The following is a 113,212-nucleotide window of genomic DNA, read 5'->3' as shown; positions in this document are numbered from 1 at the left end:
AGCAGGCCTCCGAGAACGTGCTGCGGACCTCGATGGAGCTGGGCGGCAACGCGCCCTTCGTCGTGTTCGAGGACGCCGACCTCGACCGGGCGGTCGAGGGCGCGATGCTCGCGAAGTTCCGCAACATCGGCCAGGCCTGCACGGCCGCCAACCGCTTCTTCGTGCACGAGTCGATCGCCGAGGAGTTCGCCGCGCGGATCGTGGAGCGCGTGCGCGCTCTGCGCGTCGGCCGCGGCACCGAGGACCGGGTGACCATCGGCCCGCTGATCGACGAGCGCGCGGTCGAGAAGGCGTCCGCGCTGGTGGAGGACGCCGTCTCCCGCGGCGCGCGCCTGCTCACCGGCGGCGATCGGATCGAGGGGGCCGGCCACTTCTACCGGCCGACCGTGCTCGCGGGGGTCGACCGGGAGAGCGAGATCCTGCGCACGGAGATCTTCGGCCCGGTGCTCGCGATCGTGCCGTTCACCGACGAGGACGACGCCGTCGAGCTCGCCAACGACACCGAGTACGGACTGGTGTCCTACGTCTTCACGCGCGACCTCGCCCGCGGTCAGCGGATGATCGAGCGGCTCGCCACCGGGATGATGGGCCTCAACGTCGGCGTGGTGTCGAACGCGGCGGCGCCCTTCGGCGGGGTGAAGCAGTCGGGCCTCGGCCGCGAGGGCGGACTCGAGGGGATCCACGAGTACCTCAGCACCAAGTACACGCTCACCCCCGACCCCTTCGCCTGATCCGGTGGAGCGGATCGAGGTCACCGCGCTCGACGACCCGCGGCTGCGCGACTACGCGCACGCGACCGACGTCGCGCTGAAGAACGCCCGCGGCCCGCACGGCCTGTACATCGCGGAGTCGGCGCTCGTGCTCGAGCGCGCGATCGCCGCCGGGCACCGGCCGCGCTCGGTGCTCGCCCTCGGCGGGTCGGCCGGCGAGGCCGAGCGCCTGGTCGGCCGCTTCGACGTCCCCGTCTTCACGGGCCCGGGTGAGCTCCTGGCCGAGCTCACCGGGTACACCCTGCACCGCGGCCTGATCGCGGCGATGGACCGGCCCGTGCTGCCCGACCCGGCCGGCCTGCTCGCGGGAGCGCGCCGCGTCGTCGTGCTCGAGGACGTGGTCGACCCGACGAACGTCGGCGCGATCTTCCGCTCCGTCGGGGCCATCGGAGCCGATGCCGTGCTGGTGACGCCGCGCTGCTCCGATCCGTACTACCGCCGCGCCATCCGCGTGAGCATGGGAACGGTCCTTCAGGTGCCCTGGACGCGCGTCGGCGACTGGCCGTCGACGCAGCGGCTCCTGCACGGAGCGGGCTTCACGATCGCGGCGATGGCTCTGACCCCGGAGGCGGTGCCCCTGCGGGACTTCGCCGCCCGCGCTCCGGAGCGCGTCGCCCTCGTGCTCGGCACCGAGGGGCAGGGTCTCACCGCCGACGCGCTCGCCGCCGCCGATGTCGCCGTCCAGATCCCGATGCGGCACGGGATCGACTCGCTCAACGTCGCTGCGGCGTCGGCGGTCGCGATGTGGGCGCTCGCCGAGCCCTCCTGAGAGGCGCGCCTGTGCCCCGTTGGGGGTGCCACTGGGGCGTGAGAGCGCGCCCAGCGCTCGCCGGAAGCATCGACTGCGCTACCGTGGCCGCACTCCTGCCCGCAGCCGTCACGAACGAGGTCGTCCATGCTCCTGCGCACGACGCTCCTCCCGCCCGTCGCGCTGCTCGTCGGAGTCGCGCTCGCACTGAGCCTCACCGCCTGCTCCGGTCCCGCCGCGGAGGTGCCGGACGGGTCCGTGCGCGACTCGGGCTCCGTCGCGACCGCCGCCCCGGCGCCCACCGGCACAGCCGATCCCGAGAGCGGCGCGCGCATGACCCGCCTGATCAGCGACTGCCTCGCCCGCTACGGCCTGAGCGACCGGCCGCCGCTCGCGAGCCCGCTCGCGGAGGAGGAGGTCCGCCTGGCGGCGCAGCGCGCCCGTGACGCCTACGACGCCACCCTGACCGACTGCTCGGCGCAGGCGCTCGCGTCCGGAGAGCCGAGCAGTGATCCGACGGGGGAGCCCGGCAGCGAGCCGACCGACGAGCCCGACGCCGACTCCACCCCCGCTCCGGCGGGCTGACCGTGCGACTCGAGGGGACGTCCGCGCTGATCGCGGGGGGAGCATCCGGACTGGGAGCCGCGACGGCGACGGCGCTCGACGCCGCAGGAGCGCACGTGGTCGTGCTCGACCTGCCGCACGCGGTGGAGGCCGCGCGTCTGCCCGCCTCCGTGCAGCTGATCGCCGGGGACGTCCTCGATCCGGACGCCGTCTCGCGCGCCGTGGGGGCGGCGGGGGAGCTGCGCGTCGCCGTGAGCTGTGCGGGCGTGGCCACACCCGGGCGGCTGCTCGGACGCGACGGGCCACTGCCGCTCGAGCAGTTCGAGCGGGTGCTGCGGATCAACACGACCGGGACGCTCAACGTGCTGCGCCTCGCCGCGGCGTCGATCGCCGAGCGGGAGCCGGTCGACGGGGAGCGGGGAGTCCTCGTCACGACCGCCTCCGTCGCCGCATTCGAGGGGCAGATCGGACAGGCGGCCTACGCCGCGTCGAAGGGAGCCGTGGCGGCGATGACCCTGCCGCTCGCGCGCGAGCTCGCGGCCCGGCTCGTGCGCGTGGTGTCGATCGCACCGGGCACGTTCGACACGCCCCTGCTCGCCGGGCTGCCGGACAGGGCCCGCGAGGCGCTCGGCTCGGCGACGCCGCATCCGGCTCGCCTCGGACGCCCCGAGGAGTTCGCGGCCCTGGTGCGGCACATCGTCGAGAACCCCATGATCAACGGCGAGACCATCCGGCTCGACGGGGCCCTGCGGCTGCCGCCGCGCTGAGGGACGAGCGGGCGCAGGCTGCTGGTCGAGACGTGCGGGCGTCTCGAGACGCCGCTGCGCGGCTGGTCGACCGGCATGAGGCGGCGGCGGCCGCGAGACGCCTCTGCGGCGTCCGTCAGACGAGCAGCTGGTGCTTGGCGAGGTCCCGGTACAGCGGCGTCGACTCGACGAGCTCGGAGTGGGTGCCGACTCCCACGACCTCGCCCTTCTGCAGCACGACGATGCGGTCGGAATCGACCACCGTCGACAGGCGGTGCGCGATCACCAGCAGGGTCCGGTTCTCGGCGACCGCGTCGATCGCCAGGCGCAGGCGCTGCTCGTTGAGGCCGTCGAGGCTCGACGTGGACTCGTCCAGCAGCAGGATCGGCGGGGCCGCCAGGAGCGCGCGGCCGATCGCGAGGCGCTGACGCTCGCCGCCCGAGAGCATCACTCCGCTCTCGCCCACCGGCGCGTGCAGGCCGAGCGGGTTGCGCTCGAGCACGTCGGTCAGGTTCACCGCCTCGAGCACCCGGAGGCAGTCGGCGTCGTCGGCGTCGGGGCGGCCGAGGACGAGATTCTCGCGGATGGTGCCGGCCAGGACGGGGGCGTCCTGCTCGACGTAGCCGATCTGCGCGCGGAGCGCATCGCGGTCGATGGCCGTGATGTCGACACCGCCGAGTCGGACGACGCCGGCCTCCGGGTCGTAGAACCGCTCGATGAGGGCGAGGATCGTGCTCTTGCCCGCTCCCGACGGCCCGACCAGGGCGGTGCGCTTGCCGCGCGGCACGGTGAAGGAGACGCCGCGCAGGACGGTGCGGTCGCGCTCGTCCGCTACGGCCGCCGCGTCGGGCACGGCGCCCTCCTCGTAGGAGAACACCACGTCCTCGAAGGAGATGGCCTCCTCCGCCACGCCGGCGCCGAGGCCGCCCGCGGAGGCGTCGCCGTCGCCCTCGATCGGCAGATCGATGATCTCCTGGATGCGGCCGAGGGCGCCCAGCGCCGAGTTCACCGAGGTGATGGCGCCGATGAAGTTGCCGAGCGGCATCACCATCATGAAGAGGAAGAGGATGAACGAGACCAGCTGGGCGATGTCGATCGCGCCGGACGCGACGCGGTAGCCGCCGACGCCGAGGACGGCGAGGAAGGCGACCTGCATGGCGATCCCGGCCACCGGCACCACGAGGGCCGAGACGTGCGCGACGCGGATCCCGAGGCGGTACGCCTCCGTCGCGTGCTGGTCGACGACCGCGATCTCGCGATCGGTGGCTCCGGCGGCACGGATCGTCCGGACGGCGCTGATGGCGCGCTCGACGGCCGCGGCCAGATCGCCGACCTTCTCCTGGGCCTTGCGGCTGGCGGTGCGGATGCCGCGGCCGAGGGTCAGCGCGAGCCCGAGGGCCACCGCCACCACCGCCACGATGATCAGCAGCAGCACCCAGTCGATGACGGCCATCGCGATGATCGCGCCGACGAAGACGAGGGAGCCCGCGATCGAGTCGACGAGCCCCTGGGTCAGCACCGCGCGCAGGAGCGTGGAGTCGGAGCCGACGCGCGAGACGAGGTCGCCGGTGCGGCGCGCGTCGAACTCCCGGATGGGGAGGCGCAGCAGCCGCGCGACGAGGCGGCGGCGGCTCGAGAGCACGATCCCCTCGCCGGTGCGCTGGAGCAGGTAGTGCGCGAAGCCCGAGATCAGCCCGGAGGCCACGACCAGGCCGACGAGCGCCCACACCAGCGGGCCGAGATCGAGACCGGACTGGACCCGGGTGATGACCTGGCCGACGAGCAGGGGCTGGCCGAGGCTCGCCGCCGCTCCGAACAGGCTGAGGACCACGACGACCGAGAGGATGCCGCGGTGCTCGAGCAGGTAGGGCACGAGCTGCGAGAAGGAGGCGCGGGGTCCGTCGTCGCGGGAGGGTCGTCGTCCGCCGCGCCGGGAGGTGGTGGTGCTCATCGCCGTCCATTCTGCCCCGTCGTCGCTGCGAGCAGGCCGCCAGAGGGCGGGCCCGGTGCTCAGGGAGGGAGCGGAGACGCGGACGGCCCGCCGGGGGATCCCGTCGGGCCGTCCTCCGCAGGGAGTCCTACGAGACGTTGTCGTGGTACGACGCGTTCTTCGTCTCCTTGGAGAGCAGGAGCGCGATCAGCGTCAGCACGGCCGCGGCGCTGAGGTAGAGGCCGACCAGCACGGTGCTGCCGCCCGCCGCCCTCCAGAGCGCGACCGCGATGATCGGCGCGAGGGCCGCTCCGAGGATCGATGCGAGGTTGTACGCCATCGCCGAGCCGGTGTAGCGGACGTTGGTCGGGAACAGCTCGGGGAGGACGGCGCCCATCGGGCCGAAGGTCAGGCCCATCAGCGTGAAGCCGAGGATCAGGACGGCCATGACGCCCGCGAAGCCGGCGCTGAACAGGGGCACGAAGAGCAGGCCGAACACGAGGATCGCCGCGGTCACCACGAGCAGCGTCCGCCGGCGGCCGAAGCGCTCCGCGAGCGGGCCGGAGACGAGCGTGAAGATCCCGAAGAACACCACGCCGACGATCAGCATGACGAGGAAGTCGTTGCGCGTGTAGCCGAGGCCCGGAACCGCGCCGTCGACGGGCGAGGTGCCGTAGGTCAGCGTGAACGTGGTCATCAGGTAGAAGAGCACGTAGGTCGCCAGCATGATGAAGGTGCCCAGGATGAGCGGGCGCCAGCTGGTGACGAAGACGCGGGCGAGGGGCAGCTTGGCGACCTCGCCCTTCTCGACGACCTTCTGGAACGCGGGCGTCTCGACGAGCTTGAACCGCACGTAGAGCCCGATGATCACGAGCACGGCGCTCGCCAGGAACGGCACGCGCCAGCCCCAGGCCGCGAACGTCTCGTCGCTCATCGTGCTCGCGAGCACCAGGAACAGGACGTTGGCGACGATGAAGCCGATCGGTGCGCCCAGCTGCGGGAAGGTGCCGTAGATGGCGCGCTTGCCGGCCGGTGCGTTCTCGGTCGCGAGCAGCGCGGCTCCGGACCACTCGCCGCCGAGGCCGAGGCCCTGGCAGAAGCGCATCACGACGAGCAGGAACGGAGCGAGGAACTCCCAGCCGGGCGTGAGCGCGGTGGGCAGGCAGCCGATCAGGAAGGTCGCGACGCCCATGGTGAGCAGCGAGGCGACGAGGGTGCCCTTGCGGCCGACGCGGTCGCCGAAGTGGCCGAAGATGATCGACCCGATCGGGCGCGCGATGAACGCGACGCCGAAGACGGCGAAGGAGGCGAGGAGGGCCGTGGCCGGGTCCTCGTTGACGAAGAAGAGCGACGGGAAGACCAGGACGGCGGCGGTCGCGTAGGCGTAGAAGTCGTAGAACTCGATCGAGGTGCCGATGAGGCTGGCGAGGATGACGCGGCCGCGGGAGTTCTGCGGGGCGGCTGCTGGCGCGTCGGAGACGGCGGGAGAAGACATGAGGGAGGGGCTCCGTGTGGACGGCGGCTCCCCCCGAGCCGGCGGGGCGGGGCGTCGATCGGGCGTCGCGGGCCGCTGGGGCGAGGGGGAGGAGAGAGGGGTCGCTCGTGACGACCCGTCCACTTTACTCCGTGTTCTCCCAGGTTCGTGTGCGGGCGGCCCCAGGACGGGGGCCGCCCGCAGTGGTTCAGCTGCGCAGCGAACGGAGGAGCAGAGCGGTCGAGACCGCCGCCTCGGCCGCCTCGCGCCCCTTGTCCTCCTTCGAGCCGGGAAGGCCCGCGCGATCGATGCCCTGCTGCTCGGTGTCGAGGGTGAGCACGCCGAAGCCGACCGGCTTGCCGGTCAGGATCGAGACGGTGGTGAGCCCGGAGGTGGCGGCGTCCGAGACGTACTCGAAGTGCGGGGTGCCGCCGCGGATGATCACGCCGAGGGCGACGACCGCGTCGGCCCCCGCCTCCAGGGCCGCCTTCGAGGCGACGGGCAGCTCGAACGAGCCGGGCACGCGCACGAGCGACCAGGACGCTCCGGCCTCGTCGAGGGCTCGGCCCGCTCCGGCGATCAGACCGTCGCTGATCTGCTCGTGCCAGGTGCCCGCGATGACGACGACGCGCAGTCCCGCGCCGTCGAGAGGGGAGGTGGTGGGGGCGCCGCTACCGGCCATTGCTACTCCTTCGTGGTGGCGCCGGCGATCCCGGCGTCGAGGGCGAGGCCGGAGATCCCGGCGTCGAGGGGGTCGTGGTCGAGGACGCTGTCGAGGGTGTGGCCCATGCGGTCGCGCTTGGTCTCGAGGTAGCCCTCGTTGAAGGCGCCGACCCCGACGACGAGCGGCACGCGCTCGGCGACGACGATGCCGCGGTCGGTGAGCTGGCGGACCTTCTCGGGGTTGTTGGTGAGCAGGCGCACCTCGGTGAGGCCGAGGTCCTCGAGGATCCCGACCGCCGCTCCGTAGTCCCGCGCGTCGGCGGGGAGCCCGAGGGCGAGGTTCGCGTCGAGGGTGTCGAGGCCGTCCTCCTGCAGACGGTAGGCGCGCAGCTTGTTGATCAGGCCGATGCCCCGGCCCTCGTGCCCGCGGAGGTAGACGACGACGCCGCCGTCCCGCTGGATCGTGTCGAGGGCGGCGTCGAGCTGGGGTCCGCACTCGCACTTCAGCGAGCCGAACGCCTCGCCGGTCAGGCACTCGGAGTGCACGCGCACCAGTGCGGGCCGCCCCGCGGCGACCTCTCCCGCGAGGATCGCGACGTGATCCGCTCCGGTCTGCCGGTCGCGGTAGGCGCGGATGCGGAACGGGCCGTGGGTGGTCGGCACCGTGGTCTCGACCTCGAAGCTCACCCGCGCGCTCTCCGGGACCGCGACCGTGACGGGCACCTCCGCGTCGCAGTGGAACTCCTGCAGGTACGCGATGAGGGCCGCGACCGTGGTCACCGGCACGCCCTCGCGCTCGCCGAGGGCGATCAGGCCGGGCAGCCGCATCATCTCGCCGTCCTCGGCGACGATCTCGGAGATCGCGCCCACGGGGTACAGGCCGGCGAGCTTCATCAGGTCGACGGCCGCCTCCGTGTGCCCGTCGCGCTCGCGCACGCCGCCGTCGACGGCGCGCAGCGGCAGGATGTGGCCGGGGCGGTTCAGGCGGGAGGGGGTCGCCTCGGGGTCGGCCAGCACGCGGAGGGTGTGCGCGCGGTCGGAGGCGCTGATGCCGGTGGAGAGCCGGTCGGCCGCGTCGACGGACAGCGTGTAGGCGGTGCCGCGCGGGTCCTCGTTCTCGACCACCATCAGCGGCAGGGCGAGGCGGTCGGCGATCTCGTTGGTCATCGGCGCGCAGATGAACCCGGAGGAGTGGCGGACCATCCAGGCGATCGTCTCCTGGCTGGCGAGCTGGGCCGAGACGATGACGTCGCCCTCGTTCTCGCGGCCCTCGTCGTCCGCGACGATGATCGGGCGCCCGGCGCGCAGCGCCTCGACGGCCTCGGGGATGGTGGCGAGGCTCATGAGCGGGCCTCCGCGATCGAGCGCAACGCGAGCATCCGCTCCACGTGGCGGGCCAGGACGTCGGTCTCGATGTTGACCCGATCGCCGATCGCGCGCGCGCCCAGCGTGGTGACGGCGAGCGTCTCGGGGATCAGCGAGACCTCGAACCACTGCTCCGGCTCGGCGGCGGGGCTGATCGCCGAGACGGTCAGCGAGACGCCGTCCACCGCGATCGAGCCCTTGTCGACGACGAGCGGAGCGATGCCGGTCGGCAGCGAGAACCGCAGCACCCGCCAGGCCTCGCCCGGTGCGATGGCGAGCAGCGTCGCCGTGCCGTCGATGTGGCCCTGGACGATGTGGCCGCCGAGCCGGTCGCCGACCAGCGCGGCGCGCTCGAGGTTCACGGGGTCGCCGACGCCCACGCCGTCGAGGGTCGACATCCGCAGGGTCTGCGCCATGACGTCGGCGGTGAAGCCCTGGTCGGTGTGCTCGACCACGGTGAGGCAGACGCCCGAGACCGCGATCGAGTCGCCGTGCCGCACGCCCTCGACGGCGAGGGGCCCGCGGATGCTGAGGCGGATCGCGTCGGCGCCCGCCTCGACGGCGGTCACGACGCCCTTCTCCTCGATGATTCCGGTGAACATCAGTGGGTCTCCATCTGCAGGGCGTGGGGGAGGCGGGCCGGGGTGCCGGCACCGCCCGCGGGGAGGACGTCGGGGCGCGCGGTCACGAGGAGGTCGTCGCCGAGGATCTCGACCGAGCGGAGGGAGAGGCGCCGGGCCCCGCCGATGCTCTCCACGCCGAGGTCGCCGAGCGCGAGGCGGGGGCCGCCGAGGAGCGCGGGCGCGAGGAACACGAGGTACTCGTCGACCAGTCCGGCGGCGACGAGCGCGGAGGCGAGGGTCGGTCCGGCCTCGACGTAGACGCTGCGGATCTCGGCGGAGTAGAGGTGCGCGAGGACCGCGGCGAGGTCGCGGGTGCGCTCGACCACGACGGCGCGGGGGTGCTCGTGCAGGCGGGCGCCCGGCGGCACGGGGCGCGTGCCGACGACGACGGGCACCGGCTGGTGGGCGAGGAGCTCGCCTCCGTCGCCGCGGGCGGTGAGCGCGGGATCGTCGGCGAGGACGGTCCCGGTGCCGACGAGGATCGCGTCGTGCGCGGCACGCTGCTCGTGCACGCGCTGACGGGCCGCCGCTCCGGTGATCCAGCGGCTGCTGCCGTCCGCCGCCGCGGTGCGGCCGTCGAGGGTCGAGGCCCACTTGAGCGTGACGAAGGGGCGGTGCAGGCGGGTCGCGGTGAGCCACGGGTGGAGGAACTGCTCTCCCTCCTCGGCGAGCACGCCCTCGATCACCTCGACGCCGGCCTCGCGGAGGGTGCGACCGCCGCCGGCCGAGCGCTCGCCCGGGTCCGGCACGGCGTAGACGACGCGGGAGAGGCCCGCCTCGATCAGGGCGCGGCTGCAGGGACCCGTGCGCCCGGTGTGGTCGCACGGCTCGAGCGAGACGACGGCCGTCGCGCCCTCAGCGGCGCCCGGCGCGACGTGCGACAGGGCGTCGACCTCGGCGTGCGCGGTGCCGGCTCCGTGGTGCCAGCCCTCGCCGAGGACGGTGCCGTCGGGCGCGAGGATCACGCAGCCCACGCGCGGGTTGGGTCCGCGGGCGGGCCCGCGCTCGGCGAGCGCCAGCGCCCGGCGCATCGCGTGCTCGTAGTCGATCGTCATTCCCGGTTCTTCCGTTCGTCGCCGAACTCCGGGGTCTCGATCGACGGTGCGCGGACACCGTCGCTCAGCATCGCGCGGTGATGCGCGACGCTCGTGCTGCCTCTCCTCCGGACTTTCACCGTCGGTCCTGGAGTTCCACCAGGTCAACCGCCGCCCCTCTCGAGGGGCTGCGGCTCGCGGACTGTGACCGCCGGTTCGGAATTCCCACCGACCCCGGAGCACGTGCTGTCCGGTCAGCCTACCCACCCGCCGCCCGGCGGGAGCCTCCGCGCGTCACACTCCCGGCGCACGGTCGGCTGGCGCGGGGCGGGCGGCGCTCGGACGCAGGGGCCGGGTCGCGCTCGTCGAGTCCCGCGCGGCAAAGGACGCCCGGCTCAGTGCCGGTGCTCGTCCACCCAGCGCGGGAAGGGGTCCGCGTACTCCGCCCAGGCGGCGGGGCCGGCCAGCAGCTCCTCGGGGGTGAGCAGGCAGCTCTGCAGGACGGCGGTCAGCCTCCCGGTGTCCAGGCCCGTCCCGAAGAAGGCGAGCTCCTGGCCGAGAGGCGCGTCCTCGTCCCAGCTGAGCAGGCTGGTCGGGTCCAGCGTCAGCACGTCGCCGGCGACCGACCACGAGCCGACCCGGTCGGCGCGCGTCGCCAGGCGCACCAGGCCGCGGGAGCGGAGGATGCGGCCCACCTTCTCCGCCACCAGCTCCCCGTGGACCGCCGTGCTCAGGCGGCCGGGGTGGAAGGGCAGCGGATCGCGGAACACGAACTCCTCGACGGTCGTGCCCGAGGCGCGGCGCCGCGAGGTCCCGTTGAGGGCGCACTGCCAGCCCATCGAGGAGGCGATCGCGTGCGCGCGCCGGGGGTGGAGCCTCCGTGGCGCCGCCGGGAGCTCACCGGCGGGGAGGAGATCGGCGGTGGGGGCGAGTGCTCGCAGGAGGTCGCGGACGAGCGCGGTCCGCTCGGGGTCGCTCTCGGAGAGGGGCTCGGCGAGGGCGATGAGGCTCGAGAACTCCAGGCGGGCGGCGAGGCGCTCCGCCGAGTCGAAGGAGGGGCCCGCGCCGCCGCAGAGCACGCGCAGGATCTCCTCCGTCGACGTCACGGCGACCACGTCGAGGATCGCGATGCGGGTGTCGGCGGGATGCCGCTGCGCGCAGAGGTGTTCGAGCACGAGTCCGATCTCGAGCGGGTCGGCCTGGCCATCGAGGGCGACGACCGTGTGACCGCGGTGGCCGTCGTCGGCGTCGGCCGCGAGGCGCCGGTGGAGCTCCTCGGCGAGAGCGGGACCGTCGGCGCCGGGCGGATCGACCTCGAAGGCGATCCGGGACTCGGGCCTGCCGGCGAGGAGCGCGGCGGTCCGCCCGGCGTCGCGGAGGTCGGTCGCGCTGACGAGGGTGACGGCGAGGACGGGGGGTGCGGGGTGGTGGGGCTCCATGGACCGCTACTCTATCGATAACAGTTCTCATTAACGACAGGAGCATCCGTGAAGGTCCGCAACTCCCTCAGGTCGATGAAGGCGCAGCCCGGCTCGCAGGTGGTCCGCCGCCGGGGCCGCGTCTTCGTGATCAACAAGCTGAACCCGCGCTTCAAGGCCCGTCAGGGCTGAGCGCCGACGGGAGGGTGCGAGCCCTCCCGTCGCGCACGGCCTCAGTGCTCGTCGTAGTGGCCGGCGTGAGCGGCGTGCTTGTGGCCGTCGTGGACGAAGTCCACGTGGTCGTCGTGCTGCACGGTCTCGTGGCCGCAGGCGTCGCCGTGCTCGTGGTCGGCGGTCGAGTGCTCGGCCTCCGACTCGTGCTCGTCGTAGTGGTCGCCGTGCAGGGCGTGGTGGTGCGTGCCGTGGACGTAGTCGACGTGGTCCTCGTGCTGCACGGCCGGGTGGCCGCAGCCCTCGCCGTGCTCGTGCTCGGTGACGGGGTGCTCGGCGTGGAGATCGGTGGTGCTCATGGTGCTGCCTTTCCGGATGCGGGGGCCGCGGACGCGACGGGCTCCAGTCGATCAGATCCATAAACGCATTGCAATGGATGCGCCTAATCGAGAGCGATCATCGTTCCCGACAGGGACGGAGGTCACCCCTCCAGGGCGTGCCGGACAGCGTCGTCGACGATGTGCGTGACGTGGGTGTCGGCGACGGAGTAGTGCGCCTCGCGGCCCACGCGCTCGACCGCGACCAGCCCGGCGGTGCGGAGCATCCGCAGGTGCTGCGAGACCAGCGGCTGCGAGAGCCCGGTCACCTCGGCCAGCCGCCCGACCGTCGACGTCTCCTCGGCGAGGGCCCGGAGCAGGCGCAGCCGGGAGGAGGAGGACAGCACCTTGAAGAGCTCGGCGGCGGGTTCGAGGTCCTCGGTCATCTGCTCATGTAAGCAGAGGTGCATGCGCCGTGTCCGCGCGGCGCCCCGCGCGCCTCCGGCTACCCTCGGTGCGATGGACGAGGACAGGTACGGGCAGGACGTGCTCGCCGGCGACTGGCGCGCCCGCGGCAGGGTCGAGGTGGCGGTGGTCGAGGCCGAGCGCGATCTGGTGGTCGAGGAGGTCGCCTCCGGCTTCGTGGGTGCCGTGCTCGGCGTGGAGCTGCGGATGGTGCGGCTGGAGGACCGGTTCGGCAAGGTCCGCGTGTTCCCGCTGGGGCCCGGGTTCCTCCTCGAGGGGAAGCCCGTGTCGCTGAAGGCGCCCGGGCTGAAGCGCGACGCCGGCCTCGGTCGCGCGCGCTCCGCCTCCGGCTCCTTCCACGTCGCCGACGCGAAGGCGCGGGTCGCCCTGCCCAGCCGCATCTACGTCGAGGGCCGGCACGACGCCGAGCTGGTCGAGAAGGTCTGGGGCCACGACCTGCGGGTCGAGGGCGTCGTCGTCGAGTACATCGAGGGCGTCGACAACCTCGACGAGCTGGTGCGAGAGTTCCGGCCCGGTCCGGGGCGCCGCATCGGCGTGCTCGTCGACCACCTGGTGCGCGGCTCGAAGGAGTCGCGGATCGCCGAGCAGGTCGCCGCCGGTCCGCACGGCGCCCACGTCCTCGTCGTCGGCCACCCCTACATCGACGTCTGGCAGGCCGTGAAGCCCGGCCGGATCGGCCTGGAGCGCTGGCCCGAGATCCCTCGCGGAACCGAGTGGAAGCACGGGATCTGCGAGGCGCTCGGCTGGCCGCACGAGGAGCAGGCCGACATCGCGCGCGCCTGGCAGCGCATCCTCGGCCGGGTGCGCACCTTCCAGGACCTGGAGCCGGCGCTGCTGGGCCGGGTCGAGCAGCTCATCGACTTCGTGACGGAGCCCGCATGACCCGGCACGCGGGGCTCGGCTTCGCCCTCGACGCCGTGCTCGTCCTGGTCTTCGTGCTGATCGGCCGCGGGAGCCACGATGAGGGGTCGGCGCTGATCGGCCTGCTCACCACGCTCTGGCCGTTCCTGGCGGCGCTCCTGCTCGGCTGGGTCGTCACGCGCTCGTGGCGCTCCCCGGACCGGATCGTGCCCGCCGGGCTCGTCGTCTGGGCGGTGACCGTCGCGGGCGGGATGCTCCTGCGGATCGCCTCCGGGCAGGGCGTGCAGTGGAGCTTCGTGATCGTGACGGCCGTCGTGCTGGCCGTGTTCCTCCTCGGCCGCCGCGCTCTGACGCGGCTGATCGCCCGCCGGCGCTAGGCGGACCGGCGGCTCAGCCCACCCGCACCCCGAAGTGCTCCGCGAACAGCGGCAGCAGGAGGCTGAGCTGCAGCTCGGAGAGGGTGGCGCCGCGGAGGCCGTCCAGCCCGGTGAGCACGTGCAGCTCGGCGCCGCGCAGATCGAGGTGCTCAATCCGGGCCCGGGAGAGATCGAGGGAGCGGACGTCGCAGTCGACCAGGCGCAGCCGCGTGCCGGTCGCACCCGCCAGGTCGAGCTCGTCGATCGTGCAGCGCTCGAGCAGCACGTCGCGCACCGCGGCTCCGCGGAGGTTCAGGCAGCCGAGCTTGCAGTCGGCCACGCGCACCTGCTCCCAGGTGCTCTCGTAGAGCTCGGCCGAGCCCAGCCGCGAGGCGAGAAGCTCGACGGATCGGAGCCGGCTCCGCGGCGCCGAGAGCCCGGGGACGTCCAGCCGCTCGAGCCGCGACTCCGCGATCGACGCGGCCCGCAGCTGGGCGCCGTCCAGGACCACTCCCTCCAGCGCGCACTCGCTGAAGGAGGCCGCGGTGAGATCGGCGCCGGTGAGGTCGGTGCCGGCGAAGCGCAGCCCTTCGGCGTGCTCCCGGGCGCCCGTGTCCCCGGCGTACCCCTCGGCGAGGCCGTCGAGGAGGAGGGGGTCGAGCCGGGGAGGAGCGGTCGCGTCGCGCACGCGGCGAGCCTAGTGCTGGCACCATGGCGGCATGCCCCGCCTGCTCGCCGTGTGCCGCGTCGCCCGCCTCCTGCCCGACTCCGGCACGGTCGGCGTGACCGCGATCGACAAGCGGCCGGTCGAGGGCCCCGTCGGAGTGCGCGACCTGGGCCTCTACGGCGACGTGCAGGCCGATCGCGCGCACCACGGCGGCCTCGACAAGGCGCTCTACGCCTACTCCGACGAGGACGCGCTCTGGTGGGCGGAGCGCCTGGGGCGGCCGGTTGCCGCGGGGATGTTCGGCGAGAACCTGCGGATCGCGGGCCTCGACGTGAGCGGAGCCGCGATCGGCGAGCGCTGGCGGATCGGCGAGGCGGTCGAGGTCGAGGTGACGATGCCGCGGACGCCGTGCGCGACGTTCCAGCGGGCCCTCGGAGAGCCCCAGTGGGTGAAGCGCTTCGCCGACGAGGGGCGCACCGGCGCGTACCTGCGGGTGCTGCACCGCGGATCGGTGGAGGCGGGCGACGCCGTCGAGGTCCTGAGCCGGCCCGGGCACGGCGTCCCGGTCGACCGCTGGTACCGCGAGCACAGCCCGGCGGACGCGCAGGCGCTCCTCGAGGCGGAGGAGGCGGGCGCGCTCCGGCCGGCTCCGGCGCTGCGGGCGTCGATCGAGCGGGCGCTCGCCTGACCCGGTCTACTCCCCGCGCGCCTCACGCTTGAGGCGGCGCTTGACCGCTCGCTCCGTGAGCACCGTCAGGTAGTCCTGCACGGGCCGGTCCTGCAGGTCCGCGAGCTCCTCGCGCACGAGCGGCGCGACCTGCTCCTCGGAGTGGTCGGGGAACTTCTTGCGCACGTTCGCGGTCACGTCGCGCACCACCTGGTCGAGATCGAAGTCGGTCGTCATGCGGAGATCCTGGCCCCTCCAGGTGAACAGGAGGGGCGCGGAGCCCACGGCCCCGCGCCCCTCCTCCGTGCCGATGGTCAGCTCGCGGCGACGGCGATCTCGTTCGGCGTGACGTCGAGCTCGCCCGTGGCGACGACCTCTCCCGTGGTGAGGTCGACGGCGTGGATGCTGTCGGCGGCCGGGTCGGTCACGTAGGCGATGTCCCCGGCGACCGTGATCGCGGGGTGCGGGTCCTGCCACTCGACCGGGCTCTCCCAGGCGTCGACGACGGGGTAGGAGGCGGTCAGCTCGCCGGTCTCGGGGTCGAGGACGTGGATCGCGCCGTCCGAGGCGATCATGTACGCCAGGTCGTCGGGGCCGCGGGCGACGCCGCGGAAGGTGTACTCGACGCCCTCGGGCAGGTCGACGACGTCGAGGGTCTTCGCCTCGGTGTCGATCAGCGCCACGCGGTGCAGGAGGTAGCCCTCGGCGTCGCGGTCGTCCTTGTAGTCGCCGACGATGATCGGGCTGGTCTCGCTGACCCAGGCGTTGCCCATGCGGCCGTACGGCTGGTCCGGAGCCTCGAGCTTCGTGATCTCGCCGCCGTCGTAGACCAGGGCGCCGTTCTCGCAGCCGAAGACGACGACCTCGTTCTCGGCCGTGCCCTCTCCGTGGACTCCGGGGCACTGGTCGTTCGTGGCCGTCACGGCGCCGGAGGCGTCGCGCACCTCGATGCCGTTGCGCCCGTCGGCATCACCGACCGTGGTGAGGAAGGTGCCGTCCTCGAGGACGATCGAGACGCCGTGGTGCGCCTCGACTCCCGGGATGGTCTCGGTCTCGGGCATCCCGTCCGAGGACGCCAGGTCGGCGGTCTCGAGGACGGTCGTGTCGCTCGTGCCGTCGGCGTAGAGGACGGTCTTCCCGGCGTGCCGGACGACGTGGCCCGGGGTGTCCGCGGGGAAGACGATGCCCGTCAGCTCCGGCTCGCCGCCGGTCCCGGCGGCGGTGTCGAGGAGCTGGAACCCCTCGCTCATGGTGACCATGACGTGGCGGTCGTCGCCGGCGGGGTTGAGGCGGGTGAACTCCTCGGAGTCCAGGTCCGCGACGGTCTCGAGGGTCTCGCCGTCGAGGACGAGGATGCCGCCCTCGTAGGCGACGGCGACGCGGGCGCCGGCGGCCGCCGCGGCCTCGGTGGCCGGTGCGGTGGACGCCGAGGACTCGGCGGCCGGGGTCGAGCTCGACGAGCAGGCCGCGAGGACCGTGATCGAGCAGGCGGCGATCAGGCCGAGGCCCGCCCGCCGGACGTGGGGATTCTGCATGGGTGCTTCTTCTTCCTGGTGGTGGATCGGAGGGCTCACGGGGAGAGCCCGGTGGCGATGCGCTGCGTGTTGACGCGCATCATGGCGAGGTAGTCGGGAGCGCCGCCCTCGGGCCCCGTCAGGGACTCCGTGAACAGCTCGACCACCTCCACGCGGATGTCGGCCTCGCTCGCCAGCGCCTGGACCAGGCGGTCGGGAGACGAGGACTCCGCGAAGATCGTGGGGACGCCGGTCTGCTCGACCGCGTCGACGAGATCGGCGAGGTCGGAGGCGGACGGCGCCGCGAGGGTCGTGCCTCCCGGGATGACGGCGCCGACGACGTCGAAGTCGAAGCGGTCGGCGAGGTACCCGAAGACGTGGTGGTTGGTGACGAGGGCGCGGCGCTCGGCGGGGATCGCGGCGAACGCCGCGGCCATCTCGGAGTCGAGCCGCTCGAGCTCGGCGCGGTAGCCGTCCGTCCGGTCCCGGACTGCGGTCGGATCGACGCCGTCGAGCGCGGCGAGCACGGGCCCGAGGGAGTCGACGACGTCGATCATCCGGCCGGGGTCCGTCCAGAAGTGCGAGTCCGGGCTCCCCTCCGCGTCGCCCTCGCTGTAGTCGAGGACGTCGACGGCGTCGCCGGCGACGAACGCGGGGACGTCCTCAGCGGAGGCCTCGTCGAGGTGCTGCTGCAGGCCCTCCTCGAGTCCGAGCCCGTTCGAGACGACGAGGTCGGCGGAGCGCAGGCGCGCCGCCTCCTGCGCCGAGATCTCGAAGGAGTGCGGGTCGGCGTCGGGCTTCATCAGCGTGACGACCTGCGCCTCGTCGCCGACGAGCTCGCCCACGACGTCGCCGAGGATGTTGGTGGAGACGATGACGAGGGGCCTCTCGTCCTCCTCCGCGGACGTGCAGCCCGACAGGAGCAGGACCGCCGCGGCGGACGCGAGGGCCCAGCCGCGCCTCATCGGCCCGTCTCCGCCGTGAAGGCCGGCTCGGTGGCGGTCTCGAAGGTGCGGGCGAGGCGCGCGCCGTCCGCGTAGTCGATCTCGTGCAGCTTCCGCTCGGCGGGCGCGCTGAGGTAGGCCCGCTGCTGGTCGGCGATCAGGACGGGCCGCGAGCCGTCCGCGGTCGTGTCCGCGACGAGGGGCGCGGTCTCGGCGAGGACCGCACCGTCGGAGCCGTCGAGCACCAGCACGCGGCCGTCGGCGGCGAGGGCGAGGACGGTCTCGTCCGCGTCGTCCACCGCGGTGACCTGCGCCAGCGAGGCGGGAGAGGGGAGGAGGCTCCAGGAGCGCTCCCGGGTGTCGAGGAGCCAGATGCCCGCGTCCCCGGCGAGGCCGGCGACCGTGGGGCGGCCCTCGCGGTTGTCGAAGGAGGCGGCGGGTGGCGCGGTGGTGCCGGCGGGGTAGGGGATCCGCTCGACGACGAGCTCCTCGTCCTCGATCGACGCCAGGAGTGCGCCGTCGGAGCAGCCGATGACGGCGCCGACGCGGGTGGTGATCGTCCCGGCGGGGTCGGGGCAGACCTCGCGGAGGCCCGTCGGCTCGCCGTCCGAGTCGTAGCCGGCGACGGCCGCTCCGGATCCGGACCCCTCGGTCACCAGTGCGGACGAGCCGACGGGCACGACCATCCCGGGTCCGGGCTCGACGTCCTTCCGGAACCGCTCGACGATCGCGCCCTTCGACAGCGCCTCGGTGTCGAGGAGGACCGCCTCGCCGGAGTCGGGGAAGAAGAGTCCGGTTCCGCCGGTGGTCGAGAGGTTCGTCGTGGCGACGACGGCCGTCCCGGAGCCCTCGACCGTGCCGATCAGGCGGGGGTCCGCGCGGTAGTAGTGGAAGTGGTCCACGTGGTCCCAGGTCCACACGCCGCTGTCGACGATCTCGACGCCCGCATCGGTCTGGGCGAAGAGGTAGCGGCCGTCGGTCGTCATCGCGCTCGGTGCGCCGATGGTGCCGAGGCCGGTGACCGTCTCGTCGAGGAGGTCGAGGTGCGACACGGCGCCCGACGGGTCGATCGACGTCAGCCCCAGGCGCGACTCGGCGAGCTCGGCGGCGTTCGCGACGGCGCCGTGGCCGGAGCCCGTGTCGTCCGCGGCCGGCGCGGAGGCATCGGTCGAGCAGGCGGCCAGGCCCAGCGCGAGAGCGCCCAGGAGGACGGTGGAGGCGGTGGTTCGGGAGTGCACGGAGTCCTTTCGAGGGTGAGCGGGGGAGGAGCGGTGCCGGCAGGGCCTCATGCGGCGACCGGCTGAGGGCCCGACCGGGTCGCGAGGGCCGACGCGGCCCAGCGGATCGCCCAGGACACCGCGGCGACCGCGATGGCCGTGCCGGCGACCGAGGCGCCCGCGGCCGTGGCCGCGTGCCAGGAGACGAGCAGGCCGACGAGCACGGAGGCCGCGCCGAGGACCGACGCGAGCAGCATCCGGGTCGGGATGCGCGTGGTCCAGTGACCGGCGGCCACCGCGGGAGCCAGCAGGAGCCCGACGACGAGGAGCGAGCCGACCGCCTGGTAGGAGGCGACGACGGCGAGAGTCACCAGGCCGACCAGCGCGGCCTGAGCCGAGCGCGGCCCGAGGCCGAGCACCGCGGCGATGCGCGGATCCAGCGCCAGGGCGACGAGCGGGCGGTGGAAGGCCGCTGCGACGAGGAGGCCGGCTCCGGCGGCGGCGGCGAGCAGCCCGATGTCGACGGGGGTGATCGCGAGGATGTCGCCGAAGAGGATCGAGGTCGCGTCCGTGGCGAAGCTGCCCGAGTGCGAGATCACGATGACCCCCAGCGCCAGCATGGCGACGAAGAGCAGGCCGATGCTGGTGTCGTAGGACAGTCGTCCGCGCCGCTGCAGGGCCGCGATGCCGAGGCTCATCAGCACCGCGCTGGCTGCGCCGCCCACGAGGACGGGCGCGCCGAGCACCGTCGCGAGGGCGACGCCGGGGAGCATCCCGTGGGCGAGCGCCTCGCCGAGGAAGGCCATCCCGCGGAGGACCACCCAGGTGCCGACGACGCCGCAGAGGACCGCGACGAGGACGCCGCCGAGGAGGGCGCGCTGGAGGAAGTCGAGAGCGAACGGCTCGAGGATTCCGGCGAGGAGGCTGGGCATGGTGCCCGACCGTACACGATAATGAGAACAGTTATCACTCCTGTACGCTCGTCGGGATGGACGTCTCACCCCTGCCCGAGCCCCCGGTCCGCCTCCGAGGCGCTCACGTCGACTTCGGCTCCCGCCGCGCTCTCGCGGGGGTCGATCTCGACGTCGCCGCGCGCTCGCTCACCGTGATCGCCGGGCCGAACGGCGCCGGCAAGTCGACGCTCCTGGAGGTGATCGCGGGAGTGCGTCCACTGACGTCCGGCACGCGGGACGTCACCGGAGCGATCGCCTTCGTGCCGCAGCGGGCGTCGATCCCGGACCGCCTCCCGGTGACGGTGCGCGACGTGGTCGCGGTGGGCACCTGGGGTCGGCTCGGCCGCCTCCGCCGCAGCGACGCGCGCGCGGCGGACGCGATCGCCGCCGCGCTCGAGCGGATGGAGATCGCCGCGCTCGCCCGGGAGCCCTTCGCGGTGCTCTCCGGCGGTCAGCGGCAGCGGGCGCTCCTCGCCCAGGGGCTCGCCCGCGGGGCCGGCCTGCTGCTCCTGGACGAGCCCACCACCGGCCTCGACTCGGCGAGCGCGGAGCGGATCCGGTCGGTCCTGCGCGCGGAGGCGGACCGCGGCGCGACCGTGGTCTGCGTCTCGCACGACCCCTCCGTGCTGGCCGATGCCGACCGCGTCGTCGGACTCGTCGACGGGTCCGGCGGACCGATCCGTCACCCGCGGCCCGTGAGGCGGGGGCGCACGGGCCGTCCGTGACGGATCGCACCTGAGCGACGGGCCGCGGGCTGGGAGGATGGGGGGATGACCTCGACGCTGCTCGACCGGATGCCGACGCCCGACGCGGACGGGCGCGTCGACGACGACGCGGTCTACCTGGCCTTCACCGAGTGGGCGGAGTCGCGCGGCCTCCCGCTCTACCCGGCGCAGGACGAGTCCATGCTCGAGATCGCCTCCGGCTCCAACCTGATCCTCTCGACGCCCACCGGCACCGGGAAGTCGCTCGTCGCGATCGGCGCGCACGCCGCGGCGCTCGCCTCCGGACGCCGCAGCTTCTACACGGCGCCGATCAAGGCGCTCGTCTCCGAGAAGTTCTTCGCGCTGGTCGACGTCTTCGGCGCCTCCAACGTCGGGATGGTCACCGGCGACTCCTCGGTGAACGCCGACGCGCCGATCATCTGCTGCACGGCCGAGATCCTCGCGAACCTCGCGCTCCGGCACGGCGAGGACACCCCGGTCGACCAGGTCGTGATGGACGAGTTCCACTTCTACGCGGACCCGGCGCGCGGCTGGGCGTGGCAGGTGCCGCTGCTCACCCTCCCGCACGTGCAGTTCGTGCTGATGTCGGCGACCCTCGGCGACGTGACGGCGCTCGCCGCCGACCTCAGCCGCCGCACGGGCCGGGAGACCGCCCGGGTCACCGGCGTGGAGCGCCCGGTGCCGCTGCACTACTTCTACGAGATCGCGCCGATCCACGACTCCATCGAGGAGCTGCTCTCGACGAACCAGTCGCCGGTCTACGTCGTGCACTTCTCGCAGGCGGCCGCTCTCGAGCGCGCGCAGGCGCTCACCAGCGCGAACATCGCCACCCGCGAGCACCGCGACCGCATCGCCGAGGTGATCGGCGGCTTCCGCTTCACCACCGCGTTCGGCAAGACCCTCTCCCGGCTGCTCCGGCTGGGGATCGGCGTGCACCACGCGGGCATGCTGCCGAAGTACCGCCGCCTGGTCGAGCAGCTCGCCCAGCAGGGCATGCTGCGCGTGATCTGCGGCACGGACACCCTCGGCGTCGGCATCAACGTCCCCATCCGCACCGTGCTGCTCACTGCGCTGACCAAGTACGACGGCACCCGGACCCGCCAGCTCTCGGCCCGCGAGTTCCACCAGATCGCCGGCCGCGCCGGTCGCGCGGGGTACGACACCGCCGGGACCGTGGTCGTGCAGGCCCCCGAGCACGAGTCCGAGAACCGGAAGGCTCTCGACAAGATGGGCGACGACCCGAAGAAGCGGAGGAAGTGGGTCGCCAAGCGCGCGCCGCAGGGCTTCGTCAGCTGGGGCGAGCCGAGCTTCCGCAAGCTCGTCGACGCCGAGCCCGAGACGCTGACCTCGCACATGACGATCACGTCGGCGATGCTGCTGAACGTGATCGCCCGCGGCGGCGACGCCTACGCGAACGTGCACGCCCTGATCTTCGACAACCACGAGCCGTGGAAGCGGCAGCTGCAGCTCGCCCGCCGGGCGCTCGGCATCTACCGGACGCTGCGGGAGGCGGGCGTGGTCGAGCAGAGCGTCGGCGCCGACGGCGTGACCCGCATCCGCCTGACCGTCGACCTGCAGCCGAACTTCGCGCTCAACCAGCCGCTCTCGCCGTTCGCGCTGGCCGTGTTCGACGTTCTCGACCCGGAGTCGCCGAGCTTCGCGCTCGACGTGATCTCGGTGCTCGAGGCGACCCTCGACGACCCGCGCCCGATCCTGGGGGCCCAGCAGTTCCAGGCCCGCGGCGAGGCCGTCGCCGCGATGAAGGCCGAGGGGATCGAGTACGAGGAGCGGATGGAGCTGCTCGAGTCCGTCACGCACCCCAAGCCGCTCGAGGAGCTCCTCGAGGCGACGTTCGAGACCTACACCGCCGCGCAGCCGTGGGTGAAGGACTTCGAGCTCTCGCCGAAGTCGGTCGTGCGCGACATGTACGAGCGGGCGATGTCCTTCGGCGAGTACACCGCGTTCTACAAGCTCTCCCGCTCGGAGGGACTGGTGCTGCGCTACCTGTCCGACGCGTTCCGCGCGGCCCGGCAGACCATCCCCGACGAGCTGAAGAACGAGGAGCTGCACGACCTGATCGAGTGGCTGGGCGAGCTCGTGCGCCAGGTCGACTCCTCGCTGGTCGACGAGTGGGAGGAGCTGGTCAATCCGGCGCTCCACGCGGCGGACCAGGCGATCGTGCCGCCCGCTCCGCGCCGCCTCACCGCGAACCACCGCGCCTTCCGCGTGCTGGTGCGCAACGAGATGTTCCGCCGGGTGACCCTCGCCGCCCTCGACGACCACGAGGCGCTCGGCGAGCTCGACGCCACCGCCGGCTTCGACGCCGACGCGTGGGGTGCCGCGCTGGACGACTACTACGACGAGCACGACAGCATCGGCATCGGGCCCGACGCCCGGGGGCCGAAGATGCTGCTCGTCACGGAGGAGCCGACGCAGTGGCTCGTGCGGCAGATCCTCGACGATCCGGCCGGCGACCACGACTGGGGGATCTCGGCGACCGTCGACCTCGCCGAGTCGGACGAGCAGGGTGCGGCCGTCGTCCGCGTCACCTCGGTCGGCCGCCTGGATTGATCAGCGGCCGCGCTTCTCCCGGCGCTGCATCTCGGCGGCGATGTCCGCCTCGGTGATCTCCTTGCGGGCGGGACCCCAGATCGACGCGGCCTGGCCGACGACGCCGATCCCGATCCCGATCATCGGCCAGATCGGCCAGAAGTAGCCGTCGGCCCCTGTGCCGACCCAGACGGCGGTCGTGATCGCCGAGACGCTCGCCCATCCGCCGACCGACCCCAGGAAGTCGCGGCGCCGCTTGACCTCCCGCACGGCGAGAGCGCGCTCGGCGTCCTCGACGCGGGCGGTCTCCACCTCCTCGCCGGAGGCGGCCGCCGGGACGACCTCCGCGGACCGGTCTCGCCGGGCGGACGGATCCGGAGTTCCCCACTCGTTCGTCATGCGGCCAGCCTACGCACGGGCCGTCGGCAGCGGTACGCGGGCTTCAGGCGGCGGTACGCGGGCTCAGGGGGCGGCCGCCTGCTCCGGCTGGCAGTGCGGGCACCACCAGGTGCGGCGCTGCTCGGGGTCGTCGCGGACCTCGTCGCGGACGAGCACCGTCGTGCCGCAGCGCAGGCACGGGCGCCCGGCGCGCCCCGCGACCCAGTGCCGCTCGCCGCGGCGGGTGTCGCCGGTGGTGGTCTGGAACATCCCGGGGATGGTGACGGAGGCGCGGAGGCCTCTCGCCGCGGTCGCCACGAGGGCGCGGACGTCGAGGGAGCCGATCGGCCGCCAGGGCCAGGCTCCGCGGAGGAAGCAGACCTCGTTGGCCCAGAGGTTGCCGAGGCCCGCGAGGCAGCGCTGGTCGAGGAGTGCGGCGACGACGGGCCGGTCCGGGAGGCGGGAGAGGCGCCGGACGGCCTCGTCGGCGTCCCAGTCCGCGCGGAGCGGGTCGGGCCCGAGGGGCCCGACGGCGCGCGGCTCGTCGCGGGTGGCGAGGAGCTCGACGACCGGGAGGTCGATGCCCCACACGGTCGAGCCGTCGTCGAGGCGGAGGCGGACGCGGACGTCCTGCTGCACCGAGCGGGGGACCGCTCGGCCGGGAGCGGTCACGGTCCAGGAGCCCTGCATCCGCAGGTGGGTGTGCAGGGTGGTTCCGCCGGAGAAGCGGGTGAGGAGGTGCTTGCCGTGGGTGTCGTGCTCGAGGATCCTCAGCCCGGCGAGGGAGGTGCCGGCCGCGTCCCCGGAGCGCAGCTCGCCCTCGAGGACGGTGCGACCGTCCGCCGCCCGCCTGAGGCGGGCGGCGAGACGGTGCACACTGTCTCCCTCGGGCATCCCCGAACTCTAGGAGCCGGAGCTCGTCGAGGTCAGGGGTCGCGCGGGATCAGGCGCCGCGGTACGCCTGCTTGTAGACGCGCTCGGTGCCGTCGGGCGCGGTGACCTCGATCGTCGCCGTGCCGGCCTTGATGGGCTTGAAGACGGTCACGGTCTTCACCGTGAACGACTGGCCGGGCTTGACCGTCTTCTTCGTCTTGCTGCCGTACGCCGTCGTGATCTCGATCGAGACCGTCTCGTCGCCGTTGTTCACCGCCGACACCGTCAGCGTCCGCACGACGGCGAGGCGCTTGGTGGAGGCGGTGGTCGCGACGTCGATGACCGTGACGGGCTCGGGCTCCGGGTCCGTCTGGGTCTCGGGCAGGTCGAGGCCGACGACGACCGGGTCGTGGTCGCTGGAGCGGTACGCCGAGGTGTCGTAGAAGATCGTCGCGTTGTAGTCGTAGCGGCTGTACTCCAGTGCCACGGACTCGCCGCTGTTGATGTTCCAGGTGTCGACCCCGGTGACCGTCCTGTCGGCCGCGGGCGAGGCGAAGACGTGGTCCAGCGAGCCGACCGCGCCGTCGAACGAGTACGAGTACTTGCCGTCCTTCGCACCCTGGTCGATGTAGCCGGCGTCGGTGATCACCTTCACCGGGTCCTCCTTCGAGTAGGCGTTGAAGTCGCCCAGCAGGTAGACGAGCTCGGTGGCCTTCTCGGTGCGGAGGCGGTCGGCGAAGGCGACGAGGGCGGTCGCCTGCTTCACGCGCGAGGCGTTCGAGGCGCCCTGGCCGTCGCCCTGGTCGGCGTCGGCGCCGGATCCGGAGCCCTTCGACTTGAAGTGGTTCACGATCGCGACGAACTCGCTGGCGCTGTCGCCGAGGAGGCGGAACTCCTGGGCGAGGGGCTTGCGGGCGTTCGAGAAGTTCACCGTGTCGTTGAGCACGACGGACTCGCCGACCGGCTCGATGACGGCCTTCTTGTAGATGAAGGCGGTGCGGATGACGTCCTCGTCCGCGAGCGCGGGGAGCGCTGCGGGGGAGGGGACGTAGGCCCAGACCTCGGAGCCTGCCGCCGTGTTCAGCGCGGCGGTCAGGGTGGCGAGGGCTTCGTCGCGCGGCTTGCCGAACTTGGCCGAGTTCTCGATCTCCTCGAGCGAGACGACGCCCGCGCCGAGGGTGTTGATCGCGGTCACGATCTTGGCCTGCTGGCGCTCGAGGTCGTCGGCGTTCGCCGCTCCGCGGGCGTCGCAGCCGCTGTTGACCGTGACGGGGTCGCCGTCGCGGTCGGTGTAGAAGGTGCAGCCGGTGATCGAGTCGCCGGTGGTGGAGAAGTAGTTGAGCACGTTGAAGGACGCGATCGAGAGGTCGCCGCCGACGGCCTCGGGCTTCGCGGTCCGGGTGTTCGCGAACGTCGCGGGCTGCACGTCGCCGGCGTTCTCGACGGTCAGCTGCGTGGTGGGCTGGAAGGCCCAGCCGCCGTTGCGGTAGTCGAGGACGACGGGGCGGGCGAAGGTCGCCGGAGCACCCACGCGGATCGGCGCGGTCGGGGTGAGGTAGGGCAGCGGGATCGCCTTGTTCGCGGCGGCGCCGAGGAAGTTGATCGAGGCGCCGTCGTCGAGCGTGATCGCGCGGGCGGCGTTGTCGGCGACGACGGCGGCGAGCTCCGGTGAGCCGGGGCGGGCGACCTCGGTCGGCGTGAGCAGCGGGGACGTGCCGGCGGCGAGGCCGACCGAGCCGAAGCTGTTCAGGTCGAAGGTGTCGGTGACGGTGTAGGCGCCCTGCGGAGCGATCAGCATGCTCTCGAGCACCTCGCGCTCGGCGGCGGTGCGGTGGAGCGCGACAGCGGCCGGGACCGGCGCAGCGGCGGCGTCGAGCTTGACGACGGTCGCGGCCGAGGTCGGGGTGAGCTCGGTCAGGCCGTTGTACTCGCTCACCTCGCCGGTGATGCGCAGGTGGTCGCCGATCGCGACCGACCCGACGGAGGCGGAGGAGAAGACGAAGACGGCGTCGGAGGCCGTGCGCGAGCTCTCGCCGCCGGTGCCGGGGGTCTGGATGACGTAGCCGTTGTAGCCGCCGGACGGGTAGCGGGCGGTGACGACGCCGGAGGTGGTGACGGTGCTGCCGACGAGCGGCGACGCGTCGCCGGTGCCCTGGATCTCCGCGATGGAGACGGCCGGGATCTCGGCCGGCGGGGTCGTCGGGGGAGTGGTCGGCGGGGTCGTCGTCGGCGGCGAGGTGGGCTCGGGCTCGGATCCTCCGCCTGCGGCCTGCGGGGTCGGTGCGCCGAGCGCGAAGTCGGCCGAGTTGACGTCGGTGTCGCCGGTGGCGGTGTCCGCGCGGGCGATCGTCTGGGTGAGGGAGGGGACCGTGGCGACGGACGACTCGAAGGTGTTCGAGGTGCCGTAGCCGACGAGGTCGATCACCGCGTCCGGCTGGGCGGCGGCGCCGGTGGGCGGCGCCACGAGCGCCGAGGTCCCGTCGACGAGGAAGAGGGTGCCACCCGCGGCGGCCATGTTGAGGCCGTTCGCGCTCTGGTCGGGCGTCGGCAGGGCCGCGCCGTTGGTGCCGTTGCTGGCGCCGGCGAGCAGGAAGTGGCCGCCCGCGGGCACCGAGCCGGTGAGCGGCACGGTCGTGGTGGGGTTCGCGGTGCCGGTCGCCGAGCGGTACTGGATCGAGAGGCCGCCGAGGGCGATCTCGGCGGCGGTGGGGTTGTAGAGCTCCACGTAGCGGTTGCTGAACGCGGCGCCGGCGGAGCCTCCGCGGGCGAAGACCTCGCTGATGACGAGCTCGTCGCCCGAGGGCGAGGCCGCGGCGGAGGTCGCGACCAGCGGAGCGGCCGCCAGGGCCAGGCCGGTCAGGGCCGCCAGGCCGAGCCCGCGCCTCCGGCGGCGGTCGGGCGGGGTGGGAGAGTCGGGCATGGTGGTCCTCTCGATCGCCGCTCGGAAGAGCGGTCGCAGCGTCGTCGCCGCGCGGCGCGGCCGGCGCACCCCCGGAAGGGGCACGCATGGTCACGCTATGCAGTGCGGGTGCCCGGCCTGTGAACCGGACGTTTCATGAACGTAAACTCATCCACCGACATCGGGGCGCGCGGGTGCCGCTCGCGGCGCGTTCGCGGCTTCGCGGGTCACACTCGTCGGATGATCTCCTTCGAGCTGGCCCGTGCCCTGCGCACGGCGGGCGTGCGCTGGACGCCCCGCACCGGTGACCGCTTCCGCATCGAGCGGGAGGGCTTCGACGGCGACGTCTTCACCGTCAGCGACATGACCATCGAGGCGCACGAGTACCCGAGCGGGACCGTCCTCGGCTTCAACGGCACCACGGAATGGGCACTCGACTCCGTCTCTTTGGAGGACTCGCTCTGGCTGCCGCGGGAGGACCAGCTGCGCGAGCTCCTCCGCGGGACCTTCCGCTCCCTCCGTCGCCTCGCGGAGCCGGAGGCGCGGTTCGCCGTCGAGGTCGAGCTCGGCGGGCGGGCGCGGACCTTCGAGGACGCGGCGGCAGAGAACGCCTATGCGGAGGCGCTGCTCGCGCTGGTCAGCTCGGTCGCGGTCGACCTCGACGACGTGGACGAGCTGGATGCGGCCGATGAGCCCGACCGGGCGGCCGAGCGGGCCTGAGGCTCCGTCCCACCCCGACCCGCCGCATCCGGCGGGGCTAGGACGCCGCCTTCTCCGCTGCCGCGGTCTTCTTCGGGGTCCGCTTCTTCGCAGGCGCGTCGGCGCCCTTCTCCGTGTCGGCCTTCTTCGCCGCGGGCTTCTTCTTCGCGGCGGTCGTCGCCGGAGCCTTCGCCGCCTTCTTCGGGGCGGGCTTCGTCGCGGCCTTCTTCTCGACGGGAGCCTCCTCCGCCGGCGCGCCCTTCGCCCCGCGGCTGCGCTCGACCGAGCGCTTGAGCGCCTCCATCAGGTCGAGCACCTCGCCGCCGCCGCCCTCCTCCTCCGGCGCCTCGCCGAAGGTCGCGGCGGTGTCGAGGGCGTCGCCCTGCTCGATCTTGGCGTCGATCAGCGTGCGCAGCTCCTCCTGGTACGCGTCGTGGAACTTCGCGGCGTCGAAGTCCTCGGAGTAGGAGTCGACCAGGTGCGCCGACATCTCGAGCTCGCGCGCCGCGATCCGAGTGGTGCCCTCCAGCGACGGGAACTCGACCTCCCGCACCTCGTCCGCCCAGAGCAGGGTCTGCAGCATCAGGAGCTTGCCGCGCACGCGCAGCGCGGCGAGGCGGGTCTTCTGCCGCAGCGCGAACTCGACGATCGCGGTGCGGTCCGTCTGCTCGAGGGTGCGGCGCAGCAGGACGTAGGCCTTGGGGGAGGAGGAGTCGGGCTCCAGGATGTAGGCGCGGTCGAACATGATCGGGTCGACCTGCTCGCTGGGCACGAACTGCACGACGTCGATCTCGCGGTCGCGCTCCTCCGGCAGCGCCTTGAGCTCGTCCTTGGACAGGACCACGGTGCGCTCGCCGTCGTCGTAGGCCTTGTCGATGTGGTCGAAGGTGACGACCTCGCCGCAGATCTCGCACTTGCGCTGATACCGGATCCGTCCGCCGTCCTTGTCGTGGACCTGGTGCAGCGGGATGTCGTGGTCCTCGGTCGCGCTGTAGATCTTCACCGGCACGTTGACCAGGCCGAAGGTGATCGCGCCCTTCCAGATGGCTCGCATGCGCCCAGTGAACACCGTGTCCCCCGGCCGCCGGAAGCCCTGTCGGACGTGAGGGAGCCCCCGACCGTCGAAGGGACCCGCCGCAGCTCGACGGTCCGGGGTCCCCTCAGGGCGGAACGACGGAGCCGCCCGGTCGTCGCGGAGCGACGGCCGGACGGCTCCGGGGCGGTGGCGGCTAGCCGCGCTCGGCGCTCCGGCGGCGCAGCGCGGCGAGCAGAAACCCGCCGACGCCGCCGGCGATCAGCAGTCCGCCGAGGCCCAGCGGCAGGCCGACGTCGGCGCCCGTCGAGGCCAGGGGCGGGCGGCCGCCGGGGTGCGGCGCCACGGCGGTCGGCGTGCTGCTCGGGGTGGGAGCGGCCGTCGGCGCGGTGGTGGGCGCGGTCGTCGGGGCGACGGTCGGCTGCGCGGTCGGAGCGACGGTCGGCTCGGCGGTCGGGGCCACGGTGGGCTCCGGCGTCGGGGTCGGCGTGGTCGGGTCCTTCTCGGCGTCGATCGCGGAGGTGTCCGCGGCGAACGAGGCGGTCACGAAGGCGATGGCCTTCGACGTGATGCCGAGCGCCTCCTGGTTGATGTTGTCGATGTCATCGGCGGCGGAGTGGTAGTTCGGGTCGTGCGTGATGCCGGCGGTGCCGCCGAACAGCGCGACCTCCTCCTCCGTCTTGACGTCGTCGGCGCCGGTGAAGACGCCCGAGGACGGGATGCCGACCGAGATGAAGCCGTCGTAGTCGCTGCGTCCGTCGAACGCGGTGTCGATCCAGGGCTGGTCGATCGAGTCGAAGTAGTCGGTGAACGCCTTCTCGGTCGCGATCGAGCCGGCGGGCACGTCCACGGGGGCCTCGTAGGTGGACTGGTCCGCGTCGTAGACGGAGATCACGTAGTTCGGCGAGGCGACCATGTCGAAGTTCATGTAGGTCGCGATCTTCGAGGCGTCCTCCTCCGTCAAAGAGTCGACGTAGGTGTAGGAGCCGACCAGGCCCACCTCCTCGGCGCCCCACCAGGCGAAGCGGACCGCGTTGGTCGTGTCGCCCGCGGCGGCCAGCTGCACGGCCGTCTCGAGCAGCGTCGCGGATCCGGAGCCGTTGTCGTTGATGCCGGGGCCGGCGGGCACGCTGTCGAGGTGCGCGCCGAGCATGACCACGTTGTCGTGGTCGCCGCCCGGGGTCTCCGTGACGATGTTGAAGGTCTCCACCTCGGTCGTCGTCTGGTCGATGAGGACCGAGACGCTCGCGGGGAGCGACGCCAGCAGCGCCTGACCCTCGGCCTGCGTGACGCCGACGCCGGGGACGGCGGCCTCGTCCTGTCCGCCGAACGTCCCGTTGAGGGCGTCGCTCGGCGCGTTGTCGTAGATGATGATCGCGGCGGCGCCGGCGGCACCGGCGGCGACCGACTTCTCGAGGAAGCTGCAGGAGCCGCGGCTGACGAGCGCGACCTTCCCGGTGGCGTCGAGACCGGTCCAGGCGTCCGTGGTGCAGCCGAGCGGATCGACGGGGGCGATGAGCTCGCCGGTCACGCCGCCCTCGGGCGTCGACGGAGTGAACTCCATCGGGGTGCCGACGGCGCCGGTGCCGGTGGTCAGCGTGAACGCGTCGATCGTCTGCGTCGCGGTGGTGAAGTCCTGGCGCTGCGTCGTGTAGCCGGCGTCCGCGAGGACCTTCTCGACGTACGCGCCGCTCAGCTCGTAGCCCGGGGTGCCGATCGCGCGGGTGCCGCCGTTGGCGTCCGCGATCGCCTGGAGCGCCTCCAAGTGGGTCATGATGCCGTCGACGGTGACGGTGTCGGCGAAGTCGACCGGCTCGACGGCGCTCGCCGTCGGCGCGAAGGCGAAGCCGGCGACGAGGGCGCCCGCTCCGATCATCGCGCTCGAGCCGATCAGCGAGCGGCGTCGGCGGCCGCTCGGGGTGTTCGTGGTGGTTCGCGCCACTGGGGCTCCCTCTCCTCGAGAACGGGCCGCCGCGTCGGCGGCCCCGACGCGCACCTCCCGAAGACTGGGAGGGGATCGCGTCCTCTGCGAGGGTATTCACAGGAAACGGTGCGGCCCAGTCCCCCCTGCCAGATTTCATCCGCACGAAACACGGACCGGGTCGGCGAGCGGATCAGGCAGTCGCCGGGCTCTCGGCCCACTCACGGAGCATCGCGAGCGTCTCCTCCGGACGGTCGCGGTGGGGGCTGTGACCTGCGCCGGCCACGACCGCGTACCGGATGCGCGGATTCGCGCGCAGCACCAGGGCGGCGAGGGAGGGAGGGAGCAGCGTCCCGACCTGCGGATCGCCGGCCAGCACGAGGGCCGGCGGGCGGAGGCCCGGCAGGTCCGCCAGCAGGTCCCACGGATCGTTGTCGTCGATCGTCGCCGCCACCGCGGACGGGTCGGCGTCCCGCACCGCGGCGAGCTTCTCGGCCCGGTCCCGCTCGTCCCAGAGCGGCTGCGCGACAGCGAGCTCCTCGGCCGAGACCGCGAGACCGGCGAGCTCGCCCGCGCGGACGGCGGCCCGCTGCTCCGGGGCGAGCCGGAGCACCGGGTCCAGCAGCGCCAGGCGCCCCGCCCAGCCGGACTCGCGGGAGGCGGCGCGCACCGCGACCGCTCCGCCGAGCGAGTGCCCGACGACGAGGTCGAACGGTCCCCGCGCGAGGGCGTCGTCGGCGTAGGCGTCGTGGCGGGCGGAGCCGCCGCGCGGCCCGTCGCCGTGTCCGCGCAGGTCGGGAGCGGAGACGCTCCAGCCCGCCGCGGTCAGCTCGCGGCTCAGCCGCCACCAGGTGCGGCCCGAGCCGCCCAGGCCGTGCAGGAGCAGGACCCTGCCCGCCGTCATCGCCGGAGCCTCAGTCGAAGCGCGGGTCGCGGCCGGTGCGCTCGCCGGTCGCGAGCCCGGCGATCGCGGCGAGGTCCTCGTCGTCCAGGGCGAAGCCGAAGACGTCCAGGTTCTCGCGGATCCGCTCCGGCGTCACCGACTTCGGGATCACGACGACGCCGAGCTGCACATGCCAGCGCAGCACCGCCTGCGCCGGCGAGACGCCGTGCTTCGCGGCGACGCGGGCCAGGGCCGGCTCGTCGAGGAGGCGCCCGCGGGCCAGCGGCGACCACGCCTCGGTGACGATCCCGTGGGCGGCGTCGAAGGCGCGCAGCTCCTCCTGGGGCAGCCGCGGGTGCAGCTCGACCTGGTTGATCGCGGGCACCACTCCCGTCTCGTCGAGCAGGCGCTGCACGTGCTCCTCGGCGAAGTTCGAGACGCCGATCGAGCGGGCCCGCCCCTCGCTCTGCAGGCGCTCGAGGGCACGGTAGGTGTCGACGTAGCGGTCGCGCGAGGGGATCGGCCAGTGCACGAGGTAGAGGTCGACGTAGTCGGTGCCGAGCAGCTCGAGGCTCCGGTCGAAGGCGGCGAGCGTCTCGTCGAAGCCGTGGTCGTCGTTCCACACCTTGGTCGTCACGAAGACCTGCTCGCGGGGGAGGCCGCTCGCGCGGATCCCCTCGCCGACTCCGCGCTCGTTGCCGTAGAGGGTGGCGGTGTCGACGTGCCGGTAGCCGGCCTCCAGGGCGACGGCGACCGTGCGGGCCGCCTCCTCGTCGCCGATCTTGTAGACGCCGAGCCCGAGCTGGGGGATCGCGCGGCCGTCGTTGAGGGGGATCAGGGGGACGCTCATGCCTCCCATGCTGGCATGCGCCTCAGACGCTCCAGTCGAGCTCGCCGTGCGGTCCCACGTGCACGTCGTCCTCGATCAGCGCAGCGAGACCGGCCACCCCGAAGAGGAGGCGCCGCTCGGCGCGCTCCGCGTCGCTGCGCTCGTCGATGCCGCGCACGGCGAAGTGCACGTCGTGGCCCGCCTGCAGGCCCTCGACGCCGAGTCGGCCGCGGAGCGCACGCACGGGGCGCCGGCCGATGCCGAGACCCCGCCAGAGGGAGCCCGTCTCGAGGACCACCGCCGTCTCGGAGGCGACGACCCCGTGCTGCTCGCGGTGCGCGGTGAGCTGCCACCCGTAGCCGAGGTGGTGCAGGCGGGTCGAGTGCGGGCCGCGCCAGGCGTGGGAGGACTCCTCGCGGCGGAAGTAGACGGGACTCGGGCGGAAGGACCCCTGCCAGAGCGCGGCGGCGAGCTCGGTGCACCACTCCGGGGTCTCCGGATCGGACCAGGGGTCGAGGAGGTCGGTCCGGGCGGCGGCGCGCCGGTGCTCGCGCACCAGCTCCTCCGCGTCCTCCCGCAGTCCCATGCCGCCCCCTCGCCGTCGTGGGCCTTCACCCTAGGGTGCCCGACAGGCGCCGGACAACCGGGGTGGCAGCCTAGGAGGGCAGCGTGACCGGCTCGGTGTCGGGAAGCGGGCTGGCGTCGCGCCCGCGGAGATCCGGGTGGTACCGGCGGCCGAGCAGGGGCACCAGGAAGCCGACCAGGGCGAAGGCCGCGGCGACGACGATGGCGGCGGTCGGCCCGGCCTGGTCGATCTGCACGCCGGCGATCGCGGAGCCCAGCGCCGCGCCGATCAGCTGACCGGTGCCGACCCAGCCGTAGGCCTCCGCCGTGTCCGAGAAGCGCACGCTCGAGGCGGTGATCGCGAACAGCGCCGCGAGAGCGGGGGCGATGCCGATGCCGGCGAGGAACAGCGTGACGCACAGCCACCAGAAGTCGGTCGAGACCGCCGCCAGGCCCATGCCGACCGTGACGATCAGCATCCGCCGCGCGGTCGCCCACCGGCTGATCGGGATGTGGCCGAGGGCGAGGCCGCCGACCAGGGAGCCCGCCGCGAACACGGCGAGCACGACACCCGACTCGACTCCGCCCTCGCCGAACACCGCGACCACGCCCGCCTCGACCGCCGAGCAGGCGCCGATCAGGAGGAAGCCGACGACCGTGGCCAGCAGCACCGGGGGCTTCGTGAGCACCACGCCGAGGCGGCGCTTCGAGCGCGGGATGCGGACGCGGCCCACCTCGGGCGAGGCGATGAACCAGATCCCGCCGCCGATCAGGAACGCGGCGGCCGTCAGGATGCCCGCGACCGTCGACACCTGGATCGACACGAGCGTCGCCAGCACCGGGCCGAGCACCCAGATGATCTCCTGAGCGGAGGCGTCGAGCGAGAAGAGCGGGGTCAGCTGCGAGCTGGTGACCATCTTGGGGTAGATGGTCCGCACGGCCGGCTGCACCGGCGGCATGCTCAGGCCGGCGATGAACCCGATCACGACGAACTGCCACACCTCGAGCGGGAGCACGGCCATCGCGATGATCGCGCCCGCGCAGACCACGAGGGTGATCGTCAGCACGCGGCGCATCCCGAGCCGCCCCATCAGGCGGCTGGTCAGCGGCCCGGCGATGGCCTGCCCGATCGACATCGAGCCGAGCACCAGGCCGGCGGCGGCGTAGGAGTGGTGCACCCGCTCCACGTGCAGGAGGAACGCCAGCGAGAGCATCCCGAACGGGAAGCGCGCGGTCAGCTGCGCGAGGATGATGCGCCCCACCCCGGGGGTCTTCAGGAGATCGGTGTAGCTGCCCACCGGACGACACTAGCGCTCCGGAGGGGACTGCGGTTCGTCGAGGGAGACCGCTGCCCGAGGGCCCCTCGACGGGTCGCGGTTCCCTCCGCGGAGGGGCGCGTCAGCCGGCCAGCACCTTGCGGATCCGCTGCAGCGACACGCTCTCGGCGGTGCCGAGCGACTGCGCGAAGAAGCTCACCCGCAGCTCCTCGATCATCCAGCGGGCGCGCGCGATCCGCTCCGGGGCGTGCGCGGGCAGCGGCACGACGCCGCCTGCCGACCGGTAGAGCTCCTGGGCCGCCTGCACCTCGTTCAGCCAGACGCGGTCGCGCCCGACGTTCTCGGCGATCTTGCCGAAGCGCTCGGTGATCCCGCCGAGGTAGCGCGGGAGGTGCCGCAGCCGCTCCACTCCGGTCGCCGAGACGAAGCCCGGGTAGACCAGGCCGGAGAGCTGCTCCCGCGCATCCGTGAGGGCGGGCAGGAGCGCCATGCTCGTCGAGGCCTTGAGCGCCTTCTCGACGCCCCGGGCGGTGGTGAGGATCGTCGTGACCGTCTTCACGGTCTCGAACATCGCGTCCATGACGCTCGCCGAGACCCGGTCGCGCACGGCGTCGAACTCGGCGCGGAGGAAGAGCATCCCGTCGGGCTTCATCCGCCAGAGGACCGCGTCGACGCAGGCGAGCAGGCAGTCGGTGAAGAGCGCGGTCGTGTTCTGGTACGGGCTCTGCGCGAGCACGAGCTTCTCGTTCGAGGTGAGGTGCTGCTGCACGTAGGCGACGGGGCTCGGCGTCGCGAGCAGGAGGAGGCGGCGGACGCCTCGCGGGTGCTCGCGCGCCTGGTCCTCGGCCGTGGCGAGCAGGCGGATCGAGACCGAGTCGCCGTCGTCGATCAGGGCGGGGTAGGCGCGGATGGTGTTCCCGCCCTGCCGGGTGTCGGTGACGCGGGGCAGCTCCGGCATGTCCCAGGTCTTCAGGCCCCGGCGCTCGAGCGCGTCGGGGACCCGGGCCTCGACCACGCGGGCGACCTCGTCGCGGACCCGACCGCGCAGGCGCTCGGCCAGCGGGGCGAGCTCCTTGCCGGCGGCGACCGTGCGCCCCCGCTCGTCGGCGACGGCGAAGGTGACCCGCAGGTGCGAGGGGATGCGCTCGAGGTCGAAGTCCTCGGGCTGCACCACCACGCCGGCCTCGCGGCGGATCGCTCCGGCCAGGGTCGCCGCGAACGACTCCGTCGGCGGGTTCGGCACGTCGTGCGGCAGGGACGCGGTGAGCTTGCGCGCCCAGTCGTTCGCGGGCACCACGTTCCGGCGCAGGTGCTTGGGCAGCGCCTTGATCATCGCGGTGACCAGCTCGGCCCGGAGTCCCGGCACCAGCCAGTCGAAGCCGAGGGGCGTCACGCGGGGCAGGAGCGCGAGCGGCACGTGCACCGTCACTCCGTCCTCCTCCGTCCCCGGCTCGAACCGGTACGAGAGGCGGAAGCGCTGGTCGGCCTGGCGCCACTGCGTGGGGAACGCGGTCTCGTCGATCTGCTCCGCGTCCTCGGGGAGGAGCGTCTCCTGCGTCATCGTCAGCAGGTCGGGCTCGTCGTGCTGGGTCGTCCGCCACCAGGAGTCGAACGAGCGCACCGAGGTGATGTCGCGGGGGAGTCGGCGGTCGTAGAAGTCGAACACGGCCTCGTCGTCGACGAGCAGGTCGCGGCGGCGCGTGCGCTCCTCCAGCCGCTCGAGCTCGGCCCGCAGGGCCCGGTTCTTGCGGTCGAAGGCGTGGCGCGACTCCCACTCGCCCTCGACGAGGGCGTGCCGGATGAACAGCTCGCGGGCGTACGAGGCGTCGATCCGCGAGAACTGCACGCGGCGGCGGGCGATGATCGGCACGCCGTAGAGCGTGACCTTCTCGTAGGCGACGGCCGCGCCCTGCGCCTTCTCCCAGTGCGGCTCGCTGAACTGCCGCTTGACGAGGTCGCCCGCGATCGCCTCGGCCCAGGCCGGATCGATCGCGGCGTTCGAGCGGGCGAAGAGGCGGCTGGTCTCGACCAACTCGGCGCTCATCACCGCGTCGGGGAGCTTCTTGGCCAGGGCGCTGCCGGGGAAGATCGAGAACTTCGCGTTGCGGGCGCCGATGTACTGCACGTTCTGGCGCTCGCGGCTCTTCGCCGCGCGCTGCGCCTGCTGCGAGGTGGTGTCCTTGATGCCCAGGTGCGAGAGCAGGCCGGCCAGGAGGCTCCGGTGGATCCCGTCGGGGTCGACCTTCGGCTCGCCCAGCTCGAGCTTGAGGGGGCGCGCGAGCTGGCGCAGCTGGCGGAACACGTCCTGCCACTCGCGCACGCGCAGGTAGTTGAGGTACTCGGCCTTGCACAGGCGCCGGAAGGCGCTCGAGGAGAGCTCCTCCTGCTTCTCCTCCACGTAGTTCCAGAGGTTCAGCAGGGTGAGGAAGTCGCTGGTGGGATCGACGAAGCGCGCGTGCTGCTGGTCGGCCTGCGACCGGCGCTCGAGCGGGCGCTCGCGGACGTCCTGGATCGTGAGGCCCGCGACGATCGCCATCACCTCGCGGCTGACGCCGTGGCGGCGTGACTCGATCACCATCCGGCCGAAGCGCGGATCGATGGGGAGCCGCGCGAGGTCGCGCCCGATGCGCGTGAGCTGCGGCGCGGCCTCCGCCCCCTTGCGCGGGATGCCGCTCGAGTGCGCGCTCGGCGGTGTGCCGCGCACCGGAGCGGCATCCCGTGGAGCAGCGGAGGCGGTGGAGGGGGAGCCGGGGACGCGGAGGGCGCCGAGCTCCGTGAGCAGATCGAGGCCGTCCTTGATGCCGCGGGAGTCGGGCGGAGTGAGGAACGGGAACGAGGCGATGTCGCCCAGTCCGAGCGAGATCATCTGCAGGATGACCGCGGCCAGGCCCGTGCGGAGGATCTCGGGATCGGTGTACTCGGGGCGGCGGAGGTAGTCCTCCTCGGAGTAGAGGCGGATCGCGATGCCCGCGCTGGTGCGGCCCGAGCGGCCGGAGCGCTGGTTCGCGGAGGCCTGCGACACCGCCTCGATCGGCAGCCGCTGCACCTTCGAGCGCGCGCTGTAGCGCGAGATGCGGGCCGTGCCGCCGTCGATCACGTAGCGGATCCCGGGGACGGTGAGGCTCGTCTCCGCCACGTTGGTCGCGAGCACGACGCGGCGGCGGACGCCGGGGGTGCGCCCCTTCTCGAAGACGCGGTGCTGATCGGCCGCCGACAGGCGCCCGTAGAGGGGGAGCACCTCGGTGCCCGGCAGGTTGCGGCCCCGAATGGCGTCCTCGGCGTCGCGGATCTCGTTCTCGCCCGAGAGGAACACCAGGACGTCGCCCGGATCCTCGCGCGCCAGCTCGGCCAGGGCGTCGGCGATGCCGGTCATCAGGTCGCGGCTGCCGCTCGTCGCGTCGGGGACGTCGGTGTCGTCGTCCTCCTCCGGCTCCTCGGCGACCAGCGGGCGGTAGCGGATCTCGACCGGGTAGGTGCGGCCGGAGACCTCGATGATCGGCGCGGGCTCGCCGGCGGCGTCGGCGAAGTGGGCCGCGAAGCTCTGCGGGTCGATCGTCGCCGAGGTGATGATCACCTTCAGGTCGGGGCGCTGCGGCAGCAGGCGGTGCAGGTAGCCCAGGAGGAAGTCGATGTTGAGGCTGCGCTCGTGCGCCTCGTCGATGATGATCGTGTCGTACCGGCTGAGCATCCGGTCGTGGTTCATCTCGTTGAGCAGGATGCCGTCGGTCATCAGCTTGATCCGCGTCGAGGCGGACGCCTTGTCGGTGAACCGGACCTGGTAGCCGACCAGCCCGCCGACCTCGTCGTCGAGCTCCTCCGCGATGCGCTCGGCGATGGTGCGCGCGGCGATGCGCCGGGGCTGCGTGTGCGCGATGCTCTCGCGGCCGAGCTCCAGGCAGATCTTCGGCAGCTGGGTCGTCTTGCCCGATCCGGTCGCGCCGGCGACGATGACCACCTGGTGGTCGCGGATCGCGGCGGCGATGTCCTCGCGCCGCGCCGACACGGGGAGTTCGGGCGGGTAGCGGATGCTGAGCACGTCTGACATGAGCCCTCCATCCTACGCCGCGTGCGACAATGCCCTGTCTCGTGAAACATCGCGGGCCACCCTGCCCGGTCGGGCGCTCCGGCGCCGGTCGACCGCGGCGCACGATCCCGTGGAGCACCCCGATGAATCCGCAGTCCCTGCTGGTCGTGCTGAACATCGTGCTGCTGCTCTTCGCGATCCGGGGCGTGCTGTCGAACCCGAGGCTCTCGAAGGTCGCGAAGGTCTCCTGGGTGGCGTTCATCGTGATCGCGCCGTTCATCGGCAGCCTCGCCTACCTGGCGGTGGGCCGTCGCGGCGGGAGCGGCGGAAGCGGCACGGTCGTGCGCGGCACGGAGCGGCCGTCGGGCTGGTTCTTCGAGCGCTGAGCGGTCGGGCGGCCCTACGGCGTGGGAGACCCGCGGACGTCGGCGCTCCGCGGACCTCCTGACCCTCCGTCCCGCGGCAACCCCCTCACCGCAGGCTCCGCCCGCGTCTAGCGTGGAGCGCATGGCCGATCGTCTGCGCTCCAGTGTCAGCCCCTACCTCCGCTCGCACGCGGACAATCCGGTCGACTGGTTCCCCTGGGGCGAGGAGGCGTTCGCCGAGGCGGTGCGCCGCGACGTCCCGGTGATGGTGTCGATCGGCTACTCCACCTGCCACTGGTGCCACGTGATGGCGCGGGAGTCGTTCTCGGATCCGGTGCTCGCCGCGCGGCTGAACGCGGACTTCGTCGCGGTGAAGGTCGACCGCGAGGAGCACCCGGACGTCGACACGGCCTACCTGACGGCCGCGAGCGCGTTCACCCGACAGCTCGGCTGGCCGCTGACGGCCTTCGCCACCCCCGCCGGCGAGACCTTCTTCGCCGGCACCTACTTCCCGCCGCGCGCCGTCGGCGGCGTGCCCGCCTTCTCCGACGTCCTCGACGCGGTCTCGGAGGCGTGGCGGCTGCGGCGCGACGAGGTGCAGGCGACGGCGGGCGGCCTGGCCGCGGCCCTGCGCGAGGCGACCGCGGCGCTGCCCGCCGATGCCGCGCTGCCCGGCGACGCCGAGCTCGACGGCGCCGTCCGCGCACTCGCGGACGAGGAGGACCGGGTGCACGGCGGCTTCGGCGGCGCCCCGAAGTTCCCGGTGGCCCCCGTGCTCGGGTTCCTGGCCTCGCGGCCCTCGGGAGCGGCGCTCGCCGAGCGCACGCTGCTCGCGCTGGCCGCGTCCCCTCTCCGCGACCGCGACGGAGGCTTCTTCCGCTACGCGACGCAGGCCGACTGGAGCGATCCGCACTACGAGCGGATGCTGTACGACAACGCGCAGCTGCTCGACGTCGCTGCCGTCCTGCTCGGGCACGACGGGGCCCGGATGGCGGAGCTGACCGGGATCGCGGAGGGCGTCGCCGCGTTCCTCCTGACCACTCTCGAGCGGCCGGGCGGCGGCTTCGCGTCGGCGCAGGACTCGGAGAGCATCGTCGACGGTCAGCGCTCGGAGGGCGGCTACTACCTCGCCGAGGACCGGTCCCGCCTCGCGCCTCCCGCTCTCGACGAGAAGGTCGTCACCGGCTGGAACGGCCTGGCGATCCGCGCGCTCGCCCGCGCCGGACGCGTGCTCGGACGGGAGGAGTGGATCGACGCCGCCCGGCGCGCGGCGGACGCGGTGCTGCAGCGGCACCTCGTCGACGGCCGCGTCGCGGTGCGCGCCTCCCTCGACGGTGCCGTCTCGGCGGCCCGCCCGGCGCTGGAGGACCTCGGGATGCTGGCCGGCGGGCTCCTCGAGCTCGCCCTGGCGGAGGGCCGCCCGCGCTACGCGGTCGCGGCGCGCACCCTGATCGACGGCGCGCTCGACGCGGCCGACGGCCCGCTGCCGTTCGCGCTGCCCGGGGGAGGAGACCCGGCGCTGACCGCGCGGGGACTCCTGCTCGCGGCCGATCCCTCCGAGGGCGCCTACCCCTCCGGCCTGTCGGCGACGGCGGACGCGGCGCACGAGCTGTACCTGCTCACCGGATCGCAGCGCTACCGGGAGGCGGCCGAGGCGGTCGTCGCCTCGATCGCTCCGGGCGCGGTCCGCCGGCCGATGGGCTTCGGCGCCGTGCTCGGGCTCGCTTCGCGGCTGGCTCGCCCGGTGCGGCAGCTGGTCGTCGTGGGCCCCGGAGCGGCGGAGGCGGTGCAGGGCGCACGGTCCGCCGGGATCGGCGTGCTGGTCGGCGTGTCCGACGAGGGCGCCCGGGACTGGGCGGACGCGGGCTTCGAGCTGTTCGAGGGGCGGATCTCGCGGGAGGGGCTGCCGACCGCCTACTCCTGCGAGGCCTTCGTCTGCGCCCTGCCGACGACCCGCCTCCCGGAGGAGCTGCTCACGCGGCCGTGACCACCAGCGGCGCCTCGGGGTCGGCGGCCCACTCGTTGAGCGAGCCGTCGTAGACGACCGCCGTGTGGACTCCGAGCACCGCCAGGGCGAGCGCATCGGCCGTCGCGGCGATCCCGCCGCCGCAGTAGAGGACGATCCGCTCGGCCTGGAGAGCGTCTCCGAACAGCGACCGCAGCCGCTCCGGCGGCAGGAGCGTGTTGTCGGCGCGGTCGACGAGCCGCCCGGCGGGGACGCTCCGCGAGCCCGGCAGGTGTCCGAGGCGGGGGCGGCGCCCCTCCTCCCCGGTGAACTCCTTCGGCGGGACCGCGCAGACCAGCGCCCCGGGAGCCTCGCCGCGCACGACCCTCTCGACGCCGGCCTTGTCGATCCAGAGCGGCCGCTCCTCGCGCACGCTGATGCCTCCGCTCACCGCGGGCTCGACGTGCCCCGTCTCGATCGGGCGCTCCTCCCGCCGCCAGGCCGGGAGCCCGCCGTCGAGCACCGCGACGGCGTCGTGCCCGGCCGAGCGCAGCAGCCACCACACGCGCGAGGCCCACTGGCCGACCGCGGAGTCGTACACGACGACCACCGAGTCGTCGTCGATGCCGAGCGCGGCGGTCGCGGCGGCGAAGCGCTCCGGGTCGAGCCGGGTGAAGGGCAGGGGAGCCGCCGGATCGGACAGCTGCTCGAGCAGGTCGCCGAACACGGCGCCGGGGACATGCCCCTCGAGGAGGTACTGCTCGTCGCCGCTCAGGTAGCCGGGCCGCCCGTCGAAGCCGGGCACGAGCAGCACGCTGGCGTCGACGACGACGAGGTGCTCGCGGCCGAGCTGGTCGGCGAGCCACTGGGTCGAGACGATCGGCCGGGCGAGGTACGGGGCGGAGGAGGTGCTCACCCGCCCCACGGTAGGCGCGACCGCCGACAGGCGCGCCCCCGTGCGTCACGCACGGTCACGGACGCCGCCGGGCGCTCAGCACTCGATGACGTTGACCGCGAGGCCGCCCTCGCTCGTCTCCTTGTACTTCGACGACATGTCGATGCCGGTCTGGCGCATCGTCTCGATGACCGCGTCGAGCGAGACGCGGTGGTCGCCGTCGCCGTGCAGCGCGAGGCGGGCCGCGCTCACGGCGGTGGAGGAGGCGATCGCGTTCCGCTCGATGCAGGGGATCTGCACGAGCCCGCCGACCGGGTCGCAGGTCAGTCCGAGGTGGTGCTCCATCGCGATCTCGGCCGCGTTCTCGACCTGGCGCGGACTGCCGCCGAGCACCGCGCAGAGCGCTCCGGCAGCCATCGCGCAGGCCGAGCCGACCTCGCCCTGGCAGCCCGCCTCCGCACCGGAGATCGAGGCGTTCGTCTTGCAGAGCGAGCCGATCGCGGTGGCGGTGAGGAGGAAGCGGCGCAGCCCCGCGCGGTCGGCGCCCGGGACGAAGCGGAGGTAGTAGTGCCCGACGGCGGGGATGATGCCCGCCGCTCCGTTCGTCGGAGCCGTCACGACGCGCCCGCCTGCGGCGTTCTCCTCGTTCACCGCGAGGGCGAAGGCGTGGAGCCACTCCACCGAGGTCGCGCGGGCGCGGTCGAGCGGGTCCTCCTCGAAGGCCTCGAGCCGCTCGCGCAGCACCGAGGCGCGGCGGCGGACGCCCAGGCCGCCCGGCAGCACGCCATCGGTCGCCAGGCCGTGCTCGACGCAGGCGGCCATGGCGTCCCAGATCGCGTCGAGCCGGGCGTCGATGTCGACCCCGGGGTGCAGAGCGCGCTCGTTCGCGGCGGCGATCTCGGCGATGCCGGAGCGGGTCCGGTCGCAGGTCGCCAGCAGGTCGAGCCCGGAGACGAAGGGGTAGGGGTGCGGGGCCAGCGCAGCCAGCTCGGCGCGCTCGCCCGCGCGCCGGATGAAGCCGCCGCCGATCGAGTAGTAGGTCTCCTCCCACACCGGCAGCGGGTCGTCTCCGACCCAGACGCTGAAGGTGAGGGCGTTCGGGTGCTCCGGCAGCCTCGTGCGCGGCTCGAAGACGACGTCGTCGCGCGTCATCGCGAGGCGCTGCTCGCCGGCCAGGAGGATCGTCCCCTCCGCGTCGAGGCGCTGCCAGGCCCCGCGCACCAGCGCCGGGTCGCACGTCTCGGGGTCCAGGCCGGCGAGACCGGCGACCACCGCGTCGGGGGTGCCGTGGCCGATCCCGGTGGAGCCGAGCGAGCCGTAGAGGGTGCAGCCCACCCGGCTCACGCGGCCGAGGAGCCCGGCGTCGCGGATCCGCTCGGCGAGGGCGAGGGCGGCGCGCATCGGTCCGACGGTGTGCGAGCTGGACGGGCCGATCCCCACGCTGAACAGGTCGAGGACGGAGACGTAGGCGCTCATCCACCGAGACTACGCCGGGGCCGGCGGACTGCGCCGCCCGAGCCGCGCCCGCGACGAAGAGCCACGGAGATCCGGCGTCGACGAGGGTCTGCGGCGGGTCAGCGCAGCGTCTTGCGCGCCGAGATCTGGCCGGTGTCGAAGCCGAGCAGGTGCAGGCCGCCATGGAAGCGGGCGTGCTCGACCTTGATGCAGCGGTCCATCACGACGATCAGGCCCTTCGACTCGCCGTACTCGGCCGCCTCCTGGTTCCAGATCCCCAGCTGCACCCAGACCGTGGGCGCGCCGACGGCGAGGACGTCGTCGATCACGGCGGGGATGTCGCTCGCCTTGCGGAACACGTCGACGATGTCGGGCACGACCGGGAGCTCGGCGAGACTGCGGTAGACCGGCTGCCCCAGGATCTCGGTGGCGTTCGGGTTCACGAAGTAGAGCTCGTAGTCGCTCGACTGCTGCAGGTAGGTGGCGACGAAGTAGGAGGAGCGGGCCGGGTTCGGCGAGGCGCCGACGATCGCCACGGTCTTCGCGCGGCGGAGGATGTCGAGTCGCCTGCGGGCGTCGGGGCCCACCCAGGTGCGCTGCGAGCGCAGCATCTTCGCCAGCGGCGAGTTCGCCGGGACCGAGCAGCTCAGCCCGTTGGACAGCTGGACGACCGTGTCGGCGGTGTCGGCGGTGTCGGTGGTGCCGGTGGTGCTCATGCTCAGACCTCCACGGCCGGGGTGTGCAGGGTGGTGGTCGTGTCCTCGGGGAGCTCGGTCGGAGCGTCGGGGGTGCCGTGCTCCTCGACCGCGCGGGCGAGCGCCTGGTCGAGATCGTAGATGATGTCGTCCGCGTCCTCGATTCCGACGGAGAGGCGGACGAGTCCGGGGAGGACGCCCGCGTGGAGGAGCTGGTCCTCGGTGAGCTGGGCGTGGGTGGTCGAGGCGGGGTGGATCACCAGCGTCTTCGCGTCGCCGATGTTGGCGAGGTGGCTGGCGAGGTCGACCGATTCGATGAAGGTCTGGCCGACGGCGCGGCCGCCCTTGACCACGAAGCTGAAGACCGAGCCCGGTCCCTTCGGCAGGTACTTCTGCGCGCGGTCGTGGTGCGGGTGCGCGGGGAGCCCGGCCCAGTAGACGGCCTCGATCCGGGGGTCGGCGTCGAGCCATTCGGCGACGCGGCGCGCGTTGTCGACGTGCGCCTGGATCCGGTACGGCAGCGTCTCGACGCCCTGGGCGAGCAGGAACGCGGAGTGCGGAGCGAGGACCGGCCCGATGTCGCGCAGCTGCTCCGCGCGCAGGCGCGTGAGGAAGCCGTACTCCCCGAAGTTGCCGTCCCACGACAGGTCCCCGTAGGAGGCCACCGGGTCGTGCAGCAGCGGGAACTTCTCGGGGGAGTAGTGGAAGCGCCCCGACTCGACGACGACGCCGCCGAGCGTGGTGCCGTGTCCGCCGAGGAACTTGGTGGCCGAGTGGACGACGATGTCGGCGCCCCACTCGATCGGGCGGACGAGGTAGGGCGTGGCGACCGTGGAGTCGATGATCAGCGGGATGCCGGCGGCGTGCGCGACCGCGGCGAGGCCCTCGATGTCGGCGATCTCGCCGGAGGGGTTCGCGATCGTCTCGGCGTAGAGCACCTTGGTCTTCTCGGTGATCGCCGCCGCGTAGTCGGCCGGGTCGCTCGAGCGGACGAAGGTGGTGTCCACTCCGAAACGGCGGAGCGTGACGTCGAGCTGGGTGATCGATCCGCCGTAGAGGTTGGCGGAGGACACCACGTGGTCGCCCGCGCCGACGAGCGCCGCGAAGGTGATGAACTGCGCCGAGAGCCCGGAGGCCGTGGCGACCGCGCCGAGGCCGCCCTCGAGACTCGCGACGCGCTCCTCGAAGGAGGCGACCGTGGGGTTCGACAGGCGCGAGTAGACGTTGCCGTACTTCTGCAGCGCGAAGCGGGCCGCGGCGTCGGAGGTGTCGTCGAAGACGAAGGCGCTGGTCTGGTAGATCGGCAGAGCGCGGGCGCCCGTCACCGCGTCGGGGATGTTGCCCGCGTGGATCGCACGCGTCTTGAAGCCGTACTCACGATCTGCCATGCGATCGACGCTAGCGGGAGCCGCCGACACCGCCGCCCCGGAGCGACGCATCGCGTAACAGAGCGGCCCCGCAGTGCAGAGCGACCGTGCGCGACAGAGCGACCGTGCGCGACAGAGCGGTCGAGCGGATCGGAGCGCCGATCAGAGCGCCAGCTGCACCGCGGCCAGTCCCATCGCCGCGATCGCCGCCCACGACACCAGGGCGACGAGCAGAGCACGCCACCCCGTCGTCACGAGCGCGCGCACCCGGACGGCGCTGCCGAGCGCGAAGAGCGCCGCGGCGAGGAGCCAGGTCTGCGCGGTGTCGGCGGCGGCGAGCAGTCCCTCCGGCAGGGGGAGGAGCGTGCGCAGCAGCACCGCGGCGAGGAACCCGACCACGAACAGCGGCACGATCGCCGGGCGCGTCCCGCCGGTCCCGCCGCCGCGCCTCGTGACCGCCGCCGCCACCGCGACCATCGGCGCCAGCATGACCACGCGGGTCAGCTTCACCACGACCGCCACGGCCAGCGCCGACGCACCCGCCACCTGGGCCGTCGCCACCACCTGGCCCACGTCGTGGACCGAGGCGCCGACCCAGTGCCCGAACTGCACGTCGGAGAGCCCGAGCGGCTGCTGCAGGGCGGGGAGCACCGCGATCGCGAGCGTGCCGCAGAGCGTCACCAGCGCGACCGGCGTCGCCTGCTCCTGCTCCTTCGCCCGGGTCGCTCCGGCCATCGCGCCGATCGCCGAGGCCCCGCAGATCGAGAAGCCCGCCGCGAGCAGCAGCGGCTCCTGCCCGGGCAGCCGGAGCGCCCGGCCCAGCGCCCAGGTCAGGCCGAAGGTGGCCAGGACGATCCCGACCACGACCAGGATCGCGCCCCAGCCCAGCGCAGCGATGTCGATCAGCGAGAGCTTCAGCCCGAGCAGGACGATGCCGGTGCGCATCAGCGAGCGGGACGAGAACTTCAGGCCCGGCGCCAGCGCCCCGCTCAGCAGGGGGCGCGCCGCGGGCAGCTGCGCCACGAGGATCCCGAGCGCGACCGCCGCGGTCAGCATCGGCACTGCCGGCACCGCCGCGTGCAGCAGGGCCGCGATCACCGCCGCGACCGCGCAGGCCGCGACTCCCGGGCCCAGCCGCCGGATCAGACCCACGAGGGCAGCCACATGTGGGCCTGCCAGAAGGCGAAGGACGTCTGCGCGCCGATCCAGAGCGGCAGGAAGTAGGCCGTCAGCGCCGCCGCCGCCACCGCGAAGACGAGCACCACGAGGACGCCCCGGGTGCGCCGCCTCCGCTCGTCGCCCGGACTCCCGATCACGATCCCGGCCGTCAGCGCCAGCGCCAGCATCATGTAGGGCTCGAAGACGACGCAGTAGAACTGGAACACCGTTCGGTCGAGGTAGAGCAGCCACGGCAGGTAGCCCGCCACGATCCCCATCAGCACGAAGCCGGCGCGCCACTCCCGGTACCGCGCGAGCCGGAAGAGGAGGTACACCAGCGCCAGGACTCCGGCGTACCAGATGAGCGGATTGGCGACCGAGGTGATCGCCTCGTCGCAGCGTGCGGCGGTGCAGCCGTCGACGCCCGTCGCCTGGTCGACGAAGTACATGCTGGTCGGTCGGAGCATGAGCAGCCAGGTGAGCGGGTTCGCCTCGTAGGGGTGCGAGGCCCGCAGGTTGATCGAGTAGTCGTACATCTGCACGTGGTAGTGCCAGAGGCTCTGCGCCCAGTCCGGCACCCACGCCAGAGCCCCGGTCCAGGCGTTGCCGGGCGCCTCCGACGCCCACTGCCGGGCCCATCCGCCGGAGGTGCGCAGCCAGCCCGTCCAGGTGACGAGGTAGGCGATCAGGGCGATCGGCACGACCAGGAGGAAGGTGACCGGACCCTGCTTGAGGATCGCGCCGCTGCCCCAGAACGGCACGCCCGCGCGGCGCCGCATCAGCGCGTCGACGACCACCGCGTACACGCCGTACGCCGCGAGGAAGTAGACGCCCGTCCACTTCACGCCCGCGGCCAGGCCGAAGAGCACGCCGGCCGCGAGCAGCCAGGGCCGCCACCACAGGACCGGCCCCCAGCTCGGCAGCGCTCCCGCCGCCACCTTCCGAGCCAGCTGCAGCTCGGCCCAGCGCCGGTCCAGCAGCACCGCCGCGACCCCGCAGAGCGCGACGAACATCAGGATCCCGTCCAGGAGCGACACCCGCGACATCACGATCGCGTGGCCGTCGAGCGCGAGCATCAGCCCCGCGAAGGAGGAGAGGAGGGTGGAGCGGAACAGGAGGCGGCCGATCACGATCACCAGCGCGACGGCGAGGATCCCCACGACGGCGGTCGCGACGCGCCAGCCGACGCTGTCGTCCGCGCCGAACACGCCCATCCCGAGCCCGATGATCCACTTGCCCAGCGGCGGATGCACCACGAAGGACGGCGCCCCCGTGAAGGTGTCCACGTCGCCGGCCGCGAAGCCGGGGTCCGGGTTCTCGGGCCAGGCGCCCTCGAACCCGAGGTTCCAGAGGGTCCAGGCGTCCTTCACGTAGAAGGTCTCGTCGAACACGAGCGAGCGCGGGTGGCCGAGGTTCCACAGCCGCAGCACCGCGGCCAGGGCGACCACCAGCAGCGGCAGTCCGAGCTCGTACAGCCGGCGGCGCGCGGGGGAGGCGACGAGCCGGGCGTGCAGGTCGTCGAACCAGGAGCCGCGCGGCACGTCCGGGAGCGGGGTGCGCTCCCGCGTTGCGGACGCCTCGGCGGGCTCCACCGGGACCGAGCGTGCCGATCCCGCCGCGTCCAGGAGCAGGTCGTCGAAGTCGCGCTGCGGTCGGTCCGTCACCCGGCCATGCTAACGGGGCGCCTCCTCCCGGGACGGCGGCGATCCGCGGCGGGAGGCCCCGGACCCGGCCTGGGAGACTGGCGGCATGATCATCCTCGCCGGCACTCCCATCGGAAACCTCGGCGACGCCTCCCGCCGGCTCGTGGAGGCGCTGGGCTCCGCCCGCCACGTCGCCGCCGAGGACACGCGCGTGACCATCCAGCTGATGCGCGCCCTGGGCGTCGAGAACCGGCCCGCCCTCTACGCGCTGCACGACCACAACGAGCGCGAGCGCGCCGCCGAGCTGGTGGAGCTGGCCCGCGAGGAGGACCTGCTCGTGCTGAGCGACGCGGGCATGCCCACGGTCTCGGACCCGGGCTACCACCTGGTCGAGGCGGCGGTGGCGGCGGGAGTCGCGGTCACCGCGCTGCCCGGTCCCTCGGCGGTGCTCATGGCGCTCGCCGTGTCCGGGCTCCCGACGGACCGCTTCAGCTTCGAGGGGTTCCTGCCCCGCCGGCACGGCGAGCGGGTCTCGACCTTCCGGGCGCTCGTCGACGAGCGGCGCACCATGGTCTTCTTCGAGTCCCCGCACCGGATCGGCGACGCGCTCGCCGACCTGGTCGAGGCGATGGGCCCGGAGCGGCGCGTCGTCGTCTGCCGCGAGCTCACCAAGATGTTCGAGGAGGTCCGGCGCGGCACGGCGGCCGAGCTGGCCGAGTGGGCGGCCGACGGCCTGCGCGGCGAGATCTGCCTGGTCGTCGAGGGAGCCCCCGCGAGGGAGGCGTCGCTCGAGGACGCGCTGGCCGACGTGCTGGCCCGCGTCGAGGCCGGATCGCGGCTCAAGGAGGCGTCGGCCGAGGTCGCCGAGATCACGGGGCTCTCGCGCCGCGCTCTCTACGAGGCGGCGCTCGCCTCCCGCCGCGGCTGAGGGCTCCCTCCCCGGCGGCGATCGCGGCCGGTCGTCCACGGCCTCCGTCACACGCCGGGAGCGGTGCCGCGCGGTGAATAGGATGGTCGCCATGTCCGACGGCGCCTCCTTCTACCTCACGACCCCGATCTTCTACGTGAACGACGTCCCGCACATCGGGCACGCGTACACCGAGGTCGCCGCCGACGTGCTCACCCGCTGGCACCGCCAGGCGGGCGACGACACCTGGCTGCTGACCGGCACGGACGAGCACGGCCAGAAGATCCTCCGCACCGCCACCGCCAACGGCACGACCCCCCAGGAGTGGGCCGACCGCCTCGTGAGGACCGCCTGGCAGCCGCTGCTCGAGACCATCGACATCGCCAACGACGACTTCATCCGCACCACGGACGCGCGGCACGAGGTCAACGTCCAGAAGTTCCTGCAGAAGCTGTACGACGAGGACGCGATCTACACCGGCGAGTACGAGGGCTACTACTGCGTGGGCTGCGAGGAGTACAAGCAGCTGTCCGACCTCGAGGAGGGCACCGGCGACTACGCCGGCCAGTACGTCTGCAAGATCCACTCGAAGCCGGTCGAGCTGCTGAAGGAGAAGAACTACTTCTTCAAGATGAGCGAGTACACCGAGCGGCTGCTCGCGCTCTACGAGGAGCGTCCCGACTTCGTCCAGCCCGAGTCGGCGCGCAACGAGGTCGTCAGCTTCGTCCGCCAGGGCCTGGCCGACCTGTCGATCTCCCGCTCCAGCTTCGACTGGGGAGTGAAGGTCCCGTGGGACGACTCGCACGTGGTCTACGTCTGGTTCGACGCGCTGCTCAACTACATCACCGCGGTCGGCTACGGCCAGGACGAGGCGGAGTTCGAGCGCCGCTGGCCCGCGACCCACATCGTCGGCAAGGACATCCTGCGCTTCCACGCGGTGATCTGGCCCGCCATGCTCATGGCCGCGGGCCTCGAGGTCCCCCGGCAGGTGTTCGGCCACGGCTGGCTGCTGGTCGGCGGCGAGAAGATGTCGAAGTCGAAGCTCACCGGCATCGCGCCCGAGCAGATCACCGACACCTTCGGCTCCGACGCCTTCCGCTACTACTTCCTCCGGGCCATCACCTTCGGCCAGGACGGCTCGTTCTCGTGGGAGGACCTGTCGGCGCGCTACCAGTCCGAGCTCGCGAACGGCTTCGGCAACCTCGCCTCGAGGGTCGTCGCGATGCTGCACCGCTACTACGACGGCGTCGTGCCCGCGCCGGGGGAGCCGACCGAGGCGGAGGAGCGCGTGCAGCGCATCGTCGCCGAGGCCGCCGCGTCGGCCGACCGGTCGATCGACGCGCTCGCGATCCACGACGCGATCACCGCCGTGTGGAGCATCGTCGAGGAGCTCAACGGCTACATCACCGAGCAGGAGCCGTGGGCACTCGCCAAGCGCGAGGAGCGCGAGCGCCTCGGCACGGTGCTCTACACCGCGACGGAGGGGCTCCGCGCCCTGGCCGTGCTGCTCTCGCCGGTCGTGCCGCGCGCGACGGCGTCCCTCTGGGAGGCGCTCGGCGTGATGGAGTCGCTGGGCGCCCTCACCGCGCAGCCGATCCGCCAGGCGGGCCGGTGGGGAGTCCTCCCCGTCGGCACCACCGTCGGCACGCTCGCCGCGCTCTTCCCGCGCATCGAGGCTCCCGCGTCCTGACGGCCGCGCCTCGACCCGTGGACCGAGCAGCCGAGCGGTGCGGACTCGCCGGCGGAGGATCCGCAGGGGAGTGCCCGACGGCCGTGATCCGAACGCGGGGGGCCGGGTGCGAGCGGCCCTCCGCTCCGTGGACGGCGGGGCGCTGATGACGCGCGAGGTGCTCGACGCTCTCGAGCAGGCGGCCGAGCTCACTCGGCGCCACGTCGGGCACCCCGAGCGCGCCGCCGCGCTCGCCCTGCGCCTGCACCGGGTGACCGCTCCGACCGAGCTCGTCTACACCCGGTTCCCGCCGACCCTCAGCCTGGTGCTGGCCGGCCGGAAGCGCTCGGTGGTCGGCGACTCCGACGAGCGGTGGGGCGCCGGCCGCTTCCTGATCACCCCCGTCGATCTGCCGGTGGTCGCGGCCGTCGTGGAGACCGGCGACCGCGGCGACTTCCTGTCGGCCAACTGGCATCTCGACCCGCTCGTGGTGGCCGAGATCGCGGCGCTCGCTCCCCGGACGGCCCCGCGGGTTCCCGCCCCGCGGATCGGCACGGTCACGGAGGAGATGGCCGACTCGCTGCGCCGACTCTTCCGTCTGCTCGACGCCCCCGCCGACATCCCGGTGCTCGCCCCCGCGATCACGCGCGAGCTCGTGCTGCGGCTGCTGCAGACGGACCAGGCGCCCCGGCTGCTGGCCGCGTCCAGCACCGTCCGCTCGGAGGCCGTCTCCCGCGCGGTCGAGGCGATGAGCGCGTCGCTGTCGCGCGGATGGACCCTCGGCGCGCTCGCCGCGGAGGCGGGCACCAGCGTGCCCACACTCACCCGCCGCTTCCGCGAGCTGACCGGGATGTCGCCGCTGGGCTACCTGCGGCGGCTCCGCCTCGGGGAGGCCAGGAGGCTGCTCCTGGTCCGGGGCGACACCGCCGCGCAGGCCGCGGCCGCGGTCGGCTACGCGAGCGCGTCGCACTTCGGGCGCGACTACCGCCGCGCCTACGAGACGACCCCCGCGGCCGACGCCGCGCTCCACCCCGGGCCGCTCGTCCAGATCCACTGAGCGGCGGGCGCTGTCGCGGGGACTCCGAGCGGCGCGTGCCGCGGCGTCAGACGCGGGCGCCGACGATGCCTCCGTCGACGTCGAGCGTCGTGCCGTGGACGTACGAGGCCTCGTCCGAGACGAGCCAGCGCACGGCCAGGGCGATCTCGTCCGGACGTCCGGGCCGGCCGGCGGGGGCGGACGCGGTCATCTGCTCCAGGATCGCCGCGGCGTGCTCGTTGCCGGGCGTGAGGGTCGCGCCGGGCGCGACGGCGACCACGCGCACGCCGCTCGGGCCGTACTCGGCCGCCCACGCCCGCGTGAGGTGCTCCAGCGCCGCCTTGGTCGCGGGGTAGAGCGCGGTCCCGGGCGTTCCCACCCGTCCCATCCACGAGGTGATGTTGACGACCACTCCGCTCCCGCGCTCGGCCATGGCCGGGGCGATCGCCGCGACGAGCTGGTGCGGCACGCGGATGTTCGTGGTGAGGAGGGACTCGACATCGGCGTCGCTGAGGTCGGCGGTCGGCCCCACCGGGAACACTCCGGCGTTGTTGACGAGGACGTCGATCCGCCCGTCGAGGAGGGTCAGCGCCCGCTCGGCGACGGCGCGGGTCTCCTCCGGCGTGCCCGCGAGGTCGGCGACGAGCGCGGAGGCGGTGCCCCCGTCGGCGCGGATGCCGCGGACGACGGACCCGACCCGCTCGGGGTCGCGTCCGTGCACGAGGACATGAGCGCCGGCCCCGGCGAGCCGGCGGGCGATGGCTGCACCGATCCCGCTCGAGGATCCGGTGACGAGGGCATGGCGCCCGGCGAGGGAGCCGGGTGCGGAGTGGGCGAGGAGCTCGGTGTCTGTCATGGCTCCAGCCTCCCGGCGGCGCGGGAGGCGGGCTGTCCCGATCCGATCGGGTGCTGACCCGATCCGCTCAGGGCGCCTCAGCGGCCGCCTCTCGGCCCTCGTCCACCCGGGACTCCGGCCCGCGCGAGCCCTCCCGGTAGCCTGGAGCGCATGACCGACAGCCAGCACGTCCGCTCCCGCGAGGCCTCGTCCGGCCGCGACCTGACGTACCCGCCGCTGCCCGAGGCGCTCGTCGTCCCCGTCTACGACAACCACACGCACCTCGAGATCGCCGACGGCCTCGAGCCGCTCGACCACCGCGAGCAGCTCGACCGGGCCTCCACCGTCGGGGTCCGCGGCGTCGTCCAGGTCGGCACGGACGTCGAGACGAGCCGCTGGTCGGCCGAGCAGGCGGCGAGCGAGCCGCGCATGCTGGCCGCCGTCGCGATCCACCCCAACGAGGCGCCCGAGCTGGAGCAGCGCGGCGAGCTCGACGCCGCCCTCGCCGTGATCGCCGAGCTGGCGGAGCAGCCGCGGGTGCGCGCCATCGGCGAGACCGGGCTCGACTTCTTCCGCACCGGCGAGAGCGGCCGCGCCGCGCAGTTCCGCTCCTTCGAGGAGCACATCCGCATCGCGAAGGAGCACGACCTCGCGCTGCAGATCCACGACCGCGACGCGCACCGCGAGGTCATCGAGACCCTGCGCCGCGTCGGCGCCCCCGAGCGCACCGTCTTCCACTGCTTCTCCGGGGACGCGGAGATGGCGCGGATGTGCACGGACGAGGGCTGGTACCTCTCCTTCGCCGGCACCGTGACGTTCAAGAACGCCGAGCCGCTGCGGGAGGCGCTCGTCGCGACTCCGCGGCACCTCATCCTGGTCGAGACCGACGCGCCGTACCTCACTCCGTCGCCCTTCCGCGGCCGCCCGAACGCGCCCTACCTCCTCCCGCACACCCTGCGCTCGATGGCCGCGACCCTCGAGACCGACGTCGGCCACCTCGCCGCGACGATCGCGTCGAACACGGAGGCCGTGTACGGCGAGTGGGGCGGCGAGGTCGGCTCCGAGCCGACGGAGCCGGTCGGACCCCTCGCATGAGCGGCCGCCACGCCGCCGAGCCGACGGCCGCCGCGATCCCGCGCCTGCTCGGCCCGGCCGAGATCCGCGACCTCGCCGGCCTCCTCGACGTCACGCCGACCAAGAAGCTCGGCCAGAACTTCGTGCACGACGCCAACACGGTCCGCCGCATCGTCAAGCTCGCTCGGGTGCGCCCGGGGGAGACCGTCGTCGAGATCGGCCCCGGCCTCGGATCGCTGACCCTCGGCCTGCTCGAGGCGGGCGCACAGGTCGTGGCCGTCGAGATCGACGGGCGCCTCGCCGAGCAGCTGCCGCGCACCGTCGAGCTGATGGCGCCGGGCGCCGATCTCGCGGTCGTGCACGCCGACGCGATGAAGGTGCTCGACCTGCCGGGGGAGCCGGTCCGGCTCGTCGCCAACCTCCCGTACAACATCTCGGTGCCGGTGCTCCTGCACTTCCTCGAGCACTTCGCCAGCATCCGGTCCGGAGTGGTGATGGTGCAGTCCGAGGTCGGGCACCGGCTCGCCGCCGGTCCCGGCTCCAAGGTCTACGGCGGCCCGAGCGTCAAGGCGGCGTGGTTCGGCTCCTGGACGACGGGCGGCGCGGTCTCGCGTCAGATCTTCTGGCCGGTGCCGAACGTCGACAGCGTGCTCGTCGCGTTCGACCGCGGCGAGGAGCCGGGCGACGAGACCCTGCGCCGCGCCGTCTTCGCGGTCGTCGACGCGGCGTTCGCGCAGCGGAGGAAGATGCTCCGCCAGTCGCTCGCGACCCTCTTCGGCGACAGCGCCGCGGCGATCGTCGCGCTCGAGCGGGCCGGCGTCCCGCAGACCGCGCGCGGCGAGGAGCTGGACGTCGCCGCCTTCGTCCGCCTGGGCCGCGAGCTCGATCCGGCGCGGGTCCCCGTGCGCGGCGCGGCGGTGCCCGACGGGTCGCTGGCGGAGACCGACGGGGACGACGCGGACGGCGACGGGGAGCCCGCCCCGGGTGCGGACGAGGGCGCCTCCGCCACCCTGTAGCGTGGATGCATGGCCCACCGCGCGACGTCGAACCGGGTCCACGCGCGGGCGCCAGGCAAGATCAACGTGTTCCTCAAGGTCGGCGCCGTGCGCGACGACGGGTACCACGAGCTGGCCACCGCGTTCCAGTCGCTCTCCCTCTACGAGGACGTGTTCGCGGAGGAGGCGGCCGACTTCTCGGTCTCCTTCTCGGGCTCGATCGACACCTCCCGCCTGGCCGTCGACGGCTCCAACCTCGCGATCAAGGCCGCTCGGGCGCTCGCCCGGGCGACCGGCTACCTCGGCGGCGTGCACCTCGAGATCGAGAAGAACGTCCCCATCGCCGGCGGCATGGGCGGCGGCTCGGCCGACGCGGCGGCGACCCTGCTCGCCTGCGACGCGCTCTGGGGCACGGCCTGCACGAGGGAGCAGCTGCTCGGCATCGCCGCGAGCCTCGGCGCCGACGTCCCCTTCTCCTTCACCGGCGGCACCGCGATCGGGGTCGGCCGAGGCGACGAGCTGAGCCCGGCGCTCGCCAAGGGCCGCTTCGAGTGGGTGCTGGTCCTCTCGGAGGAGGGCCTGTCGACCCCTGAGGTCTACAGCGAGCTCGACCGGCACCGCGAGCGCCACCTGCACGACTTCCGCCCGATCTCGGCGACCCCCGCCATCGATCCCAACGTGCTGCAGGCCCTCCGCGCCGGCGACGCCGCCATGCTCGCCGACGCGATGCACAACGACCTCCAGGCGCCGGCGCTGCACCTGCAGCCAGGGCTCGCCCGCATCCTCGAGCTCGGCGAGGGCCGCGGAGCGCTCGGCGGCCTCGTCTCGGGGTCCGGACCGACCGTCGCGTTCCTCGCTCCGGACGCCGATGCGGCGGCCGACCTGCAGCGCGAGCTGAGCTCCGCGCGGCTGAGTGCCGTGCGGGTCTCCGGCCCGGTCCACGGGGCGCGCCTGCTGTCGACCTAGTCGCGGGGGCGGTGCCTCCGGAGCGGGGCGCGCGAGCCCCGCGCCCGGCGCCCTCCACAGACGGTCCGCAGAGAAGTTCCGACCTCGTGGCTTAGAGTGCCGCTCATGTCCCGCCGCGCCACCCTCTTCGCGATCCTCTCCGGGATCGTGGCCGCCGTCGTCGCCCTCGCGGCCGCCGAGGTCGTCGCGGTCTTCACCGGAGCGGGCGGCAGTCCGCTGGTCGCGGTCGGCGGCTTCGTCATCGACATCGTGCCCCCGGGCGTGAAGGACACGGTCATCGCGCTCTTCGGCACCGGCGACAAGCTCGTGCTGCTGGTCTCGATCGGCCTCGCGATCGCGCTGCTGGCCGTCGGCGCGGGAGTCCTGGAGTACCGCCGCCCGCCGTTCGGCGTGCTGCTGCTGGCCGTCGTCGCGGGCGCCGGTGCGCTCGCCGCCGTCAGCCGCGAGGGCGCCTCCGGGATCGACGCGGCGCCGAGCGTCGTGGGCATGGTGGCCGGTGCCGCGGTGCTCCGCTCGGCCTCCGTCCGCCTCCGCGGCTGGCAGGAGGAGCGCGAGAGCGACTCCCCGGACCGCCGGTCGTTCCTCCGCCTGGTCGGGATCGCCGGAGTCGCCGCGGTCGCCGCCGGCATCGGCGCCCGCTTCCTCACGTCCGCCTCCGCCGCCGTCACCGCCGTGCGCGAGGCCGTGTCCCTGCCGGCTCCCGCCTCGGCCGCCGCGCCCGTCCCGGCGGGCGCCGTGCTCGACGACATCGACGGCATCAGCTCCTACGTCACTCCCAACTCCTCGTTCTACCGGATCGACACCGCGCTCTCGGTGCCGTCGGTCGAGCCCGCCGACTGGTCGCTGAAGATCACCGGCATGGTGGAGGAGGAGATCGAGATCACCTGGGACGAGCTGCTCGCGCTGCCGCTCGAGGAGCACCTGGTCACCCTGTCCTGCGTGTCCAACGAGGTCGGCGGCGACCTGATCGGCACCGCCCTCTGGCTGGGCTACCCGATCCGCGAGCTGCTGGCCCGGGCCCGGCCGACCGCCGGCGCCGACATGGTGCTCTCGCGGAGCATCGACGGCTTCACCGCCTCCAGCCCGCTCGACGTGCTGCAGGACGAGGACCGCGCGAGCCTGCTCGCCGTCGGGATGAACGGCGAGCCGCTCCCGGTCGAGCACGGCTTCCCCGTCCGGATGGTCGTCCCCGGCCTCTACGGCTACGTCTCGGCGACGAAGTGGGTCGTCGAGCTGAAGGTCACGACCTTCGCGGAGGACCTGGCCTACTGGTCGACGCGCGGCTGGACCGAGCGCGGTCCGATCAAGATCGAATCGCGGATCGATGTGCCGCGCCAGGGCCAGCCCGTCGAGGCGGGGACGGTCGCCGTGGCGGGAGTCGCCTGGGCGCCGCACACCGGCATCGCGAAGGTGGAGGTGCAGATCGACGGCGGCGCCTGGCAGGAGGCGCGCCTCGCCGAGCAGGTCACCGCGGACACGTGGATCCAGTGGGTCCTCGAGTGGGACGCGACGGTCGGCGACCACGTCGTGACCGTGCGCGCCACCGACGCGGACGGCACGGTGCAGACCACGGTCGAGCGCCCGCCCGCTCCTGACGGTGCCACGGGACTGCACCGCCGCTCGGTGTCCGTCTCGGAGCCGGCACCCGCGGGCTGAGGTCCGGGGGCCGCGACCCGGCCGCACTGTGATCGACCCGCGGCGGACCGCTCAGGCGGCACCGCCTAGGCTGGATCCCTATGGCACATCTGCTGGGCGCCGAGGCGCTGCGACTCGAGTACCCCACACGCGTGATCTTCGACGACGTCTCCCTGGGGATCGAGGAGGGCGACCGCATCGGGATCGTCGGACGCAACGGCGACGGCAAGTCGACTCTCCTGCGCCTGCTCGCGCAGCGCATCGAGCCGGACAGCGGCCGCGTCACGCACCGCCGCGGCGTCACGCTCGGGATGCTCGACCAGGCCGACACGGTCGATGAGGACCTCACCGTCGCCCAGGCCGTCGTCGGCGGGCTCCAGGAGCACGAGTGGGCGGGCGACGCGCGCACCCGAGACGTGATCGCGGGCCTGCTGCGCGACGTCCCCTGGGACGGAGTGGTCGGCTCCCTCTCGGGCGGCCAGCGGCGCCGGGTCGCCCTCGCGAAGCTGCTCGTCGGCGACTGGGACGTCGTCTTCCTCGACGAGCCCACCAACCACCTCGACGTCGAGGGCATCGCCTGGCTCGCCGAGCACCTCAAGCGCCGTTGGGCGGCGTCGTCGGGCGGGCTCGCGGTCGTCACCCACGACCGGTGGTTCCTCGACGAGATCTGCACCGCCACCTGGGAGGTGCACGACCGCCTCGTCGAGCCGTTCGAGGGCGGGTACGCGGCGTACATCCTGCAGCGCGTGGAGCGCGACCGGATGGCGTCGACCATGGAGGCCAAGCGCCAGAACCTGATGAAGAAGGAGCTGGCCTGGCTCCGCCGCGGCGCCCCCGCCCGCACGGCGAAGCCCAAGTTCCGGATCGACGCCGCGAACCAGCTGATCGAGGACGAGCCCCCGGTGCGCGACTCGGTCTCGCTCTCGCAGCTCGCCGTCTCGCGCCTGGGCAAGGACGTCGTCGACCTGCTCGACGTCACCGTCCGCTACGGCGAGCGGACCGTCCTCAACCGCATCGAGTGGCGGATCGCGCCCGGCGAGCGCACCGGCATCCTCGGCGTGAACGGCGCCGGCAAGTCGACCCTCCTCGGCCTGGTCGCGGGCAGCGTGGAGCCGACGAGCGGCCGGGTGAAGCGCGGCACCACCGTGCGCGTCGCGATCCTCGACCAGCAGCTGCGCGAGCTGACCGGGGTCCAGCACCGGCCCGTCCGCGAGATCATCGCGGAGCAGCGCACCAGCTACTCCATCGGCGGCAAGGAGATGACCCCGGGCCAGCTGCTCGAGCGGCTCGGCTTCTCGAGCGCGCAGCTCTCGACGCCGGTGAAGGACCTCTCGGGCGGTCAGCGCCGGAGGCTCCAGCTCCTGCTCATCCTGCTCAGCGAGCCGAACGTGCTGATCCTCGACGAGCCGACCAACGACCTCGACACCGACATGCTCGCCGCGATCGAGGACCTGCTCGACTCCTGGCCGGGCACCCTCCTCGTCGTCTCGCACGACCGGTACCTGCTCGAGCGCGTCACCGACCAGCAGTACGCCGTGATGGACGGCGCGTTCCGCCACCTGCCCGGCGGCGTCGAGCAGTACCTCGACCTGCGCCGCGCGCTCGAGAAGGGCGCGCCCGCGGCGGCGTCGTCGGGCTCCTCCTCCGCCGCGTCGGCGTCGAGCGGACTCGCGGGGGCCGAGCGCCGCACCGCCGAGAAGGAGGTGTCGGCGATCGACCGGCGCCTGCACAAGCTCACGCAGCTGACGAAGACCGTGCACGAGAAGATGGCGACGCACGACCAGGACGACTACGACGGGATCCTGGCGCTGAACGCCTCGCTCCGCGCCTACGAGGACGAGGCGGCAGAGCTCGAGATGCGCTGGCTGGAGCTCTCGGAGCAGCTCGAGGGCTGACGCCGGTCTCCTCCGCCGCTCCGGCAGCTGTCCCGTACCGCGTGGGCGGGACGCGGTCCCGGGCCCGGGGCGACCGGCTCAGCCGAAGTCGAGGGAGAGCTTGCGGAGGAGCTGCGCCAGCCGCTCCTGCTGGGCGTGGGTGAGCGCGCCGAGCAGCTCCTGCTCCGCGTCGACCAGGCGGGTGATCGCCGCGTCGACCCGGGCGAGTCCCGACGGCGTCATCTGCACCAGCACGCCGCGCCCGTCGTTCGGGTCGTCGAGGCGCTCGACCAGGTCGCGCTCGACCAGCCGGTCGATGCGGTTGGTCATGGTCCCGCTGGTGACCATGGTCGCCTGGAGGAGCTGCTTGGGGCTCATCCGGTAGGGCGCGCCCGCGCGCCGCAGGGCCGAGAGCACGTCGAACTCCCACGTCTCGAGCTCCGACCGGCCGAAGGCGCTGCCGCGCGCGCGCTCGAGCTGCTTGGCCAGCCGGCGCATCCGCGAGAAGACCTGGAGCGGCGTGAAGTCGAGATCGGGCCGCTCCCGGACCCAGGCGTCGACGATCCCGTCGACCTCGTCATTCGCACTCACCCGTCCATTGTGGCGGCTGGGCGGCTCGGGGGACGCCGGGAGGCGGACGGGCCGGGAGGCGGAGGGGCCGGGAGGCGGGGACCTCCCGGGCCGCCGTCGTCCGCCCGAGCGACGGCCGCCCGCGCCCGAGGCGGGGCCGGGGGCGCGGGGGTGGCAGGATGGACGGCGCGCGATCGCGCGGTCCGCCATGGTGTAACGGCAGCACGGCAGCCTTTGGAGCTGTCCGGTCCAGGTTCGAATCCTGGTGGCGGAGCGGCACCAGGACGGTGCGCTCACGGAGGAGAACGCGAAGAACATGGCAGACAGCACGCTCGCCGTCGTGATCCTGGCGGCAGGCCAGGGCACCCGCATGAAGTCCCGCACCCCGAAGGTCCTGCACCGCCTCGCCGGGAGGCCGCTGCTCGGGCACGTGCTCGACACGGCCGCCTCGCTCGACGCGGCGCACGTCGTCACCGTGGTGCGCCACGAGCGCGACCGGGTCGCCGAGGCCGTCCTCGAGCACACCCCCTCCGCACTGGTGGTGGACCAGGACGAGACGCCCGGCACCGGCCGCGCGGTCGAGCAGGGCCTCGCGGCGCTCCCGGAGTCCTTCGCCGGCACGGTCGTCGTGCTGAGCGCCGACGTCCCGCTGCTGGACGCGCCGACCCTCCGCCGCCTGCTCGACGAGCACCTCGCCGCTGCGAACGCGCTCACCATGCTCTCCTGCGTGCTCGAGGACCCGACCGGCTTCGGCCGGATCGTCCGCGGCGCCGACGGCGCCTTCGCCTCCATCGTGGAGCAGAAGGACGCGAGCCCCGGCGAGCTCGACCTCACCGAGATCAACGCCGGCGTCTACGCCTTCGACGCCGCCGCGCTCCGCTCGGTCATCGGCGCGATCGGCACCGAGAACGCTCAGCGGGAGAAGTACCTCACCGACGCCGCCGCCGCGCTCAAGGCCGCCGGCCGCGCGATCGAGGCCGTCCCCGTGCAGGACCGCTGGCTCGTGGCCGGGATCAACGACCGCGCCCAGCTCGCCGACGCGGCGCTCGAGCTCAACGCGCGCATCGTGCGCCGCTGGCAGCTCGAGGGCGTCACGATCCAGGACCCGGCGACCACCTGGATCGACGTGGACGCGGTCCTCGCCCCGGACGTCGAGATCCTCCCGGGCACGCAGATCAAGGGCCCGACCGTCATCGCCACCGGCGCGGTCATCGGCCCGGACACCACGCTCGACTCCTGCGAGGTCGGCGAGGACGCAGTCGTGAAGCGCTCCGACGCGACGCTCGCCGTGATCGGCGCGAAGGCCCAGGTCGGCCCGTTCTCGTTCCTCCGCCCCGGCACCGTGCTCGGCGCCCGCGGCAAGATCGGCACCTACGTCGAGACCAAGAACGCCGTCATCGGCGAGGGATCGAAGGTCCCGCACCTCTCCTACGTCGGCGACGCGGTCATCGGCGAGGAGTCGAACATCGGCGCCGGCTCGATCTTCGCCAACTACGACGGGGTGAGCAAGGCGTCCTCCGTGGTGGGCTCGAACGTGCGTGCGGGGTCGCACAACGTCTTCGTCGCCCCCGTTAGAATCGGTGACGGAGCGTACACGGGCGCCGGTACGGTCATCCGCAAGGACATCCCCGCCGGAGCCCTCGGGATCACCGTCGCTCCGCAGCGCAACATGGCCGGGTGGGTGCAGACCCACCGTCCGGGCACCGCAGCGGCCGACGCCGCCGAGGCGGCCCTGGCGTCGGATCCCACCGGATCCGACCAGGCGCCCACCGGAGGAAGCGGAGCACAGTGACCGGCATCACCGCCAGCAACAAGAAGAGCCTGGTCCTCGTCTCGGGGAGGGCGCATCCGGCACTGGCGGAGGCGGTCGCCGCCGAGCTCGGGACCGAGCTCGTCACGACCGAGGGGCGCACCTTCGCCAACGGCGAGCTCTACGTCCGCTACGGCGAGTCGGTCCGCGGAGGCGACGTGTTCGTCCTCCAGTCGCACACGTCCCCGATCAACGAGTGGCTGATGGAGCAGCTGATCATGGTCGACGCGCTCAAGCGCGCCTCCGCCAAGCGGATCACCGTGGTCGCACCCTTCTACCCCTACGCGCGCCAGGACAAGAAGGGCCGCGGCCGCGAGCCGATCTCGGCCCGCCTCGTCGCCGACCTCTTCAAGGCGGCGGGAGCCGACCGGATCATGTCGGTCGACCTCCACGCGGCGCAGATCCAGGGCTTCTTCGACGGCCCCGTCGACCACCTCTTCGCGATGCCGGTGCTGCTCGAGCACTTCCGCGAGAAGCTCGACCCCTCGACCCTCACCATCGTCTCGCCCGACATGGGCCGCGTCCGCGTCGCCGACATCTGGAGCGACAAGCTCGGCGTCCCGCTGGCGATCATCCACAAGCGCCGCGACCCGAAGGTCGCCAACCAGGTCTCCGTCCACGAGATCGTCGGCGAGGTGAAGGGCCGCGTCTGCCTCCTCGTCGACGACCTCATCGACACCGGGCGCACCATCGCGAAGGCGGCCGAGGCGCTGAAGAAGGCGGGCGCGATCGGCGTGGTCGTCGCGGCCACCCACGCCGTCTTCTCGGACCCGGCGGTCGAGCTCCTGAGCTCGGAATTCATCGACTCGGTCGTCGTCACCGACACCCTGCCGCTGCCGCCGGAGAAGACCTGGGACCGCCTGACGATCCTGCCCATCGCTCCGCTGCTGGCCCGCGCCATCCACGAGGTCTTCGACGACGGCTCCGTGACGTCGATGTTCGACGGCGACGCGTAGGACCCCGCGCCCCGGGTGCGCCCTGCACGGCGCACCCGGGTCCCGCCCCGGCTCCACCGCCTAGGGTGAGGCCGTGCCCCAGCGTTCGGATGCGACCCTCGCCCTGGCGGCGGTCTTCCTGGTCTGGTCGCCGGCCGCCGCCGCGGCGGGCTGGTGGCTGCTCCTCGGGCTCGCCGTCGCGGCGGCCGCCGCGGCCCTGGGCGCCGTCGCCGACGCCGGGCGCACCGTCCACGACGGCCCCTCCTCCGAGTGGCTCGGGATCGTCGGGCGGGCGTTCGCCTCGGCCGCGCTGGCCCTGACCGCGGCCCAGTCGGTCCTCGGGGGAGCGGCCCGGCCCCTGGCCGTCCTGCTGCTCGTGGCCGTCGCGCTCTTCGGTCTGCGCGGCGGGCGCCTCCCCGCTCGCCCGGTCCTGCTCCTCGTCGGTGCGGTCGTCGTCCTGCTGGCCGCCGCCGCCGTGATCGTGCTGGCGTCCCCTCCGGACCCCGCGCCGCTCGACCCGCTGCGCGACGGAGGGCCGCTGGGAGCCGGCACCGCCGCGGCGCTGCTCCTGATCCTCCTGCCGACGTCCCGCTCCGGCGCGGTGACGGCTCTCCGCCCCGCCCTGCTGCGCATCGGGATCGCCACGGCGGCCGCCGCCGCGCTCGGCACCGGTCTGCTCCTGGCGGCCGGTCCCGAGGTCCTCGCGTCCTCGGAGACCCCCCTGAGCGCTGTCACCCGGGGCACGCCCGCGTCCGGGCTCGTCGGGGCCGCCGCGGTGATCGCGGTCCTGCTCGCGCTCCTCGACCTCGGGAGGAGGGATGCGCGCGCCCTCGTCCGTCTCGCCGGCGCGGGGGAGATCCCGGCAGTGCTCGCCACCAGGAACCGCAGGACCGGCGTGCCGGCGGCGGCCCAGCTCGTCCTCTGCCTGGTCGCCGTGCTCGCGGTCGTGATCCTCGACGCCGACGCGCTGCTCGCCTTCGCCGTGGCCGCTCTGCTGGTGGCGACCATCGTGCGGCGCCTCGACCACGGAGCGGCCGGGGCGAGCGGGCCCGCCCTCGCGTCGGCCGCGGTCTCGCTGCTGCTCCTGCTCGCCCTCCCGGCGGCCACGGCGGCCGCCGCAGCGGTGCTCCTGGCGGCGCTCCTGGTCGCGCGGGCGTTCCGGACCTGAGGGGTCAGCCGGCCCGGGCGTCGAGCGCCCGCTCGGGGAGCCGGACGCCACCGCGCGGCTCCGCTGACGACGGGGGAGCTCCCTCCGCGACGAGGAAGGCGCCCCCGCCCGAGGATCCGTGGATCCTGCGGGCGGGGGCGCCTTCCCGTGCGACGCGGGTCAGTGCGTGGAGGGGTCCTGCTCGACCTCGGTGCGGTCGCCCGACCACAGCGTGTGGAAGGTGCCCTCCTTGTCGACGCGCTTGTAGGTGTGCGCTCCGAAGAAGTCGCGCTGGCCCTGCACGAGAGCGGCCGGGAGGCGCTTGGAGGCGAGCGAGTCGTAGTACGACAGCGCGGCGCCGAAGCCGGGGATCGGCACGCCAGAGAGCGCGGCGGTCGAGACGATGCGGCGCCAGGCGGCCTCGCCGTTCGCGACGGCCTCGGCGAAGTACGGGTCCTCGAGGAGGGTCGTGATGCCGGCGTTCTCGTCGTAGGCGTCGACGATGCGGTTGAGGAACTGGGCGCGGATGATGCAGCCCGCGCGCCAGATCTTGGCGACCGCTCCCTTGTCGATCTCCCAGCCGTACTTCTCGGCCCCGGCGATGATCGCGTCGAAGCCCTGCGAGTAGGCGACGACCTTGGAGGCGTAGAGCGCGGCGCGCACGTCGTCCTCGAAGCCCTCGTACTTCTCGACCGGGGTCGGGCGCGAGGTGACGCGGGCCTGCACGGCTTCGCGCTGCTCGGGGTGGGAGGACACGGCGCGGGCGAAGACGGCCTCGGCGATGCCGCCGACGGGGACGCCGAGGTCGAGCGCGTTCTGCACGGTCCAGACGCCGGTGCCCTTCGAGCCTGCCTGGTCGAGGACGACGTCGATGAAGGGGTTGCCGGTGTCGGCGTCGACCTGGCGGAGCACCTCGGCGGTGATCTCGATGAGGTACGACTCGAGGTCGCCCTTGTTCCAGGCGTCGAAGACCTCGGCGATGGCGGCGGGCTCGTGTCCGCCGACGGTGCGGAGCAGGTCGTACGCCTCGGCGATGAGCTGCATGTCGGCGTACTCGATGCCGTTGTGGATCATCTTGACGAAGTGGCCGGCGCCGTCGGTGCCGATGTGGGTGACGCAGGGCTCGCCCTCGGCGACCGCGGCGATCGACGAGAGGATCGGGCCGAGGGTCCTGTAGGACTCGACCGAGCCGCCGGGCATGATCGACGGGCCCTTGAGCGCGCCCTCCTCGCCGCCGGAGATGCCGGTGCCGACGAAGTGGATGCCGGTCTCGCGGACGGCCTTCTCGCGGCGGATGGTGTCGGTGAAGAGCGCGTTGCCGCCGTCGACGATGATGTCGCCGGGCTCGAAGACCTTCGTCAGCTGCTCGATCACCGCGTCGGTGCCGCGGCCGGCCTGGACCATGATGATCGCGGTGCGCGGGGTGGCGAGCGAGGCGGCGAAGTCCTCGATGGTCTCGGAGGCGACGAAGCCCGCCTCCGGGTGCTCCGTGATGAGGGTCTCGGTGCGGCCGTAGGAGCGGTTGAACACCGCGACCGTGTTGCCCTCGCGGCTGGCGAGGTTGCGGGCGAGGTTCGAGCCCATCACCGCCAGACCGACGACTCCGATGTTGGCTGTGGCGGTGGGCTTGTCAGACACGGTTCTCCTCGACGTTCGCGTTCAGGGGCGAGCCCAGGCTAGCCCCGGGTCGCTCCGGGGAGCCCGGGTCCGAGCCGTCTCCCGGCTGCACATCGGTCGTGCGGCGCGCGCACGGTCTTGCGCGCGCCGCGACGACCGCGACCGGAACCGGTCAGGCGCCGTGGCCGAGGGGGACGCGCTCCGACGGGATCGGCGGCGGCGGGGGAGTGCCGTCGCCGAACGGGCGGCCGCCGAGCTCCTCGCGGCGCGAGGGGACGAGCCAGCCGGAGAGGTCCGGGCCCTTGGGGACGACGCCGGTCGGATTGATGTCCCGCTGCACCTCGTAGTAGTGCGACTTGATGTGGGTGAAGTCGATCGTGTCGCCGAACCCCGGAGTGGCGAACAGGTCGCGCGCGTAGCCCCAGAGCGCGGGCATCGCCGACAGCAGGTTCCGGTTGGCCTTGAAGTGGCTGTAGTAGACGGCGTCGAAGCGGGCGAGCGTCGTGAAGAGCCGCACGTCCGCCTCGGTGATGGTGTCGCCGACCAGGTAGCGGCGGGTGCTCAGCCGCTCCTCCAGCCAGTCCAGCCGCGCCCAGAGGCGGTCGTAGGCCCGGTCGTAGGAGCGCTGCGAGCCGGCGAAGCCGCACTTGTAGACGCCGTTGTTCACGTCGTGGAAGACCAGCTCGGCGATCTCGTCGATCTCCTCGCGGTGCTCCTCGGGGTAGAGGTCGGGGGCGCCGTCGCGGTGGAACGCGGTCCACTCGGTGGAGAAGTCGAGCGTCATCACCGGGTAGTCGTTGGTGACGACCTGGCCGCTCGGGATGTCCACGAGGGCCGGGACGGTGATCCCGCGCGGGTAGTCGGGGAAGCGGGCGAAGAACGCGTCCTGGAGGCGGGGGATGCCCAGCACCGGGTCGACCCCGCCCGGATCGAGGTCGAAGGTCCAGCTGCGCTTGTCGTGGGTGGGCCCGCAGATGCCCATCGAGAGGACGTCCTCGAGCCCGAGCAGGCGCCGCACGATCACGGCGCGGTTCGCCCACGGGCAGGCGCGGGAGACGACGAGGCGGTAGCGCCCGGCCTCCACCGGGTACCCGTCGCGGCCGTCGGCGGTGATCCGCGTCGGGATGTAGTTCGTGTCGCGGTGGAAGCCGTTCTTCTCGACGTAGGAGCCGAAGTCGTCGCTCGTCATACCCGCACGGTAGGCGGTCCGCCTGGACGTCCGGCTCCGAGTCCGGCGGCGCGACCGCCTGCTGGCGGGCGGCCGCGATGCCGGGTAGGATCGGCAGCTGAACTTCGGCGAGGGATGCACGTGCATCCGTGATCGACGCGGTGGAAGCAGGCGAGGCCCCCACGGGGCGCCACGGACTTCTCCTCACGCTGACATGCGTTCGAGTCGACAAACCGTCCGTGGCCGCAGGCCACGACCCGATCCGGTGGCGTGCGCGCCGCCCAAGGAGAACATCATGGCTGAACTGACCAACAAGGTCGTCGTCGAGGTCCGCACCTCGTTCGGCAAGGGCGCCGCCCGCAAGATCCGCGCGCAGGACAAGATCCCCGCGGTCCTCTACGGCCACGGCACCGAGCCCCAGCACCTCACCCTCCCGGGCCACCAGGTGCTCCTGCTCACCCGCAAGGCGAACGCGATCCTCGAGCTCGACATCGAGGGCGCCGCGCAGACCACCCTGGTGAAGGACATCCAGCGCGACCCGGTGCGCCAGATCATCGAGCACATCGACCTCGTCGTCATCAACAAGGGCGAGAAGGTCGAGGTGGACATCCCCGTGCACGTCGAGGGCGACGCCGCTCCCGGCACCCTCGTCTCGATCGAGTCGAACACCCTCTCGCTCGAGGTCGACGCCACGCGCATCCCGCAGAACATCGTCGTCTCCGTCGAGGGCCTCGAGGCCGGCACGCAGATCACCGCTGCCGACGTCACGCTCCCCGAGGGCGCCACGCTGGTCACCGACGCCGAGATCCTCATCGTCAACGTCACCGCCGAGGTCGAGCAGGACCTGGGCGAGGACGACGAGACCCCGGCCTCGGGCGACGTCGTCGCCGAGACCGCGGAGTAGTCCGCACCACCCCGGGAACGGGCCCGCTCGCAGCCGCGGCGGGCCCGTTCCGCGTCCGGCGGGGGAGTCCCTCCGCCGCCCCCGAGGAAGAGGAACGACATGGGTGACACCTGGCTGGTCGTCGGACTGGGCAACCCGGGCGCGCAGTACGCGCGCAACCGGCACAACGTCGGTCAGATGGTGCTCGACGAGCTCGCGACGCGGATCGGCGGCTCGTTCCGCCGGCACAACCGCGCCAACGCCGTGGTCGCCGAGGGCTTCCTCCGCCCGGGCGGGCCGAAGCTCGTGCTGGGCAAGCCCAACAGCTTCATGAACCTCTCCGGCGGGCCGACGGCGCAGCTGCTCGACTTCTACTCGGTCGACCCGGCGCACCTGATCGTCGTGCACGACGAGCTCGACATCCCCTTCGACACCCTGCGCCTCAAGCAGGGCGGCGGTCACGGAGGGCACAACGGCATCCGCGACATCCTCGCGGCGACCGGAGGAGCCGAGTTCCTGCGCGTGCGGGTCGGCATCGGCCGCCCGCCGGGCCGCCAGCAGGCCGCCGACTTCGTGCTGAAGGACTTCGCCGGCCCGGAGCGCGAGGCGCTCCCGATCCTGGTCTCGGACGCCGCCGACGCCGTCGAGCTCATCGCCGACTCCGGCCTCTCCGCCGCCCAGCTGAAGTTCCACACCAGCGCCTGAGCCGCCCTCCACCGAGGGGACCCCGGACGGCGAGGGAGACCGCAGCCCCGGGCTTCCTCGACGGTTCGGGTTTCCCTCGACGGTCGGCCCGCGGGGCGGCCGTAAACTGGACCCGTGCCCCTCAACGAGATCATCTCGGCGCTGTCGCGCGCCTCCACGTTCGACGATGCTCTCGCGTACGCGGTGCGGGACGCCGACTTCTCGGTGGCCGACGGCCTCCGGGTCCCCCTGCTCGCGGGCCTGATCGAGAGGCGCGCGGAGGCGGGACGCCCGCAGGCGGCGCTGGTGGTCACGGCCACGGGCCGCGACTCCGAGAACGTGCGCGCCTCCCTCGGCTGCATGCTGCCGGACGCGGACGTCGTCGAGTTCCCCGCGTGGGAGACGCTGCCGCACGAGCGCCTCAGCCCGAGCGCCGAGATCGTGGGGCGGCGCCTGGACGCGCTGCGGCGGATGAAGCAGTGGTCCGGCGAGCGGCCCCTCGTGGTGGTCGCCTCCGTGCGCGCGGCGCTGCAGCCGGTCGCCGACAACCTCGCCGACATCGAGCCGATCCGACTCGTGAAGGGCGCCCGCGGCTACGACCTCGGCCGCATCTCCTCCGAGCTGGTCGACCTGGCCTACGCCCGGGTCGACATGGTCACGCGCCGCGGCGAGTTCGCCGTGCGCGGCGGCATCCTCGACGTCTTCCCCGCGGTGGCCGAGCATCCGAGCCGAGTGGACTTCTTCGGCGACGAGGTCGACTCCATCCGCGGCTTCTCCGTGGCCGATCAGCGCTCGCTCCCGGGCGAGGCCGACTCGGTGGTCCTCCCGCCGAGCCGCGAGCTGCTGCTGGTGCCCGCGGTGAGGCAGCGGGCCCGCGAGATGCTGCACGAGTTCCCGAGCCTGTCGGCGATGCTCGCGAAGATCGCCGAGGGCATACCGGTCGAGGGGATGGAGTCGCTCGCCCCCGCGCTGCTCGAGCGGCTGGTCCCGATCTCGCACTACCTCCCCGAGGGGGCGGCCGTCGCTGTCCTCGCCCCCGAGCGCGTGGCGACGCGGGCGATCAGCCTCGCCGAGACGAACCGCGAGTTCCTGCAGGCGGCCTGGAGCGCGGCGACCGCCGGCGCCGAGGCCCCCATCGACCTCGCCTCGGGCGAGTTCATCTCGCTCGGCGCGCTCCGCGACTCCGTGAAGCTCAGCGCCCCGGGCGCCGACGCTCCCGACCACCCGTGGTGGACGATGAGCACGTTCCGCCAGGGCCCCGCCGCGGGCGAGGCCGAGGTGCTACCGGAGGAGCTCGGGATCGACGAGATCCTCGCCGTCCGCGTCGAGGGCGAGCCGGTCCCCGGATTCGGAGCGAGCGTCGAGGGCGCCCTCGCCCATGTCCGCGCACGCCTGGCCGACGGCTGGACCGTGGTCCTCACCGCGCCCGGCACCGGCACGGTCGAGCGCACCGACCAGGTCCTCGCCGAGCACGAGGTCGCCGCCCGCATCGTCGCCGACCTCCCCGCCGGGCTCGAGACGGGCCTGGCCTACGTGGTGCAGGCCTCCGTCGATCACGGCTTCGAGGTGGAGGAGGCGAAGCTCGCCCTGCTCACCGACACGGAGTTCTACGGCCGCACCGTCGGCTACGACTCCCGAGCGGTGAAGAAGCTCGCCTCGCGCCGCAAGAACGTCGTCGACCCGCTGCAGCTCACGCCCGGCGACTTCGTGGTGCACGCCACCCACGGCATCGGCCGGTTCGTGGAGCTCTCTCAGCGCGAGGTCTCCAGCGGGGGCCGCAACGCGATCAAGACCCGCCGCGAGTACCTGGTGCTCGAGTACGCCCCCAGCAAGCGCGGCTTCCCGGGCGACAAGCTGCTCGTCCCCACGGACCAGCTCGACCTGCTCTCCCGCTACGTCGGCGGCGAGGCTCCGGCGCTGAGCAAGATGGGCGGGAGCGACTGGGCGCAGGCCAAGAGCAAGGCCCGCCGCGCGGTCCGCGACATCGCGGTCGAGCTCGTGAAGCTCTACTCCGCCCGGATGGCCTCCCGCGGGCACGCGTTCCCGCCGGACACCCCCTGGCAGCGCGAGCTGGAGGAGGCGTTCCCGTTCGCCGAGACCCCCGACCAGCTCACCGTCATCGACGAGGTCAAGGCCGACATGGAGCGGCCGATCCCGATGGACCGCCTGCTCTCGGGCGACGTCGGCTTCGGCAAGACCGAGGTCGCCGTGCGCGCCGCGTTCAAGGCGATCCAGGACGGGAAGCAGGTCGCGATGCTCGTGCCGACCACGCTGCTCGTCCGCCAGCACCTCGAGACGTTCCAGGAGCGCTTCGCCGGCTTCCCCGTCCACCTGCGGGCGCTCAGCCGGTTCCAGAGCGCGAAGGAGTCGAAGGAGACGATCGAGGGCCTGGCCGACGGCACCGTCGACATGGTCATCGCGACCCACCGGCTCCTCAGCGACAACATCGTCTTCAAGGACCTCGGCCTGCTCGTGATCGACGAGGAGCAGCGCTTCGGCGTCGAGCACAAGGACAAGCTCAAGGCGCTGAAGAAGAACGTCGACATCCTCTCGATGAGCGCCACGCCCATCCCGCGGACGCTCGAGATGGCGGTGACCGGCATCCGCGAGATGTCGACCCTCGCGACCCCGCCGGAGGAGCGCCACCCGATCCTCACCTTCGTCGGCCCCTACTCCGAGAAGCAGGTGTCGGCCGCGATCCGCCGGGAGCTCCTGCGCGAGGGCCAGGTGTTCTTCGTGCACAACCGCGTCTCGACGATCAACCGCGTCGCCTCGCAGCTCGCCGAGCTGGTGCCCGAGGCGCGGATCGCGGTCGCGCACGGCAAGCTCAGCGAGTCGCAGCTCGAGCGGATCATCGTCGACTTCTGGGAGCGCAAGTTCGACGTCCTGGTGTCGACGACGATCGTCGAGACCGGCCTCGACATCCCGAACGCGAACACGCTGATCGTCGACCGCGCCGACAAGTACGGTCTCTCGCAGCTGCACCAGCTGCGCGGGCGGGTCGGCCGCGGCCGCGAGCGCGCCTACGCCTACCTCCTCTACGACGAGACGAAGCCGCTGAGCGAGACCGCGCACGACCGGCTGCAGACCCTGGCCGCCAACTCGGACCTCGGCGGCGGCATGCAGATCGCGCTGAAGGACCTCGAGATCCGCGGTGCGGGCAACCTCCTCGGCGGCGAGCAGTCCGGGCACATCCAGGGCGTGGGATTCGACCTCTACCTGCGGATGATCGGCGAGGCCGTCGACACCTTCCGCGGCGAGGTCGCCGAGGGGCAGACCGAGCTGCGGCTCGAGCTGCCCGTCGACGCGCGCATCCCGGAGGAGTACGTCGACAGCGAGCGGCTGCGCCTGGAGGCGTACCAGAAGCTGTCGGCCGCGTCGTCGCCGACGGCGAAGGAGGGGAGCATCGACCTCGTGGTCGAGGAGCTGACCGACCGCTACGGCGAGCTGCCCGAGGCGGTCGAGAACCTCATCCTGGTGTCGAGGCTGCGCATGCGCGCGCAGAAGGCGGGCCTCAGCGACGTGGTCGCGATGGGCTCGAACGTCCGCGTGGCTCCCGCTCACCTGCCCGACTCGATCCAGGTGCGCCTGCGCCGGATGTACCCGACCGCGAAGTACCTGCAGCAGGCCGACGCGGTCGTCGTGCCGATGCCCGTGCTCGACGGCGTCCCGCTCGGCGACCGGGCGCTGATCCAGTGGGTGGCGTCGCTTCTGGACGCGCTGTTCCCGGAGCCGGTCACCGTCTGAGGTCCTCGGGGCGGCGCTCCCCGGTGGCGCGCCGTCCCGCTCCGGCGGCCGTCGCCGCTGCGGGAGGGCCCGCTGGCAGGATGGAGGGCATGCCGCTCCTCGCCGCCCGACGCCCCCGCGAGCCGGAGCCGCTCGCCGGCCCGCTGGTCGCCGTCCGCGGGGTCGCGGTGCGCGCCTCGGGCGTCGAGCTGCTCGCGCCGTGCTCGCTCGAGGTGGAGGCGGGGGAGCGCGTCGCGGTGACGGGCCGCAACGGCACCGGCAAGACCACGCTCCTGCGGGTGATCGCCGGCCTCACCGCTCCGAGCGAGGGAGTCGTGGCGGTGGCCGGGCGCGCCCCGGAGGAGCGCTCCGCCGCCCACCGCCGCGCCGTCGCCGCCCTGATCGGCACCCCGCCCTTCGAGCGGGACCTGACCCTCGAGGAGCACCTCGCGATGGTGGCCGTCTCGTGGGGCGCGCCGGTCGCCGACGCCCGCCGCGAGGCCGCGGCAGGTCTCGACGCGCTCGCGCTCGCTCCGCTCGCCCGCCGCTTCCCGCACGAGCTCTCCTCCGGGCAGACGCAGCTGTTCTCCCTCGCGCTCGTGCTGGCCCGGCCCTCGGCGGTGCTGCTGCTCGACGAGCCGGAGCAGCGGCTCGACGTCGAGCGGGTGCCGCTGGTCGCGGAGGTGCTGCGGCGCGCAGCCGCGTCCCGGGCACTCGTCGTCGCGACCCACAGCCCTGTGCTGATCCAGGGTCTGGGCGCGCGGGTCGTCGAGCTGGAGCGGGCGTGACGCGCGCGGAGAGGGCTCGCGTCGCCGAGGTGCGGGCTCTGCACCGGCACCGCGCCGCGGCTCCGCCGAGTCCGCGCGCCTACGCGGGCTACCTCGCCGCGATGACCGTCCTCGTCGTCGTCCTCCCCGTCGCCCGGGCCCTCGCGCTCCTCGCTGCCGAGGCGGGAGCCGTGCCGGAGCCGCTGATCGCCCTCGCCGCGGGTCTCGCCCTGCCCGCCGCCGTGCTCCTGGGCCGGGTGCGCGGACCCGCGGTGGGCGAGCCGCACACTACGGCCGTGCTGCTCGCGACCGATCTGCGCCGCTGGGCGGTGCTCCGCCTGCCCGTGGTCCGGGCGTCGGCCGGTCTCGCGGCGTGCTGCTCCGCCGTCGCGTCGCTCCTCGCCCTCGCCGCCTCCGCGCCGATCCTCGCGGCCGTCGCCGGCGGCGCCGCGTTCGCCGGCCTCCTCGCCGTCGCCTGGCTCGCCGGTCAGTGCCTGCCCTCGCGCCTCCCCGCGCTCGCGGCGGGCCTCCTCGCCTCCCTCGCGGTCCTCGGGGCCCTCGTGCCCGGTGCGCCCACGCCGGGCGGCCTCCTCGCCTCGGCCGTGAGCGGAGCGGAGGAGGTGCGCGCCGCGACCGTGCTGCTCGCGTCGGCCGCGGTCGTCCTGGCCGCGGCGCCCCGGCTGCTCGACGCCGCGCGCGGACCTCGGCTCCTCGCCCAGGCCCGGCAGTGGTCGGCGACCGCCCGGCTCGGAGCGACGGGCGATCTCGCCGAGTCGCTCGACGGGTACCGCGCCCTCCCGGCGATCGGGCGGGGGCTCCGAGCGGTCCGCCTCTCCCCGCTCGCCCTCGCGGTGCCGGTGCGCGACGCGATCGGCGCGCTGCGCACTCCCGGACGCTCGGCGGTCGCGGTCGTCGCGCTGGCCGCCGCCGGCGCTGCCGCCGTGCTCGCCGCGGTCGTGCCGTCCTCCCTCCTCGCGCTCCCGGCCGCCGCGGCGGGCGTGCTCGCCTACCTCGGCGCCGGCGTCTGGAGCGACGGCTTCCGCCACGCCGCCGCGACCGCGGGGCAGCCGGCGCTCCTCGCCCCCGGCCCGTTCGAGATGCTCCTCCTGCACGCCGTCCTCCCGCTGGTGCTCGCCATCGGAGTCGCGGTGCTCGGCGCCCTCGCCGCCTCGCTGCTGCTCCCGGGCGCGGCGGTGCCGGTGGCCGCCGCGACCGCCGTCGCCGCCGTCGCCGCGCGGGCGATGGATGCGACCCGGGGTCCGCTGCCGCCGCAGCTGCTCAGCCCGGTGCCGCTCCCGATCGGGGACGGCGCGGGAGTCGCGGTGGTCCTCTGGAACCTGGCGGGTGCACTGGTCAGCGCCTCGACCGCGGTGTCCGTCGCGGCGTCACCCGGGCTCCTCGCCGCGGTGCCGCTCGTCGCCGGCGGCTGCCTCCTCGTCGCGCGGCGGCGTCTCGCGCGGGCCTGAGGCTCCCGGGCGCCCGCGCCGCCCGGATGTCCGCGGCGGCGGCCGGACCGGATGCGAGGATGGCGGGGTGACCGCGCATCCCCGGCTCGACGAGCTCATCCGCACCGTCCACGTCCTCCGCGCCCCGGGCGGCTGCCCGTGGGACGCCGAGCAGACCCACGAGTCGCTCGTGCGCTACCTGATCGAGGAGTCGCACGAGCTCGTCGACGCCATCGAGGCCGGGGACCGGGCCGACCTGATCGAGGAGCTCGGCGACGTCCTCTACCAGGTGCTCTTCCACGCCGACCTGGCGGCCGAGAGCGCCGAGCCCTTCACCATCGAGGACGTCGCGGCGCACATGAACGCCAAGATGATCGGCCGCCACCCGCACGTGTTCGGCGACGCCACGGCCGAGACGGCCGACGACGTCATCGCGGTGTGGGACGAGCTCAAGCGCACCGAGAAGCCGCACCGCACGAGCGTGCTCGACGGGATCCCGCAGGGCATGCCGGCTCTCGCGCTCGCCGACAAGGTGATCGGCAAGGCGACCTCGCTGGGCGTCGTGGACGCCGGCCAGGGCCCGCTTCCCATCGAGTCGGAGGAGGACCTCGGCCCGCTGCTGCTGGCCATCGTCGCCTCCGCCCGCGCCCAGGGGCTCGACGCCGAGCGTGCGCTCCGCACCGCGACGCGCGACCTGCAGGACGAGATCCGCGCGGTGGAGCAGGAGCGGCGCGCGGACTGAGGCGCCCACCGGCCCGCCCCGGCCGATCTGGGAGAATCGCCGTCATGGCCTCCCCGATCACCCCGCCCCGCGGCATGCGCGACTTCCTCCCCGCCGACAAGGCGAAGCGCGAGCACGCGCTCGGCGTCATCCGCCGCGTGTACGCCTCCCACGGGTTCGACGAGATCGAGACACCGGTGGTCGAGGACTTCGACCGCCTCCACTCCGGGCTCGGCGGCGACAACGAGAAGCTCGCCTTCAGCGTCCTGCGCCGCGGGCTCACCCGCGACGACCTCGCGGCGGTCGACGACGCGTCCGCCCTCGCCGACCTCGGCCTGCGCTTCGACCTCACGGTGCCGCTCGCCCGCTTCTACGCCTCGCACCGCGCCGAGCTGCCGGCCGTCTTCCGCTCGGTGCAGATCGCGCCGGTGTGGCGCGCCGAGCGCCCGCAGAAGGGGCGGTACCGCCAGTTCGTGCAGTGCGACATCGACATCATCGGCGAGCCCGGGCAGCTGGCCGAGGTCGAGCTCATCACGGCGACCGCGGCGGCACTCGACGCCCTGGGCCTCGAGGACTGCACCATCCGGATCAACGACCGCCGCATCCTCACCGGAATCCTCGAGCACTGCGGCTTCGCCCCCGAGCGCTTCGGCCCGGCGCTGATCTCGATAGACAAGCTCGACAAGATCGGCGCCACCGGAGTCGTCGCCGAGCTGGAGGCCGACGGGCCGGACGCGGCCGCGGTCCTCGGGGGCTACCTCGCGCGGATCGAGCAGGCGGTCGCCGCCGGGGGAGTGGCGCTCGAGCAGTCCGCGATCCTCGACGTGCTGCCCGAGGGCATCGACCCGGAGGCGGTGCTCGCGCTCGAGACCCTGGCCCGGTCGCTGCGCTCGCTGCCCGCCGGCGTCTCGCTCCGCTTCGACCCGACGCTCGTGCGGGGCATGGGCTACTACACCGGCACGATCTTCGAGATCGCGCACCCGTCCTCGGGCTCCTCGGTCGGCGGAGGCGGGCGGTACGACGGGATGATCGGCCGCTTCCTCGGTCAGGACGTGCCGGCCTGCGGCTTCTCGATCGGCTTCGAGCGGATCGTCGAGCTGATCGGCGGTGCCGTCGTCGAGCGTCCCGACGCCGTCGTCCTCGTCCACGAGCGGGACGCGGCGCCCGAGCTGCTGCTCGCGCTCAAGCAGGAGCTGATCGCCCGGGGCTCGCGCGTGCGCCTCGAGCGCCGGGCGAAGAACCTCACCCCGCTCCTGGACCGCGCGGCCGCCGCGGGCTTCACCCGCTTCGCGCTCGTCCCGCGGGACGCCGCCTCCGCCGCCGACCTCTCCTTCAAGGACCTCGGCTGATCCGCGCCGGCGGCGCCGGGTGAGCGTCGCCGGCTGCCTGCGCTGAGCCGCGCCCGCGGGAGGGGCCGGGGCCGTTTGTCAGGCCTGAACAGGGTCTCAGATGATCCGTCAGAGGATCATGTCGATCTGGTCGGATCCTTGTCGGATCCGTGAGAGCCTTAATACTCGCGAAATCTGCGGACACACCCGAGAAATCTCCCCCGGATAGCGTCGAGGCACCCGATCGGCGCGGCTTGGCGCGCCTGCACGGGCACCCCGTCGCGACCCCGCGCACCGCACCGCAGCAGCCCTGACGATCCCCACCCGAGGAGTCCCCTTGACCCTGTCGCCCCTCCGCTCCCTCCCGGCCTTCGACCGCCGCAGCCTCCTCCGCCTGGCGGGTGTCGCCGGCCTCGCGATCGGCGGCGCCTCCGTCCTCGCTTCCTGCGCCTCCGACTCCTCCGGCGCGTCCGCCGCGGACGGCGGCGACCTCGGCACCCTCAAGGTCCAGCTCTCCTGGATCAAGAACGAGGAGTTCGCGGGCGAGTTCTTCGCCGACTCGAAGGGCTACTTCACCGAGGCCGGCCTGGCAGGAGTGACGCTCACCCCCGGCCCCTCGACGGGCGTGGCCGAGCTCCTCTCGGGCAGCGCGGACGTCGCGCTCAGCGACGCCGTCTCGATCGGCACCGCGATCGCCCAGCAGGAGGCCCCGCTCAAGATCATCGGCGCGACCTACCAGAAGAACCCCTTCACGGTCCTCTCGATCAAGACCGCCGGGAACATCGCCACTCCGGCCGACCTCGCCGGGAAGAAGATCGGCGTCCAGGCCTCGAACACGTCCCTGTTCCAGGCGCTGCTCGCCGCGAACGGCCTCTCCGAGTCCGACCTCACGGTCGTCCCCGTCGAGTACGACCCCTCCGTCCTCGTCAACGGCACCGTCGACGGCTTCATCGCCTACCTGACGAACGAGGCCATCACGGTCGCGGCCGAGGGCTACGAGGTCGTCAACCTGCCCTTCGCCGACAACGGCCTCCCCTTCGTCGCCGAGACCTTCTCGGTGTCGGAGCAGGCGATCGCCGAGAAGCGCGACGCTCTGAAGGCGTTCCTCGTCGCCGAGATCAAGGGCTGGACCGACGCGGTCAACGACCCGGAGGCGGGCGCGATGCTCGCCGTCGAGAACTACGGCAAGGACCTCGGCCTCAACGAGGAGTCCTCCAAGAAGGGCGCCACCATCCAGGCCGAGGAACTGGTCGTCTCGGACGAGACGGTCTCGAACGGCCTCTTCACCATCTCCGAGACGCTGCAGTCCGAGACCATCGCGTCCCTCGCGGGCGCCGGGATCGACGTCACGGCCGAGGACCTCTTCGATCTGACCCTCCTCGACGAGGTCTACGAGGAGAACCCCGAGCTGCTGAAGTACGCGGCCTGATCCTGATCCACGAAGGGCACCACTCGTGACCGACACGACCGACGCCGGCACCCTGCGCGACCAGGGTGCCGGCGGCACCGGCATCCAGATCCACGGCCTGTCGAAGACGTTCCGGATGGGCTCGCGCAGCGTCGCGGCGCTGCAGGACACCGATCTCCACACCGACCAGGGCAGCTTCCTCGCCCTGCTCGGCCCGTCGGGGTGCGGCAAGTCGACCATCCTGCGCATCCTCGCGGGACTGGAGGAGCCGACGTCCGGCTCCATCCGGGTCGACGGCCGGACCCCCCAGGAGCTGCGCCGCGACAACAAGCTCGGCATCGCCTTCCAGGACCACGCGCTCCTGCCGTGGCGCAGCGTGATGGCGAACATCCGCCTGCCGTTCGAGATCGCGGGCAAGAGCGTCGACCAGTCCTACATCGACGAGCTGATCGACCTCGTCGGCCTCCGCGGCTTCGAGAAGGCCAAGCCGGCCCAGCTCTCGGGCGGCATGCGCCAGCGCGTGTCGATCGCGCGGTGCCTGATCCTCAAGCCCGAGGTCCTGCTGCTCGACGAGCCGTTCGGCGCCCTCGACGACATGACGCGGCAGAAGCTCAACCTCGAGCTGCTGCGGATCTGGACCGAGAAGCCCGCCACGACGCTCCTCGTCACGCACGGCATCTCGGAGGCGATCTTCCTCTCGGACCGCGTCGCGGTGATGAGCCCGCGCCCGGGACGGGTGAAGGAGATCATCGACATCGACCTCCCCCGCCCGCGCACCCCCGAGATGCAGCGCACCCCCGAGTTCCACGCCTACGTCGACCAGGCCTCCGAGCTGCTGTTCGGCGACGGCGGCGCGGCCGCGGACGACCGCGTCTAGGAGGCACCGTGGCCACCACGCTCCCCGCGGCCCCGCGCCGCGCCCTGTCCCTGCCTCCGTGGCTCACCGGGCTGATCGGCGTCGCCGCGATCGTCGCCGTCTGGTGGATCGTGGCGCTCGTCACCGCGCCCACCGGCGCCGCGACCTACGCGCCCGTCCCCACTCCCGTGCAGGTCGTGCAGACCGCGATGGAGGACGGCGCCGGCTTCTACTGGCGCAACTTCTCCGTCACGATCGGCGAGGCGGCCGTCGGCTACTTCTGGGGCAACCTCCTCGCGCTGGTGCTCTCGGCGCTCGTGCTGGTCCTGCCCTGGCTGGAGGGGGTCGTCTCGCAGCTCGCGGTCATCACCTACTGCGTGCCGATCGTCGCCATCGGAGCGATCGTGCTGCTGATCCTCGGTGGTGCGGACGCTCCCGGGAAGGCGAGCGCGACGGCGATCTTCCTGGCCGGCCTCTCGGTGTTCTTCACCACGGTCGTCGGCAGCCTCCTCGGGCTGAAGGCGGCCGACAAGGCGGCGCTCGACGTCGTCACGGTCTACGGGGGCTCGCGCTTCACCCAGCTGCGCAAGGTGCGTCTGATCGCGGCGCTGCCCAACATCCTGTCGGCGCTGCAGATCGCGGTGCCCGCGGCCTTCCTCGGCGCGATCCTCGGCGAGTACTTCGGCAAGATCGAGACGGGCGTGGGCCCGATCCTGGTCGCGGCGCAGGTCTCGCTGAACTCGCCCCGCGTCTGGGCGCTCTTCCTCCTCTGCGCGGGCGTCGCGCTCCTCGGCTACGGCATCGTCGGACTGATCGGGCGCCTCATCGCGCCCTGGTCCTCCGGAAAGCGGGCATGACCATGACGACCACCGTTCCCGACCGCACGGAGCAGTCCACGGCCACGTCGATCCTCGCGGTCGACGAGCTGCGCCGCCAGCTGCGCACGGCCGCCCTCGGCGCGACTCTCAAGAGCCTGCGCAAGAGCCTGCTCGTCGCCCTGTCGACGATCGTGATCGTGCTGGCGATCTGGATCGGCGTGGTCCTCTTCAGCGGGGTCTCGCCCTACGTGGTCAAGGGCCCGTGGGACGTCTGGCAGCACCTGGTGACCGATGCGAAGGCCGCGGAGCACCGCGCCGAGCTGGGCGGCCTCTTCGCCGTGACCATGGGCGACGCACTGATCGGCTTCGCGGCCGGCCTGGTCGTGGCGATCCTCGGCGCGATCCTGTTCCGCCTGTCGAAGGGCATCGAGCACGCGCTGATGCCGTTCGCGATGCTGCTGCGCTCGGTGCCGCTGATCGCGATGGCGCCGCTGATCATCCTGGTCTTCGGGACCGGCTCGATCGCCTCGGTCGCGGTCATCGGCGGGATCGTCGTCCTGTTCCCCGCGCTGGTGACGATCGCCTTCGGCCTCAACAACGCCTCCCCGCAGATGCTCGACGTGGTCGCGGTCTACGGCGGCAGCACTCTCACCGCGATCCGCAAGGTGGCCATCCCCGGCTCGCTGCCCTCGCTCTTCGCCGCGATCCGCATCTCGGTGCCCGGAGCGATCACGGGCGCGCTGCTCGCCGAGTGGCTCTCCACCGGTGCGGGCATCGGCGGGGCGATCAACGCCTGGTCCGCCCAGGCCCGGTTCGCGGACGTCTGGTCGGCGGTCGTGCTCGTGACCGGCGTCTCGCTCGTGCTCTACATGCTCGTGCAGGTGCTCGAGACCTTCGTCCTCTCCCGGATGTCCCTCTCCCTCACCTGACCCCGTCGCTTTCCCCCTTCCGCGGGACGCCACTCGAGTGCGGCTCGCCCGGTGGGTCGCATACCCGGGTGGCGTCTCGCGGGAAGGGGAGGGCAGGGGGAGCGGAGCGACGGGGCCCGGTCAGACGGTGACGATCGCGTCGACGCGGTGGCCGGCCAGCACCTCGCGGCCCCCGAGCCCGTCGAGCTCCATGACCACCGCGATCCCCTCGAGGCTCCACCCTGCGCGCTCGATCAGGCGGCGGCTCGCGTCGAGCGTGCCCCCGGTCGCCAGCACGTCGTCGACCAGCAGCAGCCGCGAGCCGCGGGGCGCCGCGTCCTCGTGCACCTCCAGCATCGTCTCGCCGTACTCGAGGGTCGCCTGCTCGCGCAGCACGGCCCGCGGGAGCTTGCCGGGCTTGCGGATGGTGACGACGCCGAGACCCGCCGAGTAGGCGGCCGCCGCGGCGAGCAGGAAGCCGCGCGCCTCCACGCCCGCGATCGCGTCGATCCGGCCGCGGTAGGGCTCGATCAGCGCGTCGGCCACCGCCCGCAGGGCCTCGCCGTCGCCGAAGACCGGCGTGAGGTCGCGGAACAGGATGCCCGGGCTCGGGAAGTCCGGGACGACGGCGGTGAGACGGTCGACGTGGTCGGCGGCGGTCGTGGTCACGGGGAACCTCCGGGTCGGCGGGTGCGCCCGGGCCGTCCGGCGATCGGGCCCTGGGAGTCTACGACCGGCCGCGGTCTCCTGCGCTTCGGAGGCGGTCAGTAGACTCCTTCCCGACCGCTCCCGTCTCCGGGAGCCCACCCGTCAAGAGGAGATAGTTGTGGCCCTTATCGAGGCAGTCGTCGCCCGAGAAATTCTGGACTCCCGTGGCAACCCCACGGTCGAGGTCGAGGTCCTGCTCGAGGACGGCGCGTCCTCGCGAGCGGCCGTCCCGTCCGGCGCCTCCACCGGCGCGTTCGAGGCGTACGAGCTCCGCGACGGCGACTCCGACCGCTACCTCGGCAAGGGCGTGCAGAAGGCCGTCGACGCCGTCATCGACGAGATCGGCCCGGCCATCGAGGGCTTCGACGCCACCGACCAGCGCCTCGTCGACGCCGAGCTGATCGAGCTCGACGGCACCGAGAACAAGTCCCGCCTGGGCGCGAACGCGATCCTCGGCGTCAGCCTCGCCGTGGCCAAGGCCGCCGCGCAGTCGTCGGACCTCGACCTGTTCCGCTACGTCGGCGGCCCGAACGCGCACACCCTGCCCGTGCCGCTGATGAACATCATCAACGGAGGCGCGCACGCCGACACCGGCGTCGACATCCAGGAGTTCATGGCCGTCCCGCTCGGCGCCGAGTCCTTCTCCGAGGGCCTGCGCTGGGGCGTCGAGATCTACCACGCGCTCAAGGCGCAGCTGAAGAAGGCCGGCTTCGCCACCGGCCTCGGCGACGAGGGCGGCTTCGCCCCCGACCTGCCCACCAACCGCGAGGCGCTCGACTTCATCCTCAAGGCCGTCGAGGCCGCCGGCTTCACCCCCGGCAAGGACATCGGGCTCGCGCTCGACGTCGCCTCCTCGGAGTTCTACGAGGACGGCGCCTACACGTTCGAGGGCAAGAAGCTCTCGGCCGAGGAGCTCTCCTCCTACTACGCCGACCTCGTCGCCAACTACCCGCTGGTCTCGATCGAGGACCCGCTGGACGAGGACGACTGGGCCGGCTGGACCCACCTCACCGCGGCCATCGGCGACAAGGTGCAGCTCGTCGGAGACGACCTGTACGTCACCAACCCGGTGCGCCTCGCCCGCGGCATCGCCGAGAAGGCCGGCAACTCGATCCTGGTCAAGGTGAACCAGATCGGCACGCTCACCGAGACGCTCGACGCCGTGGCCCTCGCCCAGCGCAACGGCATGACCGCGATCCTCTCGCACCGCTCCGGCGAGACCGAGGACACCACCATCGCCGACCTCGCGGTCGCGGTGGACGGCGGCCAGATCAAGACCGGCGCCCCGGCCCGCTCGGACCGCGTCGCGAAGTACAACCAGCTGCTGCGCATCGAGGAGATCCTGGGAGGTGCGGCGACCTACGCGGGTCGCTCCGCCTTCCCGCGCTTCTCCGCGTAGTCTCGGCACGCCGGACCGGCCCCGGAGCCCAGCACCTCGGTGCGGGCGCCGGGGCCGCTCCACTTCCCCCGCCGCGATCGAGGAGGCACCCGCCCATGGCCCGTCCGCCCCGCCGCCCCTCCGCTCCCGGGAGCGCACCCCGCCGGCCCGCGCCCGCCCCGGTGCCCGAGAGGCCCGCGCGACCGGCCGCCGGCACGACGTCCGCCGGGAAGAAGCGAGGAGCCTCCGGCTCCCGCACGCCCTCCGCGCCCCGTGCCGCGTCCGCCCCGCGCACCCCCCGCCCGAAGCAGCCGCCCGCTCCGCCCTCGTCCGCGTGGATCGCCGGCGTCCGCGGCTCGGGCTTCACGCTGCTGGTGATGGGGATCATGATCCTCGCGGTGGTCGTGCTCGCCCCGAGCATCAAGAACTTCGTCGAGCAGCGCGCCGAGATCGCCGAGCTGCAGCGCTCGGTCGACGCGGCCAAGACCCAGGCGCAGAACCTCGACGAGCAGCGCACCCGCTGGTCCGACCCGGCGTTCATCCGCGCGCAGGCCCGCGAGCGGCTGTACTTCGTGATGCCCGGCGAGGTGAGCTACCTCGTGCTCGACGACGTGACGCTCGCCCAGCAGGCGCAGCAGCCCGCGAGCGACACGGTGCAGGAGACCCCGAGCGACTGGGCCGGCTCCCTGCTGTCCTCGATCGCGGTCTCGGGCCTCGGCGAGCCGACCGCCGATGAGCTGACACCGACTCCGTAGCTCCCGCCCTACCCGTCGCTCCCGCCCGGCCCCGCGTACACTGGAGCGTCCTCCCGGCCGTCCGTCCTCTGGAGCCCCCGTGACCACGCCCCCCTTCGATCCGCCGTCCGAGCGCGACATCGCGGTCGTCTCCGCCCAGCTGGGCCGTCCCGCCCGGGACGTCGTCGGGATCAGCGCCCGCTGCGTCTGCGGCGACCCGACGGTGGTCTCCACGAGCCCCCGCCTGTCCGACGGCACGCCGTTCCCCACCTTCTACTACCTGACCCACCCCGCCGCGACGGCCGCGATCTCGCAGCTCGAGGCCACCCAGGTCATGGTCGAGTACAACGCGATGCTCGCCGAGGACGAGGAGCTGCGCGAGGCGTACGCCGCTGCGCACCGGGCGTTCCTGGCCGACCGCGAGAGCGTCGGCTCCGTCCCCGAGATCGCGGGCATCTCCTCCGGGGGCATGCCCTCGCGGGTGAAGTGCCTCCACGCCCTCGCCGCGCACGCCCTCGCGGCGGGCCCCGGCGTCAATCCGATCGGCGATCTGGCCCTGGCCCGCGCCGACTGGTCTCCCGAGCGCTGCGCCTGCAGGCCGCTCGACGCGTAGCCGCTCCTACCGGAGCCACGGAGGCGCCACCACCGGCGCGCTCTTCGCTAAGCTGATTCCCAGTCGGGGTCAGTGCTGCCCACCGCATCGAGAGCGGGCACTTCGCATTGCGTGAGGGTGTTCGCATTGTCCATCCCTCTTGGAGAGTCAACCGTGCCCAGAATCCTGATCGTCGGAGGCGGCTACGCCGGCTTCTACACCGCGTGGAAGCTCGAGAAGCAGCTCCGCCCGCACGAGGCAGAGGTCACGATCGTCGACCCGCTGCCCTACATGGCGTACCTGCCCTTCCTCCCCGAGGTCGCCGCGGGGTCGATCGAGCCGCGCCACGCGATCGTCTCGCTCCGCCGCCACCTCAAGAAGACCGCGATCCTCGCCGCCAAGGTGACGAAGATCGACCACGCGAACCGCACCGCGACGATCACCCCGACCGTGGGCGAGCCCTACGAGTTCGAGTACGACCAGATCGTCGTCACCGCCGGCTCCGTCTCGCGCACCTTCCCGATCCCGGGCGTCGCCGACAACGCGATCGGCCTGAAGACGATCGAGGAGGCGACCGCGATCCGCGACCGCATGCTCACGAACTTCGACAAGGCCGCGTCGCTCCCCGCCGGCCCCGAGCGCTCGCGCCTGCTGACCGTCACGGTCGTCGGCGGCGGGTTCGCGGGCATCGAGGTCTTCGCCGAGCTGCGCTCCTTCGCGAGCGCGCTGCTCAAGCGCTACCCCGAGATCGACTTCGAGGAGACGCAGTTCCACCTCATCGAGGCGATGGGCCGGATCATGCCCGAGGTCGCCCTCGAGACGAGCCACTGGGTGCTGAAGAACCTCGACCAGCGCGGCGCCACCGTGCACCTCGACACGCAGCTCAAGTCGGCCGAGAACGGCGTCATCCAGCTGTCGACGGGCGAGAGCTTCGAGTCGGACCTCATCATCTGGACCGCGGGCGTCATGGCGAACCCGTCGATCAAGAACTCCGACCTGCCCATCGAGGAGCGCGGCCGCCTGCGCGTGCGCGCCGACCTCCGCGTCGGCCACGACGACGTGCTCGTCGAGGGCGCCTGGGGCGCCGGCGACGCGACGGCCGTCCCCGACCTCACCGGCGGCGGCGTCGGCGGCTTCTGCGTGCCGAACGCCCAGCACGCCGTCCGCCAGGGCAAGCTCATGGCCAAGAACATCACCGCGGTGCTCCGCGGCGAGGAGCCGGTCGACTACGTGCACAAGAACCTCGGCGCGGTCGCGGGCCTGGGCATCGGCATCGGCGTGTTCCAGTCCGGCAAGATCGCCGTGAAGGGCTTCCCCGCCTGGGTGATGCACCGCGGCTACCACGGTCTCGCCATGCCCTCGTGGGAGCGCAAGTTCCGCGTGGTCTGGGGCTGGTGGAACAACCTCTGGCTCGGCCGCGACATCGCCTCGATCGAGGCCCGCGAGTACCCCCGCGGCTCCTTCGAGACCTACGCGTCGCGTCCGCGTCCGGCGGCCCCGGCCGCCGAGGCTCCGGCCGCGCAGGCCCCGGCGCAGATCCCCGGCCAGGCCGGTGCTCCGGTCCCGGTCGGCGGCGAGCCCGCCAAGTCCTGACATCGCCGCCGGGAGGGTCGCTCCTCCCGGTGGTCGCCCCCATAGCCCAATCGGCAGAGGCAGACGACTTAAAATCGTCTCAGTCTGGGTTCGAGTCCCAGTGGGGGCACTCCGTCCGACGTGCCGCTCTCTAGGCGGCGCGGGCCTGCGCGCTGCGTCGAGCGGGCTCGAGCAGCCCGGCCTCGAGGGCCTGGGTGATCTCGCCCGGGGTGCAGTCGGCGCAGAGCACGACGAGCTCCTCCTCGGTGTCGCGGCCGCCGGAGCGGTCGAGGACGACGGCGTCGGTTCCGCAGAGTGCGCATTCGATCATGCGGGTACCGTACGTCCGACCTCCGACATGCGCGCGGCAGCGCCCCGGCGCGTCTCGCCCGGATCCGACAGGGCGCCGGGTGCGCTTCCGGACCGGTCGTCCTTCCGGCCGGAGGAGCCCGGTGTTCGGGAATCGGACGAGGATCCCGCGCGCCCGCGCCGCCTCGCCTAGAGTCGTCACCGGGCGGTTCCGCGCCCGGGCGCCCACGTCCGGATGCGAGCCGCCCGGTCCACGGCGGGCGCCGGAACGGTCCCGCTTCTCGTGCCCGCGGGCACCGTCATGCACCGCCCGGCGACGGGCGGCCGGGAGGCCCCCATGGGGAAGCTGCTCTACGGAGCCTCGGGAGTCGAGATCGAGTTCGACGACCGCACGCTCACGCACGTCCAGATCGTCATCGCCAACAAGCTGCGCCGCCGCGAGAGCTTCTTCTTCTCCTGGCGGGACGACCCCGCGGTCGGCGACGGCCGCTCGAGCATCTGGCTCGACCCCTCCGTGCCCCTCTACTTCAAGTACTTCGGCGGACGGGTCCCCTCGATCAACCGCACCTGGATCGACTTGCTGACCGTCTCGGCGAACTCGTCCGGCGGGCTGCAGCTCGTGCAGGAGCCGGACGCCGCCCCCACCCCGCCGCCGAAGGGCGAGCAGGGCGCCTGACCCCCACCCGCCACGCCCCGGAGAAGAGCCCCATGCAGCGCGACGTCTCGGCCCACCTGACCCTCGACGTCGCGGCTCCGGCCGCCCTCGTCCTCTCGATCGCGGTGGCCGACGCGTACGGGGCGGAGGAGTCGCTGACGCTCACCGTCGACGGCCGCCCGCTCGCCGCTCGCGAGGTGATCGACCAGCACGGCACCCGGCTGCACGTGCTCGACGCGCCGGTCGGGCACCTCGTCGTGGACTACTCCGCGCGCGTCCTGGGACGCCTCGCTCCGCTCGAGGGCGACGAGGTGGACCGGCTGCGGTACCTGCGGCCGAGCCGCTACGCCGAGTCGGACGTGCTGTGGGCGACGGCCCGGGCCGAGTTCGCCGGCCTGGCCGGGGCGGACCTCCTGCACGCGGTGAGCTCCTGGGTCGGCACGCGGCTGGCGTACGTCCCCGGCTCGAGCCTTCCGACGGACGGGGCCGAGCGGACGCTGCTCGCCCGCCGCGGCGTCTGCCGCGACTTCGCGCACCTCGTCGTCGCCCTCCTCCGGGCGCTGGACGTGCCCGCCCGACTGGCGGCCGTGTACGCGCCGGGACTGCAGCCGATGGACTTCCACGCGGTCGCGGAGGCCTGGATCGAGGGGGAGTGGCGGGCGGTCGACGCGACGACGCTCGCGCCGCGGTCGAGCCTCGTGCGGATCGCGACGGGACGCGACGCGGCCGACACCGCGTTCCTCGGCGTCTACGGCGGCATCGCGACGCTGCGCGAGCTGACCGTCGGCGCCGTGGCCGACGTGCTGCCGGGCGACGACCTCGACCGGCCCGTCTCGATCGGCTGAGCGGGCGGCCGAGGCCGGCTACTCCGACTCGACGAAGCGCCGCCAGGCCCAGATCGACGTGCACACCGCGCTGAAGGCGACGACGGCGAAGAGCACCGGACCCGCTCCGCCGTCGGTCGACCAGGACGCGATGGTCGGGGTGAGCAGCACGAACAGCACGGTCGTCGCGAGGAGCGTGAGCCCGAGCCAGAGCAGCGGGGACCAGCGCAGGATGCTGCGGCCGGCGGGGCGCCCGACCGGGAACAGCAGCACCACGCTCGAGCCGACCGAGATCAGCGTGGTCGCGCTGAGCACCTCCGCGGCGAGCACGGAGCCGAACGAGCCGTCGGGCGGGACCACGGCGGAGGCGCCCCAGGCGAGTCCGGCGAGACCCAGCAGCGAGACGACGCGGACGGTGGAGAGCTTCGCGCGGTCGACGGCGGATGCGCCCTCGGGGAGGACGAGGCCGATCACCACGCCGAAGAGGAGCGCCGGGTCCAGTCCCGCGAAGCGCGAGACGAGAGCGGCCGCCGCGACCAGGAGCAGCGCGCGCGGAGCGGCGACGACGCCGATCCCGCTGACGCCGATCCGCCGGCCGACCAGCGCGGGGACGGCGGCGGCGACCGCGTTGACCACGGCGACGGCCACGATGACGGCGATCAGCAGGCGCAGGTAGGCGGGCTGGCCGTCGACGCGTCCCGAGAGCAGGACGAGGCCGGCTGCGCAGCCGATCATCCCGACGACCATCAGGCGCGGCGAGGCGGGACCGGTGTCCGGCTTGTCGTCGTACTCGACGGCGGCGCGGTTGCGGCCCGTGAGGTGCCAGCTGCGTTCGGCACGGGGCGCGCGCCCGGCCGCGGCGAGGCGGGCCGGCACGACGACCAGGGCGAGCGAGAGCAGAGCGAGGGCGAGGGAGCGCATCCAGTCGGCCATCGAGACGACGGGCGATCCGGCGGACAGCGCGGTGGTCATCCCGGTCGCCGAGCTCCAGCCGCCCGGCTCGGATCCGGCGTCGGGGGCGGGCTGCGGCGGCGCGTCACCGGGGTCCTGGTCGGGAGCCGGGACCGGTGCTGCCGTGGGCTCGGCGGTCGGCTCGTCCTCGGGCGTGGGCGCGGCCTCCCCGGGGCGGACGGGCGACGTGGACGCGGTCGGCGCCGCGCTGCTCGGAGCGGGAGACCCGGCGGCCCCGGGCGCGCTGGGCGCGGCTCCGGGGGCGGCCGGCGTCGTCGCGCTGGGCGTGCCGGTGGGAGCGGTCGTCGCCGCCGCGAAGGTCACGTCGATCCAGGGGCTCGGCGGGCTGTAATTGCCGGCGCTGTCCCCGGCGATGGCGGAGACCCGGTGCGCGCCCGCCGTGATCGTGCCGCCGGTGCAGCTCCAGGCGCCTCCGCTGACCGCCGCGTCGCAGGTGTTGACCCGGTCCACGTACACGTAGGCGCGAGTGCCGTCCACGCCCGTCCCGGAGTAGGACGCGCCGCTGAGCGGCAGGGCGGCGCCGTTCGACGGCGAGGTGAGGGCGGGGGCGGCAGGAGCAGCGGTGTCGACCACGAGGGTCACCGGCGCGCTGGCCGGCGAGGCGGCGCTGCCGGCGAAGGAGGCGGTCTGCGTCGCGGTGACGCGGTAGCTGCCCGGCGCCGGAGTGGGGGCGAGCTGGCAGAACCACGCGCCGCCGGAGTCGGCGGTGGCCAGGCACGCGGCGCCGCCGTTCGAGACCGCGGCGACGCTCGCGCCGGGGTAGGCCGTGCCGCGGACCGAGCCCGCGGAGGTCGCCGAGCCGTCGACCGACTCGATGACGGGGGCGCTGAGGACGGCGATCGGGACGGAGGCCGAGGTGGTCCCGCCGCCGGCGAGGAGCTCCACCGCGACCAGGGTCGCCGGCCCGTCGTCGAGGGAGACGGCGCAGCTCCAGCCGCCGTCGGGGCCCGCGGTGGTGATGCAGAGGGGGTCGCCGCCGCCGCGGAGCCCGATCTGCACCTGGTCCCCGGCCGTCGCCGTGCCGGTGACCGTCGTCGCTCCCGTGCTGAGGACCGCGCCGGAGGAGGGAGCGGTGATCGCGAGAGCGGCGGCCTGCGCGGCCGGCGCGGCCAGCCCGGAGACGGAGGCGACGGCCGCGAGGAGCACCAGCAGCAAGGCGGCCGTGCGCCGCGGGGATCGGCGGAGTCGGGGCACCGGCACGACCGGTGAACCCCCCGGTACTGCCACGTCGACGCCCGATTTCACGATGCGTCCATTGCACGGGGGCAGGGGGGAGCTGTCAAGCGCGCCGCACCACTGTTCCCGGATGTACACCATCCGGAGGAGGCGTCTCAGTCGGTCGGGGGAGTCGGGGAGATCCGGGAGAGCGCTTCCGCGAGAATATACCCGTCGATCAGATCCGGAGGACAGTGCAATGCGCGAAGACGAGGCCCGCGGGCGCGATCGGCGGGAGGTGCGCGTCGAGGCTGCGCGCTTCGACGATCCGCGCGAGCTGGGCGGGCTCCTGCCGCCGGGCCTGCGCATCGGACTGGCGCAGAGCGCCTTCCAGACGGAGGGCTCCCTCGAGGCGGGCGGCCGGGGCCGGTCGGTGTGGGACGACTTCGCGCTGCGACGGGGGACGATCGCCGAGGAGGCCACTCCCGAGATCGCGACGGACTTCCTCCTGAGCTGGCGCGAGGACCTCGCGCTGCTGGTCGATCTCGGCGTCGACGAGCTCCGGCTCTCGGTCTCGTGGCCCCGGCTGCAGCCCGACGGACGCGGGCCGATCGACCGCGGAGGGCTCGGCTTCTACGACCGCCTGCTCGACGGGCTCGCCGAGACGGGGATCCGGGTCGCGCTGACCCTGCACCACCGCGACACCCCGTCGGCGCTCAGCGGCGGCTGGATGAACCGCGACACCGCGTTCCGGTTCGGCGATCTCGCCTTCGAGCTCGGCGGGCGGTTCGGCGACCGGGTCGCCGACTGGATCACCCTCGACCAGCCGTCGACAGTGATGCTCGAGGGCTACGCGCTCGCGCGGCAGGCGCCGGGCGCCGGCCGGCTGTTCAGCGCCCTGCCGGCGCTGCACCACCAGCTCCTCGGGCACGGTGTGGCGCTGGAGGCGCTGCGGGCGGCGGAGGTGACCGGGAGGATCGGCCTGGTCGACGCGCTCGCGCCCGTCGAGCCCGCCTCCGACGACGACCGGGACCGCGCCTTCGCCTCCCTGGCGGACGTCCTGCGGAACCGCCTGGTGGCCGACGCCGTGCTGACCGGGTCCTACCCGGTCGGACCGGAGGAGCTGCCGCCGTTCCTCGGCGCCCTCGCGCAGGCGGATCCGGTCGACCTCGCGCGCATCTCGGCTCCGCTCGACTTCTACGCGGTCGCGCCGCTGCCGCCGCTGCGGATCGTGGCGGGCCGCGACCCGGCGCTGCCGACCGGGGTGGGCGCTCCTCCCGCGCTCCCCTTCCACACGGCGCCCTGGCCGGAGCTGGACCGCACGGGCGACGGCTCGCCGGTCGCACCCTGGGCGGTGGTCTCGGTGCTGCGGTCCCTCGTGGAGCGCTACGGCGACGCCCTGCCGCCGCTGGTGGTGACCGCGCTCGGCGCGAGCTACCCCGACGAGCCCGATCGCGAGGGTGCGATCGTCGACACGGAGCGGATCCGCTGGCTCGGGGCGCACCTGGCCGCTCTCGCCGAGGCCGTCCACGACGGACTGCCGGTCGAAGCCGTGCAGCTCTGGACCCTGGTCGACGCGTTCGAGTGGCAGCACGGCTACAGCCGCCCGCACGGGCTCGTGGCCGTCGACACGCGCAGCCGGGACCGCGTGCCCAAGGCGTCGTTCGACTGGCTCCGGCGCGTCCTCGACGCCCGCTCCTGACGCGGGGGCGTGCGAGACTGCCGCCGTGCGCAGCATCCTCGCCCTCGCCTCCGTCCTCCACGCCGACCCCGCCCCGGTGCTCGCCGCCCTCGCGGACGTCCTCGCCGCCGACGGCGCGTACGAGCGGCGGGGGAGCGGGCTCGAGCGCCGGCTCCCCGTGCTCGGCGTCGAGCAGTGGCGGGTCCTGGCGGACGAGGAGGGGGCCCGGGTCGAGTGCGAGCTGGTCGCCGCACCCGCCTCGTCGGCGCTCGCCGGGGTCCTCCTCCGGCGGCGGATCCGCGAGGCGCCGGACCGGTTCCGCGCGGTCGTGACCGCGGTCGCCGACGCGGTGGAGTGACGCTCCGGGGACGGCCGCGCGGGTCCGCTCCGACGCCCGCTCTCCGCTCCGCCCGCCGCCCCGCCCGCCGCCCCGCCTCCACACCGCGCCAGCGCCCCCCGAACGGGGAATGCGCGGGCGCTCGCCGCTGTTGTCTACCGATGACGGGACGGGGCTCGGCGCCCCGCCCACCGGACAGCTCGGAGGAGCCAGAGGCAGATGGCAGGAACAGGGATGAACAAGGGTCGAGGGGCGCGCGGCAGTGACGACGAGATCGTCTACCGCCGCCACGCGAACGGACGCGGCATGGTCGCTCCCGGATCGCGCGTCTCGGCGACCGCGTACGTGGAGACCGGCGCCTACGTGGAGCCCGGCGCGACCGTGGGCGAGCGCGCCTGGATCGGCGCGGGCAGCTGGGTCGACCGCGACGCCATGATCGGGCACAGCGCCTTCATCGGCGCGAACGTGCACGTCGGGCCCGAGGCGATCATCGGACCGGGGGCGCGGATCGGGAGCTACTCCCGCATCGGACGCTCGGCCGTGATCGCGACCGGCGCCCGCATCGACCGCGACACCGTGGTGCCCGACGGCGCCCGGAAGGGCATCGACGAGGCGAGCGAGAGCGGCCGCCGGGCGGCCTGACCCCCACGACCCTGTTCCGCCGGCTCCCCGGAGCGGCGGAATAGGGTCGTTCCATGTTCGAACTCCACCACCTCAGCGCCCAGGAGCAGTGGGACTGGCTGCAGCGCGGAGAGGTCACGCCTCTCGAGCTCGCCGATCACTACCTCGCCCGGATCGAGCGCTGGAACGGGGAGCTGGGCGCCTTCGCCACGGTGACCGCCGATCGGGCGCGGGAGCGGGCATCAGCGCTCGGCACCGGGCCCGGAACCGCTCCGCTCTGGGGCCTGCCGAGCGGCGACAAGGACCTCTGGCGGCGCGCGGGCGTGCGGACCGCATCCGGATCGCGGCTGCGCGAGCACCACGTGCCCACCGCCTCCGACGAGATCGTCGAGGTGCTCGATGCGGCGGGAGCGGTCAGCCTCGGCAAGACCGCGGCGCCCGAGTTCGGGATGCCCTCCTACACCGAGACGCTGATCGGCCCACCCGCCGTCACGCCCTGGGACACCCGCCTCGGGGCCGGCGGATCCAGCGGAGGAGCGGCGGTCGCCGTCGCCGCGGGACTGCTGCCGTTCGCCCCCGCCTCGGACGGCGGCGGGTCCATCCGCATCCCCGCCGCGGCCTGCGGCCTGGTGGGACTGAAGCCCTCCCGCGGACGTGTCGCCGCGCTCTCCGGCATCGGCGGGGTCGGCGGCCTGACGGTCGCCGGGCCGATCACCCGCTCGGTCGCCGACGCGGGCCTCCTGCTCGAGGGCATGCTGGAGCGGACGAACGGCCGCCTTCCGCAGCGCTGGTCGCTCGGCGCGCCCGGTGACGGCGACGGCTCGTTCCTCGGCGCCGCGGTGCGCGGAGAGGGGCGCTTCCAGATCGGCGTGCTGACGGACTCGCCCTGGGACGAGGAGTACGAGATCGCTCTCGCTCCGGAGGCGCGCGCCGCGCTGGACGAGGGGATCGCCGCGCTGGCCGCGCTCGGCCACGGGCTCGAGGAGGCGTCGCTGCCCCCGAGCGCCGCGTACCCCGCCGCGTTCCGGACGCTGTGGCAGAGCGGCGCGGCGACCCTGCCCGTCGAGGGCGCGGACCTCGATCTGCTGGAGCCGCTGACCCGCTGGCTGGTGGAGGAGGGACGCCGGCGCTCCGCCCGCGAGATCGTCGAGGCGGCGTCCTGGCTCTCGGGCTACGAGCGCGCGGTGATCGCGGCGTTCTCCGGCGTCGACGCGGTCCTGACGCCGACGCTGGCGATGACGCCGCGCCCCGTCGGCTGGTACGACCTCGAGGATCCCGAGCGCAATTTCGAGCAGCAGTGCCTCTACACGCCGTACACGTCCTTCGTGAACGTGAGCGGCCTCCCCGCGATCACCCTTCCGCTGAGCACCACGGAGGAGGGCCTGCCGATGGGAGTCCAGCTGATCGGGCGACCCGGCGGCGAGGCGACGCTGCTGGCGATCGGCGCGCAGCTCGAGCGGCGGGCGCGCTGGCAGAGGCGGCACCCGCCGCAGTGGTGACGGGGGAGGCCGCAGTGGTGACGGGTCCGGGCGCGGCCGCACGGCGGATGGTCAGGGTCCGGCTCTGGTCACTGAGGTAAGCCTTGCCTATACTCGAACACGATGTGCATGTTCGAGGACCGCGACGGCTCCGCGCCGGTCGACGTGAAGCAGTTCCTGATCGCGGGCGACGAGACCGTCGTGCCGTGGATCCAGAGCATCCTCGACACTCTCCCCGCGAACGCCCGCGGCCAGGTCTTCGTCGAGGTCGACGACGCGCGCGGACTGCCGCCGCTCGCCGCCCCCGGACGGGTCTGCGTCACCTGGCTCGGCCGCTCCGAGCGCTCGGGCGCCCCCGGCACCGGTGAGCGATGCTCCCGCGGAGTCGCACTCGACCGCGCGGTCCGGGCCTGGGTCGGCGAGATGTCGGTCGTCGACGGCGACTACCCGTGGGCCGACGGCCGCCACGACTTCTGCGCCTGGATCGGCGGGGCCGGCCCCGTCGTCGCCGAGCTCGCCGCCGACGTGGAGGCGCGCCTGCGCACCTCCGCCGAGCACGCCGCGCGCTGACCGTCCGCCGGGCGTCCCGGCTGAGTGTTAGGCAAGGCTTACCTTCTGTGCGAGACTGAGGCGATGCCTCCGACGACCGCCGCCCCCGCCCGACCGGCCTACCGGCCGTACCTCGCGACCGTCGCCGCAGCGACCCGGATCGCCCCGCACTTCATCCGCGTGACCCTCACCGGCACCGGCCTCGACCACGTCGGCTGCACCGGCCCCGACCAGCGCATCAAGCTCGTCGTCCCCACCGCCGCCTCCGACGCCCCCGCCTTCCTCGCCTCCGTCTCGGACCCCGACGGACCCGACGGACTCGACCCCGACTGGTACGGCCGCTGGCGACAGCTCCCCGACGAGCTCCGGAACCCGCTCCGCACCTACACCATCCGCGCCGTCCGCCCCGAGGACGCCGAGGTCGACATCGACTTCGCCGCCCACGGCGACACCGGACCGGCCTCCGCCTGGGTCGAGAGCGCCCGCGCCGGCGACCAGATCGTCATCATCGCGCCCGACACGCGCTCCGACCTCCCCGGCGGCGGAGTCGAGTTCCACCCCGGCGCCGCCACCTCCCTCCTCCTCGCCGGCGACGAGACGGCCGTCCCCGCCATCGCCGCGATCCTCGAGAGCCTCGACGACGACGCCACCGGAGCCGCGTTCCTCGAGGTCCCCACCGCCCACGACCGCCTCCCGCTCCGCCACCCCGCCGGCGTCCACGTCACCTGGATCGTCCGCGCCGACGCGGCAGCCCCCGGAGCGGCCCTCGGCGACGCGGTCCGCGCCTGGGCCACCCGCTTCCTCACCGCCCACCACCGCGGCGTCGACGTCAGCGACATCGACGTCGACCACGAGATGCTCTGGGAGGTCCCCGACGAGAGCACCGACCCCGGCCTCTACGCCTGGATCGCCGGAGAAGCCGGCGCCGTGAAGCTGATCCGCCGCTGCCTCGTCACCGAGCTCGGACTCGACCGGAAGCGGGTGGCGTTCATGGGGTACTGGCGCCTCGGCCGCCAAGAGTCCAACTGACCCGGAGCGCCGCAGGGCGACGTTCTGCGGCGTTGTCGTCGGGCGCGATACCGCCGGTATCGCTTCCTCCTCCGCCTTGCAGAACGACGCCCTGCGACGCTCCGGGCGCTGCTCGTAGGGGTGCGGCGCGCCGGGGGCGCGACCGCAGAGGATGCGGCGCGCCAGGGGCGCGACCGCGGAGGACGATGCTGATCGAGTGGACCTCGCAGAGGGCGTCTCGAGAGTCACTGCCGACGGACCTCGCGCGTGATCGAGCGGTTCTCGGGTGCCTGGCGAGTCGGGCGACCGCGCCCGGACATGCTCATCGGGCAGCCCTCGGAGAGGGAGTATCGAGATCCACGCCCGACCGATCTCGCGGCTGATCGAGAAGCTCGCGGGCACACACCGAGTCGGGCGACCGCGCACAGACCTGCTGATCGGGCAGCCCTCGGAGAGGGTGTGTCGAGATCCTCCCGGCGAGCGGGTCGGGTACTCCGCGCCGCCCCGCGCCGAGTCGGCGGCGGCGGGCAGCGGCAGCGGGCTACAGGGTGGGGGAGACGCCCACGAGGCGGCTGGAGAGAGTCCAGAGGTCGTGGGCGAGAGCGCGGTCTCGGGCCTGGGGGTTCAGGGAGCCGTGCGGTGTCAGCTGGTCGAAGTAGGTGCCGCTGGCGGCACCGACGTCGGGCTCGGAGGCGAGGGTGATCAGCGGTACCGCACCCGCCTCGGCGGAGATGCCGAAGGAGCCGACCGAGAGGCTCGTCATCAGCTTCATCATCGTGCTGTCGGCACCGAAGCTCGTCGAGACGACGCCCGGGTGGAACGAGTACGCGTCGACCGACGTCGTCAGCAGGCGCTCCGCCAGCTCGCGGATGAAGAGGATCGTCACCAGCTTCGACGTGCCGTACGCCCGCCAGCCGCCCAGCCACGGACCGCGGCGGTTGTCGAGGTCGTCGAGCCTCAGGCGACCGAAGCGGTTCGCGAGGCTCGCCGTGGAGACGACGCGGACGCCGGCCCGCTCCCTCGAGGTCTCGATCATCCGCGGGAGCAGGAGCCGCGTGAGCAGGAACGGCGCGAGGTGATTGCTCTGGATCGTCCGCTCGTGGCCGTCGACCGTCTCGGCGCGGTGGGAGACGAGCCCGCCCGCGTTGTTCGCCAGCACGTCGATCCGCTCGTAGCGCTCGAGGAGGCCGTCGGCCAGGGCGCGGACGTCGTCGAGCCGGTCGAAGTCGGCCAGGAACGCGTCCCCTCCCACGTCGGCGGCGACCGCGCGGGTGCGCTCGGGGTTCCGCCCGACCACGGCCACGCGGGCACCGGCGGACGCCAGCGCTCCCGCCGCGACCCGGCCGATGCCGGAACTGGCTCCGGTGAGGACGACGACGCGCCCCGTCATGTCAGTGACCACGGAGATATCCGCCCTTCTCGAGACCGGCTTCGATCTCGAATCGATTGCGCAGCGGATCGCGACCCGCCACCGTGTACGCGAACGGGAACCACATCCCGTAGAGCCGCCACTGCTCCTTGTGCACGGCCTCGTGCTCGAGGACGCTGTCGGAGACGTTGGTGCCCGTGAGGTAGCTCGTGCCGACGCAGGACCCTCCGCGGCCGAACGCCCAGGAGGGCAGACCGGTGAAGACGACGAGGCCGTGGCTGCGCCGGATCGGGCCCGTGCTCCACAGCGCGCCCCAGGCGAGTCCGACCGCGCACGCGAAGAGGTAGCCGGGCCGGGTGATCGCCGGATCCAGGGCCACCGTCGCGACGGCTCGACGGAGCGCGCTCACGCGCTGTCGCGTCCGTAGGTCTCGAGCAGCCGCAGCCAGACCTCGCTGATCGTCGGATAGGAGGGGACCGCGTGCCAGAGGCGCGAGAGCGGCACCTCGCCGACGACGGCGATCGTCGCGGAGTGGATCAGCTCGCCGACCTCCTTGCCGACGAAGGTGACGCCGAGGACGACCTTCCGGTCCTCGTCCACGACCATCCGCGCGGTGCCCGTGTAGCCGTCGGCGGCGAGGGCGGCGCCGGCGACCGAGCCGATCTCGTAGTCGACGACGCGGGTGCGGTAGCCGGCCTTCTCGGCGGCCGCGGCGGTCAGGCCGACCGACGCGACCTCGGGGTCGGTGAAGACGACCTGCGGCACGGCCTCGTGGTCCGCGGTCGCGACGTGCGCTCCCCAGGGGGCGTCGTGGACCTCGGCACCGGTGGCGCGCGCGACGATCACGTCGCCGGCCGCACGGGCCTGGTACTTGCCCTGGTGCGTGAGCAGTGCGCGGTGGTTCACGTCGCCCACCCCGTAGAGCCACGGACGCCCGCCGCCGAGGGGAGCACCGTCGCCGCCCAGCACGAGCATCGTGTCGTCGACCGTCAGCGAGGAGCCGGGCTCGAGGCCCACCGTCTCGAGGCCGACGTCGCGGGTGTGCGGGGCGCGGCCGGTCGCGGCGAGCACCTGGTCGGCCTCGATGACGTCGCCGCCCTCGAGCGTCACGGCCACGGTGCCGTCGGACCGGCGCTCGACCGAGACGGGCGAGTCGCCGAGGCGCAGGTCGACGCCGAGCTCCTGGAGCGCCGAGCCGACGAGCTCGCCGGCGAAGGGCTCGAACGGCGCGAGGAGTCCGCTGCGGGCGACGAGCGTGACGGAGGAGCCCATGCCGGCGTAGGCGGTCGCCATCTCGGTCGCGACGACTCCGCCGCCGATGACGACGAGGCGCGGCGGCACCTCCTCGGCCGAGGTGGCCTCGCGGCTCGTCCAGGGGGATGCCGCGCGCAGGCCAGGGATGTCGGGGACGACGGCGGTGGTGCCGGTCGCGACGGCGACGGCGGAGCGGGCGCGGAGCACGCGCACCTCGCCGTCGGGTCCGGTCACGGTGACCTCGCGCTCGCCGCTCAGGCGGCCGTGCCCGCGGACGAGCTCGATGCCGGCGCCCTCGAGCCACTGCACCTGGCCGTGGTCGTCGAAGTGGCTGGTGAAGGAGTCGCGGCGGGCCAGGAGCGCGGGCACGTCGACTCCTCCGCTCACCGCCTGCGCCGCGCCGGGAAGATCACGGGCGGCGCGGAGCGCCATCGGCGGCCGCAGCAGCGCCTTCGAGGGCATGCACGCCCAGTAGGAGCACTCGCCCCCGACGAGCTCGCTCTCGACGACGGCCGCGGTGAGGCCGCCCTGGACCGCGCGGTCCGCGAGGTTCTCGCCCACCGGTCCTGCTCCGATGACGATGACGTCGAACTCATCCGTCGTGCTGCTCATGCTGTCTCCCTGGGGTTCTCGGAGGCGTCGAGCCCCGTCGTCGGTGGGTGCCCGGCGCTCAATGCGCCGGCACGATCTCGGCCCGCCAGCCGTCGTAGCGGCCGCCGTGGCTCTCGACCGCCTCGATCACCTGGCGGAGGAACGCGGTGGTCGACTCCTCGTCGACCGCGGCGTGGTGGCTCGCGACGAGGACCTGCCTCAGCCTCAGCCGCGAGATCGCGATCTGGAAGCCGGAGGCCACGAGGACGCGCCCGGCCCGTCGAGCGGTGCTGCGGCGGGAGAAGACGGCGAAGTGGTCGACCTCGCGCAGCTCCCACACCTGGTCGCCGTAGCGGAGCCGGATCTCGAGCTGCTGCGCGGCGCGCTCCTGCTGCGCCTCGAGGGAGGAGCCGCCGGGCGCCGTGACGGTGGTGCTCTCGTCGCTCATCGTCCGGTGAACTCCGCCGTCGTGCGCTGGAGGAAGGCCTCGGTGCCGATGCGCGCATCCTCGGACGCCGCGAGACGCGCGAGCGCCCCGGGGAGCGCGGCCGCGGCCTCGGCGTCGGACGCGGCGACCGCGAGCCGGGCACTGGCCAGGGCGGCCTGCACGGCGAGCGGCGCCTGCGCGGCGATCCGGGCGGCCAGCGCCCAGGCCGCCTCGGCGACCGTCCCGTCGGGGACGACCTGCTGCACGAGGCCGATGCGGTGGGCCTCCTCGGCGTCGAAGAGGTCGCCGGTGAGGATCCAGCGCATCGCGTCGCCCCAGCCGACGGCGCGGGGGAAGCGCAGTGTCGCTCCGCCGAAGGGCAGGATGCCGCGGGCGACCTCGATCTGGCCGAAGCGGGTGGACCGCTCGGCGAGGACGACGTCGCTCGCGAGCGCGAGCTCGATGCCGAGCGTGAGGCAGGTGCCCTGGAGGCCGATGACCACCGGCTTGCTCACGGGGCGGGTGCGCAGGCCCCAGGGGTCGAGACCGCCCTCGGGCACGAAGTCGAGGCCGTCGGAGCCCAGGCGGGGCCCGATGTCGGCGAGGTCGAGCCCGGCCGTGAAGTGCCCGCCCTCGGCGAGGACGACGCCGGCGCGCAGCTCCGGGTCGCGGTCGAGCTCGCCGTACGCGGACGCCAGCTCCGCGAGCAGCCGCAGATCAGCGGCGTTGCGCTTCTCGGGCCGGTCCAGCACGATCGCGAGCACGGTCCCGCGCCGCTCGGTGCGCACGCGCGGTCTCTCGTCGCTCATCGTTCCTCCGCTCGGTCGCGTCCGACCATCTTGCCGGGTGCCGCCGACACGCGCTCGGGCTTGCGCGCCGATGGCAGGGCTCTCTCAGGCCCCGCGGGACAGAGCGCCGAGGAGGCGGAGGATCGTGGGCAGGTCGTCCTCGGCCGCGGTCGGCGACGACGGGGCGAACGAGGTGACGCCGGCGCCCGCGAGCGGGAAGCGGGACCGGAGAGCGTCGAGGCTCGCGACGAGGCGCGAGGCGGGAACGCCGAAGGGCACCGGGTCGAACAGCCCGGCGAGATCGGCGGGGTCGAGCACGTCCAGATCGAGGTGCACGTAGACGGAGGCGGCACCGGTCGCCTCGACCGCCGCGACGAGCGACTCCGGGTCGAGGGCGTCCGCGGGCAGCACCGCGGCGCCCCGCTCGACCAGCCGCTCGAGCTCGCCGTCGTCGGCGGAGCGGACACCTCCGAGGACGACGCGCTCGTCGGCCACCCGCTCCTCGGCGCCCGCGCTCAGGAGGCCGACGCCGCGTCCCAGCGCGGCCGAGAGGACCATGTCGCAGAAGGCGCCGCTGGGGGAGGACTCGGGAGTGTGCGCGTCCGGGTGGGCGTCGAGCCAGACCAGCGCGACCGGGCCCGGTGCCGAGCGCACGGCGTGCCCGATCGCCGCGAACTCGACGCCGCAGTCGCCGCCGATCGTGATCACGGGACCGGTGCGGCCAGAGAGGGCCTCGCGCACCCGCTCGGCGACGGTGGCGACCGAGGCGTAGCGGCGGATGCCGGTGTCCTGGGCGTCGCCCGCCTCGGCGGGGATGTCGAGGGTCGTGGTGGCGGAGGAGGGCAGATCGCCCCGGATCGCCTCGGCTCCGTCGACGAGGCGCATCGCGCGCGTCGACGCCGAGCCCTGCCACTGGGGGACGACGAGGAAGGAGGCCATGTCCCTCACTATGGCACGCGCGCCGGTGCCGGGTGCCTGCGTGCTCAGGCCGCGGGCAGGCCTCCGGGAACGGCTGCTGGGCGGAGCGACGGGGGTGCGCCGTCGAGGTCGACCAGGGCCTCGTCGAGCGCGGAGCGGGCGCGGTCGGCGGCGGCTCGGGCCTCGTCCAGAGCGCCGGCCGGATCGCCTGCCGCACGGCGCACCGCGGTGTCCAGCTGCCCGAGCGTCTCCTCCGCGAGGATCCGGGGTGCCGCGGTGATGCGCTCGCCGTGCACGGCGGCCAGGAGCAGCACCGACTCGGCACCGAGCCGGGCCGCGGTGCGCGCCGCCTCGAACAGGAGGAGCTGGCGCTCGGCCTGGGCCCGCGGCTCGCGGTACCCGGAGACGACGGCGTCCAGAGCGGAGTCGGCGTCGAGCAGCAGGACCAGCAGCGCGGCCGGATCGTGGCGGGCGCCGGCCGACCGGGCGTCGTCGGCGTCGAGGAGGAGCGACCGTGCCGCGGCGCACGCGACGGCCACGTCGGCGGCGGAGGCGAGCTGCGCCGAGGTGCGCAGGTCGGAGAGGGTGGCGGCCCGCTCCAGGTCGTCCCGCACGGAGCGCTCGACGCCGCTCAGCTGCACCTCGGCCCGGGTCACGAGCCCGACCAGCGAGTCGACCGCGTCGAGCAGGGCGTCGGGATCGGGGGAGCCGCCGGCGGCGACGTGCTCGACGGCCTCGCGCAGCGGTCGGACCCGGCGCTCGGGAGTGGTCCCGGCGAGGACGGAGACCTCGGAGCGCGCCTGCTGCACGCGCTCCAGGAGGGACGGGCTCGGCGAGGTCACTCCGTGATCGTACGGCCGGAGTGTGACACCGCGTGACACGGCGATTCGACCGGCGGCGGCGGCGTGCCCAGGATGGAGTCATGACCCGCTCACTCGCCATCGTCGAGGTCGCCCGCGTGCGACCGGGCCGCGAGGAGTACCACGCCTACGTGCAGATCCTGAACGGCCGCATCCTCGCCCTCGCGCACGAGCGCGGCTGGCGGGCGGAGCGCTTCGCCGCCGAGGAGCTGGGCACGGAGGAGCTGCTGGCGCGCACGGCGGGGGCGGACGCCCTCGTCCTCGCGGGCGGCGAGGACATCGCTCCCGAGCAGTACGGCGCCGACCGCGGCTACCCGGCCGAGGGCCCCCACGCGGAGCGCGCGGATGCCGCCCAGATCGCGCTGGTGCACCGGGCATTGGCCCGCCGGACCCCGCTGCTGGGCATCTGCCGCGGCCTGCAGATCGTCAACGTCGCGCTCGGCGGCACGCTGGTGCAGGACCTGGGTCCGGAGGCGGAGCACGTCAACGCGGCGGCTCCCGCTCACCAGCGCATGCACCGGCACGAGGTCGGGCTCGCGGCGGGCTCCGTGCTCGGCGGGCTCTTCGGGTCCGAGGCGCTCGCGGTGCAGAGCGCGCACCACCAGGCGGTCGACCTGCTCGCTCCGGGGCTGCGGGTCGTCGCCCGGGCGGAGGACGGCGTGATCGAGGCCGTCGAGCACGTCGCGGCCCCCCTCGTCGGCGTGCAGTGGCATCCCGAGGACCCGGACGCTCCCGCCGGTCAGCTGGCGACGCTGCTCGACGGGCTGGCGCTCGCCGCCGCCCGCGGGGAGTTCGCGCTGCCCCTCGCCGCCTGAGCGGCCGGGGCTCCCCGCGGGCGACCGGGCTCAGCGGGCCAGTCGGGCCATCCACGCCTCGATGTCGTCGGCCGAGCGCGGGATGCCGGCCGAGAGGTTCTCGGCGCCGTCGGAGGTGACGAGCACGTCGTCCTCGATCCGGACGCCGATGCCGCGCAGCTCCTCCGGGACCGTGAGGTCGTCGGGCTGGAAGTAGAGCCCGGGCTCGATCGTGAAGACCATGCCCTCCTCGACCAGTCCGTCGAGGTACATCTCGCGCCGTGCGCGGGCGCAGTCGTGCACGTCGAGTCCGAGGTGGTGGCTGGTGCCGTGGACCATGTAGCGGCGGTGCTGCTGGTTGTCGGCCTCGAGCGCCTCCTCGGCGCTGACCGGCAGCAGGCCCCACTCGGCGGTGCGCCGCGCGATGACGGCCATCGCCGCGGCGTGCACCTCGCGGAAGCGGATGCCGGGGCGGACGATCGCGAACGCGGCGTCGGCCGCCTCCCGCACCGTCTCGTGCACCCGGCGCTGGGCGTCCGTGTAGCGGCCGTCCACCGGGAAGGTGCGCGTGATGTCGGCGGTGTAGTAGCTGTCCTGCTCGACGCCGGCGTCCAGCAGCACCAGCTGGCCGGGGCGCACCGGCCCGTCGTTGCGCGTCCAGTGCAGGATGCAGGCGTGGGGGCCCGCCGCGGCGATGGTGTCGTAGCCGACCGCGTTGCCGTCGGCGCGCGCGCGTCCGTTGAAGACGCCCTCGATCAGGCGCTCGCCCTTCTCGTGGGCGATGATGCGCGGCAGGTCGGAGAGGACGTCCTCGAAGCCGCGGCCCGTCGCGTCGACGGCGGCGCGCAGCTCGGCGATCTCGTAGGCGTCCTTGACCAGGCGGAGCTCGGCGATGTCGCGCTCGAGCGCCGCGTCGCGGTCCGCCCGCTCGTCGGCCTCGACCGCGTCGAGACGGCCGGTCACCGCCGGGTCGGCCTCGCGCAGCACGGCGAGGGGGACGCCGTCGTGCGCGTCGAGGACCGCGTCGAGCTCGGCGATCCCGCGGGTGGCGAGGCCGAGATCGCTCGCGACCTGCGCGAGCGACGGACGCGGCCCGATCCAGAACTCGCCGATCTCGGGGTTGGCGTAGAACTCGTCGGAGTCGCGGCCCGCGCGCTCGCGGAAGTAGAGCGTCGCGCTGTGGCCGGACCCGGCGGGCTCGAGGACGAGGACCGCGCCGGGCTCGGAGTCGGAGCCCCAGCCGGTGAGCCAGGTGAAGGCCGAGTGCGCACGGAACGGGTAGTCGGTGTCGTTCGCGCGCTGCTTGAGGCGGCCCGCCGGGACGACGATGCGCACGCCGGTGTGCAGCGCGGAGAGGCGCTCGCGGCGGGAGGCGGCGAAGGACGCCTGCTCGCGCGGAGCAGGCAGCGGCTCCTCCCGCTCGGCCCAGCCGGACGCGATGAAGTCGCGGAAGCGGTCGGAGGCGGGGGTCGTCGAGCGGTTCGCGGTGGCGCGGGGGCGCGGGGCGGCGGCGGGGTCGGGCGTCTGAGCGGCGGTCCGCTCCTCCGTGTTCGTCATGACTCCCATTGTCCTCCTCCGCACGGCCGCGGGGGCGGCCACGGGCCGGGCGGGGGAGGAGGACGGGGAGTCGGCGCCGGGGAGGAACGTCAGGACGCGTCCTTCACCATCCCGCGGACCGAGAGCTGGACGACCAGCGGCCGGTGGTCGCTCCCGGCGTCGTCGCGGTCGTCGACGACCTGGTAGCCCGAGACCTCCCAGCGTCCGGAGAAGAGGACGTGGTCGATCGGGGCGCCGAGCGCGGGCGGGACCGAGGACGGCCAGGTGCCCAGGGCGGCGCCGCCCGCGACGGTCCCCGCGTCGCGGCAGCCGCCCAGCGCGGCCGAGCCCGGCAGCCCGGTCCAGTGGTCGACCGTGGAGTTCAGATCGCCGAGGACCACGACGTCCTCCTCCGCGGAGCAGAGCGCGGAGACCGAGAGCAGATCGCTCCGCCACTCCGCGAGGCGCGAGGGGATCGGCGCCATGGTGTGCACCGCGGCGAGGACGGGGCGCTCGGGAGTGTCGGGGCGTGCGACGAGGGACGGTGTCGATCCGGTGACGACCGCGGCGGTGTCGACGCTGTAGCCGCCGAGCGAGGGGGAGAGCAGCAGGGCCGCCCCGTCGTCGGCGCCCGACCCGGCGTAGTGGAGGGTCATCGACATCCCCTGGGCGCTGAGCGCGTTCACGACGTCCTGCGCGTGCGTCTGCGAGACCTCGAGGAGGGCGATGCCGTCGACCGCGCTCTCCCGGGCGAGCGAGGCGATCGTGTCGACGGGCACGCCGTCGTGCAGCACGTTCCAGGTCGCGAGGCGCACGTCGGCGAGGCGGTGGGCGCGCGGAGCGGCGGAGTCGTAGCCCCGCGCTCCCTGCACTCCCGCGAGCACGAGCGCGAAGACGACGCCGAGCGCCGCGAGGGCCAGCGCGAGGCGCCTGACCGGAGCGACGAGGACCGCGATCACGACCAGGACAGCGGCGAGCCCGACGGCCGCCGCGCCCGTCGCGAGCCGGAACGGCACCAGCTGGGCGAAGGGGGCCTCCCGGGCGATCCCGAAGAAGCCGGGCGCCGCGACCACCAGCAGAGCGATCGCCACGATCACCGCCACCGCGGTCTTCACCAGTCTCGTCCCCATCGCCGCCCAGGCTACTAGGGCATCGGAGGGCTCGCAGGCGGCGCGTCTACGATGAGCGCATGCATGTCGACGGGGGCCGTTACGACCTCCACACCCACTCCGTCGTCTCCGACGGCACCGAGGCTCCGGCCGTCCTGGTGCGGGCCGCGGCCGCGGCCGGGCTCGCCGGAGTGGCGCTCACCGACCACGACACGACCGGCGGCTGGGCCGAGGCGCTCGCCGCGGCCGAGGAGGCGGGCATCGACCTGCTGCCCGGCATGGAGCTCTCCTCCCGCGTCGGCTGGGCCAGCGTCCACGTCCTCGCGTACCTCGTCGATCCGGCGGATCCGGGGCTCGTGGCCGAGACCGCGCGCATCCGCTCGGCCCGCACGCACCGCGCGGAGGCGATCGTCACCGCGATCGCGGCCGACTACGACCTCACCTGGGACGACGTCCTCGCCCAGACCAGCCCGGGCACGACCATCGGGCGTCCGCACATCGCCGACGCGCTCGTCGCCCGCGGCCTGGCCACCGACCGCTCCGCGGCCTTCGCGGGGATCCTCGACTGGCGCGGCGGCTACTACCGCCCGCACTACGCGCCCGACCCGGTCGACGCCGTGCGCCTGGTCCGCGCGGCGGGCGGGGTCCCGGTCATCGCGCACCCGGCCGCGAGCGCCCGCGGGATCGCGGTCGAGTCGATCCTCCCGCAGCTCGTCGACGCCGGCCTGTTCGGCCTCGAGGTCGAGCACCGCGAGAACACGGCGGACGGCAAGCGCCGCTTGCGCGAGCTCGCCGAGCAGTACTCGCTCGTCACCACGGGCTCGAGCGACTACCACGGCACGGGCAAGCCCAACCGCCTGGGCGAGAACACGACCGCGCGCGCGACCGTCGACGCGATCCGCTCCTCCGCCCGCTGAGTCGCGGAGAGCCGCTGACAGGCGGAGAGCCGCCGGATCACCGTGACCGCTGAGGGGCGGAGAGCCGCTGAGTCGCGTGGGGACACCGCTGAGTCGCGGGAGAGCCGCTGAGACGCCGAGAGCCCGCCCTCCCGCGACGGATCGCGGGGGGACGGGCTCGGGGCGCGGAGGCTCAGGCCTGCGCGTCGGGGCGCGGCGAGCGGCGGCGCGACCGGGTGCGGCGGCGCGGCTCGCTGTTGCCGTCGTGGTGCTCCTTGCTCTCGCTCGAGGGAGCGGGGCCGGTCTGCTGCGGAGCGGTCGAGTCGGCGGAGTCGGAGCGGGTGCGGCGACGCGGCGGCCGGTCGCCCCGCTCGGAGCGCTCGCCGCGGTCGGAGCGCTCGCCCCGGTCCGGGCGCGCGTCGGCCTTGGCCTCGGCGGGGATCGGGGTCGGCTTCAGCCGTCCCTTGGTCCCCGCGGGGATGTCGAGGTCGGTGTAGAGGTGCGGCGACGACGAGTAGGTCTCGACCGGGTCGGGCTGGCCGAACTCCAGCGCCCGGTTGATGAGGGCCCACTTGTGCAGGTCCTCCCAGTCGACGAAGGTCACCGCGATGCCGGTCTTGCCCGCGCGCCCGGTGCGGCCCACGCGGTGCAGGTAGGTCTGGTCGTCGTCCGGGATCGTGTGGTTGATCACGTGGGTGACGTCGTTCACGTCGATGCCGCGCGCGGCGACGTCGGTGGCGATCAGGATGTCCTTCTTGCCGGCCTTGAACGCCGCCATCGCGCGCTCGCGCTGCTCCTGGTTGAGGTCTCCGTGCACGGCCGCCGCGTTGAAGCCGCGGTCGTTGAGCTCCTCGACGATGCGGGCCGCGGCGCGCTTCGTGCGGGTGAAGATGACGGTCTTGCCGCGGCCCTCGGACTGCAGGATGCGCGCGATGACCTCGTCCTTGTCGAGCGAGTGCGCCCGGTAGACGATGTGCTTGATGTTCGCCTGCGTGATGCCCTCGTCGGGGTCGGTCGCGCGGATGTGGATGGGCTTGTTCATGAAGCGGCGCGCGAGCGCGACGATCGCGCCCGGCATCGTCGCCGAGAAGAGCATGGTGTGGCGGGTGGGCGGCGTCTGCGCGAACAGCTTCTCGATGTCCGAGAGGAAGCCCAGGTCGAGCATCTTGTCGGCCTCGTCGAGGACCATCACCTGCACGTTGGCGAGCGAGAGCAGGCGCTGCCCGGCGAGGTCGAGGAGCCGGCCGGGGGTGCCGACGACGATCTGCGCGCCGGCCTTCAGCTGCTCGATCTGGCCCTCGTAGGCCTTGCCGCCGTAGATCGAGACGATCTTGGTCGGCCGGTTGGAGGCGGCCAGCTCGATGTCCTCGGTGACCTGCACGGCGAGCTCGCGGGTCGGGACGACGATGAGCGCCTTGACGCCCGGCTCCGGGTCGGTGCCGAGGGCCTGGATGAGGGGGAGGCCGAAGCCGAAGGTCTTGCCGGTGCCGGTCTTGGCCTGGCCGATGATGTCCTGCTTCTGCAGGGCCAGGGGGATCGTCTGCTCCTGGATGGGGAACGGCTCGAGGATGCCCTTGGCGGCGAGTGCGGCGACGATGTCGTCGTCGATGTTCAGATCGGAGAAAGTCACGGAGTGAAGCGCCTGTCGTGTCGAACGGTCTACGCCCCTGTACGACTCCGGGCGCAGGGTCACCGATCCAGCGCCGGTGACATCCCGGCGAGTCTACTGCTCCCGGCCCCGCCGGCCCCGGAACCCCGCCCCTCCGGCGCCCTATGCTGAGGAAATGGCTGCCTGGTTCCGACGTCGACGTCCCCTGCTCGAGGTGCCCCGCCTGACGCCGCGCGGGGAGTCGAGCCAGAAGCGCGACCGCGTCGACCTCGCCGACCTCACCCCCGAGGTGCTGCCCTATCTCGGCCAGGTCGCCTACCTCCAGCTCGCGGTGTTCGAGGTGCTGGCGCGCGCCGTCGCCGAGACCGACGACCTCGCGGACAAGGAGGCCATCTCCTCCGCCGCCGGCACGGCTCTCGCGAAGCACCACGCCGTCGTCGCCGAGCTGCGCCGCCGCGACGTGGAGCCCGGCGAGGCCATGGCGCCGTTCCGCCCCGCGATCGACACCTTCGAGCGGCTCACCCGCGGCGCGGACCTCCACGAGACGCTGCTCTCGGCGTACATCACGGCGGGCCTGCTCGACGACTTCTTCATCCGCCTCACCGGCGGGCTGCCCACCGACGTGGGGCCGCGCATCGCGCAGACGCTCGGCGCGGACACGGGCGTCGACGGCGTGATCGCGATCCTCCGCCGCGAGATCGCCGCGGACGAGCGCCTGGGCTCGCGCCTGGCCGTCTGGGGCCGCCGCCTGGTGGGCGACACCCTCCTCGTGGCGCGCTCCGCACTGATGGGCTCGGGCAACCACGACTCCGACGAGTCGCGGATAGAGCCGGTGTTCACCGAGCTCATCGCCTCGCACACGCGCCGGATGGACGCGCTGGGGCTCACGGCCTGACCGTCCCCGGCGCGTCGCGTCGCCCGACGCCGGGAACGACGGAGGCGCGGAAGTCCGAGGACTCCCGCGCCTCCGGCTCGGATCAGGGGGCGACGCGTCCCGAGAGCATCGCCTGCAGGGAGGCCTCGTCGCGGCGGGCGCGGCTGCGCCCGAGCGAGAGGCCGACCGGGGCGACGACCACGGCGGTCGCGACGAGGGACAGAACCCAGATCAGGCCGCCGTCCCACGGCAGGCCCGCCCAGGTCAGCGCGACCCAGACGACTGCGGCGACGAGGCCGCCGATCGCCGGGACCAGCACGGAGCCGTGCAGGTGCCGGTGCGGCAGCCCGTAGCGCGCGGCGAGACCGATCAGGAGCCCGAACAGGGTGATGAAGAGGAGCTCCACGACGTGTCCGCCCGGGACGCTCTAGGCGACGAAGCCGACGCGGCGCGACTCCTCGGAGCCGACCTCGACGAAGGCGATGGTGGCGGTAGGGACGATGTAGATCTTGCCCTTCTCGTCGCGGAGGCGGAGGACGGCGGTGCCGGCCTCGAGAGCGGTGGTCACCGTCTTCTCGACCTCGGTCACGGACATCGACGACTCGAAGTTGAGCTCGCGCGGGGTGTTGACCATTCCAATACGGATTTCCACCAGCAGTGCCTTTCGGGAGGGGACGAGGGTGTCAGGATACGGGACCGCGCTCGGACGGCCGCGCCGGTTTCGCGGTGAGCGGAGCGGGCGGCCGGGGCTCCCGGCGGGGACGGGCGGGAGTGTCGGACCCGGTGGCTACCGTGGTCGTGTGACCGCTCCCGCGACCCCCGCTCCCTCCACCGCAGCCTCCGTCGGCGAGGCGATCCCGGGCGAGCCCGCGGTCGTGCTGGACGACTCCCAGCGCGCGGTGCTCGCGCTGCCCGAGGGCCGCAGCGCCGCCGTGCTCGGGGCGCCGGGGACGGGCAAGACCACGACGGTCGTCGAGCTGGTCGCCGAGCGCGTCCTCGAGCGGGGGTACCCGCCCGAGTCGGTCGTGGTGCTCGCGGCCAGCCGCACCGCCGCCACCGCCCTGCGCGACGTGCTCGCCCTGCGGCTGGGAGTGCCGACCCGGGGCCCGCTCGCCCGGACCGCGACCTCGCTCGCGTTCGAGGCGGTCACCTCCTCCGCCAAGGAGCGCGGCCTCGAGCGGCCGACCCTCCTGACCGGCGGCGAGCAGGACGCCCTCCTCTCGGAGCTCGTCGAGGGCCACCTCGAGGAGGGGACCGGCCCGCGGTGGCCGGAGGAGTTCAGCCCCGAGGTGCTGCGGCTGCGGACCTTCCGGACCGAGCTCCGCGAGTTCGGGATGCGGGCGACCGAGCACGGGCTCGACTCGGACGCGATCCGCGCCCTCGGGGTCGACGCCGAGCGCGGCGAGTGGAGCGCGGCGGCCGACGTGCTCGACGAGCTGCGCGAGGTGGTCGAGTGGATGGCGCCCCAGGCGGGGACCCGCCTGGACGCTGCGGAGTTCGCGGCCTATGCGGCCGAGGCGATCCGCGCGGGCGAGGGCGGCGAGCGGATCGACGCGCTGCGCCTCGTCGTCGTCGACGACCTCCAGGAGGCGAGCGAGTCGACGCTCGTGCTGCTGCGGGCGCTGACGGAGCGCGGGGTGACCGTGATCGCGCTGGGCGATCCGGACGTGGCGACCAGCGCCTACCGCGGCGCGGCCTCCGACACGCTCGGCCGGTTCGCCGCGAGCATCGGCGCGTCCGACGTCGAGACGCTGGTGCTCGCGCGCGTGCACCGCCACTCGGCCGCGCTGCGGGCGGTCGTGTCGGCGGCCACCGAGCGGATCGGCACCGCGGCGGCCGGTCGGCAGCAGGCGGCGGTCGCGGCTCCGGCCCCGAGGCGGGCCCGGCGCCGTCCTGGTGCTGCACGCCCCGACGGCGGCGCGAGGCGGCGACGGTGGCGCGGCTGCTGCGCGAGCGGCGGCTGCGCGACGGAGTGCCGTGGCGGCGGATGGCGGTCGTCGTCCGCTCCGGAGCCGCGGTCCAGCCGCTGGTGAAGGCGCTCGCGGTGGCGGAGGTGCCGACCCGCTCCGTGCTCGCCGGACGGGCGTTGCGCGACGATCACGCGGCCCGGGCGCTGCTCGTGCTGGTCGGCGTCGCGATCGGCGAGCGGCCCCTCGACGCGGAGCTAGCGGCGGAGCTGCTGCTCGGCCCGTTCGGCGGGGTCGATCGGCTGGGGCTGCGCAGGCTCCGGCTCGCGCTCCGGGCGGAGGAGCTGGACGGCGGCGGCATCCGCGCGAGCGACCCGCTGCTGGTCGAGGCCCTCGCAGCGCCCGGCCGATTCGCGACCATCGACTCCGCTCCCGCCCGGCAGGCCGAGCGGCTGGCCGTGACGATCGACCGGGTCCGCCGCCTGCACGAGGAGGGGGGCTCGATCGAGGAGCTCCTGTGGTCGGCGTGGGAGTCCAGCCGCGTCGCGTCCTCCTGGCGCGAGCTCGCCCTCGGCACCGGCCTGACCGCCGCCGAGGCCAACCGCAACCTCGACGGCGTGGTCGCCCTCTTCAGCGCCGCGCGCCGGTTCGTGGAGCGGGCGACCGGGCACTCCGCGATCGGCTTCGTCACCGAGATCCTCGAGGCGGAGGTCCCCGAGGACACTCTCGCTCCGCGCTCCGTCGAGGACGCGGTCCTCATCGGCACGCCCTCCTCCGTCGTCGGCCTCGAGTTCGACGTCGTGGTGGTGGCGCGGCTGCAGGACGGCGTCTGGCCCAACCTCCGCCAGCGCGGCTCGCTGCTCGATCCGGACGGCCTGCTGCGGCACGCCCGCGGCGAGGGCGGACTGCCGCTCGACGCCCGCAAGGCCACTCTCGACGACGAGCTCCGGATGTTCGCCCTGGCCGCCTCGCGCGCTCGGCGGCAGCTGGTGCTCAGCGCCGTCGCGGGCGAGGACGAGACGCCCTCCCTCTTCTTCCGGCTCACCCCGCCGGACGCGCCTCGGCTCGATCCGGCCTCCGCGGTGCCGCTCACGCTGCGCGGGGCGGTGGCGGCGCTGCGCCGGACCGCCACCACACCGGACTCGACCGAGGCTCCCGCCGCCATCCGAGGGCTCAGCGCCCTGGCGCTCGCGGAGGTCCCGGGCGCCGACCCCTCCTCCTGGTCCGGGGTGCTCGAGCCCTCGACCACGGAGCCGCTCTTCGACGTCGGCGACCCCGAGCGTCCCGTCTCCGTCTCGCCGAGCCGCCTCGAGGCCTTCGAGCGGTCCCCTCTGGACTGGTTCGTCGACGCCGTCTCCGGCTCCACGACGAGCACGGCGATGGGGGTCGGCACCCTCGTGCACTGGGTCCTCGAGAACGCCGAGCGGCCCGATCCGCAGGAGCTGTGGGCGGCTCTCGAGTCGCGGTGGCCCGAGCTGGTCTTCGAGTCGCCCTGGCTGGGGGAGCGGCAGAAGCGCGTCACACGGCGGCTGATCGACGGCCTCGCGGGCTACCTCGCCGACTTCGAGCGCGGGGGAGGCGTGGTGCTCGGCCGCGAGCAGCAGTTCGAGCTCGACGTCCCGCCCGCCCGGGTGCGGGGCTCGATCGACCGCGTCGAGCGCGCGGCCGACGGCTCCGTCACGATCGTCGATCTCAAGACGGGCCGCAGCACCCCCCGCAAGGACGACATCGCCGAGCACGCGCAGCTGGGCAGCTATCAGCTCGCCGTCGCCGAAGGGGCGATCGAGGCGGCCGACCCGGCCGACGGGGGAGGCGCGAAGCTGCTCTTCGTGGCGACGGGCGTGCGCGGGAAGCCGTACCGCGAGGTGGTCCAGGAGCGCTTCGGCGAGGAGGAGCTGGAGCGGCTGCGCGATCGCGTCCGCGCCGCGGCCCTGGGCATGGCGGCGGCGGGCTTCTCGGGCCTGCTCGACGCGACCCCGTTCTCGCCCGGCGACGCCCTGCGGTACCGCATCCACGCGGTGCCCGAGGTCCCGGGGGACGGTCTCCTGGCGATCGACGAGGTCGACGAGACAGAGGACCTGGAGGACTCCGAGGAGCCGGGTCCCGATGCGCCGGCCGATCCTTCCGGCCCCGCCGACCCCGACCCCTCCGCCGTCCTCGAGGAGGAGCTGCCGTGATCGACGCCCTGACCATCGCCGAGCGCCTCGACCTGCGCCCGCCCACCGCCGAGCAGCGCGCCGTCATCGAGGCGCCGCTCGAGCCTGCCCTGGTGGTCGCCGGTGCCGGCAGCGGCAAGACCGAGACGATGGCGAACCGCGTCCTCTGGCTCCTCGCGAACGGCCACGCGGCGCCGTCGGAGGTGCTCGGCCTCACCTTCACCCGCAAGGCGGCGGCCGAGCTCGGCGAGCGCATCGGGCGGAGGATCGACCAGCTCGGCGCGGCGGGCCTGCTCCCGCTCGCGCCCGGGCAGTCGGCGCCCGACCCGTTCGAGGCCGCCACCGTCTCGACCTACAACGCCTTCGCGAACACGATCTTCCGCGACAACGCGGCCCTGATCGGCCGCGAGGGGGACGCGACCGTGCTCTCCGAGGCCTCCGCCTGGCATCTCGCGCGGGGAGTCGTGGCCGACACGGCCGATCCGCGCATCCTCGAGGTGGAGGCGGGGATCGACCGGCTGACCGACCTCGTCGTCTCGCTCGCGCACGACCTCGCCGACAACCTCGCCGATCCGGCCGCGGTCGCCGCGTTCGCCGAGGACTTCCTCCGCCTGGGCGAGCTGCCGCGTGGAGGCAGCGGCTCGGGGCTCTACCGCGAGCTCGAGAAGGCGCTGCAGGCCGTGGGCGCGCTGCCGGTGCTGACGGCGCTCGCCGAGCGGTTCCAGGAGGCGAAGGCCGAGCGCGGCTTCGTCGAGTTCTCGGACCAGGTGGCCCTCGCGCTGCGGATCGTCGACAGGGTGCCGCGGATCGTGGACGAGCACCGCGCGAGGTACCGGGTGGTGCTCCTCGACGAGTACCAGGACACCTCCGTGCTGCAGACCCGCCTCCTCTCGCGGCTCTTCGCCGGGCAGGGAGTGATGGCGGTGGGCGACCCTCACCAGTCGATCTACGGCTGGCGCGGTGCGAGCGCCGAGGGGCTCGGCCGCTTCGGCACCGATTTCGGGGGAGCGGGCCGCTTCTCCCTCAGCACGAGCTGGCGCAACGGCCGCCGTGTGCTCACCGCCGCGAACGCGATCGTGGAGCCGCTGTCGGCGGGGAGCGCGGTCGCGGTCGACACGCTGAGCGCGGGTCCTCAGGCCTCCGAGCACCCGGTGGAGCTCACCTTCCCCGAGACGATCGAGGAGGAGGCGGACGACGTCGCCGCCTGGTTCGCCGGGCGGCTGCGCGAGAACGCCGAGCCGCCGTCGGCCGCGGTGCTCTTCCGGGTGCGCGCGCACATGGACCGCTTCGCCGCCGCGCTGGCGAAGCACGGCGTCCGGTACCACATCCTCGGCATCGGGGGCCTGCTGCGGCAGCCCGAGATCGCCGACCTCGTCGCCGCGCTCACCGTCGTCGAGGACCCGGCCGCCGGCAGCGAGCTCGTCCGCCTCCTGGCCGGCGCCCGCTGGCGTCTGGGCGTCCGCGACCTCAAGGCGCTGCGCGACCTCGCCTCATGGCTCGCGGCGCGCGACCACGCGCACCGGCTGCTCCCGGAGGAGGTGCGCGAGCGGATGCGCGCGTCCGTCACCGAGGGCGAGGGCGGCTCGATCGTCGAGGCCCTCGACTTCATCGCGGCGCGCCGCCCCGGCGACGACGGGCGGATCGACCACTCCGCGCTCGGCGGGTTCAGCGCCGAGGGCCTGCGGCGCCTGCACGAGGCGGGCACCCTGTTCGCCCGGCTGCGCGCCCGGGCCGGGCTCGACCTCCTCGACTTCGTCACCCTGGTCGAGCAGGAGCTGGGCCTGGACATCGAGGTCGAGGCGAACGAGTCGCGCGGGGACGGCCGCGCCAACCTCGAGGCCTTCCGGGAGGCGGTGGCCGGGTACCTGCAGACGGACGACCGCGGCGCCGGCACCGGCTCCTCCCTCCGCGGATTCCTCCGCTGGCTCGTCCTCGCGGACAAGCGCGACGGCCTGGCCCCGCGACCGGAGGACCCGGAGCCGGGGACGGTGCAGCTGCTGACGATCCACGGCTCCAAGGGTCTGGAGTGGGACCTCGTCGCCGTCCCGCGGATGGTCGACGGCGAGCTCCCCGGCACGCCGGTCGAGGGCTTCCGCGGGTGGG

103 protein-coding genes, 2 tRNA genes and 1 riboswitch (2 of these 106 running past the window's edge) are annotated in these 113,212 nt (G+C 73.7%); of the genes, 55 read left to right on the top strand and 50 right to left on the bottom strand.

The features are described from left to right. The 4 genes from GTU71_RS07740 to GTU71_RS07725 form a co-directional block, all read left to right on the top strand. Window positions 1-731, top strand: partial view of an NAD-dependent succinate-semialdehyde dehydrogenase gene (locus GTU71_RS07740; RefSeq protein WP_159939600.1) — the end only. 757 nt of this gene lie to the left of the window's left edge; the window shows 731 of its 1,488 coding nt (coding positions 758-1,488); its start codon lies beyond the left edge, outside the window; its stop codon occupies window positions 729-731. Window positions 732-735: 4 nt separating this feature from the next. Continuing rightward, window positions 736-1,539 carry an RNA methyltransferase gene (locus GTU71_RS07735; protein WP_104237712.1) on the top strand — a complete coding sequence of 268 codons (804 nt, stop codon included), beginning with the start codon at window positions 736-738 and terminating at the stop codon, window positions 1,537-1,539. Between the two features lie 126 nt (window positions 1,540-1,665). Further along, the gene (locus tag GTU71_RS07730) at window positions 1,666-2,103 is read left to right on the top strand and encodes a hypothetical protein (RefSeq protein ID WP_159939599.1); all 438 of its coding nucleotides are present in this window, start codon (window positions 1,666-1,668) and stop codon (window positions 2,101-2,103) included. A 2-nt stretch (window positions 2,104-2,105) separates the two neighbouring features. After that, complete coding sequence (locus GTU71_RS07725; protein ID WP_159939598.1) at window positions 2,106-2,849, top strand: SDR family NAD(P)-dependent oxidoreductase; 744 nt, start codon at window positions 2,106-2,108, stop codon at window positions 2,847-2,849. Window positions 2,850-2,964: 115 nt separating this feature from the next. Here GTU71_RS07725 and GTU71_RS07720 read toward each other — a convergent pair whose 3' ends face one another. From GTU71_RS07720 to GTU71_RS07690, 7 genes are all read right to left on the bottom strand, one after another. Continuing rightward, window positions 2,965-4,779, bottom strand: a complete 1,815-nt coding sequence (locus GTU71_RS07720) for an ABC transporter ATP-binding protein (protein ID WP_104233721.1) — start codon at window positions 4,777-4,779, stop codon at window positions 2,965-2,967. A 127-nt stretch (window positions 4,780-4,906) separates the two neighbouring features. After that, a complete protein-coding gene (locus GTU71_RS07715; protein ID WP_104222221.1) occupies window positions 4,907-6,253 on the bottom strand; it encodes an MFS transporter in 1,347 nt (448 codons plus the stop codon). A 187-nt stretch (window positions 6,254-6,440) separates the two neighbouring features. Beyond that, a complete protein-coding gene (ribH, locus tag GTU71_RS07710) occupies window positions 6,441-6,914 on the bottom strand; it encodes a 6,7-dimethyl-8-ribityllumazine synthase (protein WP_104222223.1) in 474 nt (157 codons plus the stop codon). Between the two features lie 2 nt (window positions 6,915-6,916). Then, window positions 6,917-8,239, bottom strand: coding sequence for a GTP cyclohydrolase II (gene ribA / locus GTU71_RS07705; protein ID WP_104222225.1), 1,323 nt, complete (start codon window positions 8,237-8,239; stop codon window positions 6,917-6,919). Beyond that, window positions 8,236-8,862 (bottom strand): riboflavin synthase, encoded by a 627-nt coding sequence (locus tag GTU71_RS07700; protein ID WP_159939597.1) that lies wholly within the window; start codon window positions 8,860-8,862, stop codon window positions 8,236-8,238. The genes ribA and GTU71_RS07700 overlap by 4 nt, the downstream gene beginning before the upstream one ends. Further along, window positions 8,862-9,938 carry a bifunctional diaminohydroxyphosphoribosylaminopyrimidine deaminase/5-amino-6-(5-phosphoribosylamino)uracil reductase RibD gene (gene ribD / locus GTU71_RS07695; RefSeq protein WP_244230666.1) on the bottom strand — a complete coding sequence of 359 codons (1,077 nt, stop codon included), beginning with the start codon at window positions 9,936-9,938 and terminating at the stop codon, window positions 8,862-8,864. Before ribD ends, GTU71_RS07700 begins: the two co-directional genes overlap by 1 nt. Window positions 9,939-10,029: 91 nt before the next feature. Continuing rightward, window positions 10,030-10,162: riboswitch (FMN riboswitch) on the bottom strand. Between the two features lie 150 nt (window positions 10,163-10,312). Further along, a complete protein-coding gene (locus tag GTU71_RS07690) occupies window positions 10,313-11,356 on the bottom strand; it encodes a GTP-binding protein (protein WP_159939596.1) in 1,044 nt (347 codons plus the stop codon). Window positions 11,357-11,404: 48 nt separating this feature from the next. Here GTU71_RS07690 and ykgO point away from each other — a divergent pair, with 48 nt between their 5' ends. Further along, on the top strand, window positions 11,405-11,527 hold the full coding sequence (gene ykgO / locus GTU71_RS07685) for a type B 50S ribosomal protein L36 (RefSeq protein ID WP_104226896.1): 123 nt from the start codon (window positions 11,405-11,407) through the stop codon (window positions 11,525-11,527). Between the two features lie 41 nt (window positions 11,528-11,568). Here the strand turns inward: ykgO and GTU71_RS16425 are convergent, their stop codons facing one another. Both GTU71_RS16425 and GTU71_RS07675 read right to left on the bottom strand, forming a co-directional pair. Beyond that, window positions 11,569-11,865 carry a hypothetical protein gene (locus GTU71_RS16425; protein WP_104222233.1) on the bottom strand — a complete coding sequence of 99 codons (297 nt, stop codon included), beginning with the start codon at window positions 11,863-11,865 and terminating at the stop codon, window positions 11,569-11,571. A gap of 122 nt (window positions 11,866-11,987) precedes the next feature. Next, the gene (locus tag GTU71_RS07675) at window positions 11,988-12,269 is read right to left on the bottom strand and encodes a metalloregulator ArsR/SmtB family transcription factor (protein ID WP_104222235.1); all 282 of its coding nucleotides are present in this window, start codon (window positions 12,267-12,269) and stop codon (window positions 11,988-11,990) included. 73 nt (window positions 12,270-12,342) lie between these two features. On the opposite strand from GTU71_RS07675, the gene GTU71_RS07670 reads away from it, so the two are divergent. Beyond that, window positions 12,343-13,191, top strand: a complete 849-nt coding sequence (locus GTU71_RS07670) for a DUF3097 domain-containing protein (RefSeq protein ID WP_104226898.1) — start codon at window positions 12,343-12,345, stop codon at window positions 13,189-13,191. Beyond that, on the top strand, window positions 13,188-13,547 hold the full coding sequence (locus GTU71_RS07665) for a DUF3054 domain-containing protein (protein ID WP_104250613.1): 360 nt from the start codon (window positions 13,188-13,190) through the stop codon (window positions 13,545-13,547). The genes GTU71_RS07670 and GTU71_RS07665 overlap by 4 nt, the downstream gene beginning before the upstream one ends. Window positions 13,548-13,560: 13 nt before the next feature. Here the strand turns inward: GTU71_RS07665 and GTU71_RS07660 are convergent, their stop codons facing one another. Next, a complete protein-coding gene (locus tag GTU71_RS07660; RefSeq protein ID WP_159939595.1) occupies window positions 13,561-14,214 on the bottom strand; it encodes a pentapeptide repeat-containing protein in 654 nt (217 codons plus the stop codon). A 31-nt stretch (window positions 14,215-14,245) separates the two neighbouring features. Between GTU71_RS07660 and GTU71_RS07655 the strand changes: the two genes are divergently transcribed. Then, window positions 14,246-14,881, top strand: a complete 636-nt coding sequence (locus GTU71_RS07655; protein ID WP_104267522.1) for an MOSC domain-containing protein — start codon at window positions 14,246-14,248, stop codon at window positions 14,879-14,881. A 6-nt stretch (window positions 14,882-14,887) separates the two neighbouring features. Here the strand turns inward: GTU71_RS07655 and GTU71_RS07650 are convergent, their stop codons facing one another. From GTU71_RS07650 to aztB, 5 genes are all read right to left on the bottom strand, one after another. Next, entirely contained in the window at window positions 14,888-15,097 is a 210-nt protein-coding gene (locus GTU71_RS07650; protein ID WP_104262881.1) for a hypothetical protein, read from the bottom strand. Window positions 15,098-15,174: 77 nt separating this feature from the next. Continuing rightward, window positions 15,175-16,395 carry a zinc metallochaperone AztD gene (gene aztD / locus GTU71_RS07645; RefSeq protein WP_159939594.1) on the bottom strand — a complete coding sequence of 407 codons (1,221 nt, stop codon included), beginning with the start codon at window positions 16,393-16,395 and terminating at the stop codon, window positions 15,175-15,177. Between the two features lie 35 nt (window positions 16,396-16,430). Continuing rightward, on the bottom strand, window positions 16,431-17,339 hold the full coding sequence (aztC, locus tag GTU71_RS07640) for a zinc ABC transporter substrate-binding protein AztC (protein ID WP_159939593.1): 909 nt from the start codon (window positions 17,337-17,339) through the stop codon (window positions 16,431-16,433). Further along, window positions 17,336-18,556 carry an ABC transporter gene (locus GTU71_RS07635; protein ID WP_159939592.1) on the bottom strand — a complete coding sequence of 407 codons (1,221 nt, stop codon included), beginning with the start codon at window positions 18,554-18,556 and terminating at the stop codon, window positions 17,336-17,338. The genes aztC and GTU71_RS07635 overlap by 4 nt, the downstream gene beginning before the upstream one ends. A gap of 47 nt (window positions 18,557-18,603) precedes the next feature. Next, window positions 18,604-19,467, bottom strand: coding sequence for a zinc ABC transporter permease AztB (gene aztB, locus GTU71_RS07630; RefSeq protein WP_159939591.1), 864 nt, complete (start codon window positions 19,465-19,467; stop codon window positions 18,604-18,606). Between the two features lie 56 nt (window positions 19,468-19,523). Here aztB and aztA point away from each other — a divergent pair, with 56 nt between their 5' ends. Then, entirely contained in the window at window positions 19,524-20,213 is a 690-nt protein-coding gene (gene aztA / locus GTU71_RS07625) for a zinc ABC transporter ATP-binding protein AztA (RefSeq protein ID WP_159939590.1), read from the top strand. 45 nt (window positions 20,214-20,258) lie between these two features. After that, window positions 20,259-22,784: a DEAD/DEAH box helicase gene (locus GTU71_RS07620; RefSeq protein WP_159939589.1), complete on the top strand. Its 2,526-nt coding sequence runs from the start codon at window positions 20,259-20,261 to the stop codon at window positions 22,782-22,784. Here GTU71_RS07620 and GTU71_RS07615 read toward each other — a convergent pair whose 3' ends face one another. The 3 genes from GTU71_RS07615 to GTU71_RS07605 all read right to left on the bottom strand — a co-directional run bounded on the left by GTU71_RS07615 (window position 22,785) and on the right by GTU71_RS07605 (window position 26,934). Then, complete coding sequence (locus tag GTU71_RS07615) at window positions 22,785-23,162, bottom strand: 2TM domain-containing protein (protein WP_104222259.1); 378 nt, start codon at window positions 23,160-23,162, stop codon at window positions 22,785-22,787. Between the two features lie 63 nt (window positions 23,163-23,225). Beyond that, the gene (locus GTU71_RS07610; protein WP_159939588.1) at window positions 23,226-24,035 is read right to left on the bottom strand and encodes a DNA-formamidopyrimidine glycosylase family protein; all 810 of its coding nucleotides are present in this window, start codon (window positions 24,033-24,035) and stop codon (window positions 23,226-23,228) included. A 49-nt stretch (window positions 24,036-24,084) separates the two neighbouring features. Continuing rightward, window positions 24,085-26,934 (bottom strand): ExeM/NucH family extracellular endonuclease, encoded by a 2,850-nt coding sequence (locus GTU71_RS07605; protein ID WP_159939587.1) that lies wholly within the window; start codon window positions 26,932-26,934, stop codon window positions 24,085-24,087. A gap of 219 nt (window positions 26,935-27,153) precedes the next feature. Here GTU71_RS07605 and GTU71_RS07600 point away from each other — a divergent pair, with 219 nt between their 5' ends. Next, window positions 27,154-27,633: a pilus assembly protein CpaE gene (locus GTU71_RS07600; protein ID WP_244230665.1), complete on the top strand. Its 480-nt coding sequence runs from the start codon at window positions 27,154-27,156 to the stop codon at window positions 27,631-27,633. Between the two features lie 37 nt (window positions 27,634-27,670). Here the strand turns inward: GTU71_RS07600 and GTU71_RS07595 are convergent, their stop codons facing one another. The 7 genes from GTU71_RS07595 to hrpA all read right to left on the bottom strand — a co-directional run bounded on the left by GTU71_RS07595 (window position 27,671) and on the right by hrpA (window position 38,164). Continuing rightward, window positions 27,671-28,666, bottom strand: coding sequence for a Ku protein (locus tag GTU71_RS07595; RefSeq protein ID WP_159939586.1), 996 nt, complete (start codon window positions 28,664-28,666; stop codon window positions 27,671-27,673). Between the two features lie 175 nt (window positions 28,667-28,841). Continuing rightward, a complete protein-coding gene (locus GTU71_RS07590) occupies window positions 28,842-30,587 on the bottom strand; it encodes a M28 family peptidase (RefSeq protein ID WP_159939585.1) in 1,746 nt (581 codons plus the stop codon). A gap of 172 nt (window positions 30,588-30,759) precedes the next feature. Then, window positions 30,760-31,470 (bottom strand): alpha/beta fold hydrolase, encoded by a 711-nt coding sequence (locus tag GTU71_RS07585; protein ID WP_159939584.1) that lies wholly within the window; start codon window positions 31,468-31,470, stop codon window positions 30,760-30,762. 10 nt (window positions 31,471-31,480) lie between these two features. After that, window positions 31,481-32,299 (bottom strand): aldo/keto reductase, encoded by an 819-nt coding sequence (locus tag GTU71_RS07580; protein ID WP_104222368.1) that lies wholly within the window; start codon window positions 32,297-32,299, stop codon window positions 31,481-31,483. A gap of 22 nt (window positions 32,300-32,321) precedes the next feature. Further along, window positions 32,322-32,864 (bottom strand): hypothetical protein, encoded by a 543-nt coding sequence (locus tag GTU71_RS07575; RefSeq protein WP_104226914.1) that lies wholly within the window; start codon window positions 32,862-32,864, stop codon window positions 32,322-32,324. Between the two features lie 70 nt (window positions 32,865-32,934). Continuing rightward, window positions 32,935-34,140: an MFS transporter gene (locus GTU71_RS07570; RefSeq protein WP_104226915.1), complete on the bottom strand. Its 1,206-nt coding sequence runs from the start codon at window positions 34,138-34,140 to the stop codon at window positions 32,935-32,937. A gap of 100 nt (window positions 34,141-34,240) precedes the next feature. Further along, window positions 34,241-38,164: an ATP-dependent RNA helicase HrpA gene (gene hrpA, locus GTU71_RS07565; protein ID WP_159939583.1), complete on the bottom strand. Its 3,924-nt coding sequence runs from the start codon at window positions 38,162-38,164 to the stop codon at window positions 34,241-34,243. A gap of 122 nt (window positions 38,165-38,286) precedes the next feature. Between hrpA and GTU71_RS07560 the strand changes: the two genes are divergently transcribed. Both GTU71_RS07560 and GTU71_RS07555 read left to right on the top strand, forming a co-directional pair. Beyond that, window positions 38,287-38,529: a PLDc N-terminal domain-containing protein gene (locus tag GTU71_RS07560; protein ID WP_159939582.1), complete on the top strand. Its 243-nt coding sequence runs from the start codon at window positions 38,287-38,289 to the stop codon at window positions 38,527-38,529. Window positions 38,530-38,650: 121 nt separating this feature from the next. Continuing rightward, a complete protein-coding gene (locus GTU71_RS07555) occupies window positions 38,651-40,495 on the top strand; it encodes a DUF255 domain-containing protein (protein WP_159939581.1) in 1,845 nt (614 codons plus the stop codon). Here GTU71_RS07555 and GTU71_RS07550 read toward each other — a convergent pair. The 6 genes from GTU71_RS07550 to GTU71_RS07525 all read right to left on the bottom strand — a co-directional run bounded on the left by GTU71_RS07550 (window position 40,482) and on the right by GTU71_RS07525 (window position 47,687). Next, window positions 40,482-41,369, bottom strand: coding sequence for a rhodanese-like domain-containing protein (locus GTU71_RS07550; RefSeq protein WP_159939580.1), 888 nt, complete (start codon window positions 41,367-41,369; stop codon window positions 40,482-40,484). The two genes, GTU71_RS07555 and GTU71_RS07550, sit on opposite strands and share 14 nt — an antisense overlap. Window positions 41,370-41,444: 75 nt before the next feature. Continuing rightward, entirely contained in the window at window positions 41,445-42,824 is a 1,380-nt protein-coding gene (locus GTU71_RS07545) for an L-serine ammonia-lyase (RefSeq protein WP_104329440.1), read from the bottom strand. A gap of 98 nt (window positions 42,825-42,922) precedes the next feature. Next, on the bottom strand, window positions 42,923-43,519 hold the full coding sequence (locus GTU71_RS07540; protein ID WP_159939579.1) for a CoA-binding protein: 597 nt from the start codon (window positions 43,517-43,519) through the stop codon (window positions 42,923-42,925). Window positions 43,520-43,521: 2 nt separating this feature from the next. Next, window positions 43,522-44,886 (bottom strand): O-acetylhomoserine aminocarboxypropyltransferase/cysteine synthase family protein, encoded by a 1,365-nt coding sequence (locus tag GTU71_RS07535; protein ID WP_159939578.1) that lies wholly within the window; start codon window positions 44,884-44,886, stop codon window positions 43,522-43,524. A gap of 141 nt (window positions 44,887-45,027) precedes the next feature. Further along, a complete protein-coding gene (locus tag GTU71_RS07530) occupies window positions 45,028-46,017 on the bottom strand; it encodes a putative sulfate exporter family transporter (RefSeq protein ID WP_244230664.1) in 990 nt (329 codons plus the stop codon). Beyond that, on the bottom strand, window positions 46,008-47,687 hold the full coding sequence (locus GTU71_RS07525) for a phospholipid carrier-dependent glycosyltransferase (RefSeq protein ID WP_244230663.1): 1,680 nt from the start codon (window positions 47,685-47,687) through the stop codon (window positions 46,008-46,010). Before GTU71_RS07525 ends, GTU71_RS07530 begins: the two co-directional genes overlap by 10 nt. A gap of 85 nt (window positions 47,688-47,772) precedes the next feature. Between GTU71_RS07525 and rsmI the strand changes: the two genes are divergently transcribed. The 3 genes from rsmI (at window position 47,773) to GTU71_RS07510 (ending at window position 51,299) form a co-directional block, all read left to right on the top strand. Beyond that, a complete protein-coding gene (gene rsmI / locus GTU71_RS07520; RefSeq protein ID WP_104226923.1) occupies window positions 47,773-48,594 on the top strand; it encodes a 16S rRNA (cytidine(1402)-2'-O)-methyltransferase in 822 nt (273 codons plus the stop codon). A gap of 91 nt (window positions 48,595-48,685) precedes the next feature. Next, a complete protein-coding gene (gene metG / locus GTU71_RS07515; protein WP_159939577.1) occupies window positions 48,686-50,263 on the top strand; it encodes a methionine--tRNA ligase in 1,578 nt (525 codons plus the stop codon). A gap of 70 nt (window positions 50,264-50,333) precedes the next feature. After that, window positions 50,334-51,299, top strand: a complete 966-nt coding sequence (locus GTU71_RS07510; protein ID WP_244230662.1) for an AraC family transcriptional regulator — start codon at window positions 50,334-50,336, stop codon at window positions 51,297-51,299. Window positions 51,300-51,345: 46 nt separating this feature from the next. Here GTU71_RS07510 and GTU71_RS07505 read toward each other — a convergent pair whose 3' ends face one another. Further along, window positions 51,346-52,134, bottom strand: coding sequence for an SDR family oxidoreductase (locus tag GTU71_RS07505; protein WP_104222330.1), 789 nt, complete (start codon window positions 52,132-52,134; stop codon window positions 51,346-51,348). 150 nt (window positions 52,135-52,284) lie between these two features. Between GTU71_RS07505 and GTU71_RS07500 the strand changes: the two genes are divergently transcribed. The 5 genes from GTU71_RS07500 (at window position 52,285) to GTU71_RS07480 (ending at window position 58,678) form a co-directional block, all read left to right on the top strand. Continuing rightward, a complete protein-coding gene (locus tag GTU71_RS07500) occupies window positions 52,285-53,208 on the top strand; it encodes a TatD family hydrolase (protein WP_104222332.1) in 924 nt (307 codons plus the stop codon). Next, complete coding sequence (gene rsmA / locus GTU71_RS07495; protein WP_181073461.1) at window positions 53,205-54,203, top strand: 16S rRNA (adenine(1518)-N(6)/adenine(1519)-N(6))-dimethyltransferase RsmA; 999 nt, start codon at window positions 53,205-53,207, stop codon at window positions 54,201-54,203. The genes GTU71_RS07500 and rsmA overlap by 4 nt, the downstream gene beginning before the upstream one ends. Window positions 54,204-54,212: 9 nt before the next feature. Next, on the top strand, window positions 54,213-55,148 hold the full coding sequence (locus GTU71_RS07490) for a 4-(cytidine 5'-diphospho)-2-C-methyl-D-erythritol kinase (RefSeq protein ID WP_104288212.1): 936 nt from the start codon (window positions 54,213-54,215) through the stop codon (window positions 55,146-55,148). A gap of 105 nt (window positions 55,149-55,253) precedes the next feature. Beyond that, entirely contained in the window at window positions 55,254-56,804 is a 1,551-nt protein-coding gene (locus GTU71_RS07485) for a molybdopterin-dependent oxidoreductase (protein ID WP_104247360.1), read from the top strand. An 80-nt stretch (window positions 56,805-56,884) separates the two neighbouring features. Beyond that, window positions 56,885-58,678, top strand: a complete 1,794-nt coding sequence (locus GTU71_RS07480; protein WP_159939576.1) for an ABC-F family ATP-binding cassette domain-containing protein — start codon at window positions 56,885-56,887, stop codon at window positions 58,676-58,678. Window positions 58,679-58,756: 78 nt separating this feature from the next. Here the strand turns inward: GTU71_RS07480 and GTU71_RS07475 are convergent, their stop codons facing one another. Next, a complete protein-coding gene (locus GTU71_RS07475) occupies window positions 58,757-59,248 on the bottom strand; it encodes a MarR family transcriptional regulator (RefSeq protein ID WP_104222340.1) in 492 nt (163 codons plus the stop codon). A gap of 181 nt (window positions 59,249-59,429) precedes the next feature. Between GTU71_RS07475 and GTU71_RS07470 the strand changes: the two genes are divergently transcribed. From GTU71_RS07470 to GTU71_RS07455, 4 genes are all read left to right on the top strand, one after another. Next, window positions 59,430-59,501, top strand: a tRNA-Gln gene (locus GTU71_RS07470). Window positions 59,502-59,543: 42 nt separating this feature from the next. Further along, window positions 59,544-61,019, top strand: coding sequence for a bifunctional UDP-N-acetylglucosamine diphosphorylase/glucosamine-1-phosphate N-acetyltransferase GlmU (gene glmU, locus GTU71_RS07465; RefSeq protein WP_159939574.1), 1,476 nt, complete (start codon window positions 59,544-59,546; stop codon window positions 61,017-61,019). Next, on the top strand, window positions 61,016-61,993 hold the full coding sequence (locus tag GTU71_RS07460; protein WP_104222342.1) for a ribose-phosphate diphosphokinase: 978 nt from the start codon (window positions 61,016-61,018) through the stop codon (window positions 61,991-61,993). The genes glmU and GTU71_RS07460 overlap by 4 nt, the downstream gene beginning before the upstream one ends. Window positions 61,994-62,066: 73 nt before the next feature. After that, window positions 62,067-63,140: a hypothetical protein gene (locus GTU71_RS07455; RefSeq protein ID WP_159939573.1), complete on the top strand. Its 1,074-nt coding sequence runs from the start codon at window positions 62,067-62,069 to the stop codon at window positions 63,138-63,140. Between the two features lie 159 nt (window positions 63,141-63,299). On the opposite strand, the gene gndA is transcribed toward GTU71_RS07455, so the two are convergent. Both gndA and GTU71_RS07445 read right to left on the bottom strand, forming a co-directional pair. Further along, window positions 63,300-64,757, bottom strand: a complete 1,458-nt coding sequence (gene gndA, locus GTU71_RS07450; protein WP_104233684.1) for an NADP-dependent phosphogluconate dehydrogenase — start codon at window positions 64,755-64,757, stop codon at window positions 63,300-63,302. Between the two features lie 151 nt (window positions 64,758-64,908). Then, window positions 64,909-65,925 (bottom strand): glutathione S-transferase C-terminal domain-containing protein, encoded by a 1,017-nt coding sequence (locus tag GTU71_RS07445; RefSeq protein WP_159939572.1) that lies wholly within the window; start codon window positions 65,923-65,925, stop codon window positions 64,909-64,911. Between the two features lie 274 nt (window positions 65,926-66,199). Here GTU71_RS07445 and GTU71_RS07440 point away from each other — a divergent pair, with 274 nt between their 5' ends. From GTU71_RS07440 to GTU71_RS07390, 11 genes are all read left to right on the top strand, one after another. Continuing rightward, window positions 66,200-66,808, top strand: coding sequence for a 50S ribosomal protein L25/general stress protein Ctc (locus GTU71_RS07440; RefSeq protein WP_104233682.1), 609 nt, complete (start codon window positions 66,200-66,202; stop codon window positions 66,806-66,808). Window positions 66,809-66,907: 99 nt separating this feature from the next. Then, window positions 66,908-67,492: an aminoacyl-tRNA hydrolase gene (pth, locus tag GTU71_RS07435; RefSeq protein ID WP_104233681.1), complete on the top strand. Its 585-nt coding sequence runs from the start codon at window positions 66,908-66,910 to the stop codon at window positions 67,490-67,492. Between the two features lie 114 nt (window positions 67,493-67,606). After that, window positions 67,607-71,218: a transcription-repair coupling factor gene (gene mfd / locus GTU71_RS07430; protein WP_104262852.1), complete on the top strand. Its 3,612-nt coding sequence runs from the start codon at window positions 67,607-67,609 to the stop codon at window positions 71,216-71,218. Between the two features lie 89 nt (window positions 71,219-71,307). After that, the gene (locus GTU71_RS07425; protein WP_104274329.1) at window positions 71,308-71,985 is read left to right on the top strand and encodes an ATP-binding cassette domain-containing protein; all 678 of its coding nucleotides are present in this window, start codon (window positions 71,308-71,310) and stop codon (window positions 71,983-71,985) included. Beyond that, complete coding sequence (locus tag GTU71_RS16420; protein WP_159939571.1) at window positions 71,982-73,430, top strand: hypothetical protein; 1,449 nt, start codon at window positions 71,982-71,984, stop codon at window positions 73,428-73,430. The genes GTU71_RS07425 and GTU71_RS16420 overlap by 4 nt, the downstream gene beginning before the upstream one ends. Window positions 73,431-73,497: 67 nt before the next feature. After that, window positions 73,498-74,151 (top strand): MazG family protein, encoded by a 654-nt coding sequence (locus GTU71_RS07415; RefSeq protein WP_104222356.1) that lies wholly within the window; start codon window positions 73,498-73,500, stop codon window positions 74,149-74,151. A gap of 44 nt (window positions 74,152-74,195) precedes the next feature. Beyond that, on the top strand, window positions 74,196-75,479 hold the full coding sequence (hisS, locus tag GTU71_RS07410; protein ID WP_104268004.1) for a histidine--tRNA ligase: 1,284 nt from the start codon (window positions 74,196-74,198) through the stop codon (window positions 75,477-75,479). Window positions 75,480-75,795: 316 nt separating this feature from the next. Then, entirely contained in the window at window positions 75,796-76,887 is a 1,092-nt protein-coding gene (locus GTU71_RS07405) for an ABC transporter substrate-binding protein (protein ID WP_244230661.1), read from the top strand. A 115-nt stretch (window positions 76,888-77,002) separates the two neighbouring features. After that, window positions 77,003-77,743, top strand: a complete 741-nt coding sequence (locus GTU71_RS07400; protein WP_104222373.1) for an ABC transporter ATP-binding protein — start codon at window positions 77,003-77,005, stop codon at window positions 77,741-77,743. 8 nt (window positions 77,744-77,751) lie between these two features. Beyond that, entirely contained in the window at window positions 77,752-78,579 is an 828-nt protein-coding gene (locus tag GTU71_RS07395) for an ABC transporter permease subunit (protein WP_244229606.1), read from the top strand. A gap of 2 nt (window positions 78,580-78,581) precedes the next feature. After that, window positions 78,582-79,469, top strand: a complete 888-nt coding sequence (locus GTU71_RS07390; protein ID WP_244230660.1) for an ABC transporter permease subunit — start codon at window positions 78,582-78,584, stop codon at window positions 79,467-79,469. 120 nt (window positions 79,470-79,589) lie between these two features. Here the strand turns inward: GTU71_RS07390 and GTU71_RS07385 are convergent, their stop codons facing one another. Beyond that, entirely contained in the window at window positions 79,590-80,117 is a 528-nt protein-coding gene (locus GTU71_RS07385; protein ID WP_104222360.1) for an adenine phosphoribosyltransferase, read from the bottom strand. A 157-nt stretch (window positions 80,118-80,274) separates the two neighbouring features. Here GTU71_RS07385 and eno point away from each other — a divergent pair, with 157 nt between their 5' ends. From eno to GTU71_RS07360, 5 genes are all read left to right on the top strand, one after another. Beyond that, window positions 80,275-81,555, top strand: coding sequence for a phosphopyruvate hydratase (gene eno, locus GTU71_RS07380; RefSeq protein WP_104222361.1), 1,281 nt, complete (start codon window positions 80,275-80,277; stop codon window positions 81,553-81,555). A 95-nt stretch (window positions 81,556-81,650) separates the two neighbouring features. Beyond that, entirely contained in the window at window positions 81,651-82,289 is a 639-nt protein-coding gene (locus GTU71_RS16415) for a septum formation initiator family protein (protein ID WP_244229607.1), read from the top strand. A gap of 79 nt (window positions 82,290-82,368) precedes the next feature. After that, on the top strand, window positions 82,369-82,881 hold the full coding sequence (locus GTU71_RS07370; RefSeq protein ID WP_104227430.1) for a DUF501 domain-containing protein: 513 nt from the start codon (window positions 82,369-82,371) through the stop codon (window positions 82,879-82,881). Window positions 82,882-83,034: 153 nt separating this feature from the next. Continuing rightward, complete coding sequence (locus tag GTU71_RS07365; protein WP_104225019.1) at window positions 83,035-84,453, top strand: NAD(P)/FAD-dependent oxidoreductase; 1,419 nt, start codon at window positions 83,035-83,037, stop codon at window positions 84,451-84,453. Window positions 84,454-84,488: 35 nt separating this feature from the next. Next, window positions 84,489-84,562, top strand: a tRNA-Leu gene (locus GTU71_RS07360). A 21-nt stretch (window positions 84,563-84,583) separates the two neighbouring features. On the opposite strand, the gene GTU71_RS07355 is transcribed toward GTU71_RS07360, so the two are convergent. Next, complete coding sequence (locus tag GTU71_RS07355; protein ID WP_159939570.1) at window positions 84,584-84,763, bottom strand: hypothetical protein; 180 nt, start codon at window positions 84,761-84,763, stop codon at window positions 84,584-84,586. A 315-nt stretch (window positions 84,764-85,078) separates the two neighbouring features. Between GTU71_RS07355 and GTU71_RS07350 the strand changes: the two genes are divergently transcribed. Beyond that, the gene (locus tag GTU71_RS07350; RefSeq protein WP_068211888.1) at window positions 85,079-85,417 is read left to right on the top strand and encodes an ATP-dependent DNA ligase; all 339 of its coding nucleotides are present in this window, start codon (window positions 85,079-85,081) and stop codon (window positions 85,415-85,417) included. A 32-nt stretch (window positions 85,418-85,449) separates the two neighbouring features. Beyond that, window positions 85,450-86,241, top strand: coding sequence for a transglutaminase family protein (locus GTU71_RS07345; RefSeq protein ID WP_159939569.1), 792 nt, complete (start codon window positions 85,450-85,452; stop codon window positions 86,239-86,241). A gap of 18 nt (window positions 86,242-86,259) precedes the next feature. On the opposite strand, the gene GTU71_RS07340 is transcribed toward GTU71_RS07345, so the two are convergent. Further along, entirely contained in the window at window positions 86,260-88,386 is a 2,127-nt protein-coding gene (locus tag GTU71_RS07340; RefSeq protein ID WP_159939568.1) for a hypothetical protein, read from the bottom strand. A gap of 220 nt (window positions 88,387-88,606) precedes the next feature. On the opposite strand from GTU71_RS07340, the gene GTU71_RS07335 reads away from it, so the two are divergent. The 6 genes from GTU71_RS07335 to GTU71_RS07310 all read left to right on the top strand — a co-directional run bounded on the left by GTU71_RS07335 (window position 88,607) and on the right by GTU71_RS07310 (window position 94,042). Continuing rightward, window positions 88,607-90,049 carry a family 1 glycosylhydrolase gene (locus GTU71_RS07335; RefSeq protein WP_159939567.1) on the top strand — a complete coding sequence of 481 codons (1,443 nt, stop codon included), beginning with the start codon at window positions 88,607-88,609 and terminating at the stop codon, window positions 90,047-90,049. A 25-nt stretch (window positions 90,050-90,074) separates the two neighbouring features. Further along, a complete protein-coding gene (locus GTU71_RS07330) occupies window positions 90,075-90,386 on the top strand; it encodes a hypothetical protein (RefSeq protein ID WP_104250106.1) in 312 nt (103 codons plus the stop codon). Window positions 90,387-90,584: 198 nt separating this feature from the next. Continuing rightward, complete coding sequence (locus GTU71_RS07325; RefSeq protein ID WP_104225025.1) at window positions 90,585-91,007, top strand: transferase; 423 nt, start codon at window positions 90,585-90,587, stop codon at window positions 91,005-91,007. Between the two features lie 53 nt (window positions 91,008-91,060). Next, window positions 91,061-92,485 (top strand): amidase, encoded by a 1,425-nt coding sequence (locus tag GTU71_RS07320; protein WP_159939566.1) that lies wholly within the window; start codon window positions 91,061-91,063, stop codon window positions 92,483-92,485. A gap of 102 nt (window positions 92,486-92,587) precedes the next feature. Next, a complete protein-coding gene (locus GTU71_RS07315) occupies window positions 92,588-93,034 on the top strand; it encodes an SIP domain-containing protein (protein ID WP_104248226.1) in 447 nt (148 codons plus the stop codon). 63 nt (window positions 93,035-93,097) lie between these two features. Continuing rightward, on the top strand, window positions 93,098-94,042 hold the full coding sequence (locus GTU71_RS07310; protein ID WP_104256203.1) for a siderophore-interacting protein: 945 nt from the start codon (window positions 93,098-93,100) through the stop codon (window positions 94,040-94,042). Window positions 94,043-94,562: 520 nt separating this feature from the next. Here the strand turns inward: GTU71_RS07310 and GTU71_RS07305 are convergent. The 7 genes from GTU71_RS07305 to GTU71_RS07275 form a co-directional block, all read right to left on the bottom strand. After that, complete coding sequence (locus GTU71_RS07305) at window positions 94,563-95,423, bottom strand: SDR family NAD(P)-dependent oxidoreductase (RefSeq protein ID WP_244230659.1); 861 nt, start codon at window positions 95,421-95,423, stop codon at window positions 94,563-94,565. Then, on the bottom strand, window positions 95,413-95,799 hold the full coding sequence (locus GTU71_RS07300) for a Fe-S oxidoreductase (RefSeq protein WP_104227423.1): 387 nt from the start codon (window positions 95,797-95,799) through the stop codon (window positions 95,413-95,415). Before GTU71_RS07300 ends, GTU71_RS07305 begins: the two co-directional genes overlap by 11 nt. After that, on the bottom strand, window positions 95,796-97,256 hold the full coding sequence (locus GTU71_RS07295) for an NAD(P)/FAD-dependent oxidoreductase (protein ID WP_104225031.1): 1,461 nt from the start codon (window positions 97,254-97,256) through the stop codon (window positions 95,796-95,798). The genes GTU71_RS07300 and GTU71_RS07295 overlap by 4 nt, the downstream gene beginning before the upstream one ends. A 58-nt stretch (window positions 97,257-97,314) precedes the next feature. Next, window positions 97,315-97,683: a ribonuclease E inhibitor RraB gene (locus tag GTU71_RS07290; RefSeq protein ID WP_104225032.1), complete on the bottom strand. Its 369-nt coding sequence runs from the start codon at window positions 97,681-97,683 to the stop codon at window positions 97,315-97,317. Next, on the bottom strand, window positions 97,680-98,471 hold the full coding sequence (locus GTU71_RS07285; RefSeq protein ID WP_104256199.1) for a crotonase/enoyl-CoA hydratase family protein: 792 nt from the start codon (window positions 98,469-98,471) through the stop codon (window positions 97,680-97,682). The genes GTU71_RS07290 and GTU71_RS07285 overlap by 4 nt, the downstream gene beginning before the upstream one ends. Window positions 98,472-98,555: 84 nt before the next feature. Continuing rightward, the gene (locus tag GTU71_RS07280) at window positions 98,556-99,389 is read right to left on the bottom strand and encodes an arginase family protein (protein ID WP_159939565.1); all 834 of its coding nucleotides are present in this window, start codon (window positions 99,387-99,389) and stop codon (window positions 98,556-98,558) included. A gap of 44 nt (window positions 99,390-99,433) precedes the next feature. After that, window positions 99,434-100,210 (bottom strand): hypothetical protein, encoded by a 777-nt coding sequence (locus GTU71_RS07275; RefSeq protein ID WP_104273839.1) that lies wholly within the window; start codon window positions 100,208-100,210, stop codon window positions 99,434-99,436. Window positions 100,211-100,290: 80 nt separating this feature from the next. Here GTU71_RS07275 and GTU71_RS07270 point away from each other — a divergent pair, with 80 nt between their 5' ends. Further along, window positions 100,291-101,043, top strand: coding sequence for a gamma-glutamyl-gamma-aminobutyrate hydrolase family protein (locus GTU71_RS07270; RefSeq protein ID WP_104225036.1), 753 nt, complete (start codon window positions 100,291-100,293; stop codon window positions 101,041-101,043). A 30-nt stretch (window positions 101,044-101,073) separates the two neighbouring features. Here the strand turns inward: GTU71_RS07270 and GTU71_RS07265 are convergent, their stop codons facing one another. Next, window positions 101,074-102,579, bottom strand: coding sequence for an aminopeptidase P family protein (locus tag GTU71_RS07265; protein WP_244230658.1), 1,506 nt, complete (start codon window positions 102,577-102,579; stop codon window positions 101,074-101,076). 89 nt (window positions 102,580-102,668) lie between these two features. Then, the gene (locus GTU71_RS07260; RefSeq protein ID WP_104256196.1) at window positions 102,669-103,688 is read right to left on the bottom strand and encodes an endonuclease/exonuclease/phosphatase family protein; all 1,020 of its coding nucleotides are present in this window, start codon (window positions 103,686-103,688) and stop codon (window positions 102,669-102,671) included. A gap of 59 nt (window positions 103,689-103,747) precedes the next feature. Between GTU71_RS07260 and GTU71_RS07255 the strand changes: the two genes are divergently transcribed. After that, window positions 103,748-104,584: a PHP domain-containing protein gene (locus GTU71_RS07255; RefSeq protein ID WP_104224845.1), complete on the top strand. Its 837-nt coding sequence runs from the start codon at window positions 103,748-103,750 to the stop codon at window positions 104,582-104,584. Between the two features lie 172 nt (window positions 104,585-104,756). Here the strand turns inward: GTU71_RS07255 and GTU71_RS07250 are convergent, their stop codons facing one another. Beyond that, the gene (locus tag GTU71_RS07250) at window positions 104,757-106,193 is read right to left on the bottom strand and encodes a DEAD/DEAH box helicase (protein WP_104224844.1); all 1,437 of its coding nucleotides are present in this window, start codon (window positions 106,191-106,193) and stop codon (window positions 104,757-104,759) included. Window positions 106,194-106,347: 154 nt separating this feature from the next. Between GTU71_RS07250 and GTU71_RS07245 the strand changes: the two genes are divergently transcribed. Beyond that, a complete protein-coding gene (locus GTU71_RS07245; protein ID WP_104247820.1) occupies window positions 106,348-107,067 on the top strand; it encodes a ferritin-like fold-containing protein in 720 nt (239 codons plus the stop codon). 82 nt (window positions 107,068-107,149) lie between these two features. On the opposite strand, the gene GTU71_RS07240 is transcribed toward GTU71_RS07245, so the two are convergent. Next, window positions 107,150-107,452 carry a hypothetical protein gene (locus GTU71_RS07240; protein ID WP_159939563.1) on the bottom strand — a complete coding sequence of 101 codons (303 nt, stop codon included), beginning with the start codon at window positions 107,450-107,452 and terminating at the stop codon, window positions 107,150-107,152. Between the two features lie 21 nt (window positions 107,453-107,473). Then, on the bottom strand, window positions 107,474-107,698 hold the full coding sequence (locus tag GTU71_RS07235) for a DUF3107 domain-containing protein (RefSeq protein ID WP_104224841.1): 225 nt from the start codon (window positions 107,696-107,698) through the stop codon (window positions 107,474-107,476). A gap of 148 nt (window positions 107,699-107,846) precedes the next feature. On the opposite strand from GTU71_RS07235, the gene GTU71_RS16410 reads away from it, so the two are divergent. The 3 genes in view from GTU71_RS16410 to GTU71_RS07225 are tightly spaced (each overlapping or abutting the next) and all read left to right on the top strand, a layout consistent with a single transcriptional unit that may run on beyond the window. Beyond that, window positions 107,847-109,079 carry a UvrD-helicase domain-containing protein gene (locus GTU71_RS16410; RefSeq protein ID WP_244230657.1) on the top strand — a complete coding sequence of 411 codons (1,233 nt, stop codon included), beginning with the start codon at window positions 107,847-107,849 and terminating at the stop codon, window positions 109,077-109,079. Continuing rightward, entirely contained in the window at window positions 108,980-111,130 is a 2,151-nt protein-coding gene (locus GTU71_RS07230) for a UrvD/REP family ATP-dependent DNA helicase (protein WP_244230656.1), read from the top strand. Before GTU71_RS16410 ends, GTU71_RS07230 begins: the two co-directional genes overlap by 100 nt. Further along, window positions 111,127-113,212, top strand: the 5' portion of a protein-coding gene (locus tag GTU71_RS07225; RefSeq protein ID WP_159939562.1) for an ATP-dependent DNA helicase. 1,127 nt of this gene lie beyond the right edge of the window; only the first 2,086 of its 3,213 coding nucleotides appear in the window; the start codon lies at window positions 111,127-111,129; its stop codon lies beyond the right edge, outside the window. The genes GTU71_RS07230 and GTU71_RS07225 overlap by 4 nt, the downstream gene beginning before the upstream one ends.

Source organism: Rathayibacter sp. VKM Ac-2762, from assembly GCF_009866585.1.
Taxonomy (GTDB): domain Bacteria; phylum Actinomycetota; class Actinomycetes; order Actinomycetales; family Microbacteriaceae; genus Rathayibacter.
Note: the sequence above shows the minus strand (reverse complement) of the source record. Positions and strands in the feature narration are given on the sequence as shown.

Coding starts and splice junctions, on each gene's coding strand:
- rsmA (WP_181073461.1), top strand. CDS start 53,205: ATGAGCGGCCGCCACGCCGCCGAGCCGACGGCCGCCGCGATCCCGCGC.
- hrpA (WP_159939583.1), bottom strand. CDS start 38,164: ATGTCAGACGTGCTCAGCATCCGCTACCCGCCCGAACTCCCCGTGTCG.
- GTU71_RS07320 (WP_159939566.1), top strand. CDS start 91,061: ATGTTCGAACTCCACCACCTCAGCGCCCAGGAGCAGTGGGACTGGCTG.
- GTU71_RS07545 (WP_104329440.1), bottom strand. CDS start 42,824: ATGAGCGCCTACGTCTCCGTCCTCGACCTGTTCAGCGTGGGGATCGGC.
- GTU71_RS07730 (WP_159939599.1), top strand. CDS start 1,666: ATGCTCCTGCGCACGACGCTCCTCCCGCCCGTCGCGCTGCTCGTCGGA.
- GTU71_RS07255 (WP_104224845.1), top strand. CDS start 103,748: ATGCATGTCGACGGGGGCCGTTACGACCTCCACACCCACTCCGTCGTC.
- GTU71_RS07310 (WP_104256203.1), top strand. CDS start 93,098: ATGCCTCCGACGACCGCCGCCCCCGCCCGACCGGCCTACCGGCCGTAC.
- GTU71_RS07675 (WP_104222235.1), bottom strand. CDS start 12,269: ATGACCGAGGACCTCGAACCCGCCGCCGAGCTCTTCAAGGTGCTGTCC.
- GTU71_RS07605 (WP_159939587.1), bottom strand. CDS start 26,934: ATGCCCGACTCTCCCACCCCGCCCGACCGCCGCCGGAGGCGCGGGCTC.
- GTU71_RS07400 (WP_104222373.1), top strand. CDS start 77,003: ATGGGCTCGCGCAGCGTCGCGGCGCTGCAGGACACCGATCTCCACACC.
- aztC (WP_159939593.1), bottom strand. CDS start 17,339: ATGAGGCGCGGCTGGGCCCTCGCGTCCGCCGCGGCGGTCCTGCTCCTG.
- GTU71_RS07665 (WP_104250613.1), top strand. CDS start 13,188: ATGACCCGGCACGCGGGGCTCGGCTTCGCCCTCGACGCCGTGCTCGTC.
- GTU71_RS07390 (WP_244230660.1), top strand. CDS start 78,582: ATGACGACCACCGTTCCCGACCGCACGGAGCAGTCCACGGCCACGTCG.
- GTU71_RS07315 (WP_104248226.1), top strand. CDS start 92,588: ATGTGCATGTTCGAGGACCGCGACGGCTCCGCGCCGGTCGACGTGAAG.
- GTU71_RS07585 (WP_159939584.1), bottom strand. CDS start 31,470: ATGACGGCGGGCAGGGTCCTGCTCCTGCACGGCCTGGGCGGCTCGGGC.
- ribH (WP_104222223.1), bottom strand. CDS start 6,914: ATGGCCGGTAGCGGCGCCCCCACCACCTCCCCTCTCGACGGCGCGGGA.
- GTU71_RS07440 (WP_104233682.1), top strand. CDS start 66,200: ATGGCTGAACTGACCAACAAGGTCGTCGTCGAGGTCCGCACCTCGTTC.
- GTU71_RS07690 (WP_159939596.1), bottom strand. CDS start 11,356: ATGGAGCCCCACCACCCCGCACCCCCCGTCCTCGCCGTCACCCTCGTC.
- GTU71_RS07325 (WP_104225025.1), top strand. CDS start 90,585: ATGGCAGGAACAGGGATGAACAAGGGTCGAGGGGCGCGCGGCAGTGAC.
- GTU71_RS07505 (WP_104222330.1), bottom strand. CDS start 52,134: ATGACAGACACCGAGCTCCTCGCCCACTCCGCACCCGGCTCCCTCGCC.
- GTU71_RS07535 (WP_159939578.1), bottom strand. CDS start 44,886: ATGGCAGATCGTGAGTACGGCTTCAAGACGCGTGCGATCCACGCGGGC.
- GTU71_RS07620 (WP_159939589.1), top strand. CDS start 20,259: ATGACCTCGACGCTGCTCGACCGGATGCCGACGCCCGACGCGGACGGG.
- GTU71_RS07335 (WP_159939567.1), top strand. CDS start 88,607: ATGCGCGAAGACGAGGCCCGCGGGCGCGATCGGCGGGAGGTGCGCGTC.
- ribD (WP_244230666.1), bottom strand. CDS start 9,938: ATGACGATCGACTACGAGCACGCGATGCGCCGGGCGCTGGCGCTCGCC.
- metG (WP_159939577.1), top strand. CDS start 48,686: ATGTCCGACGGCGCCTCCTTCTACCTCACGACCCCGATCTTCTACGTG.
- GTU71_RS07595 (WP_159939586.1), bottom strand. CDS start 28,666: ATGCGAGCCATCTGGAAGGGCGCGATCACCTTCGGCCTGGTCAACGTG.
- glmU (WP_159939574.1), top strand. CDS start 59,544: ATGGCAGACAGCACGCTCGCCGTCGTGATCCTGGCGGCAGGCCAGGGC.
- GTU71_RS07700 (WP_159939597.1), bottom strand. CDS start 8,862: ATGTTCACCGGAATCATCGAGGAGAAGGGCGTCGTGACCGCCGTCGAG.
- GTU71_RS07715 (WP_104222221.1), bottom strand. CDS start 6,253: ATGTCTTCTCCCGCCGTCTCCGACGCGCCAGCAGCCGCCCCGCAGAAC.
- aztD (WP_159939594.1), bottom strand. CDS start 16,395: ATGCAGAATCCCCACGTCCGGCGGGCGGGCCTCGGCCTGATCGCCGCC.
- GTU71_RS07445 (WP_159939572.1), bottom strand. CDS start 65,925: ATGACGAGCGACGACTTCGGCTCCTACGTCGAGAAGAACGGCTTCCAC.
- GTU71_RS07355 (WP_159939570.1), bottom strand. CDS start 84,763: ATGATCGAATGCGCACTCTGCGGAACCGACGCCGTCGTCCTCGACCGC.
- GTU71_RS07655 (WP_104267522.1), top strand. CDS start 14,246: ATGCCCCGCCTGCTCGCCGTGTGCCGCGTCGCCCGCCTCCTGCCCGAC.
- GTU71_RS07425 (WP_104274329.1), top strand. CDS start 71,308: ATGCCGCTCCTCGCCGCCCGACGCCCCCGCGAGCCGGAGCCGCTCGCC.
- aztA (WP_159939590.1), top strand. CDS start 19,524: ATGGACGTCTCACCCCTGCCCGAGCCCCCGGTCCGCCTCCGAGGCGCT.
- GTU71_RS07295 (WP_104225031.1), bottom strand. CDS start 97,256: ATGAGCAGCACGACGGATGAGTTCGACGTCATCGTCATCGGAGCAGGA.
- GTU71_RS07540 (WP_159939579.1), bottom strand. CDS start 43,519: ATGAGCACCACCGGCACCACCGACACCGCCGACACCGCCGACACGGTC.
- GTU71_RS07490 (WP_104288212.1), top strand. CDS start 54,213: ATGGCCCACCGCGCGACGTCGAACCGGGTCCACGCGCGGGCGCCAGGC.
- GTU71_RS07245 (WP_104247820.1), top strand. CDS start 106,348: ATGGCTGCCTGGTTCCGACGTCGACGTCCCCTGCTCGAGGTGCCCCGC.
- GTU71_RS07485 (WP_104247360.1), top strand. CDS start 55,254: ATGTCCCGCCGCGCCACCCTCTTCGCGATCCTCTCCGGGATCGTGGCC.
- GTU71_RS16415 (WP_244229607.1), top strand. CDS start 81,651: ATGGCCCGTCCGCCCCGCCGCCCCTCCGCTCCCGGGAGCGCACCCCGC.
- ribA (WP_104222225.1), bottom strand. CDS start 8,239: ATGAGCCTCGCCACCATCCCCGAGGCCGTCGAGGCGCTGCGCGCCGGG.
- GTU71_RS07610 (WP_159939588.1), bottom strand. CDS start 24,035: ATGCCCGAGGGAGACAGTGTGCACCGTCTCGCCGCCCGCCTCAGGCGG.
- GTU71_RS07270 (WP_104225036.1), top strand. CDS start 100,291: ATGACCCGCTCACTCGCCATCGTCGAGGTCGCCCGCGTGCGACCGGGC.
- GTU71_RS07580 (WP_104222368.1), bottom strand. CDS start 32,299: ATGAGCGTCCCCCTGATCCCCCTCAACGACGGCCGCGCGATCCCCCAG.
- aztB (WP_159939591.1), bottom strand. CDS start 19,467: ATGCCCAGCCTCCTCGCCGGAATCCTCGAGCCGTTCGCTCTCGACTTC.
- GTU71_RS07290 (WP_104225032.1), bottom strand. CDS start 97,683: ATGAGCGACGAGAGCACCACCGTCACGGCGCCCGGCGGCTCCTCCCTC.
- GTU71_RS07480 (WP_159939576.1), top strand. CDS start 56,885: ATGGCACATCTGCTGGGCGCCGAGGCGCTGCGACTCGAGTACCCCACA.
- rsmI (WP_104226923.1), top strand. CDS start 47,773: ATGATCATCCTCGCCGGCACTCCCATCGGAAACCTCGGCGACGCCTCC.
- GTU71_RS07560 (WP_159939582.1), top strand. CDS start 38,287: ATGAATCCGCAGTCCCTGCTGGTCGTGCTGAACATCGTGCTGCTGCTC.
- GTU71_RS07650 (WP_104262881.1), bottom strand. CDS start 15,097: ATGACGACCGACTTCGATCTCGACCAGGTGGTGCGCGACGTGACCGCG.
- GTU71_RS07615 (WP_104222259.1), bottom strand. CDS start 23,162: ATGACGAACGAGTGGGGAACTCCGGATCCGTCCGCCCGGCGAGACCGG.
- hisS (WP_104268004.1), top strand. CDS start 74,196: ATGGCCTCCCCGATCACCCCGCCCCGCGGCATGCGCGACTTCCTCCCC.
- GTU71_RS07280 (WP_159939565.1), bottom strand. CDS start 99,389: ATGGCCTCCTTCCTCGTCGTCCCCCAGTGGCAGGGCTCGGCGTCGACG.
- GTU71_RS07265 (WP_244230658.1), bottom strand. CDS start 102,579: ATGACGAACACGGAGGAGCGGACCGCCGCTCAGACGCCCGACCCCGCC.
- GTU71_RS07555 (WP_159939581.1), top strand. CDS start 38,651: ATGGCCGATCGTCTGCGCTCCAGTGTCAGCCCCTACCTCCGCTCGCAC.
- GTU71_RS07345 (WP_159939569.1), top strand. CDS start 85,450: ATGCAGCGCGACGTCTCGGCCCACCTGACCCTCGACGTCGCGGCTCCG.
- GTU71_RS07500 (WP_104222332.1), top strand. CDS start 52,285: ATGACCGACAGCCAGCACGTCCGCTCCCGCGAGGCCTCGTCCGGCCGC.
- GTU71_RS07600 (WP_244230665.1), top strand. CDS start 27,154: ATGATCTCCTTCGAGCTGGCCCGTGCCCTGCGCACGGCGGGCGTGCGC.
- GTU71_RS16425 (WP_104222233.1), bottom strand. CDS start 11,865: ATGAGCACCACCGATCTCCACGCCGAGCACCCCGTCACCGAGCACGAG.
- GTU71_RS07670 (WP_104226898.1), top strand. CDS start 12,343: ATGGACGAGGACAGGTACGGGCAGGACGTGCTCGCCGGCGACTGGCGC.
- GTU71_RS07260 (WP_104256196.1), bottom strand. CDS start 103,688: ATGGGGACGAGACTGGTGAAGACCGCGGTGGCGGTGATCGTGGCGATC.
- GTU71_RS07350 (WP_068211888.1), top strand. CDS start 85,079: ATGGGGAAGCTGCTCTACGGAGCCTCGGGAGTCGAGATCGAGTTCGAC.
- GTU71_RS07720 (WP_104233721.1), bottom strand. CDS start 4,779: ATGAGCACCACCACCTCCCGGCGCGGCGGACGACGACCCTCCCGCGAC.
- pth (WP_104233681.1), top strand. CDS start 66,908: ATGGGTGACACCTGGCTGGTCGTCGGACTGGGCAACCCGGGCGCGCAG.
- GTU71_RS07575 (WP_104226914.1), bottom strand. CDS start 32,864: ATGGGACTGCGGGAGGACGCGGAGGAGCTGGTGCGCGAGCACCGGCGC.
- GTU71_RS07285 (WP_104256199.1), bottom strand. CDS start 98,471: ATGAGCGACGAGAGACCGCGCGTGCGCACCGAGCGGCGCGGGACCGTG.